The organism is Rugamonas brunnea, assembly GCF_014042345.1.
Classification (GTDB): Bacteria; Pseudomonadota; Gammaproteobacteria; order Burkholderiales; family Burkholderiaceae_D; genus Rugamonas; species Rugamonas brunnea.
Genome location: NZ_JACEZT010000001.1, coordinates 57,672 through 171,405 on the forward strand (window position 1 = coordinate 57,672; position 113,734 = coordinate 171,405).

The following is a 113,734-nucleotide window of genomic DNA, read 5'->3' on the forward strand; positions in this document are numbered from 1 at the left end:
TGGCGTCCGCCTGCACCCGCACCTGGTAGGTACGGCCGAACTGGTTGAAGTCGTTCACGTACAACGAGCCGAGGTTGATCTGCAAGGTCTGGTAGATGGTTTGCAGCGGCACGCCCATCTGCTTGGCCTTGACGCGGTCCACGTCCGCGAACAGCTGCGGCACGTTGATCTGGTAGCTGGAGAACACGCCGGCCAGCTTGGGGTTCTGCCAGGCCTTCATCTGCACGGCTTGCACCGCCTTGTTCAGTTCATCGTAGCCCAGGTTGTCGCGGTCTTCCAGCATCAGCTTGAAGCCACCCGTGGTGCCCAGCCCGTTGACGGGCGGCGGCGGCAGCACCATCACGAAAGCGCCTTCGATTGCGCCCATGCGCTTGTTGATCTCGGCCGCGATGGCTTGCGCCGATTCGCTCGGCTTGGTGCGTTCCTCGAACGGCTTCAGCGGCGTGAACACGATACCGGCGTTCGGCGCGTTGGTGAAGCCGTTGATCGACAGGCCAGGGAAAGCCACCGATGCTTCCACGCCCGGCACGTCCTTGGCGATGTCCGACATCTTGCGGATCACGGCGTCGGTGCGGTCCAGCGAGGCGGCGTCCGGCAACTGGGCGAAGCCGATCAGGTACTGCTTGTCCTGGGCCGGCACGAAGCCCGGCGGCACCAGCTTGAACATGAAGCCGGCGGCCACGGCCAACACGGCGTACACCATCAGCGAACCGCCCTTGCGCTTGAGGATGGCCGTCACGCCGGTCTGGTAGCTGTCCGAGGTGCGGTGGAAGAAGCCGTTGAACCAGGTGAAGAAGCGGCCGAACACGGCGTCCATCACGCGGGTCAGCTTGTCCTTGGGCGCGTCGTGCGGTTTGAGCAGCGAGGCGGCCAGGGCCGGCGCCAGCGTCAGCGAGCTGAATGCCGAGATCACGGTCGAGATGGCGATAGTCAGCGCGAACTGCTTGTAGAACTGGCCCGACAGGCCGGACACGAAGGCGATCGGCACGAACACGGCGCACAGCACCAGCGCGATGGCGATGATGGGGCCACTGACCTCCTTCATGGCCTGGATGGTGGCGTCGTGCGGCGACAGGCCGTTGGCGATGTTGCGCTCCACGTTCTCCACCACCACGATGGCATCATCGACCACGATACCGATGGCCAGCACGAGGCCGAACAGCGACAGCGTGTTGATCGAGAAGCCGAAGCCCAGCATCACGGCGAAGGTGCCGATGATGGACACCGGCACGGCCAGCAGCGGGATCACCGAGGCGCGCCAGGTTTGCAGGAACACGATCACCACCAGCGCCACCAGGATCACGGCTTCGACCAGGGTGTGGATGACGGCACGGATCGATTCGCGCACGAATTGGGTCGGGTCATATACAACGCTGTACGTGACGCCTTCCGGGAAATCTTTCGACAGGCGAGCCATCGTTTCGCGCACGTCATGCGACAGCTGCAGCGCGTTCGCGTTCGGTGCTTCGAAAATGGGGATGGCCACCGCCGAATTGTTGTTCAGCAGCGAGCGCAGCGCGTAGGAATTGGAGCCCAGCTCCATGCGGGCCACGTCCTTCAACTGCGTGACGGCGCCGTCGGCATTGGTCTTGATGATGATGTTGCCGAATTCCTCCTCGCTTTGCAGGCGGCCCTGGGTGTTGACCGTCAGCTGGAAGTCCGCATTCTTGGTGGGGCCGGCGCCGATCACGCCGGCGGCCACCTGCACGTTCTGCTCGCGGATGGCGGCCACCACGTCGCCCGCCGTCAGGCCGCGCGCGGCCACTTTCTGCGGGTCGAGCCAGATGCGCATGGCGTAGTCGCCCGAACCGAACAACTGCACGTCGCCCATACCGGGCAGGCGCGCCAGCTGGTCCTTGATGTTCAGCACCGCGTAGTTGCGCAGGTACAGGTCATCGTAGCGGCCGTTGGGCGACTGCAGGTGGACCACCATGGTCAGGTTGGGCGACGACTTCACGGTCGTCACGCCGATCTGGCGCACTTCCTCGGGCAGGCGCGGCAAGGCGCGCTGCACGCGGTTCTGCACGGCCGTCTCGGCCTGCTCCACGTTGGTGCCGATTTTGAACGTGACGGTCAGCGCCAGCGCGCCGTCCGAGGTGTTCTGCGACGACATGTAGAGCATGTTGTCCACGCCGTTGATCTGCTCTTCCAGCGGCGCGGCCACCGTTTCAGCGATGATCTTCGGATTGGCGCCCGGGTATTGGGCGCGCACCACCACCGACGGCGGCACCACGTCCGGATACTCGGAGATCGGCAGCTTGAGGATGGCGATCAGGCCCGCCACGAAGATGATGATCGACAGCACACCGGCGAAGATGGGCTTGTCGACGAAAAAACGCGATATGTTCATGGTCTCTTATTCCTTCTTGGTGGCAGCGTCGCCGGTGCTGACGGCGGCTACCTTGTCTGCTTTTTTCGCTTCCGGCTTGGCCACGTTGGCGGCCAGCGGATCGAAGTCCATCGCCACCACCTGTGGCGTGACGGGCGCGCCCGGATGCACGCGCTGCAGGCCGTTGACGATGATCTTCTCGCCAGGTTTCAGGCCCTCGCGCACCACGCGCATGCCGTCGACCGTCTGGCCCAGCTTGATCGGGCGGTATTCAGCCTTGCTGTCGGCGCCCACCACGAACACGAACTTGCGGTTCTGGTCCGTGCCCACGGCCCGCTCGTTGATCAGGATGGCCTGCGACTGGCCGCCGTTGCCGCCGGCGCCGCCGTCCAGCTGGACGCGGGCGAACAGGCCCGGCACCAGCGTGCGGTCGGCATTGGCGAAGGTGGCGCGCATACGCACGCTGCCCGTTTGCGCGTCCAACTGGTTGTCGACGAACTCCAGCTTGCCCTCATGCGGGAAGCCGCTCTCGTTGGCCAGGCCCACTTTCACCGTCACTGGCTGGCCCTTGTGCGACATGGCGCCCACGCGCAGGAAGGTGTCCTCGTCGCCGTCGAAGCTGGCGTAGATGCGGTCGGTGGAAACCACGGAGGTCAGCACGGCCGACGCATCGACCAGGTTGCCCAGCGTGATCTCGGCCTTGCTCACGCGGCCGTTGATGGGCGCGTGCACCTGGGTGTAGCTCAGGTTCAGCTTGGCCGCCTCGTACTGGGCTTGCGCGGCGCGGGCGTTGGCGTCCAGCTCTTTCAGGCCTGAGGCTTTTTCATCGTACTCGCGCTGGGCGATGGCTTTATCGGCCAGCAGCTTCTCGGCGCGCACCAGTTCCAGCTTGGCCAGGTCGGCCTTGGCGCGGGCCGAACTGGCGGCCGCCTCGGCGCGGTCCTTCTCGGCCTGGTAGGGGCGCGGGTCGATCACGAACAGCACGTCGCCCTGTTTGACTTCGCTGCCCGGCTTGAAATTGACGGCCGTGATGAAGCCGCTCACGCGCGAGCGGATCTCGACCCGTTCCACCGCTTCCAGCCGGCCCGAGAACTCCTGGGTTTCCGTCACGGCTTTCTGCACGACGACGGCGGCGGAAATGGGCGGGCCGCCGGCAGCCGGCGCCTCAGCCGGCTTGCCGGTTGCTTCATCGCACCCTGTCAGACCGATCGCGGCCAGCCCCGCCAGTGCCATAGCGGCGACCAGGGGCCGGGCTACAGCGGTCAAATGTTTCGCGTTTTTCATGTTAATTCCTTTTTCTATGAAAATCTTTAATAGATATGGCGGAACCGGGCGACTCGGACAAAATTCGAGAAAACACGGCACTACCGCTCCGGTGGCGGGCCAGCGCGGAGCGTCAAGCAGGTCTTGCTAAGATGGCGGGGAATCCCTTATGCGGCTGGCGGCGGGTCGGCCCGTTCCAGGCCAGCGATGAAGCTGGCGATTTCTCCCAGCGCGTGGACTTTGCACGCGCATTCGTTACGGGCCCCTGATTCGTGCAGGGGCGCCGGCGGCAACCGGCTGACGGTGGTCTTCACACCACAGGCGATCAGCTTGGCGCCATACAACTCCGCTTCGTCACGCAGCGGATCGTCCTCGGCCGACAGGATCAGTGCCGGCGGCAAATTCTTCAAACGGCTCGATTGCAGCGGCGACGCATACGGGTGCGTGCGGTCGGCCGCGTTGGGCAAGTAGCCCCGGTAGCCGGCCGCGCAGGCGTCGGCCACGTCCACCATGTCGGCCGCCGCGCTGTTGCAGCGCATCGAGCCGGTGCTCAGGCCCGGGTCCAGCATGGGCATGATCAGCAGCTGGCCAGCCAGCGGCGGGCCGCCACGGTCGCGCGCCATCAGCGCGCTGACGGCGGCCAGGTTAGCGCCCGCTTCAATGCCGCCCACGATCAGCTGCTTGCCGGTCCAGCCCAGCTTGGTCTTGTTCTTGCGCGCCCAGTTCAGGATGGCGTGCGCGTCCTCCACGGCGGCCGGGAACGGGCGCACGGGCGCCAGCGTGTAACTGGCGGCCAGCACCAGTTGCTCAGGGTTGTCGTTCACCAGGTGGCGCAGGAACATGTCGCTGTCCTCCAGCCCGCCCGTCACGAAACCGCCGCCGTGGAAGAACACGATCAGCGCGTCGCGCTTGGTGCCGGCGGGGCCGTAGCTGTACAGGCGCGCGGGCAGCATGCCGTCCACGCCGCGCACGTCCAGGTTGCGGCTCTTGAGCTGGTCGGACAGCGCGTTCATTGATGCACCGTCCGTACCGCGTCGTCGGCGCAGGCCAGCTGGTCGCCATCGGCCTGCCATTGTTGGGTCAGGGCATGGACGCCGCTCGCCTCGGTCTGGGCCGCCAGCGCGTACGTATCGGTGGTGACGATGGCCGCCAGCGCGGCCGCGCCGAGCGCGAGTCCTAACACCGCCATGATTTCAGTCCGATATGCCATGATGTTTTCCCTCCCAAACTGCCAGCGTCCGGCCCGACGGGGCTGTGTTCCATGCTGCAGTACAACAATCTTAAACTTCCACTACAATTAGATAAATACGGCAATGTCGAATTGATTGTTCATGAATCCGAACAATGAGTGGAGAAGATGAATAAACTGCAAGCGATGGAAGTGTTTGTGCAGGTGGTGGACGCCGGCGGCTTCACGCGCGCGGCCGACAATATGCAACTGCCCAAAGCCACCGTCTCCACCCTGATCCAGTCGCTGGAAGCGGCGCTGAAGGTCAAGCTGCTGCACCGGACCACGCGCCAGGTGACGGTGACGGCCGACGGCGCCGCCTATTATGAACGCTGTCTGCGCATCCTGTCGGACGTGCGCGAAGCGGAGGAATCGCTGTCGCGCACGCGCCTGAGCCCCAGCGGCCGGCTGCGGGTGGACGCGCCCACGGGCCTGGCCAGCGAAGTGCTGGTGCCCGCCCTGCCCGACTTTTTCGCCCGCTATCCCGATATCGAACTGGAACTGGGCAGCAGCGACCGCCAGGTCGACCTGATCGAGGAAGGCGTGGATTGCTGCGTGCGCGGCGGCGCGCTGGCCGACTCCAACCTGATCGCGCGCCGGGTCGGCTTCCTGCACTTTCTGACCTGCGCGGCGCCATCGTACCTGGAGCGCTACGGCCGGCCACAGCACCCGAACGAGCTGCTGCGCCACCGCTGCGTGAACTATTTCTCCTCGCGCACCGGCAAGATCTTCGAATGGGACTTCACCCGCGGCGATGAACTGGTGCAGACGCTGCTGCCCGGCTCGATCGCCGTCAACGACGCCAACGCCTACCTGGCTGCGGGGCTGGCCGGGCTGGGCATCATCCAGACCGTGCGCTTCGTGCTGGAACCGCTGATCGCCGAAGGCAAGCTGGAATTGCTGCTGCCCGACTGGACCTCGGCGCCCATCCCCATCCACGTGGTCTACCCGCAGAACCGCCACCTGTCGGCCAAGGTGCGCGTGTTCGTCGAATGGGTGGCCGAGCTGTTCGCCCAACATCCCGGCATGCGCTTGCCCAAAACTGCGCGCGCCCTCAACACGGAGTTCACCCTATGAGCCATGCCCCGCACCGCGTCGTCTTCCTCGACCGTGACAGCCTGATCGCCAGCGTGCGCCTGCCTGCCTTTCCCCACCACTGGGACCAGTATCCCGCCACGGCCCATGTCGATGTGGTGGAACGGCTGCGCGACGCCACCATCGCCATCACCAACAAGGTGCCCTTGCGGGCAGCCGACCTGGGCCAGCTACCGGACCTGAAGATGATCGCCGTGGCGGCCACCGGCACCGACATCCTGGACCTGGCGGCCTGCCGCGAACGGGGCATCGCGGTCTCGAACATCCGCAACTACGCCGTGCACTCGCTGCCTGAACACACGTTCGCGCTGATCCTGGCCCTGCGCCGCAACCTGGTGGCCTACCGCGCCGACGTGGAAGCGGGCCGCTGGCAACATGCGGGCCGTTTCTGCCTGCTCGACCACCCGATCTCGGATCTGGCCGGCAGCCGCCTTGGCCTGGTCGGCTACGGCGCGCTGGGCAAATCGGTGGCCGCGCTGGCGCGCGCCTTCGGCATGGAGGTGTGCGTGCACACGCGCTCGCCCGTGGACGATCCCGCCGTGCGCCAGGTCGGCTGGGACGAACTGCTGGACACGTCGGACGTGATCAGCCTGCACCTGCCGTTGACGGAACAGACGCGCCACATGATCGGCGCTCCGGAGCTGGCCCGCATGAAGCGCAGCGCGCTGCTGATCAACACCGCGCGCGGCGGACTGGTGCACGAACAGGCGCTGGCCGACGCGCTGCACAACCACGTGATCGCCGGCGCCGGCTTCGACGTGCTGACGCAGGAGCCGCCACCGGACAACAACGTGCTGCTCCAGCTGCGCCTGCCCAACTTCATCCTCACACCGCACACGGCCTGGGCCAGCGGCCAGGCCATGCAGGTGCTGGCCGATCAGCTGATCGACAACATCGAAGCGTGGGTGGCGGGCGCGCAGCGCAACGTGGTGGTGTGAGCGGGCCCGCCGCCGCGTCACCCGGTCACGCTGTCACTCAAAAGCTTAGCGGCGTGCCCTTGTAGTAGACGTTTGCGGGCACGATGCTGCAATTGAACGTGATGGGCGTGGCCACTTCGTGGGCCCAGCCCCGCGTCACCAGCGTGGCGATGTCCATCAGCGTCATCACGCGGCGATTGCCGGCGCCGGCGGCCAGTCCTTCCGGCGTGAACACCACCAGGACCACCGACCACGCCACGTTGAAGTCGCCCGTGTGCGGCACGCCGATCAGGTGGTCGTGTCCGATCAGCAGCGCGCACTGGTTGGCCGGGTAGCCATACTGGACGCAGGTGGCCCCGCCATTCGGATAGCCGGGCGCCGGGAACGGCAGCACGTTGACGTGGTCGCAATTGTGCGGCTGGCAGTTCAGTACGGCCGGATTGATGGTCGAATTACTGGGATAGGCAGGCAGGTAGAGCGGCGCGGCGGCGCGCGGGTTGGCCATCGATGGGAATGGCGCCTTCGACGGCGTCAGCAGATAGACGGTACTGCCGTCCGCAGCGTTCAAGGCCGGCTCCACGGTCGCCTGGCCGAAAGCGGTTTGCCCGGACTGGGCCAGTACGCCCATGCTGGCGCCGGCCAACCCTAGCGCCAGCAGCAACATCAAAACAGTTCGCTTGCACATCTTCTTCTCCCCGTTGGAAACAGGCGCACGCGGGCGCGCCCTTGCCCTCCTGCTGAAGCCGGATGCCGTTGCCGTTGAAGCCGGTCGATGTCGCTTTCAATATAGTTCACGTATCTCATCCGTGCAGAAATACGCAACGCAACCGTGCGCGGGCCTTGGCCAGTCCGGACTTGTGTTTGGCGCGCCGCGGCCTACAGTGAAGAGTGCGGAGATACCGCGTGTACCACATTCGGGGAGGCGATCATGGCAACGGCAGACTGGCGCCTGGAAGGTGACTGGGTAAAGAACTGCAACTGCGCGTATGGATGCCCATGCGACTTTAACGCAAGACCAACGGAGGGATATTGCAAGGGGTTGGTCGCCATGCATATCACTTCCGGCTACTTTGAAGGGATACGGCTGGACGGCCTGTCGTTCTGCGTGACGGTGCACTTCCCGGGCGCGCTACACGAAGGCAATGGCGAAGCCCAACCCATCATCGACGAACGCGCCACGCCGGAACAACGCGAGGCCCTGTTCGCCATCCTGTCCGGCCAGAACTCGCAGGAAGGCACGCTGTTCCATATCTTCAGCCTGATCGTGACCAAGATGCACGACCCCGTATTCGCCCCGTTCCGCTTCGAATTCGACCTGCGTGAACGCCAGGCGCGCGTGGTCATCCCCGGCGTGCTGACGACGGACGTGGAACCGATCAGGAACCCCGTGACGGGCGCACCGTTCCGTGGGGCCGTCGTGCTGCCCGAAGGTTTCGAGCACCGCGAAGGACAGATCGCCTCGGCCAACATCGACAGCACGGGCGCGGTTCCGTTCACCACTAAGGGCAGCCACAGCACGCTGGCGCACGTGATCCAGAGCCCGGCGGGCGTGCTGGGCTGAGGCGGCGCCGGCCATGAGCGTGGCGATCCTGGCGCGCGTGCTGCATCACGAACGGGCGCTGCCGGTGGTGGCCGTCACGCTCGTGAGTACGCTCGCCTGGACCTACCTGCTCGCGGGCGCGGGCACGATGGAGGAAATGGACGGCATGCTCATGCCCATGAGCACCGGGCCGTGGACCATTTCCCATGCGCTTGTCATGCTCGTCATGTGGGCGGTGATGATGGTCGCCATGATGCTGCCAAGCGCACTGCCCATGCTGTTGCTGTATGCGACCATGGCGCGCAGGCATGGCGCGACGCAGCGATCGGGATCGGGGTCGGACTCGGGAACGGCATGGGCCATATCGCTGTTCGGCCTCGGCTACGTGGCCGTGTGGAGCGGGTTCAGCTTGGCGGCCGTCGCGCTGCAATACCTGCTGGAGCGGGCGGCCCTGCTGTCGGCAATGATGGAAAGCACCAGCATCGTGCTGGCCGGCGCCACGCTGGTCGCAGCCGGCGTGTATCAGTGGACGCCCGTCAAATCCGCCTGCCTTGCCCATTGCCAGTCGCCGCTCGATTTCGTGCTGGCCAACTGGCGCACTGGCAGCCTGGGTGCATTCCAGATGGGCTTGCGCCACGGCGCCTACTGCGTCGGCTGCTGCTGGGCGCTGATGCTGCTGCTGTTCGTGGGCGGCGTGATGAACCTGGCCTGGATCGCCGGGCTGGCCGTCTACGTGCTGGTGGAGAAACTGGCACCGGCAGGCCACTGGATCAGTCGCGCCACCGGTGTCGTGTTCGTCGCCTGGGGCGTGGCGACGCTGCTGTCGCCTTATTTGGCGCTGAACTTCGCGTAGTAGGCCTGGATGGCTGGCGTGTTGGCGATGCGCTGCATATGGGCGTTCAGCGCCGGGGCGACGCTTTGCACCAGGTCAGCCGGCACATGGTCGAGGCGGCCCGAATTGAGGTTGCGGATATCGACAAACACCTTCAGGTCGGCCACGGTGAGGCGGTTGTCAGCGAAGAACTCGCCGCCGTGCGCCAGCAATTGCGCCTCCAGCCAGCGCAGGTAGACAGGCATGGAACCGTTGACCAGCGCCAGCCGCGCCGCCTTCTGTTCTTCGCCCGTCATGCGGAAGGTGGGGCTCATTTTGACGTTCGCGTCTTCCACCACATAGGCCACCTCGTCGCACAGCAAGGCCTGGTAAGGGTCGGTGGGATACAGGCCCGCCAGTTTGCCGGCATAGCGCAGGATGGCGTCGCACTGGGTCACCAGCGTACCGTCCACGTGCAGCGTGGGCACTTGGCCGAATGGCGTCGTCTTGCGCAACTCGGCGAACTCGGGGAAGGCGAAGCGGTGGTCTTCGAATGGGATGCCGCCGATGTGCAGCGCCAGACGGGCCGGCTCGCCGCGGCCGCCGTGGAAATCGAAGTAAGTCAGTTTGAGCTGTGGCATCGTAATGTCCTGAGGTAGTTGGCGCGGGCAGGCCGCGTCAGGGTTGGCGAAAAATCAGAAGTTCATGATCGCCAACAATGATAATCCAAAGCCGGCGGGCGTGAAGGCCGGCGGCCCGAGCGCCGCATCGGGGGACGTTAACGGGTCAGGTATGCCCTGCCACCCACATCAATTTAATATCGACGAGAGACAAAATGGCGGAAGTGGCAATACCGTCTATCAGGAATAAAATCAATACTGCGGAAAACATTTTACTCCTTGAAAACTCGCGCAAAAAGATACTGGCCACAAATGCAAAAATGCCCCACTGAGCGATCGTGAGCGGGATGCTGACAGCATTATCCAGATAAAACACCGGCGCATTCCAATTTCCCGAACCTGCATACAGGAATGGATAGAGGTTCAATATCCACGGACTGGAACTAGTGAGCATCAGTAACCCTACTCCAATGGGAATTGTGATGAGGCCGACAAGAAAATAAACAGGCAAAGCCAAGACAGCCACCGATGCGACTAAAATCATGGCACGCAACTGTCCTGACTTTAATACGAATACTCTTGGTAGGATTCTAAAGAAAATCATCAATTCCCGTAGTTAGTTATCGGGCAAAAAATGGGGCCATGAGCGGTTCGATTGCCAAGTGCCGCGAAGGTCGGCTATCGCCCCATTTCGGACCTTCGACACCTTTTCTCGCCCGGTTAAGAACCCGTTAATGAGCCAGTCTTTCATAGAGCTTGATTAAATTACTTTCTAGTAACGACTAAAGAAGCAATTAACTCGGCAGCTTGTTTTAAGTTTGCTGGCGCATTCTCAATCTGCCTTTGCTGAAGTGAAATCTGAACGTCTACATCACGATACGAGAAGAACAAATGACAAATTTCTGTTTCGTTGCAAACGATAGAGCCGACGGAATATGTTGAATCATCGCGCGTAGGCTTTCTGCTGAAGTACCAGACATCTCTCCCACATAACTCCATACATCTATACCACCCAAAGGAAGTAAGTTGAAGTGCAGTCTCCACCGTCCCTTCAGCAATGGCAGTGTCAAATGGCGAAGGAAATCCATTCGCTCGCCGCTCTGCACTCGACTGCAAGAGTACGCCCCATTTTCCAAAATAAGGTCCATTGGAAATTTCCAAAAAAGCACCTTGTGTGTTGTCGAGCGCGCCGCTAGTCGCTCGCAGCGAGGAGGCGCTGATTATCGCTGGATTTGGAACTCGAAACGTTGTACTGGCGATTTTCAAGTCCACGTTTCGCTGAGACCAAAGGTGCGCGAATGTGACCCCTAACGCAAATAAAAGACAAAATACACCAGCTTTGCTCTTACTCATTACCCTTCTTTCACTTAGATGGCAGCTACTGGCCGTTAGCGCCATGCTATGCCAACTCGCCTATCGCATTCGCTAACTCGTCATCATAAAGCTCGGAATCATCCGAGTACCCTCGCTCAATCCTGCGCAGCGCTTCCGGCACCACCGCTTTCAGTCCCAACCGCTGACGTATGTAAGTTGCAAGTGCATGGTTGGACAAATCAGAAATCGGAACCTTCCAGTTTTCTCTACAAAGCTGTATCAGGCTAGATTCAAATTCGGGCTCGACCCAAACGCCTTCGATATCAGCCACCGATTCCAACCTCATGTATTGCCCTTATTTTTTTGTATGACCGCTCCTGGCCGGGAGCAGTATTTCTATTTTCACACTTCAGTGCCCCAGCCATCAAATTCACAGTCTAGAACAGCTCCTTGCACTACAATCCATGGTAACCACTCGGCCAAAACTCTCTCATTGACTAAGGTTGGGTAAGTCTTACCCTCCACTAGGTACTTTCGAGAGAAAAAACTGCCATTTCGTCGCACTAATACTGATAAGCAATCGTTCGCGGATAGGTGCGCTGCCAATGCGTTCGCCTTTACTTCGTCAGGGGCCACAAATAAAAAATCGATTTGAACTTCTCTGCTTTCTGATAGCCCTGCATTTCGCAATGCCTCAATTGTTAGTGAATTCATCGCCATTTGGGTGGCAATCACCTCGGCGGCTCGAAGTCTTTGTTTTGGTGTCATATCTTTATTTCGGGAACAACCTCCGTCCAGTTTATCAAATAATCAATAAGGATATAACTTCGGCAGCTACTGATGTCCGGGAACCGGCTGCTCCTGGCCGGTGGCCGTCATTTGATTTTCAAAAACCGCTTACCGTCGAAACGATAGCGCTCGAAGGTTCTTCGCTTTCCAGATACGTCAGCATCACGTACTTCAACGGTAAATCCTAATGCTTGGCTGACACGGGAAATCTTTCCGATCTCTGAACCAAACTCTCCACCAGGTATCAACACAAGGTTTCCTTTGGCGTCGTTCTGTAGAAAGCGGGCCACATGAGTATGCGCCCCGGCGATACCTGAGACCTGCCACAGATAGCACTGGCAGATGTCCGACCAAAATTTCTCAATCCCAAGAGGTATCGCATCAAACCTTACCGGATCGTGAATACCTCCTTCTCCGTTGATTGTGCCGAGGTGGCGTTCACCATCGCAATTTTGAATCGCCACATAATCTACCCGAGCCTCCAACTCGCAGTCTGCCGCAATAGCTCGTCCGGATAAAGTTAGAAAGAGGAGTAACAAACAAAATGCGAATTTCCGCATGCCGAATCTTTCAAGTAATGCTACATGGCTGCAGTAGCGCCCCACCGCCACAGTCCGGTGCTGGCCGATTGGAGGCATCGTTCGTCAGCAACTACAGGCCCCCGCAGCTACAACCCGAATGTCCTCTTCAACCACGTAGAACTCGTTTCAAATAAAAGACGCATGCTCGCGCATCGCTCGCCACGTCAGCCTCATCGCTCTGCACTAATTGCTTTACCAGCCTGAGTTCCTCTTGGCCTCCTACCACTGCTGCGACCTGGATCGCGGTCCTCACCATTAGGGGCATTGTTGATCGCATGCCTATTCGTACGGCCTCCTGTGTACGGCGCCGAAAATTCGGCACCGATGCTTCCATCTCTGCGACAAACTTTGTGAGCAGTTCGACGCCGACAAATCCTGCGGGTTCGTCCCGTGTCTGACCCCAGGTGAAATCCGCGCCATGTGGTCCGCGCGTGATTAACCAATTCCATACCTCGTCGGACGGATCCCCGCCGAGTCGGTATATCTCGTCTAGAAAAGGCTTGCGCATGTCGAGGCAGAAATATCTATTGAAAAACCTAAGATTCAGATTGTACTCACCGGCAAATTGCCATTGGCAACACGACCGTCCGTTCCTGGCCGAGGCCAGTCGTGTGCCGTAGCCAATTCTACTTTGTTAACTGGATTCTCCGGCCATCACCAAAGCCATCGTGAACATCGAGCACGGCTGGCACCCCAAAGCCCCAGCCACCTGCCTTCAACCAACAATCGGCGAACCAAGATTTTAAGACGTCAGCTATCAAGTTCACGCCTCCGAATTTGAAGTCTGTGAAATACCGGCCGTCCAATTCCTCTAACTCATCAAGGTTTAGTGCCATTTCACAAGAACGTTCGCTAGTCTTCAAATCGTCGCCAACAAAGTATGCCCAGATGGAAGGTGCACCATAATTTTCCGCATCGACGAACAGTTGGAACTCTACGCTTCTGACGGCGACAGAAAGGGGCTCATTCAGAAAGCTGCGAATGCATTGAATCGAGTGACCCGACAGGCCATCTAGCGACCGCATAAGTCTCTGAGAAAATTGCTTCTGGTCTAGTCCAAATGAGATCATTTTTCAATCTGTATTAGCGTCCGGCCGCTGTTGGCCGACAGCGGTATCAGTTTTCCCCTAAATTTTTAAATATCGTCATTCTTACTTACGAAGACGAACCACACCTATTCCCAAAAATGCCCCGCCCACTCCAAAGAATGCGCCTTGCCTACTGAGCAATGCAGCAATGAAGAACATACATCCAGCAGCTATGAACAGATAACCGCTACGTTTTTCACCTTTGTTCATACTTTCTGATCATTTCACTTTATGAAGAATACAGATCCGTCACCGACTGCTTGTGGTCGAAATCAAAATTGTTTTTCACCAGCACTGGTGCAAGAATTCGCGCAATGCATACAAACGACCATCGGCATTTTGATTGGCCAACACATCAAGTAGCACTCCGATGAATGCGGATATGCAAACTGCAACGAGAGCCCACTCATAATACGGTGACACAAATCCGTACTGACGGGAGGCAAAAAAGCCAACCCCACCAAGCAAGAGTCCGAATGGTATTGTGATAATGAGAACGCTTTTTGTTATTCCCATGTTAGTTAAGCCTAACCCCAGAGCCCCCCCCCTGGCACTACTACAATTGTTTTGCGACGCTATTCCGTGGCGTAGCATGCTCGTGAAATAGATCGGCCAGATACTCGCACAACTCATGCTCCGCCACGTCGTCCGGTACGACAAAGTCGGCGGGACGGCGTTTTCCTTCGGTGCCAAGAATAAATGCACGCCACGCGCCCGGCGCGCCGGTGATCGCGATATGGGCGCCAAATATGTTAAATCTGAATTCCTTCACTGAACGCCCCAACAAAACGGAAATGACGGAAAATGCATATCAGTACACGAGCGTACTTGATACTTGCAAATTTAGCAAATTGATGCACTGATCCCCAGTCCCGGCCCAATAGATGGCGCAATGGACAGCTCAAAACCTGAAGCAGTGCGCCTGCTGCGCGTCGCTTCGCATTAGCGGCGTGGTTAACACTACGGACGTTTCGTGCTGGCATTCCAACAGCACATTCCGCGTTTCCTCCACACCCTCTTCCACAAACCCTCTCTTCCAGGCGCGTGAGAGTGCGACGGCGAGCGCATTTTCGGTTGCCCGTGGCTTGATCACCACGGTATCTCTGCTCTTGGGCCCCTCGTCAGCGTCCAGATCCAATACCCTGGGACTTTTACGTTGACTTGAATAAACGAAGAATGCGCCCTCAGAGGCGAACGCCGCCAAGTCAGGGGCGTCATACCCGCGAAAGCGGGCATCCATAGGAGGTGTGCGTTGTGTTTTCGCTTGCGTTCCATAGGTTCCCGCCTGCGCGGGAACGACGATTTGGGCGGCCGCTGACGAGGCGATCAGGACTGATGTGGCGATGAGAACGGTGCTTCTCATATCCGTTCAATCAAGCGAAGCCGCGCCATGATTCAAAACGATCCCGGCAGCAGAATATTCCTATCCACCTTCTGCACATCGCGCAGCCCGCAAAATGCCATCGTCAAATCCAGCTCATTGCGGATGATTTCCAGGCACTTGGTCACGCCCTGCTCGCCCATCGCGCCCAGCCCGTACAGGAAAGGCCGGCCGATGTAGACGCCGCGCGCACCCAGCGCCAGCGCCTTGATCACGTCCTGGCCGGAGCGGATGCCGCCATCCATGTGCACTTCGATCTGCTTGCCCACCGCTTCCACGATGGCCGGCAGCGCGCCGATCGACGATTGCGCGCCGTCGAGTTGCCGTCCACCGTGATTGGAGACGATCAGCGCGTCGGCGCCACTCTCGACCGCCAGCCGCGCATCTTCCGCGTCCATGATGCCCTTGATGATCAGCTTGCCGCCCCAGCGCTGCTTGATCCACTCCACATCCTTCCACGACAGGCTCAGGTCGAACTGCTGGTTGGTCCAGGCCGACAACGAGGACATGTCCGACACGGACGAGGCATGGCCAACGATGTTGCCAAAACTGCGCCGGCGCGTGCCTGCCATGCCCAGGCACCAGCGCGGCTTGCTCGCCAGGTTGAGGAGGTTGGCGAGGGTCAGCTTGGGCGGCGCCGACAAACCGTTGCGCAAATCCTTGTGGCGCTGTCCCAGCACTTGCAAATCCAGCGTCAGCACCAGCGCCGAGCAACGCGCGGCCTTGGCGCGGTCGATCAGGCGGTTGATGAAATCGCGGTCCTTCATCACATACAACTGGAACCAGAACGGCTTGGATGTGTTGGCGGCAATGTCTTCGATCGAGCAGATGCTCATCGTGGACAAGGTGAACGGCACGCCGAAGCGTTCAGCCGCGCGCGCGGCGAGGATTTCGCCGTCCGCGTGCTGCATGCCCGTCAGTCCCGTGGGCGCGAGCGCCACCGGCATGGCCACCTCCTGCCCGACCATGGTGCTGTTCAGCGTCCGGTTCTCCAGGTTGACGGCCACCCGCTGCCGGAATTTGATGGCGGCGAAATCGCTGCTGTTGGCCCGATAGGTCGATTCCGTCCACGACCCCGCATCGGCGTAGTCGTAAAACATACGCGGCACGCGTTTTTGCGCCAGGACGCGCAAGTCTTCTATGCAGGTGATGACAGTCATGAACACTTCCCCTTTCGATGATGCTTCAAATCATCGGCTATTTCATTGCAAAAGCCAATAAGAATGTGGGAAAGGCAATACAGGCGGGTAAAACCGGAGGCGGAAAAGAAAAAGGGGTCAGATTTTGCAATCTGACCCCGATATTCTGGTGCGGCTGGCAGGAATCGAACCCACGACCCCTTGGTTCGTAGCCAAGTACTCTATCCAGCTGAGCTACAGCCGCGCGAGGCAAGATTATAGCAGGGGTGTTTCTGAATGCCAATAGGAGAATGCGACATTCTCTATCGACCACCACATTGCTGATTCGGAAAAGAAAAAGGGGTCAGATTTTGCAATCTGACCCCGATATTCTGGTGCGGCTGGCAGGAATCGAACCCACGACCCCTTGGTTCGTAGCCAAGTACTCTATCCAGCTGAGCTACAGCCGCGAAAAACAACATTATAACAGGTTTTCTGTGTCGCGAAGCATTCTTTAAAGAAACGCTACACGCTACTTCTTGCAACGCCATACGATGGTGACGCGCGCCCTGCTGGGGAAACCCCGGTACTACTTAAACTTCAATCAGACCCGACGATCTGATCCCAATATTCTGGTGCGGCTGGCAGGAATCGAACCCACGACCCCTTGGTTCGTAGCCAAGTACTCTATCCAGCTGAGCTACAGCCGCTTAAGCAACATTGTAACGCATTAATTAAATTTTGCAAAGTGCGATATTTTCAACCGCTTAGTTGGCTTGGTGAGACATCCACCGAATCAACTACTTCGCAATAAGCTAAAAACCGCGTTTATTGCCTCTTTCAGAAGGCTTGCCGTCCGAAAGAAGCAAGATTATAGGGAGGTTCATCGTGCTTGTCCAGCACCATTTTCCAACAGGCTGCAAACCACCGTTCTTCCCCGCAATCGCGGTCTGCGCGCCGCTTCATTCATGCTAGTGATGCCATGCATCACCAATCAAAATTGGCATATATAACTGCGGTACGGCATCATTCACCTGTCTCCTCTATCTCCTCCAAGGAAATAGATTCAGCCCGCTCTCGCAGCGGGCTTTTTTTTGTCCATAGGTTCAGGCCGCCAATTGGTGTAGGATTTATCATCGTCCCACCCCAACCGCCGCCCGCATGAAGCTGCCCGACCGTGTTGTGCCCCCTGCCCCGGACTGGTCGCCTACCCGTCTGGGCGAAGCCGCGCACTGGCCCCCGGCATTGCGGCTGGTGATCGATATCCTGCTCAACAGCCCCGCGCCCATGCTGCTGATGTGGAGCCGCGAGCAGATCATGGTCTACAACGAGGCCTACGTCAGCCTCAACGGCAGCACCAGCCTGCAGGCGCCCGGCGGCAAGGTGCCGCCTGTGCTGCCGCCAGCCTGGAGCTGGAACGCCGCCGCCATCGAACATGCGTGGGCCGGCCACAGCGCCAGCTATCGGGCCCAGCCGTTGTCGGTCTGGCGCAAGGGCATGCCCACGCAATTACCTTGCGACTTGTATTACACCCCGGTGCGCGATGCGGCCGGCGCAGTAGCCGGCATCCTGTGCATGCTCATGCCCGCCACCGTCCCCGCCGGCAGCATCGCCACCACCGCGCCGTTGCGCATCCTGGTGGTGGAAGACAATGCCGACGCGCGCTACCTGGCCTGCGAAACGCTGCGCGCCCTGGGTCACCATGTACACGCCGTGGCCAGCGCCGAGGCCGCCCTGCCCGCGCTGGAACAGGATCCGGTCGATATCCTGTTCTGCGACGTGAGCCTGCCCGGCATGTCCGGCGTGGAACTGGCGCGCCTGGCGCTGGACAGCCATCCCGGCCTGCAACTGCTGTTCGTGTCCGGCTATGGCGATGCGCTCACGCGCCACCTGCCCTGGCCCGTGACCACCCTGCAAAAGCCTTACGAACTGGAGCAGTTGCAACAAGCGCTGAGCAGCATCAGCCGCCGCCTACACGATGATGCGCCGTAATCCCACATCATCGCGCGGCTATCGTGCGGGCCTCGCAGGCCCGCGCCCGCTACAATATTGTCATCGACATATGGAAACAGCGCGCATCGCTCCGTTGGCCAGGCCGATATTGCACAGATTCACTAGGGCCACGACCCACCCATGACTTTCTCCACCGAGCCGACGGGCAGCTATCGTTTCGCCCCGGCAAAAACTGTCCAGTCCGCCACCGGCGCGGACGACCATGACAATGAAGTCGCACTGCTGCGGGAGTCGTTACGTCTGGCGCAAGAGCGCAACGCGACCCTGCTGCGCAACGAGCAAGCGTTGCGCGAACGCTTACGGGTGGGCGAAGAAGAAATGCGCGCGCTGGCCAACGCCATGCCGCAACTGGCCTGGATCGCAGGGCGCGACGGCAACATGATCTGGTGCAACGAGCGCTGGTATGCCTATACAGGCACGGCGCCCGACCAGACTGGCGCGGCCGGCTGGCCCACCGTCTACGCACCCGACTGTCTGCCGCAACTGATGGCGCGCTGGCACGCCTCGCTGGCCAGCGGCCAGCCATTCGAGATGGAAGTACCGATCCGTGGCGCCGATGGCCAGTACCGCTGGTTCCTCACACGCGCCAACCCGGTGCGCGACAGCGGCGGCCAGGCGCTGCGCTGGTTTGGCACCAGCACCGACGTGGACCAGGTCAAACGGGCCCAGGAAGCGTTGCGCGACGAGACGGCTGTGCTGGAATTACTCAACAGCACCGGCAGCGCGCTGGCCTCCACCCGCGACCTGGCGCCGCTGCTGCAAGAGGTGACGGACGCGGCCACCAGCATCAGCGGCGCCCGCTTCGGCGCGTTCTATTATCACAGCGGCGACGCGGAAGGCGCGCCCCAGATGCTGCACGCCTTGTCCGGCAGCGCACCCGAGCTGTTCCCCAGCTTCGGCCGCCCCCGCGCCAGCGCCCTGTTCGGCATCGGCCTGCGCGGCGAAGGCACGGTGCGCAGCAACGACTTGCTGCGCGACGCGCGCCACGCCCAGGCCATGCGCGAGGAAGCGGCGGCCTTGCCCGTGATCCGCAGCTACCTGGCCGTGCCCGTCGTATCGCGCTCGGGCGAGGTGGTGGGTAGCCTCTACTTCGGCCATCCGGAGCCGGACATGTTCAGCGAGCGCACGGAGCGCATCATCGGCGGCATTGCGGCCCAGGCCGCCGTGGCGATCGACAACGCGCGCCTGTACGCGGCGGCCCAGCACGCGGCCGAGGAACGCAAGGTGTTGCTCGACAGCGAACGCTGCGCGCGCGCCGAGGCCGAGCGCACCAGCCGCCTCAAGGATGAATTCCTGGCCACCCTGTCGCACGAACTGCGCACCCCGCTCACCGCCATCATGGGTTGGGCCCAGGTGCTGCGCCGGGGCAGCCGCGAGGTGGCCGACGTGCAACGCGGCCTGCAAACCATCGAACGCAATGCGCGCGCCCAGGCCCAGCTGATCGAGGACTTGCTCGACATGAGCCGCATCACCTCCGGCAAGGTGCGGCTGGATGTGCAGGTGCTGGCGCCGCACACGATCGCCGACGCTGCCATCGACGCCGTGCAGCCGGCCGCCGACGCGCGCCAGATCCGCATCGAGCGGCGCTTCGAAGCGCAGGCCGGGCTGGTGGCGGCCGACCCCAGCCGATTGCAGCAGATCATCTGGAACCTGCTCAGCAACGCCCTCAAGTTCACCGAGCGCGACGGCACCGTCACGGTGCGCGTGGGCCAGGCCGATGGCCAGGTGGAGATCGCCGTCTGCGACAACGGCATGGGCATCCGCGCCGAATTCCTGGCCCATGTGTTCGAACGGTTCCGCCAGGGCGACTCCTCCACCACGCGCCGGCATGGCGGGCTGGGCCTGGGACTGGCCATCGTCAAGCACCTGGTGGAACAGCACGGCGGCACGGTCGGCGCGGCCAGCGAGGGCGAAGGCCGCGGCGCCTGCTTCACAGTACGCCTGCCGCTGGCCCACGCCAGCGCGCCTGCCACCCGCACCCGCTGAATCAGCGCATCCGATTTAGTTTATAATTGAACAATACATCGATGCCAATGTGCGCCGGTGCGCAAGATTAGCGCTGAATCAACTTGCCAAGCAGCAACAGTCAATTCCTACCCACGCATGCGGCACTGTCCTACAGCAACTTTCTGTGCGTTTGCTACACTTTAAGAGCACTAAAACGCGGTACAATAATTTCCATGTGGAAATAATTGCTCTCGCGTGCGCCATGTCCCGGCAGGGCGCGCTATTATCGATTTATTACGCCACTGGCGCGGGGCCGGGGCGTCTGCAATGACAGAGAACACTATGCCGAGTCGAGATGAAATCCTGAACGCCAAGGTTCTGGTGGTGGATGATTGCGCCGACAATATCGACCTGATGCTGGAGATCCTGCGCGACGCCGGCTACACCAACGTGACGTCCACCATGTATCCGGAACAGGTGTGCCCGCTGCACCGCCAGCACTGCTACGACCTGATCCTGCTCGACCTGCAAATGCCAGGCTTGAACGGTTTCCAGGTCATGAAGGGGCTGAAAGCCATCGAACAAGGCGGCTACCTGCCCGTGCTGGCCCTGACGGCCCAGCCCAGCTTCAAGATCGCGGCGCTCGAAGCCGGTGCGCGCGACTTCATCAGCAAGCCCTTCGACCTGCTCGAAGTGCACAAGCGCATCCACAACATGCTGGAAGTGCGCCTGCTGTACAAGGAACTGGCCCAATACAGCAAGCAACAGCAGGAACTGGCGCTGCACGACCCGCTCACCGGCCTGCCCAACCGCCGCCTGCTGGAAGACCGCATCGCCACCGTGCTCCAGCACGCCCGACGCCAGCACAGCAAGGCGGCCGTCATGTACCTGGACCTCGATGGCTTCAAAGGCATCAACGACACCTACGGCCACGCCTGTGGCGACGAAGTGCTGAAGATGGTGGCGTCGCGGCTGACGGGCTGCTCGCGCAAGGAGGACACCGTGGCCCGCGTGGGCGGCGACGAATTCGTGATCGTGATGGGCGACATCACCACGCTGCGCGACGCCCAGGAACCGGCCGCCAAGCTGATCGAGGCCGTATCGGAGCCGTATCTGATCAACGATCTCACGCTCAAACTGTCCACCAGCATCGGCATCAGCCTGTTCCCCGATGATGCGGACAACGTGGAGGCGCTGATCGCCGTGGCCGACAGCGCCCTGTACCAGGCCAAACGCTCCGGCAAGAACCGTTGCTGCGCGGCCGCGCTGGCCGCACCACTGCCCGACGCGCCGGTGCAGCACAGCATGTTGTCGACCCCGGCCTGAGCGACCTTGGCGGGCCACCCCGGCCCGCCAGTTCAACTAGTGACCGCGCGCCGGCGTCCCCGCGCCGCGTCCGCCCTTGGGCGTGCCATGCCGCAAGCCATGGGCCGTGCTTTCCTCCACCTGGGCCGCGTGCTGGTGATCGTCGTGCCCGCCCACCACCTCCGGCGCCACTTCGATGCGGGTCACGCTGGCATCGACCGAGAGCGGGTCGCTGGCGGGGAAGGTCATCTCCACCGCCTCGTCGAGCAAGGTTTCCCTGGCCTGCTCCACCGGCGTGGGGGGTTCCTCGTCGGCCAGCGCCGTGATGACGGTAGCCCATTTGACGCAATCGAGCCGCGCCAGGTCGCGCACGGTGTGCACGCCGAACACCTGCGCCAGCGCCTCGGCGCCCTGCGCGCTCATGCTGCGCAGGGCCGTGACAGGCGCTTCGGCCAGCGCGCGCATGCCCAGCTCCCCATATTCATCATTGATCAGAGTCTTCAGGTTCATGGTGCGATTCCTCCACGGTTGCGGCGGCGCCAGGTCGCGCCGGCGATACACCCCACTGTGGTGGCGCCCGCCCCTGCCGTCTGTGCGGCAACGAACAGTGCCCATGGGCCGCCCTCGCGTACGATAGAGGCACGGTTTTGACATTCGTAAACGCTATTGCTATGATCGACCAGCACTTTTCTGACGGCCTCATGACAGCCCTGCGCGCCCCGGCTGCCCTGCCCGCCGCCACCCAGCGCAGCGCACCGACCGACAGGCCCGATCCCGTGCCCACATTAGAAAAACCAAAAATCCTGGTCGTGAACGATGACCCTGCCAGCCTGTTCGCGCTGACGAGCTTGCTGGCCCAGTGGTCCGACGAGGAAGGCTACGAGGTGCTGCCGGCCAGCTCAGGCCAGGACGCGTTGCGGCAGGTGCTCAAGCATGATTTCGCCGTGATCTTGCTCGACGTCAATATGCCGGGCATGGACGGCTTCGAGACGGCCGAGGCGATCCACCAGCGGGCCCGCTCGGCCAATATTCCCATCATCTTCATCACGGCCTTCCTGGCCGACGAGCTGGACCGGCTCAAGGCTTACCAGCGCGGCGCCGTCGACTTCCTGTTCACGCCCGTGATCCCGCAAGTGCTGCACGCCAAGATCGCCGTGTTCGTCGCGCTGGCCACCAAGAACGAGGAACTGCGGCTGCAGGCGCGCCAGCTCAGCCTGCGCACCACGGCCCTCACGGGCACCAACAAGCGGCTCACGCGCGAGATCGAGGAGCGCAAATCGGCCGAGCGGCAGAACCACGCCAAGGATGAATTCCTGGCCATGCTGGGCCACGAGCTGCGCAACCCGCTGAGCGCCATCAGCAGCGCCGCCACCCTGATCGGCCTGCCCGGCGTCTCGCCCGAAGGGGCGGCGCGGGCGCGCCAGATCATCCAGCGCCAGAGCCAGCACCTGGGCCGCATCGTGGACGATTTGCTGGACCTGTCGCGCGCCATGTCGGGCAAGATCCTGCTCAGCCGCGCGCCGCTGGACCTGGCGGCGCTGGTGGCCAACTGCCTCGAAACCTGCCGCGCCACCGGCCGCGGCGCCGGCTACACGCTACGCCAGCAGCTGGAGCCGGCCTGGGTCGATGGCGACGCCACGCGGCTCGAACAGATCGTCAGCAACCTGCTCGACAACGCCCTCAAATACACGCCGCCGGGCGGCCGCATCGAAGTGCGCACCGGCACCGACGGCAACGAGGCCGTGCTGACCGTGCACGATTCCGGCGTCGGCATCGCGCCCGACCTGCTGCCCCAGGTGTTCGACGTGTTCGTGCAGGGCGCCAGCACGCTGGACCGCTCACAGGGCGGGCTGGGCATCGGCCTGTCGCTGGTGCGCCGGCTGGCCGAGCTGCACGGCGGCCAGGTGCGCGCCGACAGTGGCGGCGACGGCGCCGGCAGCACGTTCACCCTGCGCCTGCCCCGCGTGGCCCATGGCGAACCGGCCACGCCGGCCACGCCGCAGGCGGCGCCGGCCGACAAGCCCACCGTCCTGCTGATCGAGGATAACGACGATGGCCGCGAAATGATGGCCATGATGCTGAGCTGCTATGGCTATGCGGTGCAGCAGGCGGCCGAGGGCGGCCTGGGCCTGCAACTGGCGGCCCGCTGCCGGCCCGACCTGGCGCTGATCGACATCGGCCTGCCGGCCATGGATGGCTATGAAGTGGCGCGGCGGCTGCGGGCCGACCCGGCCACGCGCGACATCAAGCTGGTGGCACTGACCGGCTACGGCCAGGCCGAGGACCGCCAGCGCGTACTCGATGCCGGTTTCGACCGGCACCTGGTTAAGCCGGTCGACGTGGAGCACCTGCTGCAAGTGATAGGCCATTGCATGGGCCAGGCAGTGGACTAGGCGTGCCCCTGCGGCCAGCGTCCAACGGTTGTGCTCGCGGTGCGCCAGATATTTTCGTCCTCAGGTATGATCGCAACAAATGTTGTTCCACCACCAACCGAGTATGCCATGCCCGTTCCGGCTTCCCCTCCTACCGATCCCACCACGCCAGAGGCGCAACGCAGCGCGGAACTGAGCGAACTGCTCGGCCACGTGCACACCTGCTGGGACGACGAACGTCGTTCACTGTCGCGCCAGTTACACGATAGCCTGGGCTCGTCGCTGACGGCGCTCACCATGCACCTTGGCCTGCTGATGCAGAAGATGCCGCCGGAACCGGCCCTGCAGGAGCGGGCCGCCCACATGAAGCAGTTGCTGCACCAGATCGTGGAAACCAACCGCGACATGCAGCACCGGCTGTGGAATGACAAGCTGGAATTTCTCGGCGTGCGCGTGGCGCTGGCCGAACAGGTGGCGCAGTTCGAAGCGAGCCACGGGCTGGCCGTCCATTGCAGCCTGCCCGAGGAGGAACTCGATTGCCCGCGCAGCCACAGCGTGGTGCTGCTGCGCGCGCTGGAGGAAGCGCTGGCCAACGTGGCCACGCATGCGCAAGCGACGGCCGTCGACGTGATCGTCGACGACAACGAGGAACAACTGATGCTGACCGTGCGCGACGACGGCGTCGGCCTGCCCGACGGCGGCGACCTGCCCACCCAGGGCAAGTATGGCCTGCGCATGGCGCGCGAGCGCGCCGCCCACCTGGGCGGTCAATTGAGCGTGACGGCCAATGGCCAGCGCGGGGTGCAGGTGACGGTGGTGCTGCCCAAGCCTTTCAGTGCAGCTTGACGAGCGGCCGCCCCGTGGTCACGGCATAGATATAGGGATATAGGGCGCGGCGGGCTGCGCGGGGACATGGCATGTTCGGCCGTGCGGGACACACCGAAATCGTGGGACACGCTGCCCACGGCCAGCACCCGCTCCACCACTTAAGATGACATTATTGCTGCGCATGGCGCCCCGTGTCGGGTGATCCCGCCAGGAGGCGCCATGCCGGCCGGGGGTCAGTCGTCGCGACCGTGGCCGCGGCCGTTGCCATGGCCGTTGCCGTTACCGTTGCCATGGCCTTTGCCGTGGCCACGATCATCATCACGGCGGTCGTCACGGCGGTCGTCGCGACGGTCGTCACGATAATCGCGGCCACGGTCGCCATGTTCGGCGCGGTAGCGCGGCGCGTATTCCCTTTCGTACCAGTTATCGTCCACGAACAGCACGCGCTGGCCGCAGGCATTGTACTCGCGGCAGTGCTTGTCCCAGTGCTTGGCATGGCCGGGCGGCACGTGCAGGTAGATGGGCGCCGCTTCCACATAGCGCGGCGGACGCTGCACGATCACTGGTTCCCGGTACAGCACTGGCGGCTGCGGATAATTGCCAAGGTCGATGCGGCCGTAAAAACCAGGCTCGCCCACGCTGATGGACACGCCCACGTCGGTCGCCATCGCGGAGGAGCTCAGGGCCAGCAGACTGGCGGCAAGAATCAGAGGTTTCATCGAGTTATTCCCGTTGTTATAAAAATAATAAAAATGCCGCATCATGCCGGCAAGAACTACATTTTAACCGCCAGACAGATGCTGCACCGTACGCAAACGAACATATCACCACAGCCGCGCCAGTGGCAACACGACACCGCCGAACAGCGACCAGTCGGCCGACGCGCGGTTCAAGCCCTTGGCCAGGCCCACATCGATGGTCATGTATTTGCTGGGGCTGTAGGCGGCGGCCACCAGCGCCTGCGCCGTGCGGTCGGCGCCGCCGCGGCGCGTGCCCGCCAGCTCGCCCGTCATGCCCCAGCGTTCGGAAACGGGGATGGAAAACGACGCCGACACGCCCGTCTGCGTGCGGCTGCTGCCGTCCTCCCATACGCCGAGCCGGGTCAGGTTGAGGTTGGCGTCCATGTGCACAATGTCGAAATCGCGGCTGAAGATGCCGTTGACGCTGTAATCGGCCCGGCCACTGCCGATGCTGTCGCGGGCCGTGGGAGCCTTGGCGCCCAGTTCCATGCCGAAGGCGGTGGCGCTGTCGATCAGCCAGGCGCGCTTGAGCACGAACGTGGTGTCGCCCACGCCATGGGTGCGTCCGCCGCCATCGTCGGGCGCCGAGACCCATGCCTCGCCACCCACCACCACGCCCCAATTGTCGTTGAAGGCCAGCTTCAAGGCATAGGGCAGGCTGTTGCGATGCTCGCCATCGGCCTTGGTGGCCAGGCCGCCCAGTTCCAGTTCCAGCTGACCCGGATACGGCAACTGGGCCGGGCTGGACACGGACGGACGGTAAGGCGTCACCGGCTGCCATTCGTCGGCGCGGCCCGGTACTGCCACGGTCGCCAGCGTGGCCAGGGCCAGCAGGCAGGCGGCTTGCGGTGCGGTCATGCTGGCCTCCATTGCATTAGTCGCTGATCCATCGGTGCTCAATTAGTTGCTTCATAGGCAGCAGACTAACACCGATTGCCGGACGGCCCAAGCACCCATGCGAACTTGCTGCACTGGAAAAACACTGCTATCCTAATCATTCGATCTCTAACCATTTACGAGCAAACCTTTTGACCTCTATCGAAGACCGCTTCTCGGCCGCCCTGCACACCTCCGCGCGCGGCTGGCGGCTGGCCGTGGACCGCCGCCTCAAGCACCTGGGCATCAGCCAGGCCAGCTGGATGGCCATCGCCATCGTGGCCAAGGCCGCCAAGCCGCTGTCGCAGACCCGCATGGCCGCCATGGTCGGGGTCGAAGATCCCACCATGGTCGCCACCATAGACCGCTTGGTGAAAGCCGGTTACGCGCTGCGCACGCCCTCGCCCACCGACCGCCGCGTCAAGCTGGTGATGCTGACGGACGCCGGCCAGGACATTTACCGCACCCTGAAAGCGGAATCGGACGTGCTGCGCGCCGAACTGCTGCGCAACATCGACCCGCAAGCGCTGCAACTGGCCACGGAAGTACTGGAAACGCTGCAAGCCGGTATCGAGGCGCAGCTGTGAGCACAGCCCCAGCGGCGGCCGCCGCGCCGGACGATGGCCTGAACCGGCCCATGATCACGCTGTCGATCATGCTGGCCACCATCATCCAGGCGCTCGACGGCACGATCGCCAACGTCGCGCTGCCGCACATGCAAGGCAGCCTGTCGGCCTCGCAGGACCAAATCACGTGGGTGCTGACCTCGTTCATCGTGGCCGCCGCCATCGCCACCCCGCTCACCGGCTGGCTGTGCGACCGCTACGGCCAGAAGAACATCTTCTTGACGGCCGTGGCCGGGTTCACGGCCGCCTCCGTGCTGTGTGGGCTGTCCGCCTCGCTGGGCCAGATCGTCGCGGCGCGCCTGCTGCAAGGCGTGTTCGGCGCGGCGCTGGTGCCGCTGTCGCAAGCCGTGCTGCTTGACATCAACCCGCGCGAAAAGCACGGCTCGGCCATGGCCGTGTGGGGCATGGGCGTGATGATCGGCCCCATCCTCGGCCCCACGCTGGGCGGCTGGCTGACCGACAGCTACAACTGGCGCTGGGTGTTCTTCATCAACGTGCCGGTGGGCGCGCTGGCGTTCTACGGCATCTGGAAATACATACGCCCCAGCCCGGCCGCGCGCCGGATGGCCTTCGACGGCTTCGGCTTCGCCACCCTCAGCCTGGCCATCGGCGCCCTGCAAATGCTGCTGGACCGGGGCGAGCAGAACGACTGGTTCGCCGCCACCGAGACCTGGGTGGAAGCGATCGTCCTCGCGCTCAGCTTCGCCTACTTCGCCGCCCACACGGCGCTGCGTCCGGCCGGCCAGACCTTCTTCAACTACCGCCTGCTCAAAAACGCCAACTACGCCAGCGGCCTGCTGTTCATCTTCATCGTCGGCATGGTGCTGTACGCCACGCGCGCGCTCACCCCGACCATGCTGCAAGGGCTGATGGCCTACCCGGCCGCCATGGCCGGCCTGGTGACGGCGCCCAGCGGCCTGGGCACCATGTTCGCCATGCTGGTGGTGGGCCGGCTGGTGGGCCGCTTCGACCTGCGCCTGCTGCTGGGCACCGGCTTCGCCATCACCGCCTTGTCGCTGTGGTGGATGAGCGGCTACACGCTGGTGCTCTCGCGCGGCGACATCGTATGGCCCGGCGTCGTCCAGGGACTGGGGCTGGGCCTGGTGTTCGTGCCGCTCAGCACCGCCACCTTCGCCACCTTGTCGCCCGAAATGCGGGCCGAAGGCACGGCCATCTACAGCCTGGTACGCAACATCGGCAGCAGCATCGGCATCGCGCTGGTGCAGACCCTGTTGGTGCGCAACACGCAAACCATGCACGCCACGCTGGCGGAGAAGGTCACCTACGGCAATCCCGGCCTGCTCGACAGCCCCGTCTACAATCTGGCCACGCCCGAAGCGGCGACCGCGCTCAATAACGAGATCACGCGGCAAGCCTCGATGATCGCCTACGTGGACGACTTCTGGCTGATGATGGTGCTCACGCTGCTGGTGATCCCCCTGCTGTTGCTGATCCGGCCACCAGCCAAGCCCGCCGCCGCCGCGCCCACGCCCGCCCCCGACCACGCCGCCCCGGAATGAGAATGAACGCCATGACGACAAACAACCGCCGCCATCGCAGGCCGGCACCTACGCTGACACCAACGGCGCCTGCACTGGCAACGCGGGCGCCACGGGCGCTGCTTGCACTACTGTCGCTCGCCGTGGCCGGCTGCGCCCACATCCCGCAGGACAGCGCCCCGCTGCCCCAGCGCGACGTGGCCGGCGCCAGCCTGGCCGCCGACATCCGCCTGGCCCACGACGGCTGGCCCGCCGCCCGCTGGTGGACCGGCTACGGCGATCCCCAGCTCGACGCGCTGATGGCGCAGGCCTTGGCCTCGGCCCCCAGCCTGGAGGTGGCGGCCGCCCATATCGGCAGCGCGCACGCCGCGCTCGACACCAGCAGCGCCGCGCTGGGCGTGGAACTGGACGGCCACGCGGACGTCAACCGCCAGCGCTATTCCGGCACTGGCCTGTTCCCCGCCCCCATCGGCGGCAGCTACTTCACGGAGGAGAATGTGCGGCTGGAAGCGCGCTACCACTTCGACTGGTGGGGCAAGAACCGCGCCCAGATCGCCGCCGCCGTGGGCGACCTGAACGCGCAGCGCGCCAGCTATGCCCAGGCCGAACAAGCGCTGGCCGCCGCCATCGCGCAAACCTACTTCCGTCTGCAAGGCACGTGGGCGCGGCTGGACAACACCAACGGCCAGATCGCCATCCAGACCGCACTGGTGCAGGACCAGGCCAAACGCATGGCGCACGGCCTGGCCACCAGCGACAGCGCGCACGCGGCCGAAGCGGAGCTGGCGCAACTGCGCAAGCAGCAAGCGCAGTTGCAGGCCGACGCCGGCGCCGCACGCGAAGCCTTGCGCGCCCTGCTGGGCGCCGATGCCAGCGCACTCACCGGCCTGAAGCCGCGCGCGCTGACGGCGACGCCGCACGCGCTGCCCGCGCAACTGGGCATGGAACTGCTGGCCCGCCGTCCTGACTTGCAGGCAGCCCGCTGGCAGGTGCAAGCGGCGCTGAGCCAGACGGAAGCCGTGCAGGCCGCGTTCTACCCGGACATCAACCTGAGCGCAGCCATCGGCCTGGACTCGATCTCCTACCAGCATCTGCTGCAAAGCGCCAGCCGCACGCTGTACCTGGCGCCCACGCTGAACCTGCCCCTGTTCGACAGCAAGCGCCTGAACGCCCAACTGGCCAGCGCGCGCAGCCAGCGCGATGAAAAGATCGCCGCCTACAACCAGGCCGTGGTGCAAGCCGTGCGCGAGGTGGCGCAGGACAGCCTCGCCCTGCAAGGCATGGAGCAGCAACTGGCCCGCCAGCAGGAAGCCACGCAAGCGGCCAACGCCCAGTTGCGCAGCGTGCAGGCCCGCGCCGCGCATGGCCTGGCCGACCGCCGCAGCGAACTGTCTGCCCAACTGGCCCTGCTGCGCCAGCAGGACAGCGCGCTCGCCCTGACGCACGCGCAGGTACAGGCCGAAGTGGCCCTCACCCAGGCACTGGGCGGCGGCTACCGGAACGAAGCTGCCAGCGCAGCCGCAAACGAAGGCACCAACGCAGCCGTCAACGCAGCCGCCACCACCCATTGATCCGCACCGAACAACAGGAAAGCCCATGAGCACCGACAACACCAACAACGAACGCCAACGCAAACGCGTCCTGCTGGCCATCACCGCCCTCTTCCTGCTGGGCGGCGCGGCCTACGCGGCCTACTACCTGCTGGTCGGATCGAAGGAACAGGAGACCGACAACGCCTACGTGGGCGGCAACCTTGTCACCCTGTCGTCGCAAGTGGCCGGTAACGTGCAGGAGATCCGCGCCGACGACACCCAACTGGTGCAGGCTGGCAGTCCCATCGTCCAGCTGGATGCGGCCGACGCCGACGTGGCCCTGAGCCAGGCCGAAGCCCGGCTGGGCGCCACCGTGCGCCAGCAGCGCCAGCGCTACGCTGACGTGGCCCAGTACGACGCCACCATCGCCCAGCGCCGCCTGCTGCTGCGCGAAGCGGAAGCGGACCTGGCGCGCCGCAAACCGCTGGCGGCAGACCACACGGTGTCCGGCGAAGAAGTGGAGCACGCCAGCCAGGCCGTGGCCAATGCGCGCGCCGCGCTGGCCGTGGCCGAGCGCCAGGCCGACGCCGCGCAAGCGGGCGTGGCCGGCGTGGCGCTGGCCCAGCATCCGGCCGTACAGGCGGCCAGGGCCGACTACGCGCAAGCATGGCTGGCCGCCCGCCGCAACGCCATCCTCGCGCCCGTGACGGGCTACGTGGCCAAGCGCAGCGTGCAGGTGGGCGCGCACGTGGCGGCCGGCACGCCGTTGCTGTCCATCGTCCCGCTGGACCAGCTATGGGTGGACGCCAATTACAAGGAATCGGAACTGCGCAGCATCCGCATCGGGCAGCCGGCCACGGTCACGGCCGACATGTACGGCGGCAAAGTGACCTACCACGGCAAGGTGCTGGGCCTGTCGGCCGGCACGGGCAGCGCGTTCTCGCTGCTGCCGGCGCAAAACGCCAGCGGCAACTGGATCAAGGTGGTGCAGCGGTTGCCGGTGCGGATCGCGCTCGACCCGAAAGAGCTGGCCCAGCACCCGCTGCGCGTGGGCCTGTCGACGACGGTGGTGATCGACATCAGCGACACGAGCGGCCCCATGCTGGGCAGCGCCACGGCCGCCGCCCCCGTGTACGCCACGCGCGCGCTGGCCCAGCCACTGGCGCAAGCGGCCAACGCCGCCGACGCCATCATCGCCCGCAACCTGAAATAACGATCAAAAAATCGGGACAGAAATCGGGGCAGTCAGACGGGCTTGGCCAGTTCGGCATCGAGCTGGTGGATAGCGGTCTGGGCCTGGGCGATGGCGCGGTCGGCGATGCGCAACCGCATGCCCGATACGCGGCTGGCCGCTTCCGCTTCCAGCAAGGTGGGCGTGAGCAGTTGCAGCGCCGATTCGTGGAAACCGTCCGCCACCAGGTCCAGTTGGGCGTTGAATGATAGCTCGGCCTCGCGCAACTGCTTGCGCAATTCCGTCTCGAACGCGGCGCGCTTGTCACGGATTTCCATGCGCTTGCGCTTGCCGCCGTCGCTGAACCACTTGACGGCGCCCGCCAGCAGCACGGCGCCGCCGACGAACGGCGCCACCGGCACCAGCACCGGCAGCACCACGGCCGCGCCGAACAGATAGGCGGCTGTGCCGGTGCCGGCCGCCGCCACGGCGCCGCTGACCAGCGTGACATTGGCCGCCGTGTCCACGCCATTGGCGAGACGCGTCCCAAGCCGCAGACGCGGCATCAGCCGCGCCAGCGCCGAGTGGTGCTGCCGCTGGAAGACCGTGGTCTGACTGAGCCGCATGGCCGACTGGAACAGCCGCAAATCCTCCTGCAGCAGGTGCAGCGCCTGTTCCTTGCGCCGCACCACGCGGTCCAGCCGGCGCTCCATCTCCTGCCCGAACTGGTTGCGGCCTATGCTGTCCCACACGTCGTCCTCCTTCCACTGGTCCGTATGCAGCCGTTCGGCGATGGCCAGTTCGATCGCGTTGCCCGCGTCATGCACGGCATCGTCGATTTCCTCCAGCAGCAGCGAGCGCTCGTGGGCGATGCGGGCGTCGATCAGGGTCAGCCGCTGCACCACTTGCTGGCGCATCTGCTGCGCGGCCGTGGCCACGGCCTCGGCGCCGGCCTCGCCGGCCGCCATCGATTCCGCGTGGTCCATGTAGGAGGCGATGTCCTGGCTGATGGCGCGCGTGGCCGCGCCCACCTGTTCGCGCAGCGCGTCCAGCCCGATCACGCCGGCCTGGAAATCGCGCGCGTGCCCGATCAGTTCCGGCTGGCCGGTGCTGCGGCCGAAGTCGGCCACCGCATCGGCCAGCGTGCGCCCCTTGATCAGTTTGCGCGCCTGCTCGCCCAGGCTGGCCAGCAGGCCGCGCTCCTCCTCCGGTGGCAAGCCGTCCAGTTCCTCGAACGTGGGTTTGACATTGAGTACCTTGGCCAGCCGCTGCGCCAGCGGCCGGGCATTCGCGCCCAGCAGCGCCAGCAAGGGAATGGCCATGGAAAAGGCGGCGTCGCGCGCCGGTTGCTGGGTGCCGGCACTGGCGCGCCCCAGGGCGGCGAACGCCCAGTCCACGCTGACGCCCGATTCGATGGCGTTCAATACCAGGGCGGTGAAAACGGCGGAGGACTTGCCTTCGCCGGCGATCTCGGTGACGGCGGCAAATTGCGCCAGGGTGACGGCGCCGTCGGCCACGGCGAGCGCGCCCAGCGTGCGCGCGTAGGCGGAGCTGAAGCTCTGGTCGGACGACAGATGCTCGTCCAGGGATCGCACGGCGACGATGTGCTCGTGGTGGGACTCGGCGCCGGGGGCGCCATCATGCATGCTGTTCACGGCTGCTCCATTCGATAACGGGTGCCATGCCGCGATTCTACCTGAAGCGCGGCCCGCCGGATCAGCACGAATCAGCACGAACCAGCGTTATTGGGGCACTTCCGTCGACAGCACCAGCGTCTCCTTGATTTCCTCCATCACCACATAGCTCTTGGACTGGGCGGCGCCCGGCAGTTGCAGCAGCATTTCACCAAGCAGCTTGCGGTACTCGGCCATTTCGTGGATGCGGGCCTTGATCAGGTAATCGAAATCGCCCGACACCAGGTGGCATTCCTGTACCTCGGGGATGCGCAGCACTTCACGCCGGAACTGCTCGAACACCGAGGCCGATTTCTGGTTCAGCGTGATCTCTACGAACACCAGCAGCTTGGCCCCCAGCGCCGGCGGCGAGATGCGCGCGTGGTAGCCGGTGATCACGCCGTCACGCTCCATGCGCTTGACGCGCTCGATGGCCGGCGTGATCGACAGGCCCACCTGCTCGCTCAGATCCTTCATCGAAATGCGGCCGTCGTCCTGCAGGATGCGCAGGATCTTGCGGTCCAGCTTATCGAGGCTGCGAACGGATTCCTTCTGTGTACGCATGAATTTCCACCAAATTTCTATCGTTATACAGTAACAATTACTAGTGATTCGACAATACCATAGCAATATATCTGGCGCAATCCAAAATACAAGGGGACAGCTTTATGAAAGTCGTTATTCTCGGCAGCGGTGTGATCGGCGTGACCAGCGCCTACTATCTGGCCCAGGCCGGCCACGATGTCACGGTACTCGACCGCCAACCCGGCCCCGCGCTGGAAACCAGTTTCGCTAACGCCGGGCAGATCTCGCCCGGCTACGCGTCCCCTTGGGCCGCCCCCGGCATCCCGCTGAAGGCCATGAAATGGATGGTGCAGCGCCACGCGCCGCTGTCCATCACGCCCGACGGCACCAAGTTCCAGCTGCAATGGATGTGGCAGATGCTGCGCAACTGCACGCCCGAGCGCTACGCCGTGAACAAGGAGCGCATGGTGCGCCTGGCTGAATACAGCCGCGATTGCTTCAAGGCGCTGCGCGCGACCACCGGCATCGAGTACGAAGGCCGCCAGCAAGGCACAACCCAGCTGTTCCGCACCCAGAAGCAGCTCGACGACGCGGCCAAGGATATCCGCGTGCTGGAGGAAACCGGCGTGCCGTTCGAGCTGCTCGACCGCGACCAGCTGGTGAGCGCCGAACCGGGCCTGGCTGCGTCGCGCCACAAGCTGGTGGGCGGCCTGCGCCTGCCCAACGACGAGACGGGCGACTGCCAGCTGTTCACCACCCGCCTGACGGCCATGGCCCAGGAACTGGGCGTCAAGTTCCGCTACAACGTCGACATCACGGGCCTGACCGTGGCCGGCGGCGCCATCTCGGGCGTGCAATGCGGCGCCGAGACGGTGCGCGCCGACTCCTACGTGGTGGCGCTGGGCGCCTACTCGACCACGCTGCTCAAGCACCTGGTCGACATTCCCGTCTATCCGCTCAAGGGCTATTCGATCACGGTGCCCATCATCAATGGCGGCGCCGCGCCCACCTCGACCATCCTGGACGAAACCTACAAGATCGCCGTCACCCGCTTCGACGACCGCATCCGCGTTGGCGGCATGGCTGAAATCGCCGGCTACAACCTGAAGCTGAACCCGCGCCGCCGCGAGACGCTGGAAATGGTCGTCAATGACCTGTTCCCCGGCGCCGGCGACACGGCCGCCGCCACCTTCTGGACCGGCCTGCGCCCGATGACGCCGGACGGCACGCCCGTGGTCGGCCGCACCGGTGTGCGCAACCTGTTCGTCAACACCGGCCACGGCACGCTGGGCTGGACCATGTCGTGCGGCTCAGCCCAACTGCTGGCCGATATCATCTCGTCACGTCACCCCGCGATCCGGGCCGACGACCTGTCCGTGAGCCGCTACAGCCGCCAGGACGCGCCACGCCAGCCCGAGCTGGTGAACGCCTGACGGGTTTGTACCGGGGCCGTCGCTTTTAGAGGACGGCCTCGGCACATCCTTGCGTTGAGATTGGACGCAGGCGTGCGTATAATTTCGTCATGAATAAACTGGAAGCTTTCGGGCACATCGCTGCCCTGGCCATTCGTGGCGAACTGGTGTTCCCCACCAGCGTGAACGCGGCCCTGCGCGTGCAACTGGCGCTGGACGATCCCGAATGCCCGATCGACAAGGCGATCAGCCTGGTCCTTGCCGAGCCCATACTGGCGGCGCGCACGGTGGCCATCGCCAATTCCGCCATGTTCAACCGCAGCGGCGCGCCGGCCATCACCAACGTGCGCGGCGCCATCATCCGCATCGGCTACCACAACCTGTACGCGCTGGCCGCCGCCATGGTGGTGCGCCAGTTCGGCAGCAAGATCACCGACCCGGAAGTGCGCGCCAAGGCCGAACAACTGTGGGACCACACCATCCACGTGGCCGCGCTGGCGCGCATCATCGCGCGCCAGGTCACGGGCGTGAATCCCGACACGGCGCTGTTCGCTGCCATCGTGCACGAGGTGGGCGGCTTCTACCTGCTGTCGCGCGCCGACGAATTCCCCGGCCTGCTGGAGGACGATCCCGAGAACTGGCAACCGGCCAGCGAGGAGATCATCACGCGCGAAGTGATGAACAAGTTGAGCATCCCGGAGCCGGTGGCCGAAGCCATCGAAGGCCTGCGCGACGGCTTCCTGTCCATCCCGCCCGACAACCTGCTCGACACACTGCTGCTGGCCAACCACCTGTCGCCCGTGCCGTCGCCGCTGGCCGGCCCGCAGCGCGAGATCCCGCCACACTCCGATTCGGCCATCGACCTGTTCATTGACGAGGACAAGCTCAAGTCCATGCTGGAAGAATCGGAGATCGACGCGGCCGCCATGAGCGCGGCGCTGCTGGTCTGAGCGCTGCAGGTCTGTGCGCTACTGATTTGAACGCTGTTGGTCCGGGTACGCGCGGCACGCGCCGTCAGCGTGCCCGGTGCTGCGCCCTGGCGCCCGTCTTGGCGCGCGGGCCCGCGTCCGGCGCCAGCCACAATTCCCTGTGCTCCTGCGGCAGGCCGTCCGGCAGCAGCGGGTTGACCAGTTCGATCACGCGCCGCTGATCCAGCCGCGCCTCGCGCAAGGCGGCCCCGAAACGCTGATTAAATAACCGCTCGAACGAGCCATCCGCGATGGCCGCCTCCAGGCCGCGCTTGACGGCGTCGGCCAGCCTGGCGTTGTTGCGGCTGACGAAGTAATACAACGCCGTCGGGTAATGAATGACGATGTGGCGGTCGATGGCCAATCCCGGATGGGCGGCGGCCTCGGGCCCGATCTCGATCACGGCGCGGGGAAAATAGTCGATGCGCCCGGCCGACAACATGCTGAACAGCGCTTCATAGCTGGAGTTGGCCGACACCGGCACGCCATTGCCGCGCAAGATACCGGTGTCCGGCCAGTCATGCCCCTGCCCGCTGCGCAGCTTGCGCAGCCCCGCCAGATCGACCACGCCAGCGAACAAATCCTGGTGGTCGCCGCGCACCAGCGGCACGCGCCAGCCATACAACCCCTTGTCGATGGGGATGCGCACGGCCAGCATCTTGCGCTCGCGTTCCTCGCTGGTCATGGTGGCGATGATATCGACGCCACCATCGCCCTTGGCGATTTCCAGCAGCACGCGGTCCTGGGTCATGACGACGGGAGCGAACTTCAGCTCATACGGCGTGCCCGATTTTTCCAGCGCCAGCCGCAACAGCGCGACCGGATAGTCGGTCTGCGGATCGTTTTCCAGCAAGGGACGGGGGAACAGGATGGTGGTGGCCAGCGCCGGTGCGGCCGCCACGGCGCATGCCATGACCGCCAGCCGCGCCAGCAGGCGGCGCGGCAGGAGCGGCAAGCCACGGGCACGCATGGGCGCGTCCTCAGGCGGGCACGGAATAGCCGGAACGGAAAGGCTTGGCCGTGCCATCGGGCGCGAACACGGAGCGGTCCACCGCCCCGATGTCGGCGCCATACACATGGATGCTGATCGACACCCGGTCATCGTGCGCGTTGCGCACCTGGTGGATATCGCCCAGCGTGGGTGACACGGCGGCCACGGCGCCCGGCTCCAGCCGTTGCGGCGGACCGCTGGCGACGAGGCTGCCGTCGGCCACGAACGCGAAATCCTGCGCCGTCTCGGCGCCGCGCAGCATGCCGATCAATCCCCAGACCGTGTGATTGTGCACCGGCGTGTGCTGGCCCGGCCCCCACACGAAACTGACGATGGAAAAGCGCGCGGCCGGGTCGCGGTACAACAAATACTGCCGGTAATACTGGGGATCGGGCCGGGCCTGGGCCGGCGGCAGCCAGTCGTCGCGCGCCACCAGCGCGGCCAGCAAGGCACCGCCCTGCTGCACGAATTCCTGCTCGGTGGCGCCGGTATCGGCCAGCGCCGTGAAGCCGTCCACGCAGCGCCGCAGTGGCGCCGGCAGGCCGGCCGGATCAGATAAATGCTCGCTTGCTTGCATGCCCTACCCTCCGATGTGCGCCCGCCGCCAGCTTGTGCCGGCGGCGCGGCGCGACGCGATCAGCGCAGATTGCCCGTATGGCCCAGCGAATAACGGCCCGGCAGCGGCCACACGGTCAGGCCGTGCGGTTCCTGGCCCACCTTGACCTTGGCCACGGCGCCCGTTTCCGTGTTGATGCGGTAGACCACATCGTCATAACGGCCCGACAGCCAGAGCGACTTGCCGTCCACGCTCACGTTGCCCATGTCCGGGCTGCCGCCACCGGGAATCGGCCACTGCGCCGTGATTTTGCCACTGGCGAAATCGATCACCGTCACACTGCCCTTGCCGTTGCGCGGGCCGTGGATGCGGTGCGAACCACGGTTGGCCACGTACAGGCTCTTGCCGTCGCGGCTGGGGTACAGGCCGTGCGCGGCCACGCCGGTGGCGATGAAGCCGGTCTCCTTGAACGTGGCGCCATCGACCACGTGCACGCCGTCGGCCTCCATGTCGGCCACGTAGAAGCGCTTGCCGTCGGGCGAAATGCGTATGTCCTGCGGCATGCCTTTCTTGGAGCTGCAGATTTCCGTGGCGCCGGGGCCGGCCAGGGTCGGCACGTCCTTGTAGCGGGTGGCGGGCATGTTCAGCTTCAGGTAGCCCAGCACGCTGCGGTTGACCAGGTCGATCTTGACCAGGCTGCCGTCAAATTCGCAGGTGAACAGCGCGTAGCTGCCGTCCATCGAAAAATCGGCGTGGTTGATGCCGCCGCACTTGGGCGTTTCGATCGAATACTGCAGCGCCAGCGTGCGCGGATCGCGGAAGTCCAGGCGGTGCTTGGCTTCGGCCACCACGATGGCCGATTTGCCATCGGGCGAGAAGTACAGGTTGTAGGGATCGTCCACCTTGATGGCCGTACCCGGCTTGCCGGTGCGCGGGTCGATCGGCGTCAGGCTACCGTCGTCGTAACGCTCGGCGTTGTTGGCCACCCACAGCGTGCGCAGATCCCACGACGGCACGATGTGCTGCGGCGCGCGGCCCACCTTGAAGCGGTCCACCACTTTCATGCTGGCCGGGTCGATCACGCTGACGTCGTTCGAGCGCAGGTTGGGCACGTAGATGCGCTCCAGGTCGCCCTTGACGGCGGTGGCGAGATGGCTGGAGCCGGTCTCACTGTACAGGTTACTGGCATCGACCACGGGCGGCATGCCGGCCACGGTGGTCGGCGCGGCTGCGCCGGCCGGCGCCGACGTGTTGGCCTGGGTGGCGGCATACACGCCAGCCGCGCCACCAATGGCGGCAATGGCCAACGCGGCCAGGCCCAGGCGGGCGGGAATGCGTGCGGTGTGTTTGACAGGTAAATGCATCCTGGGTTTCCTCGATAATGGAAGCGGTTAATTCAATAAGCGTCAATATGCGTCAATACGCGTCAATACGCAAAATTCAATGGGCCGGCGGCAGGCGTTTGATCGCCCCCACCGTGGCCTCGATAATCTGTTGTACGCCCAACTGGCCCAGTTCCGCGCTGGCGCGGCGCGGATCGCCGGCCACGCCGTCACCCGGCGTGGGCCCGTGGGCCAGCGCGGCGCTGCGCACCTGGGCCGGGTCGAGCGCAAGGCTGAGGGACACGTCGGCCAGCCCCGCGTGCGCGCCGATTTCGGCGGCGCTGTAGCCGCGCTTGCGCAGCAGCGCCGCGAAGCCATCCGACGCGGCCTGGTAATACTCGGTGGGCGCATAGACGCGGCAAGCCGCATCGCCGGCCTTGTTCACGTGCTGGGCCACGCGCTCCAGGTTCTTCTGGTAGCCGCCATGGTCGCCCAGCAGCACCACCTGGCGCAAGCCGTGCTGGCACAGGCTGCGCGCCGTGGCATCGAGCATCGCGTCGAAGGCGCTGTCGGGAATGGAGATGGTGCCAGCGTAGCGCATGTGGGCGGCCGGCGGACGGATGCTGCCTTCCGGGACATAGCTGACCGTGGGCGCGACCACGGCGTTACCCAGCCGTTCCGCGATGCGGCCGGCCAGCAGGTGCGCGCGGCCGTTATGCTTGCCCAGCACGATGTAGGGGCCACTCTGCTCGGTGCCGCCCACCGGCACCAGCACGGTGGTGGCGCCGGCCGCGATGCGTTCGCGCAGTTCGGGCGACGTGAGTTCTTCCAGGTAGACGCTGGCCGCGCTGGCGGTCGCATTTGTCGCCGCGCTGGCTGCGGCCAGCGCCAGCATCAATGCAGAGGCGCGAAAACATGACGGGAACGAACGGCGCGACGGCGGAACGGGCAGGCGGAGGAAGGCGGTAATTGCTGGCATGACTCGATTATCGCTTGAAATGCCCAGAATCGAAATAGCTGTTTGTCCCGGAACAGCCTGCTGGCGCACCAGCGTGCCATTCCGGGCACATCCGCACACTTCACACTTCAGCCGCCGCACCCGGCCTCGGCCATGCGCAATGGCGCATCACCGATGGCCGCTTCCGGCCGGTACACGGTGCTACCCTTCAAGCCCAGCCGCCATGCATCCATGTACAGCGATTCGAACTGCGCAAAGCTGGCGCCGGGCGCCAGGTTGAGCGTCTTCGAGATGCCCTGGTCCACGTGGGCCTGCAACCGCGACACCATCTGCAACTGGCGCAGCGGATCGATGTCGCGGGCCTCCACCAGCGCCGGCGGCAGCGGCGCATCTTGCCCATGCAGGCGCCGGAACAGCGTCCACGCATAATCGGCGGCCTCCACGGTGTGATGGCTGCCATCGGCGCGCCGCACCGTGCGCTGCTGGCGCAACGCGAAGATGGGCTCCACCCCGCCCGACACATTATTGGCCAGCACGCTGATGCCGCCGGCCGGCGCCAGCGCCGTCAGGTGGCTGTTGCGGATGCCGTGCCGCCAGATGCTGTCGATCAGTTCCGGCGGCAAGGTCTGGATGAAATCGCTGCCCAGGTAACTGGCCGCGTCGTAGGCCGGAAAGGCGCCGCGCTCATCAGCCAGCGCGATCGAGGCACGGTAGGCCGCGTGGCTGACGGTGCGCATGATGGCATCGGCCAGGTCCAGCGCGTGATCGTCGCCGTAGCGTACGCCCAGCATGGCCAGCGCATCGGCCAGGCCCGTGATGCCCAGCCCCAGCCGGCGCGTGGCGTGGGCCACAGTGGACTGGGCCTTGAGCGGCCAGGCCGAAGCCTCGTACACATTGTCGAGCATGCGTGTGGCGATGGTGGCGGCTTCGTCCAGCGCGGCCAGGTCCAGCTTGGGATGGCGGCTGAACGGCTCGCGCACGAACTGAGTCAGGTTGAGCGAACCGAGATTGCAGGCGCCGTGCGGCGGCAGCGGCACTTCGCCGCAGGGGTTGCACACGGCGATCTGCTCATGGCCGCACAGGTTGTTGGCGCGCTGCACATGGTCGATGAAGATCACGCCTGGTTCGCCGCTGTCGAATGCCGCTTGCAGCAAACGCAGCCACAGCGCGCGCGCCGGCACGGTGGCCCACACGGCGCAGGCCTGTGGCTGCTCTGTGCCGGGCCAGACCCGCTCGCACACGGGCAAGCCGGCCACGGGCGCATGGCCGCTGACCGGGAATACCAGCGGCCACGGCTCATCCTCGTCCACAGCGCGCATGAAGGCATCGGTGACGAGCACGGACAGGTTGAAATGGCTGAGCGTGCCGGCGCGCTTGGCGTCGATGAACGCTTCGATATCGGGATGGTCGCAACGCAGCGCCGCCAGCATGGCCGCGCCACGTCCGCCCGGCTGCGACAGCGCGCTGGCGGCCTGGTCCCACACGCGCATGAAGGCCAGCGGCCCGGCTGCCGTGTTGCCGGTGCGCTCGGCGCGCGCGCCGGCCGGTCGTACCGTTGAGAAGTCGCAGCCCACACCGCCGCCGGCCTGCAGCGTCACCACCGTCTCGCCCAGCGCGGAGAAGATGCCATCCAGCGCGTCGGGCAAGGTGCCGGATGCGAAACAATTAAACAGCGTCGCGCCCTGGTGTCCGGCACCGGCCAGGATGCGGCCGCCGGGCAGGAAGCGAAAGCCCGTCATCACCTGTTCGAAACGGCCGCGCCAGGCGTCGCGGTCGCGTGCCTCGGGCGCCGACAGCGCCTGCGCCACCCTGGCCCAGCTGGCCTGCACGCTGGCGTCGCCACCGGGCCCGCCGCCATAGCGTGCGCGCCACACCAGTTCCGCGATCGGTTCCGTCAGATGAGGATCATTCATGGCAAGCTCCCGCAAAATTGGTCCACTTTGGTGCATCGATAAAACAAGCGTTGCATTTCTGTCGCACCGCTGTGTCACGTGCGCCGGCGGTTGTTGCAATTCGTCATACTTCGCCGGCGCGTCCCATGTCAGGTGTTGTCTGCACTTCCGGCACTAAGCCGATGAAATTAAAAGACTGTTTTCCAGCAACGGAAAACACGCCAGCCACATGCATTTTTGGACTTTGATCGCCATCAAAAAGTCCATACATTTTTTGCTGTCGCTTTCTATCGTGCCGCTATTTCCATGCGTGGTGGGCGGTGATATTGTGAAGACGTCAGCCCGTTGATTTTCCACTTTAGCGAGCAGCCAGCCATGCATACGATATCCAGTAACGCCCAGCCTTCATTGCAACAATTATTGCGCGAATGCCCCTTGTCCGGCGCCGCGCCGGTGGAGATCCACGGCGCCCGCGCGCTCGGTTGCGATCCCAACGACGACTTCCTGTTCCAGGGCTTCAAATACGTGCTCGATCCCAGTCGCGACGTGCTGGTGCGGGAAGACATCCACTGCTGGATACAAGCCCGCCGCCGCACCCTGAACTGACACCGCAGAACCGTTGCCCTTGGCTCATTGTGGGCGCGCCAAGTCCCGCGCGCAGCACAGCATTTGACCGAGATCAGAAACCGTGCGAATTTTCCGCGTCCGTACACGGCCGCGTCCACTTGCCTGCGCGGTGGCCGTGCCTCCGCGTGGCGGCGTAGAATGGGGCATGGGCGGTTTTACGCAAGCACCTGATTTGCGTCACGTTTCCCGGCTGCGCCAGACCGCCACTGGTCTTATTGTGCAAGCTGAGTATGCCAACTGCGCATAGCCAGCGGGAGAACATCATGAGCAACATTCAGGCTATCGCTTCCTGCGCCCACGTCATCCGCGGCGAGGAAGGCGACTATGACGGCTTGCTGGAACGGATAGGCGATGCGCGTATCGTCCTGCTGGGCGAGTGCACGCACGGCACGCAGGAGTTCTACCACGAGCGCGCGCGCATCACGCAGCGCCTGATCAGCGAATGCAATTTCTCCGCCGTCGCCGTCGAGGCCGACTGGCCCGACGCCTACCGCGTGCACCGCTACTTGCGCGGCTGCAGCGACGACACGGATGCCGAAAGCGCGCTGGCCGGCTTCAAGCGTTTCCCCACCTGGATGTGGCGCAACTCGGAAACGGCAGACCTGGTGGACTGGCTGCGCGACTACAACAGCGCGCTGCTGCCGGGCACGCATCCGGTCGGCTTCTATGGCCTGGACTTGTACAGCATGTTCGCCTCCATCGAAGCGGTGTTGCACTACCTGGACCAGACCGATTCCGATGCCGCCGCGCGGGCCCGCCAGCGCTACGCGTGCTTCGACCGCTACCGCCACGACAGCCAGGACTATGGCTATGCGGCTGGCCTGGGCCTGAGCCCGTCGTGCGAACTAGCCGTGCTGGCGCAACTGCGCGACATGCACCGGCAAGGCGCGCACTACCTGCACCACGCGGACGCCGAAGGCAGCGACGCCTTCTTCTACGCGCAGCAGAATGCCAGCCTGGTGGCCAACGCCGAACAGTATTACCGCATCATGTTCCAGGACCGGGTGGCGTCATGGAATGTCCGTGACCGCCACATGACGATGACACTGGAAGCGCTCGAACATTACCTGTCGGGCCGCAATGGCGAAGCGGCCCGCATCGTGGTGTGGGCCCACAACTCACACCTGGGCGACGCGCGCGCCACGGACGCAGCCGAGCATGGCCAGTGGAATGTGGGCCAGCTTGTGCGTCAGCTATACGACAAGCAGGTGTACGCGGTGGGCATGAGCACCTACGAGGGTACGGTGACGGCCGCCTCCAGCTGGAACGGCGCGTGGGAAACCATGCGGGTGCGGCCCGCCCATGCGGACAGCTATGAAGCCTTGCTGCACCGGACCGGCGTGGGACGCATGCTGCTGCCGCTGCATGGCGAAGGCGGCGCGGGACACCTGCTGCCCAGGGAGCACATGCAGCGCGCCATCGGCGTGATCTACCAGCCGGCCACGGAACTGCACAGCCACTACCTGACGGCGCGGCTGGCCGAACAGTTCGACGCCGTGCTGCACGTCGATACCAGCCATGCGCTCACGCCGCTGGACGGCCCCGAAGGCGGCCGCCAGCGCGAGCCGGGCGAAGCGCCCGAGACCTTCCCGGCCGGCGTGTAGATCTGCCCCGTTAATCGCTAGCCTAGGTACTGCCCGCCATTCACATCCAGCGTAGCGCCCGTGATGAAGCCGGCCCCTTCGTCGGCCAGGAAGGCGACGGCGCGGCCAATCTCCTCGGGTGTGCCCAGCCGTCCGACGGGGATGGCATCAACGATGGTGTGCAACACGTCCGGCGCCACCTTGGCCACCATCGAGGTATCGCAATAGCCGGGAGCAATGGCGTTGACCGTAATGTGCTTGCGTGCGCACTCCAGCGCCAGCGCCTTGGTGAAGCCGAGTATCCCCGCCTTGGCAGCCGCGTAATTGGCCTGGCCGATCTGGCCCTTCTCGCCATTGATGGAACTGATGTTGATGATGCGGCCGTACTGGCGCTCGCGCATGCCTTCCATCACATGGCGCGTCATGTTGAACATGGAGCCGAGGTTGGTGTTGATGACGTTCCACCACTGCTCGGGCGTCATCTTGTGCATGACGGCATCGTCCGTGATGCCGGCGTTGTTGACCAGGATGTCGATCGGCCCCAGTTCGTGTTCGACTTCGGCCACGCCCAGCCCGCAGGACGCATACACCGACACGTCCCAGTGGAACACGGGTATGCCGGACGATTGCGAGAACGCTTGCGCCGCCTCCGCGTTATCGTGATAGACGGCCGCCACGCGGTGGCCCGCCGCCTTGAGCGCGAGCGAAATGGCTTGCCCCAGGCCACGGGTGCCGCCGGTCACCAATGCTAGTCTTTGCATCTCAGTTCTCCTTGTAATGGGCGCGTCGCCGCGCGGTGACAGGGTGTTGATGAAGACGCTGGCCCGCCGCCAGACGGGCGGGCTGGATAACTATTCTGAACCTGTTGCGGCGCGCACGCCAGCGTACAAGTGACGCAGATCAGGCCGGCGCACAATTGCGCCGCCCGGGCCGAGTCAGTCCAGTGCAGGCCGGCTCAAGCCGGCTCGGTGTTGTCTGCCGGCGCGCTCTGGGCCACGCCGCGCTTGAGCACCACGGGCTTGCCGCCTGCTTGGCGCTTGACCATCCACTGCGCCAGCGAGGCATCCATGAAATCGGCGTGGTTGGGAAACCATTCGCGCAAGGCCTGTACCAGCGAGCGGCCCACGTCGATGCGGCCGCTTTTGAGCACGGGACGCACCTCGTACAACGCGTGCAGCACGCGCTCATGTTCCTGCACGTGGCAATCGCGTGGCGGAAAATCACTTTCCTCCATCCACCGTTTCTCCTGGGCGAAGTGGGCTTCTGCATGGGTGACGAAGCGCTCGAACACGGGCAGGAATGCCACGTCATCGGCGCCCTCCATCTCCGCCACCAGTTGCACGAATTCCTCGTGGGTCTCGTCCATGGGCGTCAGGCCCAGCTTGAACAGATCGGTCCAGATGAAGGGTGCTTGCATAGTGGTGACTTGCCTGATGAGAGTTTGAGTGGCCGATCCAACCGGCCCGGTTCGCCATTATAGGGCAGCCAGGGCGCTGGACGGACGCTGGCGCGTCAAGTTGCAGCCGGCTAGCCATTGTCAATTATTTACTGAAATAAATTTGATCTGGATCAGCCAAATTGGCACGCCAACCGCGTAGGCTGGCGACATAGTCATAGACGGGGCCCTCCATGATACCCATCCATCGCGATCTCGCGGCGCACAGTTTCTACCACCTGGAGCACGTCGGATTGCAGGGCAAGTCCTGCCAGGGCCTGGCCTGCTTCCTGGCGCGCGAGGCCGATCCGGCCCGCTGGGCCAAACTGGCGCATGATCCCGCTCCCGTGTACTGCCTGGGCCAGTGCTACCAGGCGCCAGCCAGCCATGGCAACACCACCCCACCCTATTGCGAAGTCCACGCCGAGGAAACCGTGTTGCTGGGCAACGTGCTGGCAGGCGGCGTGCGCCATCTGGAACACTACCAGGCTGGCGGTGGCGGCGCCGGCTTGCGCCAAGCCCTGGCGCTGGGGCCGCAAGCCGTGCTGCAGGCGCTGGACGCGTCGGGTTTGCGGGGAAGGGGCGGCGCCGGCTATCCCACTGGCGCCAAATGGCGCAAGGTGGCGCAACATGACACGACCCGGAAATACGTGGTCGCCAACGCCGACGAAGGCGATCCCGGCGCCTTCAGCGACCGCATGCTGATGGAAGCCGATCCCTTCCGCCTGATCGAAGCGATGCTGATCGCCGGCGTGACGGTGGGCGCCACCCACGGCATCATCTACCTGCGCCAGGAATACGATGGCGCCGCCGCCGTGCTGCGCGATGCCCTGGCCCAGGCCTACTCGGCTGGCTGGCTGGGGCAACGGGTGGCCGGCTCGGCCCACTGCTTCGATCTGGAACTGGTCGTCGGCCACGGCAGCTACCTGTGCGGCGAAGAGACGGCCATGCTGAACGCGATCGAAGGCCGGCGCCCGGAAGCGCGGCTGCGGCCACCGCAGATCACGGACCACGGCCTGCAAGGCGTGCCCACTCTGGTCAACAACGTGGAAACCCTGTGCGCGATCCCGTGGATCATGCAGCACGGCGCAGCGCGCTACGCGGCGCTGGGCACGGACGGCAGCACGGGCACCAAGCTGCTGTCGCTCAGCTCCCTGTTCCGCCGCCCCGGCCTGTACGAAGTCGAATTCGGCATCAGCCTGCGGACCATCGTGGAGATGCTGGGCCAGGGCGTGCGGCGCGGCAAACTGACGGGCCTGATGGTGGGCGGGCCGCTGGCCGGCCTGCTGCCGCCGTCGCAGTTCGACACCCTGCTCGACTACAGCGCCATGCAGGCCGCCGGCGGCGCCGTCGGCCATGGCGGCGTGCTGGCCGTGACGGACGCCACCTCCATCGCGGAACTGGTGGCCCACGTGTTCCGCTTCGGCGCGCTGGAATCGTGCGGCAAATGCACGCCCTGCCACCTTGGTAGTCCGGAGCTGGCGCGCATGGCCACGCAAGCGGCGGCTGGCCAGCGCGGCGACGGCCAGCGCTGGCGCGCGCTGGTCGAGGCGCTGGCCGCCACCAGCCTGTGCGGCCATGGCCGGGGGCTGGCCGAATTCGCGCAATCGATCGCCCGTCATTATCCCGAGGAGCTGGCATCATGCTTCATCTGACCATCGACGGCGTACCCCACACGGCGCAAGCGGGCGACACGCTGCTGCACGTGCTGCTGGCGGCCCGGCGCGACATCCCCCACCTGTGCCACGACGATCGCGTGCGTCCCTCGGGTGGCTGCCGTATGTGCGTGGTGGAGATCGAAGGCGAGCCACGCCCTGTATCCAGTTGCACCACCATCGTCACGGAAGGCATGGCCGTGCGGACCGCCACACCGGCCATCGAAGCACTGCGCCACACCAATCTGTCGCTGCTGGCCGCGCGCTACCCGGCCGAAGCCGTGGCAGCGGAACCGGAGCGCCCCTTCCACCGGCTGCTGGCCCGCTACGGCGTGGCCGCCGGCGGCGCGCCCTGGCTGGAGCGCTATGCCGACGACAGCCATCCAAGGCTGGGCGTGGCGATGGACCGCTGCATCTCGTGCAACCGTTGCGTGCGCATCTGCGACGAGCTGCAAGGCCAGTTCGTGTGGCAGGTGTGGCAGCGCGGCGAACGCACCCACGTGGGCAGCGCGCTGGGCGGCTCGCTGCGAGACAGCGGCTGCGTCTCCTGCGGCGCCTGCGCCGACACCTGCCCCACCGGCGCCATCTTCGACCGGGGCGGCGCACCAGCATCGGCCACGCAATGGACGCGCAGCACCTGCGTGTATTGCGGCGTCGGCTGCCAGATGGACGTGGGCAGCCGCGATGGCAAGGTGGTGACCGTGCGGCCGGCCCAGCACCCGGTCAATCACGGCCACCTGTGCGTCAAGGGCCGCTACGCCTTCGAATACAACCACGCGCCGGACCGCATCACGACACCGATGCTGCGCGACGGCGACGGCTGGCGCGCCGTCAGTTGGGACGAAGCGCTGGACCACACCGCCGCTGCACTGCGCCGCATCCGCGACCAGCACGGCGCGGACGCCATCGGCGTGCTTGGCTCGGCCCGCGCCACCAACGAGGAAAACTACCTGGTGCAGAAATTCGCGCGCATGGTCATCGGCACCAACAACGTCGACTGCTGCGCGCGCGTGTGCCACACGCCGTCGGCCAAGGCGCTCAAGGCCATGCTGGGCACGGGCGCGGCCACCAACGGCTTCGACGACATCGAACAGGCCCACTGTTTCCTGCTGTGCGGCTGCAATCCGACCGAGAACCATCCCATCGTCGGCGCCCGCATCAAGCAGGCCGTGTTGAAGGGCGCGGCGCTGATTGTGGTCGATCCGCGCCGCACGGAACTGGCCGAATACGCGCAGATCCACCTGGCCGTGCGGCCCGGCGCCAATGTCCTGTTGTTCAACGCCATGGCCGCCGCCATCATCGAAGAAGGCCTGGTGAATGCGGGCTTCGTGGCCCGCCGCGTCGACGGCCTCGACGACTTTGCGGCTTTCCTGCGCGCCTACGCGCCCGAGGCGGTCAGCGCGCAGTGCGGGGTGGACGCGGCCGACATCCGCGCCGCCGCCCGCCTGTACGCCAGCAGCGCGCCCGCCATGTGCTTCCACGGCCTGGGCATGACGGAACACACGCAAGGCACGGAAGGCGTGATGGCCTTGATCAACTTGGCGCTGTTGACAGGCAACCTGGGCCGCGCCGGCAGCGGCATCAACCCGCTACGCGGCCAGAACAATGTGCAGGGCTCGGCGCAGATGGGCTGCGAACCAGCCACGCTGACCGGCTCACAACCGATCGCGCAAGCACGCACCGTGTTCGAATCAATCTGGGGCGGCACCCTGCCCACCACCGATGGCCTGGATTTGATGCAGATGCTGGACGGCGCGGCGGCCGGCAAAGTCAAAGCGCTGTGGGCGTTCGGCTACGACGTCTACATGTCGCTGGCCAACCAGCACGCCAGCGCGCAAGCCCTGGGGCAGCTTGACTGCGTGATCGTGCAGGACCTGTTCCTCAACGAGACGGCGCGCGCCTTTGGCACCGTGTTCTTCCCCGCCGCCAGCGTGTTCGAACGCGACGGCACCTTCATGAACTCCGACCGCCGCGTGCAGCGCGTGCGCGCAGCCGTGCCGCCGCCCGGCGATGCACGCCCGGACTGGTGGATCATCCAGCAACTGGCCCAGCGCATGGGCCACGGGCAAGGCTTCAGCTTCGACGGACCGCAAGCGATCTGGGACGAAGTGCGGGTCGTGTGGCCGGCCGGTTCCGGCCTCAGTTACCGGCGCCTGGAATCGGAAAGCCTGCACTGGCCCTGCCCCCAGCGCGACGACGACGCCCATCCGGGCACCCCCATCCTGCATGGCGACAGCTTCGCCGGCGCCACGCGCGCGCGGCTGGCGCAGATACCGTACGTGGCCACGCCCGAGCAATGCGATCCCGACTACCCGTTCACGCTGGTGACGGGACGCGGCCTGTACCACTTCAACGCCGGCACCATGACCTACCGTGGCGCCAACGCGCAGTTGGAGGCCAGCGACCTGCTCGACATGGCGCCCGCCGACGCGACCCGTCTTGGCCTGACGGACGGCACGCGCGTGCGCGTGCGCAGCCGCTACGGCGAAGTGGAGCTGCCGCTGCGGATCAGCCCCCGCGTCAAGCCCGGTGAACTGTTCACCACCTTCCACCGGCCCGACCTGCACGTGAACCGGCTCACCTCACCGCACCGCGACCGGCTGGCGCACACGCCCGAGTACAAGGTGACGGCGGTCTGCGTAACGCCAGCATGAGTGACGTGAACTTTCAGTGGCTTTGTTAACAGCTTCTGTGGATAAGCTTGTTAACAAGCCCATCCACGCCCCACCAAGCAACTGATTTTTAAGGGAAAAATATAAAGTGCCCGATTTATGGGCAGCGCGACAAGATTGATGTCCGCATAAGCAAAAAGGGAAGCCAAACGGCTTCCCTTTCTTGAATTCTGGAGCGGGAGAAGAGTCTCGAACTCTCGACCTCAACCTTGGCAAGGTTGCGCTCTACCAACTGAGCTACTCCCGCATAGGAGTTGTTACCACGTCCACCGCGCACCGCCATCCGCTATAAAGCGTTTGGAGCGGGAGAAGAGTCTCGAACTCTCGACCTCAACCTTGGCAAGGTTGCGCTCTACCAACTGAGCTACTCCCGCGTGGAGGCAGAACTATAGCAGAGGGCCACCGTTTTTTTCAAGTGCCCGATAGCGCTTTCGATAAAATTTCCTGAAATTGCATACGCGAGATCAAGTCGCGGGCGCCAGCGCCGCCGCGAACGCCGCCCGCGCCGGATGATAGAGCACGTCCTTGCGCCACACCAGCATGGTCTCGACCTGGGCGACGGCCGGTGGCAGCGTGTGCACCTGGATGGTCCGACCCAGCTTGCGCTGGCTGATGATCTCCATCGGCATCAATGCCACCCCCATGCCGGCCGCCACGCAGCCGATGATGGCTTCGAACGTGCCGAACTCGGAGATACGCCCAGGCGCCACGCCGGACTCGGCGAACCACGCCTCCAGCCGGCGCCGGTACGTGCAGCCGGACCGGAACACCAGCAGGTTACGGCGCGCCACATCCTGCGGCGCACGCACGGGCGGGTGCGCCGGACCCGTGATCAGCACCAGCTCCTCGGCGAACACGGGCTGCTGTTCCAGTTCCGCGTGGGGCACGGGCGCCGCCACCAGCGCCAGGTCGAGTCGATGCCGCAGCACGCCGTCGAGCAAATGGTCGGTCGGCCCCGTTTCCAGCACCAGGTCCACTTGCGGATGCTGGCGGTTGAACGCCGCCAGCACCTTGGGCAGACGGGCGGCGGCCGTGGTCTCCATCGCGCCGATGCGCAACTGGCCCGCTGGCTGTTGATCGGGACGCATGGCCGCTTGCGCCTCGTCGGCCAGTTGCAGCAGGCGGTCCGCATAGGCCAGCAAGCGGTCCCCTTCGGCCGTGATTTGCAAACCACGCCCGGTGCGGTGGAACAAGGCCACGCCCAGCGATTCCTCCAGCTGCGTCAGGCGGGCCGACACGTTCGATTGCACGCGGTTCAGGCGCGTGGCCGCCAGCGTCACACTGCCCTCCTCGGCCACGGCTTTGAAGATGCGTAAGGCGGAAAGTTCCATGCCGTCTTCCAGTTCTCAAAAAACGATAGATTCCATCATTATTATTCATTTTTTTAAATAATCAAACCGCCGTATAGTGACACCAACCACCATCCCACCACCATCGAGGAACCGCCTTGTCCAACGACCGCGCCACTTCACCGGCCCTGCTGCTGGCCTGCAGCTTCGCCTTCATCATCGTCCAGCTGGACGTGACCATCGTCAACGTGGCCCTGCCCCGCATGGGCGCCGACCTGCACGCCGGCGTGGGGGCACTGCAATGGGTGGTGGACGCCTACACGCTGGGCTTCGCCGTGTTCCTGCTGTCGGCGGGCGTCATGGGGGACAAGTTCGGTTCGCGCACGGTGTTCCTGGCGGGTTTTGTCCTGTTCATGCTGGCCTCGGCCGCGTGCGCGCTGGCGCCCACGGTGCTGCTGCTGAACCTCGCCCGGGCCTTGCAGGGCGTCGGCGCGGCGCTGCTGGTGCCCAGTTCACTGGCCATCCTCAATGCGGCCTACCGGCATGATCCGGCGCGTCTCGCCAAGGCCATCGGCTGGTGGACGGCGGCCGGCGGCGTCTCCATCGCAGCCGGCCCCGTGATCGGCGGCCTGCTGCTGACCATGGGCGGATGGCGCGGCATCTTCTGGGTCAACGTGCCGATCTGCCTGGCCGGTTGCGCGCTGACGTGGATGGTGGTGCCGCGCGTGGCCGGCAAGGCGCCCTCGCGCCACCTGGACGTGGCCGGCCAGCTGCTGGCCATCGTGGCGCTGACTGGCCTGATCGGCGCCGTGATCGAAGCGCCGTCGCTGGGCCTGTCCGACCCCGTGGTGGCCGACGGCTTGCTGCTGGCCGGCGTGGCCAGCGTGGCCTTTATCGCCGTCGAGCGCCGCGCGGCCTCGCCCATGCTGCCATTGAAGTTATTTGCCAGCCTGCCGTTTTCGGGCGCCGTGCTGTTCGGGGTGCTGGTCAACTTCACCTACTACGGCATGATCTTCGTGCTCAGCTTTTATTTGCAGCGCGTGCGCGGCTACAGCGTCATGGAGACTGGACTGGCCTTCCTGCCGCTCACGGGCACCTTCATTTTCTCGAACATTGCCAGCGGCAGGCTGGTGGCACGCTCGGGCTTGCGTACGCCCATGGTGATCGGTGGTCTGATCTGCGCGACCGGCTACGCGCTGCTGGGCGCGTTCGGGATCGGCCCGGCGAGCAGCTTCCCGGCCATGCTGCCAGGGCTGGTGCTGATCCCGGCCGGCATGGGACTGGCCGTGCCGCCGATGACGACGGCGATCTTATCGAGCGTGGAAAAGGAACAGGCGGGAACCGCGTCGGCCGTGCTGAATACGGCGCGTCAGGTCGGTGGTGCGGCCGGCGTGGCCATGTTTGGCGCCATCGTGGCCCATGGCGACGGCGCGGCCATCACGGTCGGCGTGCGGATGGTGATGGCCATCTGCGCCGCCTTGCTGCTGGCGGCAACGGCGACAGCGGGCTGGACCCGGCCTGGCCAGGTCCGTCCCGCCACAGTGGGGTAAATGGCTTACTTGTAGAAGACTTCGACGCGGCCCGTCAGCTTGATCAGCATGGGGCGGCCTTTGCGGTCCAGCGTCTTGCCGGCGGCAACCTTGATCCAGCCTTCGCTGACGCAGTATTCCTCGACGTCGCGACGTTCCTTGTCGTTGATCTTGATGCCGATGTCATTCTGCAACACGTCCACATTGTGGAAAGGGCTGCGCGGATCGACCGACAGGCGGTCGGGCAATGGGGGGAGAGTGGAGGTATCGTTCATGGCCGCAATTATCCACGAGATCGGGCGGCGAGACAACGGCTCCAGAATCGCATCCCCCCAACCGGGGTCAGGTCATACCATCAAGCAAGATGCGCGTATCTTGCTTGATGGTATGACCTGACCCCGGTTGGGGGTTTAGGCGCCCAGCCGTTCGACAAAGCGGGCGGCCCGCTCGGTCACGGCCCGGTAGTCGCCCTGCGCGGCCGGCGCCGTCAGGCTGCCGCCGATGCCGACGGCCAGCGCGCCGTTGGCAAACCATTCGGGCAGGTTTTCCACCGTCACGCCGCCGGTCGGCATCAGCGGCGCCTGCGGCAGCGGTGCGCGCAGCGCCTTCAGGTAGGCCGGGCCCAGCGTCTCGGCCGGGAAGATCTTGACCAGGTCCGCGCCCGCCTCCATCGCCGCCACGATCTCGGTGGGCGTCACCGCGCCGGGCATGGACAGCACCTGGTAGCGCTGGCACAGGCGTATCGTCTCCACGCTGACGGCGGGCGAAATGATCATGCGCGCGCCGGCCAGGATGGCCAGCCGCGCCGTCTCCGGGTCCAGCACCGTTCCCGCGCCCAGCAGCAGGCTGTCGCCATGGCGCTGGCGCAGGGTGCGCAGCACGTCCAGCGTGTCCGGCGTGGTGAACGCCACTTCCAGCGCCGTCATGCCGCCGGCGATGCAGGCTTCAGCCAGTTTCAGCGCGTCGCTGGCCGAGGCGGCGCGCACGATGGCCACCATCGGACGGCGCAGCAAGGTTTGCATCAATTCGTGTTTGTACATGTCGGGTTTCCGTTCGTTTGAGTTCAAGGCAAGGCGCCGAAGCGCGGTTCCGGCACGCCGCGCGCACCTTCCAGCACTGCCCCGAACAAGCCGCCCGCCTGCGCTTGCGCGGCCCGCGTCTGCGCGTCCATTCCTTCCCACGCCGTCGTGACAAACAACTGGTCAAGTCCGGCGCCACCCAGGCAGGGGCAACTGGGCTGGGAGACGGGTAGCGCCCAGGTCCCCGCCAGCGTGCCGTCCGGCGCGTAGCGCGCCACGCGCGAGGCGCCCCACTGTGCGTTCCACAGATAGCCTTGCGCGTCGATGATGGAGCCATCGGGCCAGGCATCGCTGCCGCGCAGGTCGGCGAAGATGGCGGTGCGGGCCGGCGCGCTGCTGCCATAACCGTCCCAACGCTCAATGGTCTGGCGCAGCGTGTCGCTGTAGTACATGGTGTCGCCATCGAGGCCGAAACAGATGCTGTTGGCGATCGCGCACGCGGGCAGCGGCAGCCGCTCCAGGGTCAGATCGGTATTGAGCCGGTAGTAGCCGCCGATGGCCTGCTTCTCGGCGCGTTCGTCCAGCGTGCCGAACACGAAACGGCCCTGGCGGTCGCAGCGCCCGTCGTTGACGCGGGTATGCGGCAAGTCCGGCTCCACCGCCATGATGGTGGTCACCGTGCCGCCGCGCAGGTCCAGCCAGGCCAGGCGCGAGGCCAGCCCGGCCAGCAGCAGGTCGGGATCGGCTGTCAGCGCGAAGCTGCACAGCCGTTCGGGCAAGGGCCACAGCCGGTGTTCGCCGGTGGCGGGACTGTAGCTGTGCAGGCGCGCGCCGTGGATGTCGGTCCAGTAGACGCGCGCGCTGCGTTCGCACCACAGCACGCCCTCGCCCAGTTCATCGCAGGCATCCACCAGCAGGGGCAATGCGGCAACCATCAGTGCGACTCGCGCGGCACGGCCGAACCACGGCAGCCGACCAGGAAGTCCAGGTCCACGCCCTGGTCGGCCTGCAGCACGTGCTCCGTGTACATGGACTGGTAGCCGCCGCGCATGGCCGGTTCCGGCGCGCGCCAGGCCTCCTTGCGGCGCGCCAGCTCCGCATCATCCACTTCCAGGTGCAGGCGGCGGTTGGGCACATCGAGCTCGATCATGTCGCCGTCGCGCACCAGCGCCAGCGGGCCGCCCATGGCTGCTTCCGGGGCCACGTGCAGCACCACGGTGCCGAACGCGGTGCCGCTCATGCGCGCGTCCGAGATGCGCACCATGTCCGTCACGCCTTGCGCCAGCAGCTTCTTCGGCAGGCCCATGTTGCCCACTTCGGCCATGCCGGGATAGCCTTTGGGGCCGCAGTTCTGCAGCACCATCACGCTGTCGGCATCGATCTCCAGTTCGGGGTCGTCGATGCGGCGCTTGTAGTGCTCGATGCTGTCGAACACCACCGCCCTGCCCCGGTGCCGCATCAGCGCGGGCGACGCGGCCGACGGTTTGATGATGGCGCCGCGCGGGGCCAGGTTGCCCTTCAGGACGGCGATGCCGCCATCGTCCTTGAACGGCGCGGCCAGCGGGTGGATCACTTCGGGGTTGAAGTTCTCGGCGTGCGCCACGTTGTCGGCCACGCTGGCGCCGGTCACGGTGAAGGCCGCGCCGTGTAGTTTGCCCAGCAGTTCGCGCATCACCACGGGCAGGCCGCCGGCGTAGTAGAAGTCCTCCATCAGGTACTGCCCGGACGGCATCAGGTTCAGCAGGCAGGGCATGTCGCGGCCCAGGCGGTCCCAGTCGGCCAGCGTCAGTTCCACGCCGATGCGTCCGGCGATGGCCAGCAGGTGCACCACAGCGTTGGTGGAGCCGCCGATGGCGCCGTTGACCATGATGGCGTTCTCGAACGCGGCGCGGGTCAGCACGTGCGACAGGCGCAGGTCTTCATGCACCATGCCGACGATGCGCCGGCCCGTCATCTGCGCTTGCAGCTTGCGGCGCGCATCAACGGCGGGGATGGCGGCGTTGCCCGGCAAGGCCACGCCCAGCGCTTCGACCATGGCGGCCATGGTGGACGCGGTGCCCATCGTCATGCAATGGCCGGCCGAACGCGACATGCACGATTCGGCTTCCTTGAACTGGGTCTGCGTCATGCGGCCGCTGCGCACTTCCTCGGAAAACTTCCACACGTCGGTGCCGGAACCGATCGGCTTGCCCCGGTAATTGCCGTTCAGCATGGGGCCGCCGGACAGCACGATGGTGGGCAGGTCCACGCTGGCCGCGCCCATCAGCAGCGCCGGGGTGGTCTTGTCGCAGCCCGTCAGCAGCACCACGCCGTCGAGCGGGTTGGCGCGGATCGATTCTTCCACGTCCATGCTGGCCAGGTTGCGGAACAACATGGCCGTGGGCCGCAGATTCGATTCGCCCAGCGACATGACGGGGAATTCCACCGGCAGGCCGCCCGCCTCCAGCACGCCGCGCTTGACGGCTTCGGCCAGGTCGCGGAAGTGGGCATTGCAGGGCGTGAGCTCGGACCAGGTGTTGCAGATGCCGATCACGGGCCGGCCATCGAAGGCATCGTCCGGGATGCCCTGGTTCTTCATCCAGCTACGGTGGATGAAGGCGTCCTTGTCGTTGCCGCCGAACCAGTGCTGGGAGCGCAACGTGCGTTTTTTCGTCTCGGTCATGTTATGTCTGCGTAGTGAGGTGAATGAAGGTGCCGCTCAGAGCGCGAGGGCCGCGTCGGCCGGCACCAGCCCGCGCGCCGCCGCCACCGCCATCGCGCCGGCGCCGGACAAGCCGGCCTGCTGCGCATCGGTGGCGACGATGCGCCGGCCGTAAAAGAATCCGTTATCTTCGATCAGCAGCGCCAGCGCGTCGCGCAGCATCGGTTTGCCGCAGATGACGATGGTGGTGTCGGGCCGCATCTGGATGGCGCTGCTGTTTTTCAGGGCCAGCACGTCGTCCGACAGCACGGCGCCGAGCAGGAAGCTGGCGCGGTCGTCGTGCTGCAGATCGGTGAACTGCGCCAGCGTGCGCACGCTGAAGCAGGCGCGCGCCAGGCCGGTGCGCTGGGCCGTGGAGGCGCCGGCCAGCAGCATGTCCGGCCGCAGTTCGCGCCCGAACTGGGCGCCCAGCGACTGGGAAATCAGGGTATGCTGGGTGATGGCCTGCAGCAGTTCGCCCGACAGCGTGGTGGCGCAGCCGGTGATGCGCTGCGCCTGGTCGATGCTGACCAGCTTGGTGTGCGAGCCGGGCAGCACCAGCAAGGCGTGGCCGCTCAGCTCCAGGCGGCGCAGCAGGCCCATGGTCTCCGTCTCCTCGCCGCGCATCATGTCCATCGCCTCGTGGTTGAGCAGGGTGACCTTGTGGCTCTGGTTGCGCACGCCGGGAATGAACCAGATCGGCTGGGCGCACACCTCCGGCATCTCCATGCGCACCATGCCGCGCGCCAGTTCGGCCAGGCCCACGGGGGCCGTCAGGTGCGGCACTTCCACCAGCCCCAGGCTGGAGGTGATCATGCCGCTGGCCAGCACCAGGCCGACGTCGTCCGCCTCCAGCCCGGCCTGGGCCAGCGTCAGCTTGATGATGTCGCGCACGGCGTGCTTGAGGGCGTCCTTGCTGCCGCTGATGGCGCTGTCGCGCACGCCGACCTCCACCGCGGCCTGCGCCAGCAGGGTCCCGTCGCGCCACAAATAGCAGCGGCTGTTGGTGGTTCCGGAGTCGATGGTGATAATGTTCATGGCGCGCGCTTTGATATCTATGCTGGAAGAAGCCACATCTTAGGACCGGCGCCCATGGCTGACCAATGAGAAATTTTCGACATCCGATATCTTTTTCGATATCTGCTACCATTTCCGGCCCTGGCCGTGGCCCCGTGTTTATCGCCTTGGATGAGCCTGCCAAGAATACGTATATCCATTTCGATATCGCTTTTGCGGAAAAAGTCATTAGTAATGCGCTGTGGAATATTTATGATCCACACATCGCAGCCTGTGTCGTACCGCCGCAAGCGCGATATCCGTAAGCCGGCGATCCCGCACGGCCCACATGACCAAACCAATAAGATTCTGGAGACTACGAATGAAGATGAAGACTATGCTTGCCGCCCTGATGATGGTGGGTGCCCTGGGCGCCGTCTCCAACGCCAGCGCGCAAGATAAAGGACTGATCGGGATCTCGATGCCGACCAAGTCGTCGGCCCGGTGGATCGCCGACGGCGACAACATGGTCAAGGTGTTCAAGGAAAAAGGCTATAAGCCCGACCTGCAATACGCCGAGGACGACATTCCCAACCAGCTGGCCCAGATTGAAAACATGATCACCAAGGGCGCCAAGGTGCTGGTGATCGCCGCCATCGACGGCACCACGCTGGCCGGCGCGCTGCAAAAGGCGGCGGACAAGGGCGTCAAGGTCATCGCCTACGACCGCCTGATCCGCAATTCCAAGAACGTCGACTACTACGCCACCTTCGATAACTTCCAGGTCGGCGTGCTGCAGGCCCAGTACATCGAAAAGGCGCTGGACCTGCAACATGCCAAGGGCCCGTTCAACATCGAACTGTTCGGCGGTTCGGCCGACGACAACAACGCCTTCTTCTTCTACAACGGTGCCATGTCCGTGCTCAAGCCCTACATGGACCAGGGCAAGCTGGTGGTGCGCAGCAAACAGATCGGCATGGACAAGGTGGCCACCCTGCGCTGGGACGGCGCGGTGGCCCAGGCCCGCATGGACAACCTGCTGAGCGCCAACTACGGCAAGGCCCGCGTGGACGCCGTGCTGTCGCCGTATGATGGCCTGAGCATCGGCATCCTGTCCTCGCTCAAGGGCGTGGGCTATGGCACGCCGAAGCAGCCGTTCCCGGTGGTGACGGGCCAGGACGCGGAAGTGGCCTCGGTCAAGTCCATCCTGCGCGGCGAGCAGCGCTCCACCATCTTCAAGGATACGCGTGAACTGGCCAAGGTCACGGCCAACATGGTCGATGCGGTCCTGAACGGCAAAACGCCGCCGATCAACGACACCAAGACCTACAACAACGGCGTCAAGGTGGTGCCGTCCTACCTGCTCAAACCGGTCAGCGTTGACATCAATAACTGGAAACAGGTGCTGGTGAGCGGCAGCGGCTACTACAGCGAGTCGCAGTTCAAATAAGCGGCGCGCCCCGGCGGTGTGCAGCGCCGCCGGGGCATTCATGCAAGACAGTCCGAGAACCTATATGACCAATACCATCCTGGAAATGCGCGGGATAAGGAAGACTTTTCCGGGCGTTGTTGCGCTCGACCATGTGAACCTGAAGGTGCGCGACGGCGAGATCCACGCCATCGTCGGCGAGAACGGCGCCGGCAAATCCACGCTGATGAAGGTGCTGAGCGGCGTCTACCCGCACGGCAGCTACAGCGGCGACATCCATTACCAAGGCCAGGTGCGCGCGTTCCGCGACATCGCCGACAGCGAGCACGCGGGCATCATCATCATCCACCAGGAACTGGCGCTGGTGCCGCTGTTGTCGATCACCGAGAATATCTTCCTCGGCAACGAGCCTGGCCGCCGTGGCGTCATCGACTGGCACACGGCCCACGAGAAGACGCGCGAACTGCTGCGCAAGGTGGGCCTGAAGGAGGCGCCCGACACCCCCGTCAACCGGCTGGGCGTGGGCAAGCAGCAGTTGATCGAGATCGCCAAGGCCTTGTCCAAGCAGGTCAAGCTGCTGATCCTGGACGAACCGACGGCCAGCCTGAACGAAAGCGACAGCGACGCCCTGCTCTCGCTGCTGCTGGAACTGAAGGCGCAAGGCATCTCGTCCATCCTCATTTCGCACAAGCTCAATGAGATCGCCAAGGTGGCCGACAGCATCACCGTGCTCCGGGACGGCAACACGGTCGACAGCTTCGACTGCCGCGCCGAGCAGATCAGCGAAGACCGCATCATCCGCCACATGGTGGGCCGCGACATGGCCGAGCGCTACCCGCGCCGCACGCCCAACATCGGCGAGACCTGCTTCGAGGTGCGCGACTGGCGCGTGCACCACCCGGAGAACGCGGAACGGCAGGTCATCAAGGGCATCGACCTCAAGGTGCGCAAGGGCGAGGTGCTGGGCATCGCGGGCCTGATGGGCGCGGGCCGCACGGAACTGGCCATGAGCATCTTCGGCCGCTCCTACGGCCAGAAGATCAGCGGCCAGGCGTTCAAGGACGGCGCGGCTATCGACGTGAGCACAGTGCAGAAGGCCATCGGCCACGGCATCGCCTACGTGACCGAGGACCGCAAGGCGCTGGGACTGGTGCTGCAGGACGATATCAAGCGCAACACCAGCCTGGCCAACCTGAACGGCGTGGCGCGCCGCCTGGTGATCGACGAGGGGCGCGAATTCCAGGTCGCGGACGACTTCCGCAGCAAGCTGCGCATCCGCTGCGCCGACGTGTTCCAGCAAACGCTCAACCTCTCGGGCGGCAACCAGCAGAAGGTGGTGCTGGCCAAGTGGCTGTTCTCGAAACCGGATGTGCTGATCCTCGATGAACCGAGCCGCGGCATCGACGTGGGCGCCAAGTTCGAGATCTACACCATCATCAACCAGCTGGTGGCCGAGGGCAAAAGCATCATCATGATTTCGTCGGAGATGCCCGAATTGCTGGGCATGTGCGACCGCATCATGGTCATCAATGAAGGCAGCTGCGTGGGCGAATTCAGCGCGGCCGAAGCGACGCAGGAAAAAATCATGCGCGCCATCGTATTAAACGGAGACAAGCAACATGGGTAATCAAATGGAAGCTGGCGTCGCCGGCGAAGTGGCCAACCGCGCCAAGCCAACCGGCCCGGCAGCATCGGCAGGACCGGCGGCATCTGCAACCCCGGCCACGGCTGCGGCCGCGCAGCAGCAGCCACCCAAGGGCGGCTCGGCGCTGGGCTTCATCAAGAACAACCTGCGCGAGTACGGCATGCTGTTCTCGCTGGTGCTGATCATGGCCTTCTTCCAGTTCATGACCGACGGCACCCTGATGGAGCCGCTCAACATCACCAACCTGCTGCTACAGAACAGCTACGTCGTCATCATGGCGCTCGGCATGCTGATGGTGATCGTGGCCGGCCATATCGACCTGTCCGTGGGTTCCGTGGTGGGCTTCGTGGGCGCCCTGGCCGCCGTGCTGATCGTGAACTACAACATCAACTACGTGGCCGCCGGCTTGCTGTGCCTGGCCGTGGGTGGCCTGATCGGCGCGGCGCAAGGCTATTTCGTCGCCTACGCCAAGATCCCCTCGTTCATCGTCACGCTGGCCGGCATGCTGGTGTTCAAGGGCCTGACGCTGGCGCTGCTGCAAGGCCAGTCGGTCGGCCCGTTCCCGGACGGTTTCCAGCACCTGAGCTCCGGCTTCATCCCGGAACTGTTCAGCGGCGGCGACTTGCGCCTCACTTCCCTGCTGCTGGGCGTGGTGGCGGCAATCGCCCTGGCCTACGTCAAGCTGCGGGCCCGCGCCCGGCTGGTGGGCAGCGGCATGTCGGATGAACCGCTGGCCTTCTTCCTGGTGCGGAATGCGCTGCTGGCCGCCGCCATCGTCTACTTCAGCTACCTGCTGGCGTCGTACAAGGGCATGCCCAATGTGCTGATCGTGATGGCGCTGCTGATCATGGCCTACACCTTCATCGCCAACCGCACCGTGATCGGCCGCCGCGTGTACGCCGTGGGCGGCAACGAGAAGGCCAGCCGCCTGTCCGGCATCAAGACGGAGCGGGTGAGCTTCGCCACCTTCGTCAACATGGGCGTGCTGGCCGCGCTGGCCGGCCTGATCTTCGCGGCCCGCCTGAACACGGCCACGCCGAAAGCGGGCACCGGCTTCGAACTGGACGTGATCGCGGCATGCTTCATCGGCGGCGCTTCAGCCTCGGGCGGCGTGGGCAAGGTGATGGGCGCGGTGATCGGCGCCTTCGTGATGGGTGTGATGAACAACGGCATGTCCATCATGGGCATCGGCATCGATTACCAGCAAGTGATCAAGGGACTGGTGCTGCTGGCGGCCGTGTTCGTGGACGTCTACCACAAAAACAAGTAAGAAAAAGGCAGGGAACAAACAAGGAAAGCATTCTCCCCTCTTGACCCGGCAAGCGCCTGCTTGCCGGGTTTTTTTTCATCCTTCAGAAGATCTCTTTGGCCACCGCCCGCACGGCGCGCAGCAGCAGCTCGGCGCCCGGCGATGGCAGATGGCCGTCCAGCGACACGATGCCGTAAGCATCCATCCGGCACGGCAGATCGATGGGGAGCACGCTCAGCACGTTCTGCGATTCGTAATAGCGGGCCACGGCGATCGGCATCACGTGCAGCGAATCGGTCTGCTGCAACAGGGCCGTGACCAGCAGCAGCGCCGTGGTGTCGATCACGTTCAGCGGCGGCGTGAGGCCGGCGCGGCGGAACATCAGGTCGCAGCGCGAGCGCAGGATGCTGCCCTGGGGCGGCAGGATCCACGGCCGGTCGGCGATGTCGCTCAGTTTCAGGCCGTCGACGGCCAGCAGCGGATGGCCCACCCGCACCACCACGCAGGCCGGTTCGTCCGTCAACTCCTCGTATTGCAGGCCGGCTGCGCTGACGCGCTCCGGTATCCGGCCGATCATGAAGTCGAGCCTACCCCGCTCCAGCTGGTCCAGCAGCACGTTGCTCTGTTCCATCTGCACGCCGATCCGCAGCCGGGGCGCCTGCTCCTTCACCATGGTCAGCACGCGCGGCAGCAGCACCAGGCCGGGCGTCATGATGGTGCCGATCTCCACCTGGCCCTGCAGGCCGGATTTCACGGCGACGATGTCGTCATGCGCCAGCGACAGGCTGTTCAGGGCCATGCGCGCGTGGCGGATCATGGTTTCGCCGTACAGGGTGGGCTCCATGCCGCGCGGCAGGCGCTCGAACAACTGCACGCCCAGCATGTCCTCCAGCTCCTTGAGCTGCTTGGAGGCGGCCGGCTGGGTCATGTGCAGCTCCTCCGAGGCGCGATGGATGTTGCGCTGCTCGTCGAGCGCGATCAGCAGCAGCAGTTGCCGGGTTTTCAGGCGGGCTTGCAGAAACCAGTTGGGGTTGATGTCCATAGGCAAATATTATCAGTCTCTGGTCTGGAATGCGAAAAAGCCGGCTGCGGGTCGCGCAGCCGGCTGGCAAGGGGTGGACAATGACGCGGCCGGGTTCAGACCCAGCCGGCGTCGACGATGAATTCCTGGGACGTGCACATGGCGCCATCATCGGCAGCCAGAAACAGCGTCATGGACGCGATATGCTCGGGCAGCAGCTTGCCGGGCAGGCACTGGCTCTTCCTGATTTCCTCCTCGGCCGCCTGGTCCACCCACAGCGCCAGCTGGCGCTCCGTCATCACCCAGCCCGGCGTGACCGTGTTCACGCGGATGCCGTGCGCGCCGTACTCGCGCGCCAGCCCGCGCGTGAGCCCGACCACGGCCGCCTTGGCCGTCGTGTAGACGGGGTAGCCGGCGCCTTTGATGTGCCACGAAATGGAGCTGATGTTGATGATGGAACCCCCACCCTTGCGCTTCATGCCCTCGAACACGGCCTGGCAGGTGAAGAACATGGGCCGCTGGTTGATGGCGATGCGCTGGTCCCAGTACTCGGGCGTCACCTCGGCTGTCTGGTGGCGCTGGTCGTTGGCGGCGTTGTTGACCAGGATGTCGAAATCGCCGTCCACCCCGTCCGGGCCGGCCAGTTCAGCCATGGCCTGGCGCAGCGCCGCGATGTCGGCGATGTCGCAGTAGCGGAATTGCGGCGCCGGATGGCCCGCTTGCGCCACGCGCTGGCACAGCGCCTCGCTCGCTTCGCGCGCGATGTCGACGAAGGCGACCAGCGCCCCCTGCCCCGCGAACGCGGCAACCAGCGTTTCGCCGATGCCGCTGCCGCCGCCGGTGATGAATACCCGCTTGCCGCGCAGGCTGCCGTAGGTGGCCAATTGTTTCATGTCTGTCTCCAAAGTTTGCGGGGTACGGTTATGCGTCATTATCATCCCGCAGCACGGAAGGCAGCAACGCGTGCGGCAGGTTCTGGTAGGCCACTGGCCGCAGGAAACGCTGGATCGCCGCCGTGCCGACCGATGTGCTGCGCCCGTCAGAGGTGGCAGGGAACGGCCCGCCATGGACCATCGCGGCCGCCACTTCCACGCCGGTGGGGAAGCCGTTGGCCAGGATGCGGCCAACCTTGCGCTCCAGCACCGGCAGCAGCGCCTGGGCCGCGTCGAGGTCGGCGGCGTCCATCTGCAGGGTCGCCGTCAACTGCCCTTCCAGGCTTTCGGCCACCTGGCGCATTTGCGCCAGGTCGCGGCACACCACCAGCAAGGCCGCAGGCCCAAACACCTCGTCGGACAGCGCGTGCTGGGCCAGGAAGGCGTCGGCGCTGGTGCGGAACAGGGCTGGCGCCCCCTTGCCGTCGACCTGCGCCGTCATGGCCAGCGTGGCCACCTGCGGATGCTCGGCCAGCTGGCGCATGCCGCGCTGGTAAGCCTGGGCGATGCCCGGCGTGAGCATGGGCGCAGCCCGCCCCTCGGCCACGGCCAGCGCCGCCGCCAGTTCGAAGCGCTCCGCATCCGGCCCATCCAGCGCCAGCAGCAGGCCCGGATTGGTGCAGAACTGGCCAACCCCCATGGTCAGCGAGGCCGCGAAATCGGTGGCGATCTGGCCGCAGCGGCTGGCCAGCGCAGCCGGCAGCAGGAACACGGGGTTGATGCTGCTCATTTCCGCATACACGGGAATCGGCTGCGGACGGGCGGCCGCCAGCGCCATCAGCGCCATGCCACCACTGCGCGAACCGGTGAATCCCACCGCCTTGACGGCCGGATGGCGCACCAGTTCCTGTCCCACCTCGTTGCCCGCGCCCGTCAGCAACGCGAACGCGCCGGCCGGCATCTGGCACTGGGCCAGCGCCTTGACCACGGCGCGCGCCACCAGTTCGGACGTGCCGGGATGGGCCGGGTGGGCCTTCACCAGCACCGGACAGCCAGCCGCCAGCGCCGCCGCCGTGTCGCCGCCGGCCACCGAGAACGCCAGCGGGAAATTGCTGGCGCCGAAAACGGCCACCGGCCCCAGGCCGATCATGCGGCGCCGCAGGTCCGGGCGCGGCGGGGTGCGATCGGGCAGCATGCGCTCGACCACCACCTCGTTCCACGCGCCTTCGCGCAGCAGGTTCGCGAACAGCTTGAGCTGGTTGACGGTGCGCGTGCGTTCGCCTTCGATGCGGGCACGCGGCAGACCGCTTTCCGCGCAAGCGCGTTCGATCAGCGCATCGCCCAGTTCCTCGATCTGGCGGCCGATGGTCTCCAGCAGTGTGGCGCGCTGGGCGTCGCTACTGGCGCGGAAGCCGTCGAAGGCAGCTTCGGCCAGCCGGCAGGCCAGGTCGATCTGGCCCGCGTCCACCGCATGGAAGGCTGGTTCCATGGCCTGCCCTTCGGTCGGATTCCAGGCCGTGAACCCCTGGCCCTTGCCCCGCACCGGCATGCCGCCGATGAATGCTTCGCCGGTGATCGTCATAATGGCGTCACCTTGGCGATGCCGGCCGGGTACGTGGCCAGCGTGTTGCGCAGCGCCGGCCCGAACGCGGGCGCTGCGATCTCGAACGTCTCACCGGGCTGGACGACGATGTTGTCGGCCACGCTCAGCGTCGCCGTGCCAAAGAAGTGGATGTGCACATCGCCCGCGCGGCGGAACAGCGGATACTTGAAGTGATGGTGTTCCAGATTGGCGATGGTGTGTGACATGTTTTGTTCACCGCTCACGAAGGCCTTCTGCCAGCGCACCTGCCCTTGCCCGTCCAGGATGCGCGAGGTGCCCTCCACGTGCGGCGGCAGCTCGCCCACCAGCAGCGCCGGGCCCAGGCCGCAGGCGCGCAGCTTGGAGTGCGCCAGGTACAGGTAGTTCAGCCGCTCCGTCACGTGGTCGGAGAACTCGTTGCCAATCGCGTAGCCGAGGCGGTAAGGCTGGCCATCGTCGCCGATCACGTACAGGCCGGCGATCTCCGGCTCCTCGCCGCCGTCGAGTGCGAATTCAGGCATGCGCAAAGGCTGGCCGCTGGCCGCCACGATGGAACCGTCGCCCTTGTAGAACCACTCCGGCTGCACACCCGCCGTGCCGGCCGGCGGCTTGCCGCCCTCCACGCCCATGCGGAACATCTTCATGCTGTCGCTCAGGCTTTCGACGGCGCCGCCGATTTTCTTGTGCATGGCGTCGCGCGTGTCGGCGCTGCCCAGGTGGGTCAGGCCGGTGCCGGTCACGTAGCAGTGCGCCGGGTCGGCATGGTCGAGCGGCGCCAGCAGGCGGCCCGCGTTCGCCACGGTGGCGTAATCTTCGGTCCCCGTGCCAACCGCTTCAGCGGCCAGCGCGGCCAGACCACGCTTGGCGCGGATCGCGGCCTGGGCCAGCGCATAGGTGCTGTCGTAGCCGTCGATCACGCGGATCGTGTCGTGTTCGAGCACGCCCACGCGGCGCGCCCCGTCTTCCGTCTTGAATTGAACCAGTAACATGGTGTCTCCCGCTAGTCTTAGTGTGAATGCTTGGGTACTGCCGAACCCCGGTTCCCGACGAGGAAATCGAAGTCGCAACCCTCGTCGGCCTGCAGCACGTGGTCGATGTAGAGCTGCTGGTAGCCGCTTTTGGCCGTCGCCGGCTGGCGCGCGGCCCGTTCGGCCAGGCGCTCGGCCAGCGCGGCGTCGCTGATCTCCAGATTCAGGCTGCCGCCAGCGCAATCGAGTGTGATCCAGTCGCCGTCGCGCACCACGCCCAGCGGGCCGCCGGCCATGGCCTCTGGCGCCACGTGCAGCACCACCGTGCCGTAGGCCGTGCCGCTCATGCGCGCGTCCGAGATGCGCACCATGTCCGTCACGCCTTGCGCCAGCAGCTTGGGCGGCAGGCCCATGTTCCCCACTTCCGCCATGCCGGGATAGCCTTTGGGGCCGCAGTTCTTCATCACCAGCACGGAGTTGGCGTCCACCTCCAGTTCCGGATCGATGATGCGGGCCTTGTAGTGGTCGAAGTCCTCGAACACCACGGCGCGGCCACGGTGCTGCATCAGCGCAGGGGTGGCGGCGGACGGCTTGAGCACGGCGCCGCGCGGCGCCAGGTTGCCGCGCAGGATGCAGATGCCGCCATCGTCCAGCAGCGGCTTGTCCAGCGGGCGGATCACCTCGTCGTCGTACACGGGCGCGTCCTGGCAGTTCTCCCACAGCGTCTTGCCGTTCACGGTGAGCGCATCAGGATGGGGCAGCAGCTTGCCGTCGCCCATGCGGCGGATGGCGCCGGGCAGGCCGCCGGCGTAATAGAACTCCTCCATCAGGAAGCGGCCCGAGGGCATCAGGTCGACGATGGTGGGCATGCCGCGGCCGATGCGGGTCCAGTCCTCCAGCGCCAGGTCGACGCCAATGCGGCCGGCGATGGCTTTCAGGTGGATCACGGCGTTGGTGGAACCGCCGATGGCGGCGTTGACGCGGATCGCGTTTTCGAAGTTCTCGCGCTTGAGCACTTTCGACAGGCGCAAATCCTCATGCACCATCTCGACGATGCGGATGCCGCTCATGTGGGCCAGGATGTAGCGGCGCGAATCGACGGCCGGAATGGCCGCGTTGTGCGGCAGGCTGGTGCCCAGCGCCTCGGCCATGCAGGCCATGGTGGACGCCGTGCCCATGGTGTTGCAGGTGCCGGCCGAGCGCGAATGGCCCGATTCGGCGTTCATGAATTCATGCATGGTGATGGTGCCGGCCTTGACCTGCTCATGCAGCTGCCACACGGCGGTGCCGGAACCGATGTCCTTGCCATTGAGCTTACCGTTCAACATCGGCCCGCCGCTGACGACGATGGTGGGCAGGTCGACGCTGGCCGCACCCATCAGCAGGGCCGGCGTGGTCTTGTCGCAGCCAACCAGCAGCACCACGGCGTCCATCGGATTGCCACGGATCGATTCCTCCACGTCCATGGAAGCCAGGTTACGGGTAAGCATGGCGGTCGGGCGCAGGTTCGATTCGCCGTTCGAGAACACGGGGAATTCGACCGGGAAGCCGCCCGCCTCCAGGATGCCGCGCTTGACGTAGTCGGCCAGCTGGCGGAAGTGGGCGTTGCAGGGGGTGAGTTCAGACCAGGTATTGCAGATGCCGATGATGGGCTTACCCTGGAATTCGTGATCGGGTATCCCCTGGTTCTTCATCCAGCTGCGGTACATGAAGCCATTCTTATCCTGGGTGCCGAACCACTCGGCCGAGCGCAGCTTGGTTTTCTTTGTCGCGGACATGCATTCCTCCTGGTTGAGCGCGCGGCACACGTGACCGTCCGCGCAGCGATGAGTGATGGTAGTGCGGCCATACATAACAATCCAATCACTTATTCCTCGGATTCGATATCGAAATGGATATCAATCTGCGACAAGGAAGCGGTAAGCGATGGTGCTGCGATGGACTTGCCCCGGCCGCAGCATGGCGCTGGGGAAGGCGGGCTGGTTTGGGTTGTCGGGGAACTGCTGGGGTTCCAGGCACAAACCGCTGCGGTAAGCATGCTGGCCGGCGCCGCCCGTCAGGAAATTCCCGCTGTAGAACTGCAGGCCCGGCGCCGTGCAGGACAGCTCCAGCACCCTGCCCGATGCGGGATCATGCAGCCGCGCCGCCAGTGTGGGGCCGGCGTGCGGGCGCGGACGCAGGACGAAATTGTGGTCGTAGCCCCGGCCCAGCAGCAGTTGCGGGTGGTCGGCGCCGATGTGCTGGCCGATCGCACGCGGCGCGCGGAAATCGAATGGCGTGCCTTCGACCGGGACGATGGCGCCGGTGGGAATCAGGCCGGCGTCCACCGGCGTGTAATGGTCGGCGGCGATGGTCAATCGCTGATCGAGGATGTCGCCCTGCCCCGCGAGGTTGAAATAGGCGTGGCTGGTCAGGCTGACGGGCGTGGCCCGGTCGCACTCGGCGCGGAAGTGGATCAGCAGTTCGTTGGCGCGATTGAGTTCGTACAGCACGGTCAGCGCCAGGTTGCCGGGATAGCCCTGGTCGCCGTCGGGACTCAAGTGCGTGAGCGACAACCGTGCCGCGCTGGTCTTCGCGCTGGGCGCGGCCTGCCACAACACGGTGTGCAGGCCGTGGCGCCCGCCATGCAGGTGGTTCTCGCCATCATTGACATCGAGTTGCACCGGCTGGCCATCGTTTGTGTAGCGTCCGCGCCCGATGCGGTTGGCGTGGCGGCCGATCAGGGCGCCGAGGTAGCCACGGTCGTTCAGATAGCTGGCAAGGTCCGGGTGCCCGAGCGTGACGTTGGCGCGCACGCCGTCGCGGTCAGGCGCGTGGATGGCGGTGATGATGCCGCCGAAATCGCTGATGCAAACGGTCAGGCCGCAACCGTTGTCCAGCGTGTACAGGTGAGCCGCGCGGCCATCGGGCAACTGGCCGAATGGCGCGCGGGTGATGCTGGGAAGCGGTGTCGCGTTCATGTTAACGAAAAGGGCGCCGCCACGGCCCGGAGTGAACGTATCCATTCCAGGCCGGCGCGGCGCCCTGCCCTGTCTTAGAACCAGGCTTCGACCTGCAGGCCGACCGAGGTGCCGTTGGTGGCCGAACCGAAGGCCGGACCGGCGTTGTTGTTGGCGTTGAGCGCGGCGGTGGCCGGGTCGTTCCACTTGCCGTAGGTGACGAAGGCACGCAGCTCAGGACGCGACCAGTAGCCTTTGCCGGCCGTGATGGTCGGGGCGATGGTGATCGTGTTCAGGCGCAGCGTCTCGCCGCCGTTCGGCTGGGTGACGCGGTGGGTGCCCAGTTCCGCCTGCAGCTTGAAGTGCTCGCTCAGCGCGTACACGGGGCGCGCGCCCAGCGTGGTCCAGGTGCTGGAACCGCCCGCGTCGGACTTGTCGCGCTGGCCCAGCACCACGAATTCCATGCTGAATTCCGGCGTCGGCTGCATCACCAGGTCGTTGAAGATACGGGTGCGGGTCACGTCGCTGCCCAGCGTGGTGCTACCGGAGGCGCCGATGCGGTCGTTGCCTACGCCGATGCCCGTGCCCGGGCCCACGCCGTACTGGATGCCGAAGGTGTTACCACCGCCGAGCACCTTGTCCTGCTTGTGCAGCACGGTCAGTTGCCAGCCATTGTGCTTGTTGTCCTTGCCCTGGGCCGTGATGATGGAGGTGGCGATGTCGATGGTGCCGCCCGGATTGACGGGCAGGCCCTCGTAGATCAGGTTCTGGCGCAGCGCCGATTTGTTGTCGGTGATTACGCCCGTGGTGGGGTTGGTGGTGATGCTGTCGTTGTCCTTGAAGACGGCGTAGCTGAATTTGCCGGGGCCGGCCTTGACGCCGTCGATACCGCCGCCGGTGCCGTTCAGGTTGATGAACTGCAGGTCCAGCATGTGGATGTCCGGACGGTAGTAGTAGCGCTTACCGATCCAGGCCACGCCGCCGTTGAGCACATCGATGCCCTTGGCTTCCACGTAGGCCTTGGCCAGGCCCAGCTTGGCGTCGCCGAACTCGGAGCCGGAGTTCCACTCGTTGGCCCACAGCGTGCCGACGAAGCTCACGCCATCGGGGGTCTTGGCAAATTCCTTGGTGTAGCCGCCTTCGAAGTAGGCGTCGCACTCGTTGCCAAGGCGGTACTTCATGGTGTTGCCGCCCAGGCCGTAGCAGTTCTGCGGGCCGTGGCTGCTGCCCACGCCCGCGCGCAGGTAGCCGTGGAAGCCTTCCTCGTCGTGGCCAGCGTCGGCGCGGGCGGCGTTGCCGGCCAACGTCATGGCGAGCGCCAGTGGCAGCATGGTCAGGATGCGTTGTTTCATCGTTGTCTCCTCATTGTTTTTGAAATGGACGTTTGTCGCACTGGACTGGTATCACCGCATGCGGTTCAGATGCCGAGCTTGATACTAGTGGCTGCAACGATTCCTTTCCAATTACTTATTATTTGAGTTTGATATCGGAATTGATATCTGGATGACTCAACCGCGCTGGCGCACCGACGAAAAAAAAAGCGGCCGGATCACTCCGGCCGCCTTGCGTTGCGCTTGTTGCGCGATTACATCAGGTTGTAGAACGCATCGCGTCCTGGGTAGGACGCCACATCGCCCAGGTCTTCTTCGATACGCAGCAGTTGGTTGTACTTGGCCATGCGGTCCGAACGGGACATGGAACCGGTCTTGATCTGCAGCGCGTTCAGGCCCACGGCGATGTCGGCGATGGTCGAATCTTCGGTCTCGCCCGAACGGTGCGAGATCACGGCCGTGTAGCCGGCGCGCTTGGCCATTTCGATGGCGGCGAAGGTTTCGGTCAGGGTGCCGATCTGGTTGATCTTGATCAGGATCGAGTTGGCGATGCCTTTCGAGATGCCTTCCTTCAGGATCTTGGTGTTGGTGACGTACAGGTCGTCGCCGACCAGCTGCACCTTCTTGCCCAGTTCCTTGGTCAGGATCGCCCAGCCATCCCAGTCGCCTTCGGCCATCGCGTCTTCGATCGAGATGATCGGGTACTTGTCGCACCAGGTGGCCAGCAGGTTGGTGAACTCGGCGGCCGTCAAGCTCAGGCCTTCGCCTTCGAGCTGGTACTTGCCATCCTTGTAGAACTCGGAGGCGGCGCAGTCCAGGCCCAGCGCGATCTGGGTGCCCGGCTGGTAGCCCGCTTCCTCGATGGCCTGGATGATCAGCTTGATCGCGTCCTCATGGCTGGCCACGGACGGTGCGAAGCCGCCTTCATCGCCCACGGCCGTGGTCAGGCCCTTCTTGTGCAGGATCTTCTTCAGCGTGTGGAACACTTCCGCGCCGTAGCGGATCGCTTCGCGGAACGATGGCGCGCCCACGGGGATGATCATGAATTCCTGGATATCCAGGTTGTTATCGGCGTGTGCGCCGCCGTTGATCACGTTCATCATCGGCACCGGCAGTTGCATCGCGCCCGAACCGCCGAAGTAACGGTACAGCGGCAGGCCCGCTTCCTCGGCAGCGGCGCGCGCGACGGCCATCGACACGGCCAGCAAGGCGTTGGCACCCAGGCGGGCTTTGTTCTCGGTGCCATCGAGATCGATCAGGATGCGGTCGAGGAACGCCTGCTCATTGGCGTCCAGGCCCATGATGGCTTCCGAGATTTCGGTGTTGATGTTCTCGCAGGCTTGCAGCACGCCCTTGCCGAAGTAGCGCTTCGGATCACCGTCGCGCAGTTCGATCGCTTCGCGCGAGCCGGTCGATGCGCCAGACGGCACGGCGGCGCGGCCCTTGGCGCCCGATTCCAGCAGCACTTCGCATTCCACGGTGGGATTGCCGCGCGAGTCGATGATTTCGCGGCCGGTCACATTGATGATTGCACTCATAACTACAGCTCCAGTCAGTTGTCGTTCAGCGCGGCTGCGCCGATTTTCATGATCTTCAGGGCGTTGGTGCCGCCCACCACGCCCATGGGTTCACCCCAGGTGAGCACCACGTTGTCGCCGGCCTTCACCACGCCGCGCTTGACCAGCAGGTTCTCGACCGCGCGGAACGCCTGCTCCTTGCCGCCGTCCACCTTCAGTTCCAGCGCCGTCACGTTGCGGTACAGGGCCAGCTTGCGCTGCGTGGCCAGGCTCGGGGTCAGGGCCAGGATGGGGATGTCGATATTGTTACGGCTCATCCACAAGGCCGTGGAACCGGATTCCGTCAGCGCCGCGATGGCCTTCACGCGCAGGTGGTGCGCCGTGAACAGCGCGCCGTAGGCGATGGACTGGTCGATGCGGCTGAACGAGGCGTTGGACAGGTCCACGTCCAACTGGCAGGTGTCCCACTTCTCCGCATCCAGGCAGATGGCGGCCATGTGCTCGACCGTCTCGACCGGGTAGCGACCGGACGCCGTTTCGGCCGACGTCATCACAGCGTCCGTGCCGTCCAGCACCGCGTTGGCCACGTCGGACACTTCGGCGCGGGTCGGCACGGCGTTGACGATCATCGATTCCATCATCTGGGTGGCGGTGATGGCCAGCTTGTTGGAGGCACGCGCCATCTTGATCATGCGCTTTTGCAGCGCCGGCACGGCAGCGTTGCCCACTTCCACGGCCAGGTCACCACGCGCCACCATGATGCCGTCCGACGCGTCCAGGATCTCCTGCAGCGCCGGAATGGCTTCGGCGCGCTCGATCTTGGCGATCATGAACGGCTTGTGGTCATACGGTTCGCCGGCGATGTTGGCCAGCTGGCGCGCCATTTCCATGTCGGTCGCGTTCTTGGGGAAGGACACGGCCAGGTAATCGGCCTGGAAGCTCATGGCGGTCTTGATGTCTTCCATGTCCTTGGCCGTCAACGCCGGCGCGGACAGGCCGCCGCCCTGGCGATTGATGCCCTTGTTGTTGGACAGCTCGCCGCCGATGCGCACCGTGGTGTGGATCGCGCTGCCCACCACGCTGTCGACCACCAGCACGATCAGGCCATCGTTCAGCAACAGCACGTCGTCGGCCTTCAGATCGCGCGGCAGGTCCTTATAGTCCAGGCCCACGCGCTCGTCGTTACCCAGCTCGCAGGCCGCGTCCAGGATGAACTTGGCGCCGGCCACCAGCTCGGTCTTGCCGTTCTCGAATTTGCCGACGCGGATTTTCGGGCCTTGCAGGTCGGCCATGATGGCCACTTCGCGGCCGCATTCGCGCGCGGCTTCGCGCACCATGCGCGCGCGGTCCACGTGGTCCTGCGCGCGGCCATGCGAGAAGTTGAGGCGCACGACGTCGACGCCAGCCTTGAACATCTTGACCAGCGTGGCCATGTCGTTCGAGGCCGGGCCGATGGTGGACACGATCTTGGTCGCTCGATGGGTAACGTTATTGGGCACGTTTGTCTCCTGGTGAGGATGTTGTGTTATTTGGACGCGGCCATCAGGGCCACGGTGGTGTCCAGCATGCGGTTCGAGAAGCCCCACTCGTTGTCGTACCACGACGACACCTTGACCAGGCGGCCCGAGACCTTGGTCAGGGTCGAGTCGAAGTTGGACGAAGCTGGGTTGTGGTTGAAGTCGATCGACACCAGCGGTTCGGTCTGGTAGGTCAGCACGCCTTTCAGCGGACCTTCGGCAGCGGCCTTCATCAGCGCGTTCACTTCTTCCACGGTGGTGTCGCGCTTGGCGATGAACGACAGGTCGACCAGCGACACGTTGATGGTCGGCACGCGGATGGCGAAGCCGTCCAGCTTTCCGTTCAGTTCAGGCAGCACCAGGCCCACGGCGGCGGCGGCGCCGGTCTTGGTCGGGATCATGCTCATGGTGGCCGAACGGGCGCGGCGCAGGTCTTCGTGCATCACGTCGGACAGCACCTGGTCGTTGGTGTAAGCGTGCACGGTGGTCATCAGGCCGGTTTCCACGCCGATCGCGTCGTTGAGCGGCTTGACCAGCGGGGCCAGGCAGTTGGTGGTGCACGATGCGTTCGAGATCACGGTGTCGCTGGCCTTCAGCACGTGCTGGTTCACGCCGTACACGATGGTCGCATCCACATCCTTGCCGCCTGGGGCCGAGATGATGACTTTCTTGGCGCCGCCCTTCAGGTGCGCCGACGCCTTTTCCTTGGTGGTGAAGAAGCCGGTGCATTCGAGCACCACGTCCACGCCCAGCGAACCCCATGGAATCTCGGCCGGATTACGCTGTGCGAACACGCGGATCACGTCGCCATTGACGATCATGTTGTCGCCGTCCACTTCCACCGTGCCGGGGAACTTGCCGTGCGCCGTGTCGTAGCGGGTCAGGTGGGCATTGGCCTTGGCGTCGCCCAGGTCGTTGATGGCCACGATCTGGATATCCTGCTTTTTGCCGCCTTCGTAGAAAGCGCGCAGCACATTGCGGCCGATGCGGCCATAACCGTTGATTGCTACTTTGATCGTCATGCTCAGTTCCTCGGGGTTGGGTTGAAAGGACACATCATTCAGTACGGTGCGGCGTATCGGCGCTTAGCCGCTGTTGCGCAAGCCGGCGGCGATGCCGTTGATCGACAGGTGCAGGCCGACGCGGGTATCGGCGTCCGCATTGTTGTCGCGGTAACGGCGCAGCAGTTCGACCTGCACATGGTTGAGCAAGTCCACATACGGGAAGCGGTTGCGGATCGAGCGTTGCAGCAGCGGGTTGTGGTCCTGCAGTTCGCGCTGACCGGTGATCTGCTTGACCGCGTCCACCGTGCGCGCATGCTCGGCCTGGATGCGGCCGAAGATGGATAACCTTAGCGCCTCGTCCGTCACCAGGCTGGCGTAGCCGCTGGCGATGGCGATATCGCTCTTGGCCAGCACCATGTCCATGTTCGACAGCAGCGAGTGGAAGAACGGCCAGTCCTGGTACATCTGGCGCAGCATGGCCAGGCGCGGGGCGCGGTCCTCGGCCAGGAAGGCGGCGACGGCGGAACCGAAGCCGTACCAGCCCGGCAGCATCAACCGGCATTGCGACCAGCTCAGCACCCACGGAATGGCGCGCAGATCCTCGATCTTGCCCGCCGCCTTGCGCGAGGTGGGACGGCTGCCGATATTCAGCGCGGCGATTTCGGAAATCACGGTCGATTGCCAGAAATAGGTGTCGAAACCTTCCGTCTCGTACACCAACGCGCGGTAAGCCTGCATGGCCGATGCCGACAGCGCTTCCATGGCCGCCAGTTGCGCCGCCTCGGGCTGGAACTGGCGCTCGCCCAGCAGGGTGGCCTTGAGCGTGGCCGCGATCATCACTTCCAGGTTGCGGCGCCCCACTTCGGCGTTCGCGTATTTGGCCGTGATCACCTCGCCCTGCTCCGTCACGCGGATGCGGCCCTGCACCGTGCCCGTGGGCTGGGCCATGATGGCCTCGTAGCTTGGGCCGCCGCCGCGGCCCACGGAACCGCCGCGGCCATGGAACAGTTGCAACTTGACGCCGTGGCGGGCGAACACCTTCACCAGTTCGATCTCGGCCTTGTACAGCTCCCAGCCGGAGGTCAGGTAGCCGCCGTCCTTGTTACTGTCGGAGTAACCGAGCATCACTTCCTGGCGCATGCCGCGCGATTGCAGCAGGCGCATATATTCGGGCACCTCGAACGCCTGTTCCATGATGGCGGGACCGGCGCGCAGGTCGTCGATGGTCTCGAACAGCGGGATGATGTTGACCGCCAGCGTGCCCGCCTCGCGGCGCAGCAGGCCGAATTCCTTACACAGCACGGCCACTTCCAACAGGTCCGACAGGCTGGCCGCCTTGGAGATGATGTAGTTACAGATCGAATCCTGGCCGTAGGTGTCATGCGCCTGTTTCAACTGGGCGAAGATGGCCAGCTCACCGGCCGTGGCTTCGGAATAGCGCTGGTATGGGCTGACCAGCAGGCGTGGCGAGGCGATTTCCTCGCGCAGCAGTGCGCAGCGCTGGGCTTCGTCCAGCGCCAGGTAGTCGCAGCCGGGACGGGCGTGGGCCAGCAGTTCGGCCACCACGCGCTCGTGCACGTCCGAATTCTGGCGCAGGTCGATCGGCGCCAGGCTGAAGCCGAACACCTGCACGGCGCGGCGCAGATGGCGCAGGCGGCCCTTGGCCAGGGCGCCGGCGCCATGCGCGATCAGCGAATGGTGCAGGATGTCGAGATCATCGCGCAGGGCTTGCGCGCTGGTGTAGTGCGAGCGCGCGTCCGCGTCGTCGGCGGCGCCCGTCAGCAGCGCGTGGGTGGCCGACAGCTTGGCGTGCATGCCGTGCAGCGCGCGGCGGTATGGCTCGTCCACCTGGTGCGGCGAGCCGTCCGTGGCCTCGTCGGCCAGGCGGCGCAGTTGTTCGGAGCTGCCGCTCAACGCTTGCGCCAGCGACAGCTGCGAGGCCAGCTTGTGCAGTTCCGCCAGGTAGTGCGACAACGCGACGTTGGCCTGGCGCTGCAAGGTGGCGCGCAGCACGTCGGCCGTGACGAAGGGATTGCCGTCACGGTCGCCGCCGATCCAGCTGCCGATGCGCATGAAGGTGGGCAGTTCGCGCCCTTGCCAGGCCGGGTCCAGCTTGCCCAGCGTGTCGTGCATGCTGCCGTACAGCTGCGGCAAGGTGCTGAGGATGGTGCGGTCGAAGAACGACAGGCCGTTCTCCACCTCGTCCAGCACGGACAGCTTGGTGGTGCGCAGCAAACGGGTCTGCCACAGCGTGACGATGCCGCGCGCCAGCGCTTCCTCGTTCGCCTCCTCCTCCTCGGGCGTCATCTGGATGCGGTCACGCTCGTCCAGCAGGCGGGCGATGGCCATCTGGCAGTTCAGGATGCTCTTGCGCTGCACTTCCGTGGGGTGGGCCGTGAAGACGGGATGGATGCAAGCCTCGGCCAGCACGTCCTGCAACTGGTCCGAGTGGCCTTCTTCGACGATGTTCTTCAGCGCCTGCGCCAGGCTGCCGTTGCGCGGCGCGGTGCCGGCGATCAGGTGGGCGCGGCTGCGGCGGGTGTGGTGCTGGTCTTCCGCGATGTTGGCCAGCAGCGAGAAATAGCTGAACGCGCGGATCAGCTGCTTGGTGTCGACCGGGCTCAGTGCGTGCAACTGCGCCTGCAGCGCGTCGCGTCCCTCCTGCGATGGGCGCTGGCGCAGGCCGATCGAGGTCTGGCGCACCGCCTCGATGGACTTGAACACGTCCTCGCCATGCAGCGAGCGGATCGCATCGCCCAACAGGCGCCCCAGCTGGCGGATATCCCGGCCCAGCAATTCATCTTTATCATACAGTGCGTTAGAACCGTCCATGTGCCCGCCAAATTGTAGTGAATTTACGTAGAACATTCATGGACAAGCATAAATGCCCTCAAATTTCAGAATATTCTACTGATTAAAGTGAGAAATTACAATGCACTGCACAATTGCGTGAAATTTTACTACACGCATTGTCTGAGACATTGCTAGAACAGATAGATTGCTTAAATGCATCTGTCGACCGGCATCGGTACGGCGCCCGGTCGGCGGCGCAGCGGCCAAACGATGCTATATTGAGCACGTGGGCAAAAGCGAGTCAGGGCAACCGGGGGTGCACATGCATCGAATCCTATCTGCGGCGCTATTGACGCTGGCCGCAGCCAGCACGCCGGCCATGGCCGACAGTTACCATTGCGTGTCACTCGCCTATCCGCCCCTGATCCAGCAAGATGCGAGCGGCCCCGCGCATGGCCTGGCGGTCGACGTGGTGCGCGCCGTGTTCGCGCGGCTGGGACACGACATGACGGTGGAAGTGATGCCGTGGGCCCGTTCGCTCACCATGGTCAGGCTGGGCCAGCGCGACTGCGTGTTCACCATCTTTCAAACGCCTGAACGCGAGGAATACCTGGACTTCAGCAAGGAATCCATCATCCCGCAGCTGATCTATTTTTACGCAAGGAAGGATGCCGGCGTGGCCTTCAACGGCGACCTTGGGACGCTCGCGGGACGGCGGGTCGGCACTGTAATGAAGGTAAATTACGGCGAAAAATTCGACGCGGCCCGCGATCACTTCACCGTGCAGGAAGTAGCCACGCTGGAGCAGAACTTCCGCAAGCTGGTACTGGGCCGCGTCGACCTCGTCCCCAGCAACGTCTACACGGCCAGTTACACGCTGGCCAACATGCATGACACGGCCGTCGATGCGGAAGTGGTGCAGCTGCCGGTCCCGCGCGACAATGTCGCCAGCCACATCGCCTTCGCCAAGCGCCGCCAGTTGACGGCGCTGCGCGACCAGTTCGACAAGGAACTGAAAGCCTATGTGGCCAGCGGAGCCTATCGCCACCTGCTGGAGCAGTACCGGATCGCCATCACGCCTGAAATGGCGCAATTCCTAGACCATAACTGAGCATGACGTCCGCCGCTCGACCGCGGAACGCCATGCAGATTGCGAGGCCGTCCCGCCAGCAAGCCTTACGCTCGACCCGCCGCGCCGGCCTTTACCATCAACTGCGCCGCGCTTTCGATGCCCCGGTCACGTTGTTTTGGAGGTAACTGTCGCGCCGCCATGGCCGACACATTGTCGCGCGCCACCAGCCGGAACACGTTCACCAGGTTGCCCAACCGGACGGCCTGCTGGCGCATGTTCTCCGCCCCGGCGGCGGCCTGCTCGACCAGTGCCGAGTTCTGTTGCGTCATCGCGTCGAGCTGCGCCACGGTCTGGTTGACCTGCGCGATGCCCTGGCTTTGCTCGACGCTGGCGTCGCTGATCTCGCCCATGATGGTGGCCGAGCGGTCGATCGATTGCGCGATGCCGCTCATGACGTTGCCCGCCGCGTCGGCCAACTGGCCGCCCTGCTCCACCTGCCCGACCGCTTCCCCGATCAGGCCCTTGATCTGCTGCGCCGCCGCCGCCGAGCGCTGCGCCAGCGTACGCACTTCCGCCGCCACGACGGCGAAACCGCGTCCCTGCTCGCCCGCCCTCGCCGCTTCCACCGCCGCGTTCAGGGCCAGGATATTGGTCTGGAACGCGATGCCGTCGATCACGCCGATGATGTCCGTGATCTGGTGCGCGCTCGACTGGATCTGCCCCATCTTCCCTACCACCTCGCCCACGGCGGCCTTGCCTTGCGACGCGCTGTCGCAGGCGGCCACCACCAGCTTGTTGGCGTCGCGCGCGTGGTCGGCGTTCTGGCGCACGGTTTGCGTCAGCTGCTCCATGACGGAGGCCGTTTCCTCCAGCGCGCTGGCCTGGGCCTCCGTGCGGCCGGCCAGATCGGCGTTACCGGCCGCGATCTCGCTCGCGCCCTGGTTGACCTGCACCGTGGCCTCCTGGATCTGCCCGACCAGCAGCTTGATATTGGTCTGCAAAATGCGCAGCGCCTGCATGACGGCGGCCAGTTCATCGTAACCGTCCGCCTCGATCTTGCCGGACAAGTCGCCCGCGCTCATGCACTCGATGGCCGCCTTGGCCTGCCGCAGCGGCAGCAGGATGCCCCGGTACAGCAGCGGTATCAACGCCAGCGCCGTCAGCGCGCACACCGTCGCGGTGATGCTGGCCCAATATCCGCCCGGGCCCGGGCCCGCGCCACCTCCCGCCGATGGCCACGCCAATGCCGCCGTCACCAGGGACAGCACGGCCAGCCCGCCGCCGGCCGCGCTCAACCTGGCCTTGATGGTCATCTTGCGGAACGGATTAAGCCGCGCCGACAAGGTACGCACCATGGCCTTGCCTTCCCTGATCTCCATATGCTTGCTGCCGCTGTTCAGCGCCCGGTAGGCCACTTCGGCGGCGCGGATCTGTTGCGCCGCCGGCTTGATGCGGATCGACACGTAGCCAACCAGCTTGCCGTCTTCGAGCATCGGCGCCGCATTCGTCTCGACCCAGTAGTAGCCGCCGCTCTTGGTCTGGTTCTTCATCATGCCCACCCACGTCTTGCCGCTACTGAGCGTGCGCCAGAAGTCCTCCGCCAGCGCCTTGGGCATGTCCGGATGGCGCATGATGCTCTGGTGGGCGCCGATCAATTCCTCGGCCGAATAGCCGCTGATGCGCACGCAATCCGGATTGACATAGGTGAAGTGGCCCTTGAGGTCCGTCTTCGAAATGATCAGGTCTGACTCGCTGAGCACATACTCGCCGCCGTTCTGGCGCTGCCTGCCCGCGATGGGGGTGGTGGAGATGGAATAGGTCATGGGAGGTTCCAGAGGTGAAAAAACGGGGCGGGCGGGATGGCGCGACAGCCTGCTGGCTGCCCGCGCCTACCCCTCCCGCCCCGCCGTCAGGCCGTCAGGCCGCTTCGGCCAGCAGTCCGCGCTCGCGCGCCATGGTCATCGCGGTGTCGGTGATCATGTCTTCCTGGCCACCGATCATCTTCTTGCGACCCAGCTCGATCAGGATGTCGCGCGCCGGCACGCCAAAGCGCTTCGCCGCGCGTTTGGCGTGCAGCAGGAAGGTCGAATACACGCCCGCGTAACCGAGCGTGAGCGAATCGCGATCCACACGCACCATGTGATCCATCAGCGGCACCACAATATCCTCGGCCACGTCCATCAGCTTGAACAGGTCGCAGCCCGTCTCGATGCCCATGCGCTCGCACACGGCCACGAACACTTCCAGCGGTGTGTTGCCGGCGCCGGCGCCCAGGCCCGCCACGGAACCGTCGATGCGGCTGGCGCCGGCCTCGATGGCGGCGATGGAATTAGCGATGCCCATGCCCAGATTGTGGTGGCCATGGAAGCCGATCTCCGTCTCCGGTTTGAGCACGGCGCGCAGCGCGCCGACGCGTGCCTTCACATGCTCCGGCAGCATGAAACCGGCCGAATCGGTGATGTAGACGGTTTGCGCGCCATACGATTCCATCAATTTGGCCTGCTTCGCCAGCGCGTCCGGCTCGCTCAGGTGCGACATCATAAGGAAGCCGGTGGTGTCCATGCCCAGTTTGCGGGCGAAGGCGATGTGCTGGGGCGAGGTGTCCGCCTCGGTGCAATGGGTGGCCACGTGCACGCTGCGGGCGCCGCAATCGTAGGCCGATTGCAGCTCCTTCATGGTACCCAGGCCGGGGATCAGCAGCACCGAAACCTTGGCCTGCTTCATCTTCGGCACCACGGCATTCAGGTATTCCTCGTTGCTGTGCAATGCGAAGCCATGCTGCAGCGAGTTGCCACCGAGGCCGCCGCCGTGCGTGACCTGGATCAGCGGCACGCCCGCATCGTCCAGCGCCGTGGCCACGGCCACCATGTCGGCGATGGTCATCTGTTCGCGCTTGGCGTGCATGCCGTCGCGCAGGCACATGTCATGGATGACGACCTTGCGGCCTTTCAGACTGTTCTCGTTCATTATGCGATCTCCATGGGAGAGAGTTGGATGGTGCCGGCGATGATCTCCTCAGCGAACATTTCGGCCGTGCGCGTGGCGGCGGCCGTCATGATGTCCAGGTTGCCCGCGTAGCGCGGCAGGTAGTCGCCCAGGCCCGCCACTTCCATGAACACGGTCACGCGCTTGTCGTCGAAAATGGGGCCGTTGACGAGGCGGTAGCCGGGCACGTACTTCTGCACCTGCTCGATCATGGCCAGCACGGCGGCCGTGATGCGGGCCTCGTCCGGCACCTCGTCGGTCAGGCAGGAGATGGTATTGCGCATCAACATGGGCGGTTCGGCCGGGTTGATGATGCACAGCGCCTTGCCCTTGCGCGCGCCGCCGATGGCGCAGATGGCGTTGGACGTGGTGTAGGTGAATTCATCGAGGTTGGCGCGGGTGCCGGGGCCGACCGAATGCGATGCCAGGCTGGCGACAATCTCGCCATAACCCACGCTCTGCACGCCCGAAATGGCGGCTACGATGGGAATGGTGGCCTGGCCGGCGCAGGAGATCATGTTGACGTTCATGACCACCTTCTCCGTCAGCGAACGCAGGTTCACCGGCGGCACGCACAGCGGGCCGATGGCGGCGGGCGTCAGGTCGATCATCATCACGCCCAGTTCATTGAGCTTGCGCGAGTTCTCGGCGTGGACGTAGGCCGAGGTGGCGTCGAACGCGATCTGGATATTGTCTTCCAGGACGTGCGGCAGCAGGCCATCCACGCCGCCAGCCGTGGTTTTCAGACCCATGTCGGCGGCGCGCTTCAAGCCTTCCGATTGCGGGTCGATACCCACCATCCAGACCGGCTCCAGCAGCGGGCTGCGTTGCAGCTTGTAGATCAAGTCGGTGCCGATATTACCGGAGCCGATCAATGCGCATCGTATCTTTTTCATGAGGCCTCCTGCTTGCGCTGGCCGATGGTGATGCCGCCAACGGCAAAATGTTCATCCGGGTGTTCGGTGATCAGGACACGGACCTGTTCCGGTCCCACGCCCAGCGTTTCCACCAGCGCCGAGGTGACAGCCGCCACCGCGTTGCGCTTCTTTTCCGTGCTGCGTCCCGCCAGCAGGTGCATTTCGATAATTGGCATGTTGATGCCTCCTTGCTTGTTTAGAATCCGTTATTCGATGAAGCGCATCGACACGCTGCCCAGCTCCTGGAAGCGGGCCACGACGCTGTCGCCGGGCTTGACCGGGATGGCTTCCGTGATGCCACCGCTCATGACGAAGCTACCGGCCGGCAGCACCTCGCCCTGTTCGGCCAGGATGTTGACCAGCATGGCGATGGCTTCGGCGGGGTGTCCCAGCACGGCGGCCGAAGCGCCCGTGGCCACAATCTCGCCGTTCTTTTCCATCACCACGCCCAGCGTGCGCAGGTCCACGTCGGCCGGGTAGCGCGCGCGGCCACCGGCCACGTAGCGCGCCGACGAGCCGTTGTCGGCGATCACGCTCGGCATGTCGAACTTGAAGCCGGAGAAGCGCGAATCGATGATCTCCACGGCCGGCAGCACGTAATCGGTCGCATCGAGCACCTGCTGGCGCGTGCAGCCCGGCCCCTGCAACTGGGCCTTGGTGACGAAAGCCACTTCGCACTCCACGCGCGGGTGCACCATGTCGGAGGTGGTGATGGCCGAATTCTCGGGCCGCGCCATGTCGGCCATGAGGAAGCCGATCGACGGCGCATTCACGCCCATCTGGATCATCTTGGCGCGCGAGGTCAGGCCCGCCTTCCAGCCCACCAGCCGCCGGCCATTGGCCAGGAAGCGCTTACGCAGCGCATGCTGCACGGCGTAGCCATCGTCGCTGGTCATGTTCGGATATTCGTCCGTCAGCTTGGGAATGGCATGGGCGCGCGCCTGCGCCCCTTCGATGCGCTCGCACAGGCGCACCACCTCTTCAGGCGTCAACGTGATTTGACGGCTCATACCGCACTCCTTCCGGAAAATTTAACTTGGCAGCTGCCCAGGCCACCGACGGTGCAGGTCAGTTGGTCGCCATCGGCCACCGGCACCAGCGCCGACTGGGAGCCGGACAGGATGATTTCGCCGGCCTTGAATGGGATGCCCAGCGCGCCCAGTGTGTTGGCCAGCCAGGCCACCGCGTTGGCGGGCGAGCCTTGCACGGCGGCGCCGGCGGCGGTGGAGAACACTTCGCCGTTCTTTTCCAGCACCATGCCGGCCAGCGTGATGTCGAGCTGGCGCGGGTCGCCATGGGTTTTACCGAGCACGAACACGCCGCACGAGGCGTTGTCGGCCACCGTGTCCTGGATCTTGATCTTCCAGTCCGTGATGCGCGAATCGACGATCTCGAAGCATGGCACCACATAGTCAGTGGCGCGGATCACGTCCATGGCGGTGACGCCCGGACCAACCAGGTCATGCTTGAGTACGAAGGCCAGTTCGGCTTCTGCCTTGGGCTGGATCAGGCCATTGAGGTCGATGCTGTCGCCCTCCTGGTAGATCATGCCGGAGGTGAGCTGGCCAAAGTCGGGCTGGAACACGCCCAGGAAATCCTGCACGGCCTTGCTGGTGACGCCGATCTTCTTGCCGACGATGGTTTCGCCAGCCTGCAGGCGGCGTGCAACCATGCGCGACTGGATGCGGTAGGCATCTTCCAGCGTGATCTCAGGCGTGCGCGCCGTCAGCGGCGGCACGGTCTTGCGGTCGACGTAGGCTTGATACAGTTCGTCGCCGTATTGGGTGATGGTGTTATCGTCCATGAATTCCTCAGAGCTTGACGCAAACGTTGCGCATTTCGGTATAGAACTCCAGCGAGTGCACGCCGCCTTCGCGGCCGATGCCGGACTGCTTTGAACCGCCGAACGCGGTGCGCAGGTCGCGCAGGAACCAGCTGTTGATCCAGGTGATGCCGACCTCGATGCGTGCCGCCATGCGGTGCGCGCGCGTCAGGTTGGTGGTCCAGATCGTCGTCGACAGGCCATAGTCGTTATCGTTGGCCAGGTTGACCACTTCGTCCTCCGAGTCGAACGGACGGATGTGGCAGCACGGGCCGAACACTTCCTCGCGCACCACCGAAGCCGTCTCCGGCAGGCCGGTCCAGATGGTGGGCTGCACCCAGTTGCCCTGCGCCAGCGCTGCCGGCATGTCCGGCACGCCGCCGCCCGTCACCACCGTCGCGCCCTCCTCCACCGCCTTGGCGTAGTAGGACAGCACCTTGCGGCGGTGCTCATCGCTGATCAGCGGGCCGTAATTGGCCTCGGGATCGTCGGGGCGGCCGAACTTGACGGCTTCCGCCTTCTGCTTGAGCGCGGCCACGAAGCGCTCGAAGATGGGACGCTCCACGTACACGCGCTCCGTGCCCAGGCACACCTGGCCCGAGTTGAGGAAGGCGGAACGGAAGATGCCTTCCACGGCTGCGTCGAAATCGGCGTCCGCGAACACGATGCCGGCGTTCTTGCCGCCCAGTTCGAACGACACGTCGCGCATGCCTTGCGCGGCGGCCTGCATGATGGTGGTGCCGGTGCGCGTTTCGCCGGTGAAGGTGATCGCGTCCACGCCCTGGTTGCGGGTCAGGTACTCGCCGGCCGACGCCGGGCCGAAGCCGTTCACCACGTTGTACACGCCGCGCGGGATGCCGACCTTGTTCATCACCTCGCCCAGCAGGGCCGCCGTCAGCGGCGTTTCCTCGGAAGGCTTGACCACCACCGTGTTACCGCAGGCCAGCGCCGGCGCCACTTTCCACGTCATTAGCAGGAATGGCGCGTTCCACGGCGAGATCACGCCCACCACACCCTTGGGCACGCGCAGGCCGTAGTTCAGGGCGCCCCGGCCATCCGGGGTCGCCATCTGGAACGACTCGGTCGGCACGTTCTTGATGATGTCCGCGAAGACCTTGAAATTGGCCGCGCCGCGCGGGATGAACACGTGGGTCATCACGTGGCGGGGCTGGCCGGTGTCGGCCATCTCGGCCGCCACGAAGTCCTCGAAACGGCGCGTGATTTCGTCGGCCACGCCGTACAGCAGATCGACACGCTGGTCGGTCGTCAGTCCGCCCCACACGCCGTTGCGCGCGGCCTTGGCGGCGCGCACGGCGCGGTCCACGTCCGCCTGGCCGGCTTCGGCCACGCGGGCGATCACGCTGTTGTCGATGGGCGAGCGCTTGTCGAAGGTCTTGCCTTCCACGCTGTCGACGAACTCACCGTCGATAAAATTCTTCACTATTTGCATTGCCTGCTCCTTGCGATGCTCTCGGCTTGCGAAAGCGGGGATAGTCTTTTGATGGCGGCCCGCGGAGCGAACCGGGGGCCGACTGCAATCCAGTTTAGGGACGACAAGCCATACCGTCCAATACCTTTGATCCGGCAACGCGATACCTTGACGGTATCAGTCGCCGGCCACGCTCAGATCGAGCGGAACAGCGGGCTGCGCACCTGCTGCGCGTCTGCCGCCGAGATGAATTTCTCCGTGTAGATGTCGCGCTCGAACAGGCGCCCCTGCATCAGCGTGTTGATGCAAGCGTCGATCATCAGCGGCGGTCCGCACAGGTAAGCCTTGTGGCCACGGAAGTCGTTGTCGAAGTGCGCCTTCGCCGCCTCGTGCACGAAGCCACGGAAGCCCTGCCACGCGCTGCCTTCCGGCTCGCCCGACAGGGCCGGCACGTAGTGGAAGTTCGGATGCTTCTCGGCCAGCGCCAGGAACTCGTCGTGGTAGTACAGCTCCTCGCGCGTGCGCTGGCCGTAGACCAGCGTGATGGGCAGCGTGCTGCCCTCGGCCAGCAGGTCCAGGATCATCGACCGTGGACTGGACAGGCCGGAGCCGCCCGCCATGAAGATGGTGGGCACGGCCGCCGACTTCTTGACGAAGAAGCGGCCGTACGGGCCGGACAGCCGCACCCGCTCGCCCACCTGCATGTTCTGGTGGACGTAGCCGGTGGCGCGGCCGCCCGGCACGATACGGATATTGAGCTCCACCTCACCAAGGCCGGGAGGGCCAGCCAGCGAGAACGCGCGGCTGCCCATGTCGTCCGGGAAGTGCAGGTTGACGTACTGGCCGGCCTGGAAGTCGATGCCAGCCGGGTCATCCAGCTTGATCCACACGCCCTTGATGGTGGGCGTGAGCGATTCGATGCGGCTCACGGTGCCCATGTAATCGCTCACGGGCAGGTTGCGGGCGTCCGCGTCTTCATCGATTTCCGCCTCGATCACCAGGTCGCTTTGCGGCGTGGCGCAGCAGGCCAGGCACTTCTGCTCGTCGCGCTCGAAGTCCATCAGCGCGAACGAGGAGGCGGCGCCGTGATCGACCTCGCCGTCCACCACCTGCACCTTGCAGGTGGCGCACAGGCCGTGACAGCAGGCGTGCGGCAGGTAGATGCCGGCCCGCAGCGCGGCGTCGAGTATGGTCTGGCCCTCTTCCACCTCGATGGTCTGGCCCAGCGGCTCTATGGTCAGTTGGTAGCTCATTTCAATTACCTCAAGCAGCGGCGCACAGCGTGTTCAGGCCCGGCGTGTTAAAGCGGATCTGGTCCTTGTGGCCGATGCCATTGGCGGCCACGGTGGCGGAAAAGTCCGGCGTCCAGGGCTGGTTCGATTTCAGCCACTCGACCTTGTTCCAGTCGATGGCAGCGGCATCGGGGTCGGCCTGCAGCAGCGGCACCAGCATGGTGTCGCGCACGTCGCCCAGGTTCATGTCCGGGGTGACGCACAGCAGAAACGGCGACGCGAACAGAGAGTGCCGGTCCCAGCTCGCGTACAGCAGCTGCTTGCCCTTGAAGTTGGCGACCGTATCGCGCGGTACGCCCACGTATTCCTTGATTGAAGTTACAGCCATGATGATTCTCCTCGCATCTATTTGTCATTGCGGCGCCGCCCCGCCCTCCTGTGCTGGCCGGCGGCGCCATCAGCAGCGCTTATTGGCGCTTACTGGCACTTACTGGCACTTACTGGCGCTTACTTGTTGGCCTTGGCCATGCCGCGCCAGCGGTCGAAGTTGGCCTCGTCCTGGGAGCCGACGAAATCGCCGTTGTCCACGCCATCCTTCAGGCTGACCCAATCCATCCATGCGCCCACGTCGCCGCCCAGCTCCTGGAACAGGGCCGGCATCGGCAGCCAGGACTGGATGTACTTCTCCGGCTCGTTCTCGAAGATGTCCTGGCAGTGGTCCGAGCAGAAGTGGTACTTCTCGCCCTTGTATTCGGTCTCGCGGTGGCAGCTCAGCGTGGGATCGCCCGGCTCGTTGAACACGGACGGCAGCTGGCAGCACTGGCACAGCTTGGCCAGGCCGAAGTTCTTGAACGGCGTGCCTGCATCGGCCAGCTTCTTGATGTGCTTCCAGCGCGGCCGGTAGTACTTGTCGAACGTGGTCGGGTACTTGGCCGACAGCCATTCCATGTCGTCTTCGGATGGAATCCAGCTGTGGAAGGCGGTACCGAAGCTCCACTGGTACAGGCCCAGCATGAACTGGTGCGACATGTGGTCGATCGCCTCGCCGGCGTCCGCCCAGCCCTTGGGAGGACGGATGCCGTAGCGCGCCAGGTCGCGGAACAGCGCGCCGCCGTTTTCCTCGCCGTAGATCTCCCACGCCTCGCGCCACGACATGACGCGCTTGGGCAGCATGTAATCCATCATGGTGCTGACCAGGCCCAGCACGCGGAAGCCGCGCCAGAACCACTTGTCGATCCAGCCCTGCACGATAGGCAGGTTGTCCGGGTCCTGCTCCAGCATGAACTTGATGCATTCCAGGCCCAGCGTCATGTGGCGCGCTTCGTCCGACTGGGCCGAGAAGCCGAAGGTGACGGTGGCCATGTCGCCGTTGTAGGCGGCGCCGGACATGAAGGGCACGAACAGCAGGTTGGTCAGCACGTATTCGAACGAGAAGCCGATGGCGATCATGAATTCGAACGGACCGGCCGACATCGCGTCGTCAAAGAACGAACGGGCCACCGAGGTGTACCAGATGCGGTCGCGCTGGTCGGCGAAGGCGTGGAAGCCGTTGTAGTACTTGTTGTAGTTCGACAGCGCGTGGATCTGGGTCTGCGCGTGGCGGATCTCGTCGATGGCCTGCATCTGGCAAGCCACCTGCGTGCCCACGCCGGGGAACTCGCGGCCGGCGCGCGAGAAGCCCTTGTGCGCTGCGTACTCGCCGGGGCTAATCGCCTGCAGGAAGATCTTCAGGGCGCTCAGATAGCGCGCGTCCGTGATGTTCAGGTGGCCGTTGTTCTGGGCATGCGCGTCGATCACGGCGTAGAACTTGCGCTCCTTCTCGGCCTGGTATTTCCAGTACGAGTCCATGGTCAGACGGAACGGGTCTTCCCACTTTTCCCAGTCGTGGATCTTGATGCCCTCGTAGCGCGCGTACGGGAACACTTCCTCCTGCGGCTGGTAGCTGGTTTCCCACGCCAGGTCACGGGTGAGCAAACGGTATTTTTCCTTCAGGCCCAGCTTGGGCTTGGTGACTTTGGTGTCCATGTCGTGATTCCTTAATTGTTCCAGTGGAGCGTGAGTTCGTCTTCCGTCTCGTCGACGTTGCCGCTGAGCGTGATCAGGTTGACCTGCAATTCCTGCAGATCGAACTGGGCGCCGGTCTGCTCCTCGATGGAGCTGCGGCGGATCACCAGGTGGCCAGGGGCGTTGATCTTGACCATGGCCGGATCGCGCTTGATGGTGGCTTCCGGGTTGTCGGCCAGGATGGCGTCGATGATGGGGCGGGTCGCTTCGTTCGCTTGCAGTGCGATAAATACAGTGGACATGGTGTCTCCTCAGACTTCGATGCCGATTTTGTTCATACGCGCCTTGAAGGCCGCCACTTCGTCGCCGAGCACCTCGTCGGCCTCCGCGCCCAGCGCCAGACCGGCCACCGGCAGCAAGGCAGCCGCCGCGCGGTTGCTCCACTTCTGCATCCAGTCCTGCAGCACCGCGCGGTTATGCGACGATTCCGCCGCGGCGGTGCGCAGCACGGCATCGACCCACTTGCGGGTTTCGTCGAACCAGTCGTTCATGAACTGGGTGAGCATGGCGACGGCAGAACCGCCGGCCGTGGACCAGGTGTCGTCCACCACGCGCTCGTAAATCAGCGGGTACAACAAGCCGTCCAGCGCCGCGTTCTGCGCCACGAACAGCTCGAACGGATCGCGCAGCACCAGGCAGTCTTCGATATAGCGGCGCAGCGGCTGCCATGCATCGTCGCTCATCCACGCGCGCTTGCCCTCGGCCAGCGCGTCCGTGCCCTCCAACAGCAGGCCAAGGCGCGACAGGTACTGTGCGATGCCCAGGTTGTCCATCGCGTGATACATGCATGGCTGGGTGAAGATGGTGCTGTAGCCATAGCCGCAGATGAAGGTGTTGTTCAGGTTCGCGCCGTAGGCCGCATGACGCAGCGGCACCAGCACGCGCAGGGCTGCCTCTTTCAAGTTGTCCGGCAGCGCGTCGGCCAGGCCGCGCGATTCGACGAAGCTGAAGTTGGCTTCGGCCGTGTCCTGCTGGCGCGCGCGGGCCAGCGTGTAGGTGTTGTAGTAGAACTGGCGCGGGTCCTTCAGCGCGTACCAGTCGGCCATCACGATCTTGGTGATGGACGCGTCGTACAGCTCCTGGCTCGGGTCCCAGGTGGGGCGATAGTGCAGGTTCTCGGCAGCCTGGATATCGTAGCTGCCCTCTTGGTAGCGCGAGGCTGGCTTGTCGCCGAAGCGGCGCGCCAGGTGGTCAAAGGTTTGCCGCAGGGGCTGGATGCTCAGTGTTTGCAGATCGATTTGCATGGTGGTTCTCAAATAAGATGGTTAAGCATCGGTGGACTTGAACGGGTGCGCCGTCGCATCGGACAGGCGCCAGTCCCAATCGTCGGGCGTGTCGGACGGCGCGGACGCCGGCAGCACTTCCACCTGGTTGGCCTCGCAGAATTCCGCGTAGGCGTCCGGGGTGAGGATCAGCTCGACGAACAGTTCCGGCTCGCCGATGGCGAACTCGAACTCGATGAAGTCCTTTCCGCGCCCGCCGCGCGGACGCACGAAGCGGCGCGTGGTGTCGAGCGCGCGGGGCGCGGTGGCCGTGTCCAGAACGGGTTGCATGGCGGCCTCTCAGCTGACCACGGTCAGGAAGGTTTCATGCAGCTTGCGCTGCACATAGTCCAGGCCACCCTCGCCGACCAGGCCATCGAAGGTCCAGGTCAGCGGCGCGTGGTCCGGATACGGCGTGCGGTCTTCCTTGAACGTCTCGAAGCGGTTGCCCGACGGGTCGAACGCGTAGATGGTGCAGCCGCGCGTGACGCCGTGGCGGGTCGGGCCGATGTCGACCGGCACCTTGTGCATCGACATGATGTCGCCGGCGCGCAGCACGTGGTCCCAGCTATCCATCAAGAACGAGCAGTGGTGCAGCTTGCCCGGCTCGGGGAATTCGCCGAACGCGATGTCGTGCGACTTGATCGAGCAGCTCAGGAAGATCACCTGGTTGGCCTTGCCGTCCGGCGTGAGGATGTGCTCGACCAGCGTGAAGCCCAGCACGTCCACGAACAGCTTACGCACTTCCTCGATGTTGGGGCCATACAGCAGCGCGTGATCGAGGCGGCGCGGCGCGATGCCGCGTTCCGACTGCGGGCTCCACGGCGTGGGATTGACGCCGCCGCAGCCGTTACCGTGCGGCGCCTTTTCCGCATACAGCTCGATGGTGTGGCCGCTGGCGACCACGAAGCGCACACGCTCGCCCGTTTCCAGCATCTCGCGCGCAGGGATGCGCTCGGTCTTGACGCCGTATTCCTTCAGGTCCGCTTCCAGCTGGTTCAGCGTCTTCACGTTCAGCACCTTGAAGCCGATGAAGTCCAGGCCGGCGCGGTCGGCCTGGCGCAGCACCACGCTGGCGTGATCGATCTCGTCCCAGCACTTGAGGTAGACGCGGCCTTGCTCGTCGCGGCCCGTTTCCTCCATGCCCATCACGTCGCGGTAGTGGCGCACGCCTTCGTCCAGATCGAGAACGCGGATTTGTACATGCCCTGGACGTAAAACACCTGTCATTGCCATTTGAAGTCTCCTGGTTGTTATAGAAAAAGCTGGGTCAAGCCTGTTTGCTGGAAGGCTGGTCCAGTACTGCGCGTTTCATGTGGCCGAGCACGCGGATTTCGAGATCCGTGCTCGGGGTGATGCGGCATGCGAGCACCCTGCCCTCGCGTTCATCGTCCGCATCGACGTGGCAGCGGCTCATCGGCTTTTGCGCGTAGCGGCCCGACAGCACCTCCACCTTGCACACACCGCAGGCGCCGCCGCGGCAACCGAGCGGAATCCCGCGCCGGCCCAGGCGAACCATCCCTTCCAGCACCGACTTGTCGTCGGGGCAGGAAAAGACTTCCTGGGTTTCGTTGACCGTTATGTTGAAAGTCGTCACGATCGCCTCCGGCCGTCAGTGGGGACGGTGGGAATGGCGGCTTCGACCGGATCGGGATGGGGCTGACGCCGCAAGGCCGTAGCCGTAGCCGTGGCCGAACGTGGGCGAGGTGGACAAGGCTGGCGTATCGCCGCCAGTCCGCAGATGGGCTGCTCGTTTCATGGCTGTCTCCTGTGAAATCGGTTTGCCGGCTGTCGTCGGCAGAAAAAGATCGCATGTCTTTTTCCAGCTATTTAGCAAGCGCCGTGCCACTTAGTAAGTCATTGATTTAAAAAGACAATGCAATAACCGCATCCTGAAAGATTCATGCCCGGCTCGACAAATTCGTTAAGCGGTAAACCGTCGTTGGACAAATTTGTCAAATGGCCGTCGGTGCGCCGGAGAGCTACCGGATGCTGACTAATTGCTAATGGGAGTAAGCTAGGTCGCAGGACGGAATCGGAAACGCAGCGCGCTGCGGAGGGTGAGATTCTGAACTGGAGACAACCAACCAAGGAGAACAATGATGGCGAAGAATACGATCTGCCTGTGGTACAACCATGACGCGGAAGAAGCCGCGCACTTCTACGCCCGCACTTTTCCCGACAGCTCTGTCGGCGCCGTGCACCGCGCGCCCTCTGATTTCCCGGGCGGTAAAGCGGGCAATGTGTTGACCGTTGAGTTCACGGTCTGCGGCATACCCTGCCTGGGCCTCAACGGTGGGGATATCTTCAAGCATAACGAAGCATTCTCATTCCAGATCGCCACCGACGATCAGGCGGAAACCGACCGCTACTGGAACGCGATCATCAATAATGGCGGCTCGGCGAGCGCGTGCGGCTGGTGCAAGGATAAGTGGGGCCTGTCATGGCAGATCACACCGCGCGTGCTGACCGAGGCGATGGTACAGGGCGGTGACGTGGCAAAACGCGCCTTCGACGCGATGATGAAGATGCAGAAGATCGACGTAGCCGCGATCGAGGCGGCGGTGCGCGGTTAAACCGTCGCAGGCTAAACTCAAACTGCTGTACTCTCGCCTATGCTTTAGAAAACCTCGAACTATCGTCGTTCCCGCGCAGGCGGGAACCCATAGGCCGCGTATTCAGAACATCAGTATGGATTCCCGCCAACGCGGGAAGGACGAATTGGAGGTTTGTCGAGATGCCCTCTATTCGTGGCCGTAATTGATCTTGTAGCCAAGCCAAGCGCGATCACCCCATCAGCGATAATTAATGATCTAGGACATTTTCAGCGTGAGAATGCGCGCATTTTACTTCTCGGCAAGATGGTATCCTGAGTACCAATCCCGGCCGCATTCAGCTAGGCAAGTAAATTGCGGACGTAGTATGCCAAGAGCCGACATCGATAAGGAAGCGCGGCGTGCCTGCCGACCTGGCCGCGCGGGGCGCCCCTTGGTCGGCTTTAGGGAGAACGTTATGAGCAAAGGTACAGGAAGTGGGAGGGGTAGTCGCGGCGGCAATCAAGGTTCAGGGAAAAGCCGGGGCACTTCAAATGGCGGTGGTGGTGGCGATGGCCGTCCTGGAGCAGGTGCAGGTAAAGGGCCAGGGAATGCTGGAGGATGGCCAAGTACGACGGGAAGTATCTCAGGCGGAAACCGAAGCAATGGTCAACCGAGATAATTAAGCAGATAAATGAGGCCCCCAGACTGAATTTTTATGTGAGTTTATTCAGTCTGGCTTCGGCCAGAAGCGGACGCACGGGGGCCGCACTGAAAGCGGGCATTGGCAGAGTGGGCTCTGCGCGCAGTAGGGTGCTCGCAAACCATACTTGCTAGACAGCCACCCGCAGCCGCAGGTATAATGAGAACCTTTTATCTACAAGTTTGTGCTTTTACATCGTCCAGATGATAGATGACTAGCGCGCGTTCAAGGTGGACGGGATGTCTGACTACAAAGACCTGAATCTGAATCGGGAGACTCTGGATGCGAACATCCAGAGCTTCATGGTGTCGTACAGCTACACGCTGGACGGCGGGATTCAGTCGATTGAAAAACGAAAACGAGTCGTCTTTGGTGCTGCGGGCTCTGAGTATGCTACCGTAGATCTGCACCTGAACGGGACAGGTACGACGACTGTCCAATGGAAGATGGGGAAGAACCAGCCAGTAGGCGAGCAACTTGCCGCCTACTTGAAAGCCACAATCAACCCTGCTGAGTTTGAGAATGTAAATTATTCCCTTAAGGGGATAACTAGTGATTCATTTGATCCGATTCTGGACTGTCTTAATGAATCATCTGACATTGAAATCACCACTCTTCGAGATGAATCGATTTGCAAGCAGGTGACACTGAGAAGCGTTGCTCATCAGGATAGTCTCACGCTTACCCACCATCGCACGACAAGGGTTTTGCAGATTCAGGGCAAACCTCTTTCTTGTTATCGTCGGGTCATATTTATGCTCACTGATCTTCTGGACTTGAAGGGGCTTGAGCAAGTTTTGTATCGAAAAGATGACAGCAGTGCGGAAATTGTCCGGCGGGAGATGGCTGAAGATTACCTGAAGGGATTTTTTCCTCGTAGCTATGGCTATCTTCCGGAGGCAGTCAAAAAACTGTTAATTTCTAGCTGCTGCGTCAAGTTGGCAGCTCCGAAGCTGCCTGACTATTGCTTGTTGCTTTATCCTGACCTGCGCTCGCTGGAAGGCGTCCTGAAACAGGAGATGAGTGGCTACTTGATGTCCGTTGCAGACACCACAGATGGATTTGGCGAATACTTTGACGTTAAGCATGGCGTATGTACGCTGAAGCCTCAGTATGAAGCCGCTGTTGGGCACGCGGCGATGGTAGATGCCTTAAACAAAGGCTATAGTTTTTTCAGGAAGCACCGTCATACAATTTTCCACATGGAGGAATTTCCTGACGGCAGCAGAATGATAGATACGTTGGATAAGGCCATTAGTCTGTCAAAAGATGCTTATGCAGCAATCGACGGACTTTATACGGCAAGAATGTAAATGATTAAGACACTTCGCATTGTCGGTGAAATCGCAGTGGTTACAGCCACGGCTGATTTTCATCCTTTGCGCCAGATAAAGCAGCTCACTAAAGAACTCGTCCGTTTGGGTTTCGAGGGCGTGGTGCTGTTCGATTTGCTAGCGGTCAATGGACTGACCTCAAATCGTTTCGCCTCCATGAAATTCGGCAAGAACGGGTTTGATCGCACCTCATTTGCAGTTGAGTCCGACGTTAGTTTAAGCCTTCAGGACGAACAAGACCTGATTGCCAAGAGCGATCCGACATTTCTTCTCGGTAGCGTCCTCTCGTCTAGCGAATTGAAAAAATTCGCACACTAGCCTGCCAATCTCATTAGCGTTGTTACTCCTGCGCTTACCTATGCAGTGCCAGTAATAGATTTTCCGAGCTAAATAAGCGCTTGCCGTGCAAGCTCAGAGAGCCGTGGCCACTCTTGAGCCCGGAAGAAGGCAAAGCCGAAATCCGAGGCTTGTCCATCCCAGCAGAGGCTGGCTCCCGGATTACGCTTTGCCACATCCGGGCTTCGTTTTGTGAAGGTCTGCATTTCTTTTCGCCGACCGTCCGCAGCGGGGCGGAAGCCGACAGTCGCATAAACCCAATCTTGGGTGTGCCGCCCGACGGTTCTAGTCCCCACTCCGATTAAACTTATAAGCCAGCTGCCGCCGCGTAATCCCCAGCAACCGCGCGGCTTGGCTCAGGTTGCCGTTAGCCTTCTTCACCGCCAGATCCACCAGCGCATTCTCATGCGCGATGAGGTTGAAGTCCGGCCCCAACAACTCCTCGCACAGCCCCTGCTCCCTGGCCGCGCTGCGTTCCGGCAGGTGCCCTTCCAGATCTATCCCCTCGCCTTCCTGCACGAACTGCTGCTGCTCGGCGAATAAATGTCCGGCTTCAATGCGTCCGCCGGGTGGCACCAGAAGCACGCCGCGTTCAATCACGTTTTCCAGTTCGCGGATATTGCCGGGCCAGGAATACTGGCTCAGCATCTGCATGGCGCGCTCGGTGACGCCCAGCACTTTCTTCGGATACAGCGCACTAAACTTCTCGATGAACGAATCGACCAGCAATGGCAAGTCGGTCGGCCGTTCGCGCAACGGCGGGATGGTGACGGGATACGTCGCCAGCCGGTAGTAAAGATCGGCCCGGAATTTCCCCGTGCTGATCGCTTGCTGCAAATTGACATTGGTGGCCGACACCAGCCGCACATCGACCTTGCGTGCATGATCATCGCCCAGCCGTTCGACTTCCCCCGTCTGCAGCACGCGCAACAGTTTGACTTGCGCAGCGGGTGCCAGGTCGCCGATTTCGTCCAGGAATAAGGTGCCGCCGTTGGCCCGTTCGAACCGTCCGGGACGCGACTGTTCGGCGCCCGTGTACGCGCCCTTGGTCACGCCGAACAGTTCTGCTTCGATCAGGTCATGCGGGATGGCGGCGCAGTTGACGGCGATGAAGGGCTTGTCGGCCCGCGGTCCGTTCTCGTGCAGCCAGCGCGCGAAACGCTCCTTGCCCACGCCCGTTTCGCCCAGCAACAGCACGTTGATCGGGCTGAGCGCTGCCTTTTTCAACAGCGAGAAGGCGGCCCGGAACGCGGCCGATTCACCGACCATGTTGTCCGATCCGCGCGCCGATTCGAGGGTAGCGCGCAGTTGCGTTACCTGCTGCTGCAACTCGATCATCTGTTCGGCAATGTTTTCGGGCTGGAAGTAGCGCAGGTATTCCTCGTCCCACTCCTCGGCGTTCTTGCCCACCATGTAGCAGAGCGCTTCGCCGCAGGCATGGCAGGCCGTTTCGCGGAAGACGATCAGCCGGTTCATGAACGCAGTCACGTAACCGGAGGCGTAGCCGATGACGCTCCAGCATGCATGTTCCTTGTCCACGCCGAAAGTCTGCAAGTGCGACTCGGCCTCCCAGGAATTGTCGAGCGTGAATTCGCCGTAGAAATTCCCGTGCTCAAAGTCCAGGTCGCAGCGCACGGTCCTGGTCTTGACCACGCCTTCCAGGCCGTGGATTTCCGGGCCCAGCAGGAAGATGTCGGCCAGCGGACGATCGCCAGCCAGTTTCTTGGCCAGTTCGCCGTCCTGCTGTCCGGCCACAAAACCCATCCGAACCAACAGGCCACGCGCGCGCTCCACGCCGAGGGAGTCGAACAATTCCTTGCGCAAGGCGCCAAACGCGCGGGTGTGCAGCAACATCATGCGGCTTTCGTCGAGCCAGATGTTGCCGTTGGCGGTGTCGAAACGCAGACGCGAGCGGAGATTGAATACTTCGCTAAGCGCCTTATTTTTTCCCATGTCTCGCATTCTGGTTTTATAGTTACCCTACTTTAACGCAGAAAACCCGTTTCAGCCATGCCCCGCCGGGCTCAGGCCACGGCCGTCGTTGCCTGCTTGGCCACTGGCGCGCCCTGCGCCGCCCGCTGCGCGGGACGCAGCAGGAAGTGCGCCAGCGCCGGCAGCAGGATCAGCGTGCCCAGCATATTCCAGATGAACATGAATGCCAGCAAGATGCCCATGTCTGCCTGGAACTTGATCGGGGAGAACGCCCAGGTCGCCACGGCGATGCCCAGCGTCACGCCGGTCAGCACCACCACCTTGCCCGTGAATAGCAGCGCCCTGTAGTAAGCTTGCGACAGGCTCATTCCCAGGCGCATCTGCCCCAGCGTTACGGTCATCACGTACAGCGCGTAATCAACGCCGATACCCACACCCAGCGCGATCACAGGCAAGGTGGCGACTTTGACGCCGATATGCAAGGCCACCATCAGCGCCTCGCACAGCACCGAGGTCAGCATCAGCGGCAGCACGGCGCAGACCACGGCCCGCCACGAGCGGAAGGTGATGAACGACAGCACGATCACGGCGGCGTACACCAGCAACAAAATCTGCAGGTTGGCGCGCTTGACGACGATGTTGGTGGCCGCCTCGATGCCAGCGTTGCCGGCGGCGGACAGGAAGCGGATCTGGTCGCTGTCATGTTCCCGGGCGAACGCATCGACGCTATCAACAACGCGGTTCAGCGTATCGGCCTTGTGGTCTTTCAGATACACATAGACCGTCAGCAGGTCGCAGTTCTGGTTGAACAGTTCGCGCGGGGCCCGCGTGATGATTGAGTTCAGCATGTTCTGCGAACGGGGAATCTCGTACCATTTCAGGCTGCCTTCGTTCATGCCGGCCGCCGCCTGCTTGGCCAGCGCGGCCAGCGAGTTGGTTGCCTCCACGCCCGGCAGCTGTTGCAGGCGCGATTCGAGGTCGTCCACCAGTTGCAGCGTGTCGTAGTGGGCACAGTAGAACTGTGGCGTTTTGACCATGACCACATAGGTGTCGCTGCTGGCCGCGTAGTTGGACACCATGAAGGCGTTGTCGCGGTTGTAGCGCGACTCGGGCCGTAGCTCGGGCGCGCCGGGGTCCGTGTCGCCGATCTTGAGCTGCGTGCTGACCATGAAGCCGACCCCGCCCAGCACCACGCTAGCGCCGATGGCCACGGCGGCCCATTTGCGGCGGGTGAACAGGTCGAGGAAGACCCAGAACGGGTGCTTGTCCGCTTCGTCGCTTTGCTCGGCAGCCAGGCTGCGCTGCGCGGCCACGGCGCTCACGCCGGTGAACGACAGCAGGATAGGCAGCAGCACGAGGTTGGTGAAGATCAGCACGGCCACGCCCAGGCTGGCGGCCAGCGCCAGCTCACGGATCACCTGGATGTCGATCACCAGCAGCACGGCGAAGCCCACGGCGTCTGCCAGCAGCGCCGTCATCCCGGCCAGGAACAGGCGGCGGAAGGTGTAGCGCGCGGCGATCAGCTTGTGGGTGCCACGGCCGATGTCCTGCATGATGCCGTTCATCTTCTGCGCGCCGTGGCTCATGCCGATCGCGAACACGAGGAACGGCACCAGCACGGAATACGGATCGAGGCCCAGGCCCAGCGTGGGCAGCAGGCCAAGCAGCCAGATGACGGCCACCAGTGAGCACAGCACCACCAGCGCCGTGCTGCGCGCGCAGCGGGTATGCCAGTACAGCACGCCGGCGCAGATGGCGATGGCGATGGCGAAGAACACCAGCACTTCACGCAGGCCGTCCAGCAGGTCGCCCACCACTTTGGCGAAGCCGGTGATGCGGATGTGGATGTTGCGCGTCTCGTACTTGGCGCGCAGCTTTTCGAGCCGGCCGGACAAGTCGTGATAGTCGATCGCCTTGCCCGTCTCCGCCACCTTCTCCTGCAATGGCAGCAGGATGATGCTGGAGCGGTAGTTGGCCGCGACCAGCAGGCCAATTTCGCCGGAGCGCTCGACATTCACGCGCACCTGATCGAGGCTGTCGGGCGAACCGTCGTAGGTGTCCGGGATCACGGGGCCGCCATCGAGGCCGTCCTCGGTCACGCCGGTCCAGCGCACGGACGGGGTCCACAGCGATTTCATGTAGGGCCGGTCCACGCCCGGATAGAGGAACACTTCATCCGTGATCTTGCGCACCGTGTCCAGGTACTGGGCGTCGAATATGGTGCCCTGCTCCACTTCCACGGCGATGCGCAGCGAGTTGCCCAGGCCCGCGATCTGGGCCTTGTTGGCCAGGTAGTTGACGATATAAGGATGGCGCGTCGGGATCATTTTCTCGAACGCGGCGTTGAGCGTGAGGCCCAGCGCCTGGTAGCCCAGCACCGCCGTCACGATCAGGCAAATCACGGCGATCGCCAGCCGGTTGTTGAACAGCAGGCGTTCGACCAGGGTGCCGGAGCGCGCGTCGAAGTCGCGCAGGTCGCGGATTACTGGTTCATCATTGGACAGTTGGCCGTGGCTCATTTCTTAACTCCTAAAACATTTTCAGCGGCGATGCGCACCATGCCGCGCGTGCCAGACAACACCAGGCTGCCGTCAGCCGATTGCGCCACGCCCGTAAATGCGGCGCGCTGCGACAGCGGCACCGGCGCGAACGTCGCGCCGTCGTCGCGGCTTTTCAATACACGACCCGTTTCGTCGGCCAGCACGATGTCGCCGGACGCCAGCCGTTGGCCGGCCGTGAGCGTGATCGGCAGGCCGGTATCGACCTTGTTCCAGTTGGCGCCGCCGTCGGTGGAGCGGAAGGCGTTGCCGCGCAGGCCGAACAGCATCAACTCGCCGTGGCGGCCAGTGACCATGCCGAAGTAGCTGCCCGCGTAGGGCGTTTTGATTTCCTGGAAGTTGGCCGAGCCGTCGGCGGCGCGGTACAGCGCGCCCTGCTCGCCAGCCAGGTAGGTGTGGCCACCTTCAACGTAGATGCGGTACAGGTGGTGGCCGCGTGGGTTGTCGATCTGGCCGCGCAGCGTGGTCCAGGTGGCGCCGCCGTCGGCGGTGGCCAGGGCCATGCCGTAGGCGCCGACCACCAGGCCATGCTGGCTGTCGCTGAAACGCACGTCCAGAAGGGGTTTATCCGCGCCTTCCGTCACCATGCGTTCGGCGTCGCGCAGACGCGAAACGCCGGCCTCGCCGTTCTGCGGCGCTTGCTGGCGCGCGCTAGCCAGTTCGATCTGGGCGGCTTGCAGGCCGTCCAGCTGCTTGCGCCAGGTGGCGCCGCCATCGGTGGTGGCCAGCACCACGCCGCCGTGGCCGACGGCCCAGCCGTGCTGCGCGTCAGGGAAATGCACGGCCGTCAGCGCCACGCTGACCGGGGCCGGCGTCTGGCGCCAGCTCTTGCCCTGGTCGTCGGACAGCAGGATGATGCCGCGCTCGCCGACGGCGACCAGCCGCGCGCCCGCGCTGGCGACGGCCAGCATGACGGAGGTGTCGGCGTGCTGTCGGATGACGGCTGGCCGGGCCAGCAGGTCAACGCCGTTCTTGGCCGGTTCAGCGGCCGCCATGGCAAGCGGCGTGAGGCCGCAGGCCAGCCAGAAGGCGGCGACGCGGCGGTTTCGATTCAATGTTGGGAACATGATACGCAATCCGATGGCCCGCAGGCGGCAGCGAGGCTGCCCTTGGGCGGTAAAAATACAGGCACTGCCACCTTTTCGTCGTTGGCACCTGCCACGTCGTTCCCGCGCAGGCGGGAACCCATAGACCGCATGCCTAGCTTGCTCGGCATGGGTTCCCGCCTGCGCGGGAACGACGAGGTGGTGGTGGTGACGAATGACTTCTTCAGCGTGCCGCTTCGGCCGCCACGGCGTCACCGGTGAAGAATTTCTCCGGCTTGCGCGGCACGATGCGGAAGGTCTCATCGTTCAGCAGCTGCACGCCGCTCATGGTGCCGGCCTGCAGGTTGAACACCAGCACCGGCTTGACCAGGTTGGCCGGCACGGATGGCGCGGCGAATGGGGTCATCTGCGAGGTGCGCCACAGTTTGCCTTCCGCGTCGTAGCCATCGACCATGGCCAGCAGCCAGCTGTCCTCGTCGAAGTAGTAGCGGCGCTTGGGCACCGCATGGCGCTTGCCGGGGGCGACGGTCGCTTCCACCACCCACACGCGGTGCAGTTCCCAGCGCATCTTGTCCGGGTTGTAGTGGTGCTTGCCCAGCGCGTCGTCCAGCTTGGCGCTGATCAGGTTGTTATTGTTGTAGGGGATGTACATCTCCTGCTTGCCGATCAGCTTCCACTGGAAGCGGTCCGGAGGGCCGAAGAAGCCCTGCACTTCATCGAAGTAGTTGGCGCCGGAGGCGACGAAGTCGGGCGTGTCGTAGCCCACAGTCGGCGCGCGGCGCACGCGGCGCTGGCCCACCAGGTACTGCCACGCCTGGCGCGGTTCCTTGGCGTTGATACCGTCGCGCAGCACCAGCGATTCACCAGCCTTGAACGGCGGCGCGGTGGTGATGAAGCGCTGCAGGAAGTACTCGCCCGACCACTTCTCAGCGCTGCCGTCCTTTTGATAGTACGGATACTGGAACCAGATATCGTTGCGCGTGGCCAGCGTGACCGAGCCGTCGGCCGAACCGACCACGTTGCGGAACGCATAGGCCACCGACTCGGGCTCCACGCGCAGCAGGTAGTTCCAGATCACTTCCGCGCCGCTCTTAGGCACCGGGAACGGAATGCCGCCGAAGCAGCCTTCCACCGACGCGCCGCCCTCCACCAGCTTGCAGTTGGTGGCGTTCTTCAACGTGTGCTCGTACACGGTTTGCGGCGCGGCGGCCGTGCGGTGGGTGGGATAGACGTCCAGCCGGAAGCTGTCCGGATACTTGGCCATCAGCGCGCGCGTGCCGTCACTCAGCTTGTTCGCGTACTGGGCGGCGTTCTTCGCCGTGATCTGCAACTGCGGCTTCTCGCCGGGGAACAGGTCCACCGGAATATCGCCGCGCACGGCGCCGGCTGGCATCTTGGTCAGGCCGCCGGTCCAGGCGGGAATCGTGCCTTCCTTGTTGGCGGCCTTCTCGGCGCCCAGCGGGGTCAGGACGGAATTCAGTTTGGCCGCTTCATCGGCGGGTACGGCGGCCATGGCCAGCTTGCCTGCGGCGAGCAAGGCGACCAGGGCGAGCAGCTTGGGTTGGGTATGCATGGTGTGTCTCCGGCTGTGTAATTAGAAGGTACGCTGGATCGAGAAGGTCACGAAATCCCGGTCCTTGTAGTACTGCTGATAGCTGGCCTGGGTGTTGGTGGCGGCGTTCAGGGACGGCGCCGCACCGGCAGCGCCGATGTAGTGCGTGAACTGCACGCCCGCGCGCCAGGTCTTCTTGTAATCGAAGTTCGCGCCGATACTGAGGTCGCCGCCATGTTCCGGCGCCACCTGGAACACGGCCGAACGGCCGGAAATACCATAGCCAAGGCCAATCGGCACCTGCAGGTCAAGTCCGGACATCACCTGGAAGTACTCGGGCTGGAACACCATGCGCATGGCCCACGCGTCACGCGTGTGGGTGGTGTTCAGCACGCCGTTGGTGAACATGGGGTTGGTCGGATTGCGGGTCACGCTCAGCAGGCGGTTGAACGCCAGTTCGCCGACGAAGCTGCCCGCGTCCCACAGCGGATTGGCGGCCAGCACGGTGATGGCGGACAGGTTGGCGTGGAAGCTGTTACCGACCGCGTACGGCGAGTTCTTGCGGTTGTCGGCCGTCGGATCGAAGTTGATCACCAGGTCGCCCAGCGGCGCCAGTGGCGTGTCGCGCCGGGTGGACATTTCGCCGCCCACGTTGGTTTCGCCGATCAGGGTCGAGAAGCTGGCGCCGTAGACTTTCACGTCCTGCGCGTACATCAGGCGGTAGGTGCCGCCGTTGTAGGCGCCCGGCTCGGTCACGGTGAGCACGGGGATGGGCGACTTGTCGTGGTACTTGGCGGCGTACAGGCCATATTCCACTTCGCTGCCCGGCACCTTGAACTTGACGCGGCCGCCGAACTGGCCCGAGTCGCGCCCTTCCAGGTCGTGCGAATGGCTGGCCGCGCCGCCCACGGGCGTGAGCAGCAGGTCGGCGCCGTCGCCCACGAAATCGGCGGGGCTGAAGTAGCTGCCGGCAGCCGGCAGGCGCAGTGGACGCCACTGGTACTGGTAGTAGGCGCCGATGGACAGGTCGGAATTGATCTGGAGATTGCCCGACACCTGCCCCACCGGCAGCGCGATTTCCTTGAACTGCACGCCAGGCAGCGAGAACAGCTTGATCAGGTCCACGGGACCCTGGGCGTAGGCGATGCCGTTCGCGCCCAGGAACAGGGTTTCGCCGTAAAGCTGCGTGTGGCGGCCGATGCGGCCGCTCAGGCCCATGCCGTCACCGATGTCGGTGCTGCCATAGACGAAGGCGTCGGCCAGTTCGGCCTTGCGGCCCATCAGCTTCTTGGCTGCTGGCGTGAAGACGTTGTTGGGGCCACCGGCCAGGGCGCTGGCCGTGTTCGGGAATGGGATCGAAACGGGGAAGTCGTTGCCGCTCTTGTTGTAGACCGTGTCGTACCAGGCGGCGGCGGACACGCGTGCGCCCATGCCCTGGTAGGCCACATCGAGCTCCGTCAGCCAGTCCACACGGTTGTTGATCAGGCCCTTGTCCAGTGCCAGGTCGCCGGCGTCCACGTTGGGGTTGACGTACGAAGCGGCCACGTTCTGGCTGGGATCTTTCACGCGCAAGGCGGCGGAATACTTGAAGGTGTTATCCCAGCGCACCTTAAGGTCGGGCTGGCCCGTCTCGATCGTTCCCGCCTGGGCTTGCGCCATCTGCAGGATGGCGACCACACCGGCCGCGAGCGCAAAACCGCCTGCAGAAACTGCATTCTTGTTACTCATGTCTCCTCCGTTGAAATCTCTTTTTTTGGTTCCCAACTACGCTTGCAGGCCACGGTCGGACCTGAAACTTCAGGACTTTTTGCATGGTATGTTGCGAAAAAATGAGCGTCCAATGCCTTCTGAACGCCCACTTGATACGAAAAAGGTATGGCTCGCCCGCTTGCTCTCTAAATCGCGCGTAAAATGGCTGACCGCAGGACGCGCCGCCACCGGCACGCGTCGCGGCGCCGCCACGCGGCACCCGATCGCCACCACCCAAGGGCCAGCATGAATTTTCGACAGATCAAATACTTCGTCGCCGTTGCGCAGGAGCTCAATTTCGGGCGCGCCGCGCTCGCGTTGAACATTTCGCAACCGCCGCTGACGCGCCAGATACAACAACTGGAGGAAGAAATCGGCGCGCCGCTGTTCGAGCGCACGGCCAAGGGGGTGACGCTGACGCAGGCGGGCGAACTGCTGCTGCAGGAATCGCTGAACATCCAGTCGCTGGTGGAGCAGGCGGTGGAGCGCACCCAGCGCGCCGCGCAGGGCAAGCTGGGACGGATCGACGTGGGCATCTTCGGCTCGGGCGTGCTGTCCATGATTCCCAAACTGCTGCTGAGTTTTCGCACCGCCTATCCGGACGTGAACATCGTGCTGCACACGATGAACAAGACCGAGCAGATCGAAGCATTGCGCCAGCGCCGCATCACGATCGGCTTCAACCGCATGCTGGAGCCGATACCGGACATCCGCATCGAACTGGTCAAGACCGAACCGCTGCTGGTGGCGCTGCCGGAAGGCCATCCGCTGGTGGCTGAGGAATCGCTGCCGCTGGCGGCGCTGAAGAACCACCCGATGGTGATGTTCCCCACCGGCGTCAAGCCGAACTTCATTGACCGGGTGATGGACCTGTGCCGCCAGGAAGGCTACGTGCCCAACGTCTCGCAGGAAGCGGGCGACGCCGTGACGGGCGTGGCGCTGGTGGCCAGTGGTTTCGGACTCGCGCTGGTGCCCGAATCGGCCACCAGTCTGCGTCTGCCGGGCGTGGTCTACCGGCCGTTAAAGAACGCGCCGCATGCGGTGGTCGATTTGAGCTGCATTTACCGCGAGGACGATGTGTCGCCGATATTGGCGGCGTTCCTGGAGATCATCAGGACGGAACGTATCTGACGCCGAATCCGGGCGTAAGCATCACGCCCCTTCAATCTTATGCCGCACCGCGCTGACGATGCTGTCGAGGCGATTGCCGTCGCAGCACATGGCCCGCCCTTCCGCGAAGACCGGATCGGCCAGCCGGGTCAGCACGGAACCGCTGGGCATTTCCACCGTCAGCCGGGCGCCGCGCTCCCAGGCATGACGGACGGTGTCGGCCCACAGCACGGGCCGCGCCATGTTCGCGACCAGGTCGTCGACGATGGCCCGAGCACCGAACAAGGCGCGCGCAGTGCTGCCGCTGATGTAAGTGAGCGCCGGGCGTCGCGTGGGCAGCCCTTCGGTCGCCGCCGCGAGCTGCCTCGCCTGGTCGGCCAGCAGTTCGCAATGGGACGGCACCGGCACGGCCAGCCGTTCGGCGCGCAGCGCGCCTTGCCGCAGCGCGAGCGCGGCCACGGCGCCCATCGCCGCCTCGGCGCCCGCGATCACCAGCTGCCGTTCCGCATTCAGGTTGGCCAGATAAACCGGACTGGCCGGCCCGTGCACACTGGCCAGCAACGGCTCCAGCTGGCGCGCCGTGAGACCGGTGATCGCGGTCATGCCATAGCCGCCCGGATAGGCTTCCGCCATCAACCGCGCGCGCATGGCGACCAGTCGCACGGCATCGGAGAACTCCAGCACGTCCGCCACCACGGCCGCCGGCCACGCGCCTATCGATAGCCCCGCCACCATGGTTGGACGGGCGCCGTGCGCGGAAAGCACGCGCGCCGTCGCCACACCGGCCACCAGCAGGCATAGCTGGACCGCGACCGTCGAGCGCAGCGCGGCGTCGGTATCGAGCGTGAGCACGTCGCGCCCCAAGGCCTGGCTGGCCTCCTCCAGTGCGCGTGCGGTTTCGGGATGGGCCGGCAGCGTGTGCAACATGCCGCTCTTTTGCGCCCCCTGACCGGGGAACGTGAACAGGACACTCATGCTGCCTCCCGCACCGCCCATGGGTCGGCCACCAGCACCGGCCCATGCGCCGTCTTGAGCAGCACCCGCCCCGCCCCTTCCGCGTATTCGGACAAGGCGAAGCCGCCGACGCCGGTGTCGATCTGGATGTCGAGCCGGCATGGCGCATGCTCCCGAAGCGCGTGCAGGACGCCGATCACGGCCGGGTCCAGCCGCGCGGGTGCGCGCACCACCAGATCGAGGTCGCTGGCCGGCGTCAGCACCGGCAGCCCGCTCGCCAGCCAGAAGCCAACGCCGCCCGTCGGGCCGCATTCCAGACCCAAAGCCTTCAGGCGGGGCGCCAGCGCCAGCAATGCGGCCACACAGGGCAAGGCATCGGCGGCGGACGCGAACCGCGCGCCATCATCCGCCACACGCCGGATCAGCATCGCGGGCGAGACGTGGCGGACCACGGCGCCGGCCCGCGCATAACCAGCACAGCGCTCGTTGCGCCGAAGGCCACGGGCGCCGACCGGCACCTGGTCCGCTGGCGCCGCCTCGCGCCGCACCACCAGCGGCGCGTGGACGAGCCATACTGGGCGCTCGCCAGCCGGCATAAAGGCGTCCGGCCGGTCCAGCCACAGCAGGTCATGCGGACGGAATGCCATCTCAGCCTACCAGCGAGCGGGTGGCGAAGAACAGCAACGACGGTCCAAGCAGGCAACCAAGGCCGGTGTGGAAGGTGGCCACCAGCGCGCCGTAAGGCACCAGGCGCCGGTCGGTGGCCGCCAGTCCCGCCGAGACGCCGCTGACCGTGCCGGCCAGGCCGCCGAACACCATCGCTGAACGCGGCGTGCGCAGGCGCAGGAAGCGCGCCGCCATCGGCGTGCCGACCATCACCATAATCGACTTCACCAACCCGGTCGCGATCGACAATGCCATGATCTCGGACGGCGCGCCGATCGCGGCCCCCGTCACCGGGCCGACGATGTAGGTCACCGCGCCAGCGCCGATGGTGGTAATGCTGACCGCGTCGCGGTAGCCAAAACTCCACGCGACCGAGGCCCCCACGATGAACGGCAGCACGGTCCCCAGCAGCAGCGCGACCACGCCTACCAGCCCGGCCTTGCGCGCCTCGCTCACATGCACCTCGAAGGCGGTGGCGGTGATGGCGAAGTCGCGCAGCATGGCGCCGCCCATCAGGCCCAGGCCGGCGAACAACGACATGTCGGCGATGCCCTGCTTGCCGCCGGTCTGCACGCCGCCCCAATAGGCCAGCACCAGGCCGATCAGAATCGCGATGGCCGAGCCATGCACGCGCCCCATGGTCAGGCGGCGCGACAACTGCATAGAGACGAGCATCACCAATCCAACCACGGCGAACGCCAGGATCAGGCCATTGTGTTTTGCGGTTTTTTCCAACAGTTCCAGCATGATCGTCTCCTCAGGCACGGTGCGTCGCAACGCGGTTATCGGTTTCGGCTTCCGTTTCGTCCGCCGCGTCCTCGCCGGCTTCGGCGTGGTGTTCGGTGCGGTTGATCATCGAAATGAAGCAGGCGCATACCAGCACGCTGCCCAATGCCGCGAGCAAGGCCACCGGGCCGCCGCGCAGGGCCGCCACCACGTTCTGGGTGGCAGCCATCGCCACCACCACCGGGATGTACATCGCGCCCCAGAAGCCGACGCCCATCTCGGTCGTCTGCGGCATCAGGCCGCGCTTGTGCAGCCACAGGCGGGCGCAAATCAGCAGGATCATGGCGATGCCCACCCCGCCGACGTTGGTTTTCACACCCAGCAGCGTCCCAAGCAGGTCGCCCAGGAAGATGCCGGACAGGTGGCACAGGGCCAGTATTGCGGTTCCGTAGATAATCATGTTTGTCTCCTCCAGCTTGTAACAGGAAAGAATAGGCGCGGCGCTCTGTCTTGTTGTTTGCGATGATTGTTTGCAATAGCGCGCGCCCGGGTCAGTGCATGGTCGTCAGTCGGCCACCTCCCATTGCGCCTGCAGCAGCGCGCGCACGCGGCGCGAAGCCTGACGGTGTGCGCCGTTCAGTCGTCCAGCAAGATCGCGTTCGCGGTCTTCCAGAACGTCGGCCAGCGCGGCGTGCAGCGCATCGCGGACCTGCCCGATATCGCCCTCGCCCGGCCGGTCCGGATCGGTCAGGCGCAACAGCTTCCACAAGATACCCAAGGAGGCGAAGTTGCTGATGTCGTAGGCCATCGGCGGCACGCTGGCGGCCAGTTGTTCCAGCGCTTCCACCGAACGCAGCGTGACGCGGGCGGCGGACGCCTTGCCCATCGCATGCACCTGCACCCCGGGATCGTCCAGCGCGATCAGGCGGTTGGCCTGATAACCGTGGGCCAGGAAGGCTCCCGACATGGCCAGGCCGACGATCAGCCCGAGCACCGGATGCCCGGCCAGGCGCGCTTCGGCATAGGCGCCGGCCGCACCGGCCAGCGCCTGATGGATACCGAACACCTCCTCGCGCCGGCCATAGGCCTGGCTCGGCACGTCGATCACGGCCACGATCGGCCGCTTGACCGCGGCATGCCGGTCCAGTTCCACCACCTCCTGCACGGCGCGCGCCAGCTGCCAGCCTTCGACCAGCCCCACTTCGCCGGCCCGCGCGCGCGGGAAGCGGTTGTCGGGATCGGGCACCACGGCGATGTAGCGCGCCGGCTGGCCGGCCAGCGGCGCATCGCATACCCGCACCGCCGGCCAATCGTGGGCCGGACGGGCGTCGCCGGTGAGCAGCGCCAGCCACGTGGCGCCACGGCCAGTCCCCTGGCTGGTCTGTTGTTGTTTCAGTTCCATCATACGTCTCCTTGCGCATAGACCGCGCGCACATCGGCCGGCGACGGCTGGCCGGCGGTATCGACCCGTGCCAGCCGGGCCAGGTAGTCACTGGCGCACGCGCTGCGGTGCCGCGCCGGCAGGCCTTGCGCGAACAGGCCCGCCACCACGGCCTTGATTTCAGCGGTGTCGTCGGCCACCAGCGCGTCCGCCAACCCGCTGGCGTAGCGCTGCTCGCCGCCCGTCAAGCCCCAGATCAGGGACCGCTGGCGCGCATCGAATTCGGCGCTGCCGGCCTCCTGCTCGATCACCTGCGGGCCGTTCAGGCCCAGTCGCGCCTCGCGCGTCAGCACCAGGTACGAGCACAGTCCGGCCGCGATCGACATGCCGCCATAGCAGCCCACCGTGCCCGCGCTGACTCCCACCACCGGCCGGTAGCGGCGCAGGTCGACGATGGCGGACTGGATCTCCGCGATCGCCGCCAGTCCCAGGTTCGCTTCCTGCAGCCGCACGCCGCCCGTCTCGAACACGATCACGGCCTGGGTCGGGATGCCGCGCCGGTTGTCGCGCGCCGCCAGTTCCAGCGCGCCGGCGATCTTGGCGCCGGCGATCTCGCCCATGCTGCCGCCCTGGAACGCGCCTTCGATGGCCAGCACCACGGTCGGCTGGCCATCCAGCGTCCCCTTGGCGACGACCACGCCGTCATCGGCCTGCGTCACCAGCTTCTGCATCGCCAGCCAGGGCGAATGCAGGCGTTCGAATGGGCCGGCCAGTTCGCGCATGGTGCCCGCATCCAGCAGCGCGGTCGCCCGGCTGCGCGCCCCGCGCTCGATGAAGCTGTCGCGCTTCAGCAATTGTTCGATAGGTTCAATGCTCATGGCGCACTCCCCTGCTGTTTCGCTTCCTCGAACGCCTGCTCGATGCGCATGCGCACCACGCCGGGCGTGGCGCCGTTGTCGTTGATCTCCACGTGCGCGGCCGGCAGGCTCGCGGGGCCGAACACGCGCTCCAGCAGCGCCTTCCAGGTGCCGCCGTAGCCGTCCACCGACGTCTGCACGGCGACCGTGGTCTTGCCGGCGGCGGCCGGCTCCAGCAGCACCTCCAGGTCGCCCGAGGCGACTACCCCGACCACCGTGCGTGCCGGCGCCGGCGGGCCGGCGTCGAATTCGAATTCCAGTCTTTCCATGATGTTGCCTTCTCCTTCTTTTATCGGTACTCGCGTTCGATGCGGTCCAGCAGCAGGCTCGCCGCCAGCAGGTCGGCGGCGCCGCCCGGCGACACGTGCAGGGTGCGCATGCGCGCCTCCAGCGCGTGCAGCGCGGCGCGCCCGTTCGGCGTGGCCACGCCGCCCTGCGCCAGCACGCGGCGTGCGCCATGCTGGGTCGCCTTCAGCGCGCGACGGCCGCCACGGGCCAGCAAACAGGTGTCGTCCAGCCCGGCCATCACGGCCAGCAAGGCGTTGATCCGGGCCTGCGGCTCGCCGTCGCCGCGGGCGCGCGACAAGCGCAGCATGGGCAAAGCGTGGCCGGTCACGGCCGGAAAGCCGGCACGGGCCTGGCCGCGCGCGCCGCCCACACCGTGCTCGCGGCAGGCGCGCTCGCCCTTGTTGCCCGTCTGGGCGGGCGCCGCCGTGTCGTCGATACGGGCCAGCATGCCGGCGCCATCGGCGATCGCGTCGGCGTCCGGCAAGCCGTCGTGGCGCGCGGCCGCCGTCACCAGCAGGCCCAGGGCCCAGATCGCGCCACGGTGGGTGTTGACGCCGCCGGTGGCCGCCATCATCGCCGCTTCGGCTTCGCGGCCGATGGCGCCGATGTGGTGGCGCAGCCGGTGCGGATCGCGCAGCGTGGCGCCGGCCATCGCCATGTCCAGGAAGGCCGGACGCAGCGCGCAGGCCGAACGGCACATCAGCAGCCAACTGAGGTCGTGGTGGGCGCCGTTGCCGCGCATGTCGACCAGGCCCGGTTTCGGGGTCAGCACGGCTTCGTCGACCAGCGCATCGACCGCCAGTGCCGCCAGGTGCGCGGCCCGGCCGGCGTGGTCCGGCGCCAGCGCCGTGGCGGGCTGGCGGAGAAAATGAAGGGCAGTCATTACCAGCTCCTGAATTTGGCGGGCGGTTCATACAGGCCGCCGGACCAGTCGACCAGTTCCGAGATACTCTTGGCCGCCAGCAGCGAGCGGGTGGCCTGGGCGCGCTGCACGCCCATGTCCTCGGGCAGCGCGATCAATCCTTCCTGGCGCATGCGGGCCGTCTGTTTGGGGTCGTGGCGCAGTCCGATCGGCGTCACGCCGGCCACCGCCGCCAGCATCGCCTTGCGCTCCTCCAGCGAACGCGCCTTGTACAGGTAGGCGATGCCTTCCTCGGTCAGCACGTGGGTCACGTCGTCGCCGTAGATCATGACGGGCGCCAGCGGCATCGCGCTGGCCTTGCCCACCTCCACCGCATCGAGCGATTCAACGATGGTTGGCGCGCTGCCATCCTGGAAGGTCTCGACCATCTGCACCACCAGCTTCTTGCCGCGCGCCAGCGGATCGTCGGTCTGGATCAGGTCCAGCCAGGCCGGCGTGGGGTGGCGCCGGCCGTGCGGATCGTGGCCCATGTTGGGCGCGCCGCCAAAACCGGTCAGGCGGCCGTGCGTGACGGTGGACGAGTTGCCCAGGCCATCCATCTGCAGCGTGGAGCCGATGAACAGGTCGACCGCATACTGGCCGGCCAGCTGGCAGAAGGCGCGGTTGGAGCGCATCGAGCCATCGCGGCCGGTGAAGAACACGTCGGGACGGGCCGCCGTATAGGCTTCCATGCCCAGCTCCGCGCCGAAGCAGTGCACACTGTCGACCCAGCCCGATTCGATGGCCGGGATCAGGGTTGGGTGCGGGTTGAGCGTCCAGTTGCGGCAGATCTTGCCCTTCAAGCCCAGTTGCTCGCCGTAGGTCGGCAGCAGCAGTTCGATGGCCGCCGTGTTGAAGCCGATACCGTGGTTCAGCGACTGCACCTGGTGGCGTTCGTACACGCCGCGGATCGCCATCATCGCCATCAGGATGTGAACCGGTTTGATCAGGCGCGGATCGCGGGTGAACAACGGCTCGATGTAAAACGGTTTGTCGGACTGCACCACGAAGTCGATCCACGAGCCGGGGATATCGACGCGCGGCAGGTCCTTGGGATCGTCCACGATCTCGTTGACCTGGGCGATCACGATGCCATCGCGGAACGCGGCCGCCTCCACCAGGGCCGGCGTGTCCTCGGTGCTGGGACCGGTGTACAGGTTGCCGGCGCGGTCGGCCTGGTAGCCTGCCACCAGCACCACGTTGGGCGCGAGGTCCACGTACAGCCGGGCGTACAGCTCAATGTAGGTATGCAGCGCACCCACCTTGAGCGTGCCCTCCTGCAGCAACTGCGAAATGCGCAGGCTCTGGGGACCGGCGAACGCGAAATCCAGTTTGCTGGCGATGCCGCGCTCGAACAGGTCGAGGTGCTCGGGCAGGCTCACGCTGGGCATGATCATGTGCAGTTGGCTGACCCGCTCCGGGTCCACCTGCGTCAGCGCGCGGGCCAGGAAATCGGCCTGCTTTTGATTGTTACCTTCCAAAACCACCCGGTCGCCGCTGACGACCAGGCTTTCCAGCGCCTCCGGCAGGCGCTCGGCGCGCAGCACCGGACCATCGGCCAGGTGCCGCACGGCCGCCAGGCGGCGCTGCTTTTCCTGCCGCCGCGTATCCCAGCGGCGCGGCGCGGATGTTGTGCTTTCCATATTGTCTCCTTCGTTGCAGAGTAATGCCAGCATAGAAAGGACGGCCCTGCGATACAATCAATCCGAATCGCGAATGATTACTCTCAAGTTAATAATCTGACGCCCCGTGGCCGCCATGATCGACGAAGAAATTACGTTAAAGAAACTAGAAGTATTCCTGGCCTACATGCGCCTGCACAGCCTGGCGCGGGCGGCCGAGGAGCTGGGCCAGAGCACGGTCAGCGTGCACCGCGCCCTGCATTCGCTGGAGGAAGGGCTGCGCGTGCCATTGTTCCGCCGCGAGGGCCGCAACCTGGCGCCGTTGCCGGCCGCGTTCGCGTTCGCCAAGCACGCGCAGCGGGCCGTGGCCGAGACCGAGGACGGCATCCGCAAGGTGCGCGAACTGTCCGGTTTCGCCGGCGCGCGGCTGAAGATCGGCTCGCTGTATTCGCTGACCCTGCGCTGCATCCCGCAGTTGCTGATGGGCCTGAAGCTGCGGCGGCCGGAATTGCAAATCGACCTGACGCTGGGCTCGAACCAGGAACTGCTGCGCAGCCTCGATGAGGGACGGCTGGATGCGATCGTGATTGGCCTGCAGGCGCCGCAGGACGATGCGCAACTGCTGGCCGTGCCCCTGTTCGAGGATGAGGTGCGGCTGGCCGCGCCGCTCGGCTCGCCCTACGCGGGCCAGACGGCGGTCGATTTGCGGGACCTGCGCGACGAGAAGTTCATTACCCTGGGCGGCGGCTTTGTGACCTCGGACAGCTTCGACCATGCGTTCCGCCAGGCCGGCTACGTGCCCGAGACCATCATGCGCGTCAGCGACATCTTCTCCCTCATCAACCTGGTCGGCGGCGGCATGGGCTACAGCCTGCTGCCGGGCCGGGTGGCCGACTTCAGCACCCGTATCGAACTGATCCCGCTTGCGGCCCGTTTTGGTTCGCACCAGACCATCACGCTGCTGCTGTCGCGCTCGCGCGAGCGCGATCCCAACCTGCTGGCCCTGGCGGCCGAGTGCCGCATGTACGGCACGCGCCAGCATTAACGCCGCCAGCACTTCCACCGCCGCGTCAATCTTGCGCACCGGCCGGCTCCGACTGCGCCAGCAACGATCGCGCGCCCCCCACGTGCGCGCCGATTTTGCCGCCTGAACGGGATCAGCCGGGACTGAACTGGCAGTGGATCAGTTGGTGGTACTGGAACGCTTCGCGTATGTTGTCCCGCATTTCGGTGTCGTTCCATGGCTTGGTGTAGAAACGGTAGATCTCGCCGCTATTGATGGCGCTGAGGACCGATTCGAGTTCCGTATAACCCGACAGGATGATGCGCACCGTGCCCGGATATAGTTGCTTGACGCGGCGCAGGAACTCGGTGCCCTGCATGCCCGGCATGCGCTGGTCGCTGACCACAACCTGCACGTCGTGGCTGGCCAGCAGTGCGAACGCCTCATCAGCCGTGTTGGCGCGCAAGATGGTGTAGCCGTCGCGCCGCAGCAGCCGGTTCAGCGCGGCCAGGACGTTCGGTTCGTCGTCGAGCAGCAGCAAGGTGCGCTGGCCCTGTTCCGGGCGCACGGGCTGCGGCAAAGCGGCCTCCTGCCCCAGCAGGCTGGCGATGCCGTCGGCAGGCTGCGGCCGGCTGAACAGGTAGCCCTGCATTTCGTCGCACTGGTAGCGGCGCAGATAGGCCAATTGCGCCTCCGTCTCGACGCCCTCGGCCACCACCTTGAAATCGAGGCTGTGCGCCAGGCTGATGATGGAACGCACGATGGCCGCCACGTTGGGATTGGCGAGCATGTCGCGCACGAAGCTCTGGTCGATCTTCAGGTAATCGACCGGGAACAGGCGCAGATAGGCCAGGCTGGAATAGCCGGTGCCAAAGTCGTCGATCGACAGCGACACGCCGAGCTTCTTCAGCCGCGTCATCACTTCCACGGCCGCACCCACGTTATGCATCATCAGGCTTTCCGTGAGCTCCAGCTCCAGCCATTGCGGTTTGAGGCCGCTGTCGTCC

The 113,734-nt window shown here is 64.8% G+C and carries 104 protein-coding genes and 5 tRNA genes (2 of these 109 only partly in view); 29 read left to right on the plus strand and 80 right to left on the minus strand.

Features of this window, described 5'->3' with window-relative positions; translation table 11 throughout:
• From H3H37_RS00245 to H3H37_RS00260, 4 genes are all read right to left on the minus strand, one after another.
• Positions 1-2,350 carry the 5' portion of an efflux RND transporter permease subunit gene (locus H3H37_RS00245; RefSeq protein WP_182158941.1) on the minus strand. The gene continues 833 nt to the left of window position 1, outside the view, so 2,350 of the gene's 3,183 nt are visible here — the first part of the coding sequence; it begins with the start codon at positions 2,348-2,350; its stop codon lies beyond the left edge, outside the window.
• 6 nt (positions 2,351-2,356) lie between these two features.
• Entirely contained in the window at positions 2,357-3,613 is a 1,257-nt protein-coding gene (locus tag H3H37_RS00250; protein WP_182158943.1) for an efflux RND transporter periplasmic adaptor subunit, read from the minus strand.
• 146 nt (positions 3,614-3,759) lie between these two features.
• Complete coding sequence (locus H3H37_RS00255; protein WP_182158945.1) at positions 3,760-4,605, minus strand: alpha/beta hydrolase; 846 nt, start codon at positions 4,603-4,605, stop codon at positions 3,760-3,762.
• Positions 4,602-4,802, minus strand: coding sequence for a hypothetical protein (locus tag H3H37_RS00260; protein ID WP_182158947.1), 201 nt, complete (start codon positions 4,800-4,802; stop codon positions 4,602-4,604). Before H3H37_RS00260 ends, H3H37_RS00255 begins: the two co-directional genes overlap by 4 nt.
• A 147-nt stretch (positions 4,803-4,949) precedes the next feature.
• Here H3H37_RS00260 and H3H37_RS00265 point away from each other — a divergent pair, with 147 nt between their 5' ends.
• Entirely contained in the window at positions 4,950-5,897 is a 948-nt protein-coding gene (locus H3H37_RS00265; RefSeq protein WP_182158948.1) for a LysR family transcriptional regulator, read from the plus strand.
• Positions 5,894-6,853 (plus strand): D-2-hydroxyacid dehydrogenase, encoded by a 960-nt coding sequence (locus tag H3H37_RS00270; RefSeq protein ID WP_182158950.1) that lies wholly within the window; start codon positions 5,894-5,896, stop codon positions 6,851-6,853. Before H3H37_RS00265 ends, H3H37_RS00270 begins: the two co-directional genes overlap by 4 nt.
• Before the next feature lie 37 nt (positions 6,854-6,890).
• On the opposite strand, the gene H3H37_RS00275 is transcribed toward H3H37_RS00270, so the two are convergent.
• Positions 6,891-7,517, minus strand: a complete 627-nt coding sequence (locus tag H3H37_RS00275; RefSeq protein ID WP_182158952.1) for a hypothetical protein — start codon at positions 7,515-7,517, stop codon at positions 6,891-6,893.
• Between the two features lie 243 nt (positions 7,518-7,760).
• Between H3H37_RS00275 and H3H37_RS00280 the strand changes: the two genes are divergently transcribed.
• On the plus strand, positions 7,761-8,393 hold the full coding sequence (locus H3H37_RS00280) for a DUF1326 domain-containing protein (RefSeq protein ID WP_182158954.1): 633 nt from the start codon (positions 7,761-7,763) through the stop codon (positions 8,391-8,393).
• 13 nt (positions 8,394-8,406) lie between these two features.
• Complete coding sequence (locus tag H3H37_RS00285; protein WP_182158956.1) at positions 8,407-9,225, plus strand: DUF2182 domain-containing protein; 819 nt, start codon at positions 8,407-8,409, stop codon at positions 9,223-9,225.
• Here H3H37_RS00285 and H3H37_RS00290 read toward each other — a convergent pair.
• From H3H37_RS00290 to H3H37_RS00350, 13 genes are all read right to left on the minus strand, one after another.
• Positions 9,201-9,824 carry a glutathione S-transferase family protein gene (locus tag H3H37_RS00290; RefSeq protein ID WP_182158958.1) on the minus strand — a complete coding sequence of 208 codons (624 nt, stop codon included), beginning with the start codon at positions 9,822-9,824 and terminating at the stop codon, positions 9,201-9,203. The genes H3H37_RS00285 and H3H37_RS00290 overlap by 25 nt on opposite strands.
• A 145-nt stretch (positions 9,825-9,969) precedes the next feature.
• Complete coding sequence (locus H3H37_RS00295; protein ID WP_182158960.1) at positions 9,970-10,347, minus strand: hypothetical protein; 378 nt, start codon at positions 10,345-10,347, stop codon at positions 9,970-9,972.
• A gap of 221 nt (positions 10,348-10,568) precedes the next feature.
• Positions 10,569-11,156, minus strand: a complete 588-nt coding sequence (locus H3H37_RS00300) for a hypothetical protein (protein WP_182158962.1) — start codon at positions 11,154-11,156, stop codon at positions 10,569-10,571.
• A gap of 46 nt (positions 11,157-11,202) precedes the next feature.
• Positions 11,203-11,448, minus strand: a complete 246-nt coding sequence (locus H3H37_RS00305) for a contact-dependent growth inhibition system immunity protein (RefSeq protein ID WP_182158964.1) — start codon at positions 11,446-11,448, stop codon at positions 11,203-11,205.
• 71 nt (positions 11,449-11,519) lie between these two features.
• Entirely contained in the window at positions 11,520-11,885 is a 366-nt protein-coding gene (locus H3H37_RS00310) for a ribonuclease E inhibitor RraB (protein ID WP_182158966.1), read from the minus strand.
• Positions 11,886-11,992: 107 nt separating this feature from the next.
• Positions 11,993-12,466 (minus strand): hypothetical protein, encoded by a 474-nt coding sequence (locus tag H3H37_RS00315; RefSeq protein ID WP_182158968.1) that lies wholly within the window; start codon positions 12,464-12,466, stop codon positions 11,993-11,995.
• 647 nt (positions 12,467-13,113) lie between these two features.
• Positions 13,114-13,557, minus strand: coding sequence for a DUF6389 family protein (locus tag H3H37_RS00320; protein WP_255459112.1), 444 nt, complete (start codon positions 13,555-13,557; stop codon positions 13,114-13,116).
• 574 nt (positions 13,558-14,131) lie between these two features.
• Complete coding sequence (locus H3H37_RS00325) at positions 14,132-14,347, minus strand: DUF7661 family protein (RefSeq protein ID WP_182158972.1); 216 nt, start codon at positions 14,345-14,347, stop codon at positions 14,132-14,134.
• A gap of 129 nt (positions 14,348-14,476) precedes the next feature.
• Positions 14,477-14,938 (minus strand): hypothetical protein, encoded by a 462-nt coding sequence (locus tag H3H37_RS00330; RefSeq protein WP_182158974.1) that lies wholly within the window; start codon positions 14,936-14,938, stop codon positions 14,477-14,479.
• A gap of 32 nt (positions 14,939-14,970) precedes the next feature.
• Positions 14,971-16,116, minus strand: coding sequence for an alpha-hydroxy acid oxidase (locus tag H3H37_RS00335; protein WP_182158976.1), 1,146 nt, complete (start codon positions 16,114-16,116; stop codon positions 14,971-14,973).
• A 146-nt stretch (positions 16,117-16,262) separates the two neighbouring features.
• Positions 16,263-16,339, minus strand: a tRNA-Arg gene (locus H3H37_RS00340).
• A 128-nt stretch (positions 16,340-16,467) separates the two neighbouring features.
• Positions 16,468-16,544 (minus strand) — tRNA-Arg (locus H3H37_RS00345).
• A gap of 163 nt (positions 16,545-16,707) precedes the next feature.
• Positions 16,708-16,784: transfer RNA gene (locus H3H37_RS00350), tRNA-Arg, on the minus strand.
• 451 nt (positions 16,785-17,235) lie between these two features.
• Between H3H37_RS00350 and H3H37_RS00355 the strand changes: the two genes are divergently transcribed.
• The 3 genes from H3H37_RS00355 (at position 17,236) to H3H37_RS00365 (ending at position 21,360) form a co-directional block, all read left to right on the plus strand.
• Positions 17,236-18,066 carry a response regulator gene (locus H3H37_RS00355; protein WP_182158977.1) on the plus strand — a complete coding sequence of 277 codons (831 nt, stop codon included), beginning with the start codon at positions 17,236-17,238 and terminating at the stop codon, positions 18,064-18,066.
• Positions 18,067-18,207: 141 nt separating this feature from the next.
• Positions 18,208-20,073, plus strand: coding sequence for a sensor histidine kinase (locus H3H37_RS00360; RefSeq protein WP_182158979.1), 1,866 nt, complete (start codon positions 18,208-18,210; stop codon positions 20,071-20,073).
• A 303-nt stretch (positions 20,074-20,376) separates the two neighbouring features.
• Positions 20,377-21,360, plus strand: coding sequence for a diguanylate cyclase domain-containing protein (locus H3H37_RS00365; protein ID WP_182158984.1), 984 nt, complete (start codon positions 20,377-20,379; stop codon positions 21,358-21,360).
• 36 nt (positions 21,361-21,396) lie between these two features.
• Here the strand turns inward: H3H37_RS00365 and H3H37_RS00370 are convergent, their stop codons facing one another.
• Positions 21,397-21,849, minus strand: a complete 453-nt coding sequence (locus H3H37_RS00370) for a hypothetical protein (RefSeq protein ID WP_182158986.1) — start codon at positions 21,847-21,849, stop codon at positions 21,397-21,399.
• 191 nt (positions 21,850-22,040) lie between these two features.
• Between H3H37_RS00370 and H3H37_RS00375 the strand changes: the two genes are divergently transcribed.
• Entirely contained in the window at positions 22,041-23,732 is a 1,692-nt protein-coding gene (locus H3H37_RS00375; protein ID WP_220456293.1) for a response regulator, read from the plus strand.
• 108 nt (positions 23,733-23,840) lie between these two features.
• On the plus strand, positions 23,841-24,557 hold the full coding sequence (locus tag H3H37_RS00380; RefSeq protein WP_182158988.1) for a sensor histidine kinase: 717 nt from the start codon (positions 23,841-23,843) through the stop codon (positions 24,555-24,557).
• A gap of 215 nt (positions 24,558-24,772) precedes the next feature.
• Here the strand turns inward: H3H37_RS00380 and H3H37_RS00385 are convergent, their stop codons facing one another.
• Together H3H37_RS00385 and H3H37_RS00390 are read right to left on the minus strand one after the other, a co-directional pair.
• Entirely contained in the window at positions 24,773-25,258 is a 486-nt protein-coding gene (locus tag H3H37_RS00385) for a hypothetical protein (protein WP_182158989.1), read from the minus strand.
• Positions 25,259-25,363: 105 nt separating this feature from the next.
• Entirely contained in the window at positions 25,364-26,137 is a 774-nt protein-coding gene (locus H3H37_RS00390) for a transporter (protein WP_229218582.1), read from the minus strand.
• A gap of 170 nt (positions 26,138-26,307) precedes the next feature.
• Between H3H37_RS00390 and H3H37_RS00395 the strand changes: the two genes are divergently transcribed.
• Genes H3H37_RS00395 through H3H37_RS00410 form a run of 4 tightly spaced genes read left to right on the plus strand, consistent with a single transcriptional unit; the run spans position 26,308 to position 31,025 of the window.
• Positions 26,308-26,742, plus strand: coding sequence for a MarR family winged helix-turn-helix transcriptional regulator (locus H3H37_RS00395; RefSeq protein ID WP_182158991.1), 435 nt, complete (start codon positions 26,308-26,310; stop codon positions 26,740-26,742).
• Between the two features lie 50 nt (positions 26,743-26,792).
• The gene (locus H3H37_RS00400) at positions 26,793-28,301 is read left to right on the plus strand and encodes an MDR family MFS transporter (RefSeq protein ID WP_182160257.1); all 1,509 of its coding nucleotides are present in this window, start codon (positions 26,793-26,795) and stop codon (positions 28,299-28,301) included.
• 11 nt (positions 28,302-28,312) lie between these two features.
• Entirely contained in the window at positions 28,313-29,851 is a 1,539-nt protein-coding gene (locus H3H37_RS00405; protein WP_182158992.1) for an efflux transporter outer membrane subunit, read from the plus strand.
• 25 nt (positions 29,852-29,876) lie between these two features.
• Complete coding sequence (locus tag H3H37_RS00410) at positions 29,877-31,025, plus strand: HlyD family secretion protein (protein WP_182158994.1); 1,149 nt, start codon at positions 29,877-29,879, stop codon at positions 31,023-31,025.
• Positions 31,026-31,057: 32 nt separating this feature from the next.
• Here H3H37_RS00410 and H3H37_RS00415 read toward each other — a convergent pair whose 3' ends face one another.
• Positions 31,058-32,629 carry a hypothetical protein gene (locus H3H37_RS00415; RefSeq protein ID WP_182160258.1) on the minus strand — a complete coding sequence of 524 codons (1,572 nt, stop codon included), beginning with the start codon at positions 32,627-32,629 and terminating at the stop codon, positions 31,058-31,060.
• 96 nt (positions 32,630-32,725) lie between these two features.
• Positions 32,726-33,220, minus strand: a complete 495-nt coding sequence (locus tag H3H37_RS00420; RefSeq protein ID WP_182157284.1) for an Lrp/AsnC ligand binding domain-containing protein — start codon at positions 33,218-33,220, stop codon at positions 32,726-32,728.
• Between the two features lie 104 nt (positions 33,221-33,324).
• Between H3H37_RS00420 and H3H37_RS00425 the strand changes: the two genes are divergently transcribed.
• Entirely contained in the window at positions 33,325-34,614 is a 1,290-nt protein-coding gene (locus H3H37_RS00425) for a D-amino acid dehydrogenase (protein WP_182158995.1), read from the plus strand.
• Positions 34,615-34,703: 89 nt separating this feature from the next.
• Positions 34,704-35,543, plus strand: coding sequence for an HDOD domain-containing protein (locus H3H37_RS00430; RefSeq protein WP_182158997.1), 840 nt, complete (start codon positions 34,704-34,706; stop codon positions 35,541-35,543).
• A 64-nt stretch (positions 35,544-35,607) separates the two neighbouring features.
• On the opposite strand, the gene H3H37_RS00435 is transcribed toward H3H37_RS00430, so the two are convergent.
• The 6 genes from H3H37_RS00435 to H3H37_RS00460 form a co-directional block, all read right to left on the minus strand.
• Positions 35,608-36,531: a substrate-binding periplasmic protein gene (locus tag H3H37_RS00435; protein ID WP_182158998.1), complete on the minus strand. Its 924-nt coding sequence runs from the start codon at positions 36,529-36,531 to the stop codon at positions 35,608-35,610.
• A gap of 10 nt (positions 36,532-36,541) precedes the next feature.
• A complete protein-coding gene (locus H3H37_RS00440; protein ID WP_182159000.1) occupies positions 36,542-37,129 on the minus strand; it encodes a cysteine dioxygenase family protein in 588 nt (195 codons plus the stop codon).
• A 59-nt stretch (positions 37,130-37,188) separates the two neighbouring features.
• On the minus strand, positions 37,189-38,472 hold the full coding sequence (locus H3H37_RS00445; RefSeq protein ID WP_182159002.1) for a YncE family protein: 1,284 nt from the start codon (positions 38,470-38,472) through the stop codon (positions 37,189-37,191).
• Positions 38,473-38,548: 76 nt separating this feature from the next.
• Positions 38,549-39,409, minus strand: coding sequence for a creatininase family protein (locus tag H3H37_RS00450; protein ID WP_229218583.1), 861 nt, complete (start codon positions 39,407-39,409; stop codon positions 38,549-38,551).
• Between the two features lie 107 nt (positions 39,410-39,516).
• Positions 39,517-41,301 carry an adenosylcobalamin-dependent ribonucleoside-diphosphate reductase gene (locus H3H37_RS00455; protein WP_182159003.1) on the minus strand — a complete coding sequence of 595 codons (1,785 nt, stop codon included), beginning with the start codon at positions 41,299-41,301 and terminating at the stop codon, positions 39,517-39,519.
• A gap of 153 nt (positions 41,302-41,454) precedes the next feature.
• On the minus strand, positions 41,455-41,661 hold the full coding sequence (locus H3H37_RS00460; protein WP_182159005.1) for a hypothetical protein: 207 nt from the start codon (positions 41,659-41,661) through the stop codon (positions 41,455-41,457).
• Between H3H37_RS00460 and H3H37_RS00465 the strand changes: the two genes are divergently transcribed.
• Both H3H37_RS00465 and H3H37_RS00470 read left to right on the plus strand, forming a co-directional pair.
• Positions 41,656-41,886: a hypothetical protein gene (locus tag H3H37_RS00465; protein WP_182159007.1), complete on the plus strand. Its 231-nt coding sequence runs from the start codon at positions 41,656-41,658 to the stop codon at positions 41,884-41,886. The genes H3H37_RS00460 and H3H37_RS00465 overlap by 6 nt on opposite strands.
• Before the next feature lie 284 nt (positions 41,887-42,170).
• Positions 42,171-43,511 (plus strand): erythromycin esterase family protein, encoded by a 1,341-nt coding sequence (locus H3H37_RS00470; protein ID WP_182159008.1) that lies wholly within the window; start codon positions 42,171-42,173, stop codon positions 43,509-43,511.
• A gap of 17 nt (positions 43,512-43,528) precedes the next feature.
• Here the strand turns inward: H3H37_RS00470 and phbB are convergent, their stop codons facing one another.
• Together phbB and H3H37_RS00480 are read right to left on the minus strand one after the other, a co-directional pair.
• On the minus strand, positions 43,529-44,251 hold the full coding sequence (gene phbB, locus H3H37_RS00475; protein ID WP_182159009.1) for an acetoacetyl-CoA reductase: 723 nt from the start codon (positions 44,249-44,251) through the stop codon (positions 43,529-43,531).
• Between the two features lie 194 nt (positions 44,252-44,445).
• Positions 44,446-44,907, minus strand: coding sequence for a hemerythrin domain-containing protein (locus tag H3H37_RS00480; RefSeq protein ID WP_182159011.1), 462 nt, complete (start codon positions 44,905-44,907; stop codon positions 44,446-44,448).
• A 212-nt stretch (positions 44,908-45,119) separates the two neighbouring features.
• Between H3H37_RS00480 and H3H37_RS00485 the strand changes: the two genes are divergently transcribed.
• Positions 45,120-46,580, plus strand: coding sequence for a complex I 51 kDa subunit family protein (locus tag H3H37_RS00485; protein WP_182159013.1), 1,461 nt, complete (start codon positions 45,120-45,122; stop codon positions 46,578-46,580).
• A complete protein-coding gene (gene fdhF / locus H3H37_RS00490; RefSeq protein ID WP_182159014.1) occupies positions 46,568-49,234 on the plus strand; it encodes a formate dehydrogenase subunit alpha in 2,667 nt (888 codons plus the stop codon). The genes H3H37_RS00485 and fdhF overlap by 13 nt, the downstream gene beginning before the upstream one ends.
• A 189-nt stretch (positions 49,235-49,423) precedes the next feature.
• Here the strand turns inward: fdhF and H3H37_RS00495 are convergent.
• From H3H37_RS00495 to H3H37_RS00505, 3 genes are all read right to left on the minus strand, one after another.
• Positions 49,424-49,499, minus strand: a tRNA-Gly gene (locus tag H3H37_RS00495).
• A gap of 51 nt (positions 49,500-49,550) precedes the next feature.
• Positions 49,551-49,626, minus strand: a tRNA-Gly gene (locus H3H37_RS00500).
• A 90-nt stretch (positions 49,627-49,716) separates the two neighbouring features.
• Complete coding sequence (locus H3H37_RS00505; protein ID WP_182159016.1) at positions 49,717-50,583, minus strand: LysR family transcriptional regulator; 867 nt, start codon at positions 50,581-50,583, stop codon at positions 49,717-49,719.
• Positions 50,584-50,699: 116 nt separating this feature from the next.
• Between H3H37_RS00505 and H3H37_RS00510 the strand changes: the two genes are divergently transcribed.
• The gene (locus tag H3H37_RS00510; protein WP_182159018.1) at positions 50,700-52,091 is read left to right on the plus strand and encodes an MFS transporter; all 1,392 of its coding nucleotides are present in this window, start codon (positions 50,700-50,702) and stop codon (positions 52,089-52,091) included.
• Between the two features lie 5 nt (positions 52,092-52,096).
• On the opposite strand, the gene H3H37_RS00515 is transcribed toward H3H37_RS00510, so the two are convergent.
• The 5 genes from H3H37_RS00515 to H3H37_RS00535 form a co-directional block, all read right to left on the minus strand.
• Positions 52,097-52,345 (minus strand): DUF3297 family protein, encoded by a 249-nt coding sequence (locus H3H37_RS00515; protein WP_182159020.1) that lies wholly within the window; start codon positions 52,343-52,345, stop codon positions 52,097-52,099.
• A 135-nt stretch (positions 52,346-52,480) separates the two neighbouring features.
• Complete coding sequence (locus H3H37_RS00520) at positions 52,481-53,110, minus strand: bifunctional 2-keto-4-hydroxyglutarate aldolase/2-keto-3-deoxy-6-phosphogluconate aldolase (RefSeq protein WP_182159021.1); 630 nt, start codon at positions 53,108-53,110, stop codon at positions 52,481-52,483.
• Between the two features lie 23 nt (positions 53,111-53,133).
• Positions 53,134-54,024, minus strand: a complete 891-nt coding sequence (locus tag H3H37_RS00525; RefSeq protein ID WP_182159023.1) for an SMP-30/gluconolactonase/LRE family protein — start codon at positions 54,022-54,024, stop codon at positions 53,134-53,136.
• Positions 54,024-55,751, minus strand: a complete 1,728-nt coding sequence (araD, locus tag H3H37_RS00530; RefSeq protein ID WP_182159025.1) for an L-arabinonate dehydratase — start codon at positions 55,749-55,751, stop codon at positions 54,024-54,026. The genes H3H37_RS00525 and araD overlap by 1 nt, the downstream gene beginning before the upstream one ends.
• A gap of 36 nt (positions 55,752-55,787) precedes the next feature.
• Entirely contained in the window at positions 55,788-56,807 is a 1,020-nt protein-coding gene (locus H3H37_RS00535) for a 2-dehydro-3-deoxygalactonokinase (protein WP_182159027.1), read from the minus strand.
• 340 nt (positions 56,808-57,147) lie between these two features.
• On the opposite strand from H3H37_RS00535, the gene chvE reads away from it, so the two are divergent.
• The 3 genes from chvE to mmsB all read left to right on the plus strand — a co-directional run bounded on the left by chvE (position 57,148) and on the right by mmsB (position 61,109).
• Positions 57,148-58,215, plus strand: a complete 1,068-nt coding sequence (chvE, locus tag H3H37_RS00540; RefSeq protein WP_182159028.1) for a multiple monosaccharide ABC transporter substrate-binding protein — start codon at positions 57,148-57,150, stop codon at positions 58,213-58,215.
• 64 nt (positions 58,216-58,279) lie between these two features.
• Positions 58,280-59,821 (plus strand): multiple monosaccharide ABC transporter ATP-binding protein, encoded by a 1,542-nt coding sequence (gene mmsA / locus H3H37_RS00545; RefSeq protein ID WP_182159030.1) that lies wholly within the window; start codon positions 58,280-58,282, stop codon positions 59,819-59,821.
• Complete coding sequence (gene mmsB, locus H3H37_RS00550) at positions 59,814-61,109, plus strand: multiple monosaccharide ABC transporter permease (RefSeq protein ID WP_229218584.1); 1,296 nt, start codon at positions 59,814-59,816, stop codon at positions 61,107-61,109. Before mmsA ends, mmsB begins: the two co-directional genes overlap by 8 nt.
• An 82-nt stretch (positions 61,110-61,191) precedes the next feature.
• Here the strand turns inward: mmsB and H3H37_RS00555 are convergent, their stop codons facing one another.
• From H3H37_RS00555 to ppc, 11 genes are all read right to left on the minus strand, one after another.
• A complete protein-coding gene (locus tag H3H37_RS00555) occupies positions 61,192-62,130 on the minus strand; it encodes a LysR substrate-binding domain-containing protein (RefSeq protein WP_182159032.1) in 939 nt (312 codons plus the stop codon).
• Positions 62,131-62,225: 95 nt separating this feature from the next.
• A complete protein-coding gene (locus H3H37_RS00560) occupies positions 62,226-63,002 on the minus strand; it encodes an SDR family NAD(P)-dependent oxidoreductase (RefSeq protein WP_182159033.1) in 777 nt (258 codons plus the stop codon).
• 28 nt (positions 63,003-63,030) lie between these two features.
• On the minus strand, positions 63,031-64,563 hold the full coding sequence (locus H3H37_RS00565) for an aldehyde dehydrogenase (NADP(+)) (RefSeq protein ID WP_182159035.1): 1,533 nt from the start codon (positions 64,561-64,563) through the stop codon (positions 63,031-63,033).
• Entirely contained in the window at positions 64,560-65,552 is a 993-nt protein-coding gene (gene araD1, locus H3H37_RS00570; protein WP_182159036.1) for an AraD1 family protein, read from the minus strand. Before araD1 ends, H3H37_RS00565 begins: the two co-directional genes overlap by 4 nt.
• Before the next feature lie 17 nt (positions 65,553-65,569).
• Positions 65,570-67,309, minus strand: coding sequence for an IlvD/Edd family dehydratase (locus H3H37_RS00575; RefSeq protein ID WP_182159038.1), 1,740 nt, complete (start codon positions 67,307-67,309; stop codon positions 65,570-65,572).
• Positions 67,310-67,429: 120 nt separating this feature from the next.
• Positions 67,430-68,491: an aldose epimerase family protein gene (locus H3H37_RS00580; protein ID WP_182159040.1), complete on the minus strand. Its 1,062-nt coding sequence runs from the start codon at positions 68,489-68,491 to the stop codon at positions 67,430-67,432.
• A gap of 74 nt (positions 68,492-68,565) precedes the next feature.
• Complete coding sequence (locus tag H3H37_RS00585) at positions 68,566-69,822, minus strand: maltoporin (protein ID WP_182159041.1); 1,257 nt, start codon at positions 69,820-69,822, stop codon at positions 68,566-68,568.
• A gap of 233 nt (positions 69,823-70,055) precedes the next feature.
• The gene (eno, locus tag H3H37_RS00590; protein ID WP_182159043.1) at positions 70,056-71,339 is read right to left on the minus strand and encodes a phosphopyruvate hydratase; all 1,284 of its coding nucleotides are present in this window, start codon (positions 71,337-71,339) and stop codon (positions 70,056-70,058) included.
• Positions 71,340-71,353: 14 nt separating this feature from the next.
• A complete protein-coding gene (pyk, locus tag H3H37_RS00595) occupies positions 71,354-72,751 on the minus strand; it encodes a pyruvate kinase (RefSeq protein ID WP_229218625.1) in 1,398 nt (465 codons plus the stop codon).
• Between the two features lie 92 nt (positions 72,752-72,843).
• A complete protein-coding gene (gap, locus tag H3H37_RS00600) occupies positions 72,844-73,857 on the minus strand; it encodes a type I glyceraldehyde-3-phosphate dehydrogenase (RefSeq protein ID WP_182159047.1) in 1,014 nt (337 codons plus the stop codon).
• A 63-nt stretch (positions 73,858-73,920) separates the two neighbouring features.
• Positions 73,921-76,671 (minus strand): phosphoenolpyruvate carboxylase, encoded by a 2,751-nt coding sequence (ppc, locus tag H3H37_RS00605; RefSeq protein WP_182159048.1) that lies wholly within the window; start codon positions 76,669-76,671, stop codon positions 73,921-73,923.
• A gap of 283 nt (positions 76,672-76,954) precedes the next feature.
• Between ppc and H3H37_RS00610 the strand changes: the two genes are divergently transcribed.
• Positions 76,955-77,743: a substrate-binding periplasmic protein gene (locus H3H37_RS00610; protein WP_182159050.1), complete on the plus strand. Its 789-nt coding sequence runs from the start codon at positions 76,955-76,957 to the stop codon at positions 77,741-77,743.
• A gap of 65 nt (positions 77,744-77,808) precedes the next feature.
• On the opposite strand, the gene H3H37_RS26080 is transcribed toward H3H37_RS00610, so the two are convergent.
• From H3H37_RS26080 to H3H37_RS00685, 15 genes are all read right to left on the minus strand, one after another.
• Positions 77,809-79,527: a methyl-accepting chemotaxis protein gene (locus tag H3H37_RS26080; RefSeq protein WP_182159052.1), complete on the minus strand. Its 1,719-nt coding sequence runs from the start codon at positions 79,525-79,527 to the stop codon at positions 77,809-77,811.
• Positions 79,528-79,621: 94 nt separating this feature from the next.
• Entirely contained in the window at positions 79,622-80,671 is a 1,050-nt protein-coding gene (gene dmpG / locus H3H37_RS00620) for a 4-hydroxy-2-oxovalerate aldolase (protein ID WP_182159053.1), read from the minus strand.
• Complete coding sequence (locus H3H37_RS00625) at positions 80,671-81,585, minus strand: acetaldehyde dehydrogenase (acetylating) (RefSeq protein WP_182159055.1); 915 nt, start codon at positions 81,583-81,585, stop codon at positions 80,671-80,673. Before H3H37_RS00625 ends, dmpG begins: the two co-directional genes overlap by 1 nt.
• A complete protein-coding gene (locus H3H37_RS00630; RefSeq protein WP_182159057.1) occupies positions 81,582-81,782 on the minus strand; it encodes a tautomerase family protein in 201 nt (66 codons plus the stop codon). Before H3H37_RS00630 ends, H3H37_RS00625 begins: the two co-directional genes overlap by 4 nt.
• A gap of 30 nt (positions 81,783-81,812) precedes the next feature.
• Positions 81,813-82,604 carry a 2-oxo-3-hexenedioate decarboxylase gene (dmpH, locus tag H3H37_RS00635; protein WP_375539976.1) on the minus strand — a complete coding sequence of 264 codons (792 nt, stop codon included), beginning with the start codon at positions 82,602-82,604 and terminating at the stop codon, positions 81,813-81,815.
• An 8-nt stretch (positions 82,605-82,612) separates the two neighbouring features.
• A complete protein-coding gene (gene dmpE, locus H3H37_RS00640; protein ID WP_182159060.1) occupies positions 82,613-83,410 on the minus strand; it encodes a 2-oxopent-4-enoate hydratase in 798 nt (265 codons plus the stop codon).
• A gap of 7 nt (positions 83,411-83,417) precedes the next feature.
• Positions 83,418-84,878: a 2-hydroxymuconic semialdehyde dehydrogenase gene (locus H3H37_RS00645; protein WP_182159062.1), complete on the minus strand. Its 1,461-nt coding sequence runs from the start codon at positions 84,876-84,878 to the stop codon at positions 83,418-83,420.
• A 173-nt stretch (positions 84,879-85,051) separates the two neighbouring features.
• Positions 85,052-86,110 (minus strand): NADH:ubiquinone reductase (Na(+)-transporting) subunit F, encoded by a 1,059-nt coding sequence (locus H3H37_RS00650; RefSeq protein ID WP_182159063.1) that lies wholly within the window; start codon positions 86,108-86,110, stop codon positions 85,052-85,054.
• 10 nt (positions 86,111-86,120) lie between these two features.
• Entirely contained in the window at positions 86,121-86,477 is a 357-nt protein-coding gene (locus H3H37_RS00655; RefSeq protein ID WP_182159065.1) for a phenol hydroxylase subunit P4, read from the minus strand.
• A 119-nt stretch (positions 86,478-86,596) separates the two neighbouring features.
• On the minus strand, positions 86,597-88,114 hold the full coding sequence (locus H3H37_RS00660; protein WP_182159066.1) for a YHS domain-containing protein: 1,518 nt from the start codon (positions 88,112-88,114) through the stop codon (positions 86,597-86,599).
• A gap of 11 nt (positions 88,115-88,125) precedes the next feature.
• Positions 88,126-88,395, minus strand: a complete 270-nt coding sequence (locus tag H3H37_RS00665) for an MmoB/DmpM family protein (RefSeq protein WP_182159068.1) — start codon at positions 88,393-88,395, stop codon at positions 88,126-88,128.
• Positions 88,396-88,404: 9 nt separating this feature from the next.
• Positions 88,405-89,397 carry an aromatic/alkene monooxygenase hydroxylase subunit beta gene (locus tag H3H37_RS00670; protein ID WP_182159069.1) on the minus strand — a complete coding sequence of 331 codons (993 nt, stop codon included), beginning with the start codon at positions 89,395-89,397 and terminating at the stop codon, positions 88,405-88,407.
• Positions 89,398-89,418: 21 nt separating this feature from the next.
• Positions 89,419-89,706, minus strand: a complete 288-nt coding sequence (locus tag H3H37_RS00675) for a phenol hydroxylase subunit (protein WP_182159071.1) — start codon at positions 89,704-89,706, stop codon at positions 89,419-89,421.
• Positions 89,707-89,715: 9 nt separating this feature from the next.
• Positions 89,716-90,651 carry a catechol 2,3-dioxygenase gene (locus tag H3H37_RS00680; RefSeq protein WP_182159072.1) on the minus strand — a complete coding sequence of 312 codons (936 nt, stop codon included), beginning with the start codon at positions 90,649-90,651 and terminating at the stop codon, positions 89,716-89,718.
• 34 nt (positions 90,652-90,685) lie between these two features.
• Positions 90,686-91,012, minus strand: a complete 327-nt coding sequence (locus H3H37_RS00685) for a 2Fe-2S iron-sulfur cluster binding domain-containing protein (RefSeq protein ID WP_182159074.1) — start codon at positions 91,010-91,012, stop codon at positions 90,686-90,688.
• 502 nt (positions 91,013-91,514) lie between these two features.
• On the opposite strand from H3H37_RS00685, the gene H3H37_RS00690 reads away from it, so the two are divergent.
• The 3 genes from H3H37_RS00690 (at position 91,515) to H3H37_RS00700 (ending at position 94,304) form a co-directional block, all read left to right on the plus strand.
• Complete coding sequence (locus tag H3H37_RS00690; RefSeq protein ID WP_220456294.1) at positions 91,515-91,991, plus strand: VOC family protein; 477 nt, start codon at positions 91,515-91,517, stop codon at positions 91,989-91,991.
• Positions 91,992-92,891: 900 nt separating this feature from the next.
• Entirely contained in the window at positions 92,892-93,965 is a 1,074-nt protein-coding gene (locus H3H37_RS00695; protein WP_182159076.1) for a type II toxin-antitoxin system RnlA family toxin, read from the plus strand.
• On the plus strand, positions 93,966-94,304 hold the full coding sequence (locus tag H3H37_RS00700; RefSeq protein ID WP_182159077.1) for a type II toxin-antitoxin system RnlB family antitoxin: 339 nt from the start codon (positions 93,966-93,968) through the stop codon (positions 94,302-94,304).
• A 303-nt stretch (positions 94,305-94,607) separates the two neighbouring features.
• On the opposite strand, the gene H3H37_RS00705 is transcribed toward H3H37_RS00700, so the two are convergent.
• From H3H37_RS00705 to H3H37_RS00725, 5 genes are all read right to left on the minus strand, one after another.
• Positions 94,608-96,275, minus strand: a complete 1,668-nt coding sequence (locus H3H37_RS00705) for a sigma-54-dependent Fis family transcriptional regulator (RefSeq protein WP_182159079.1) — start codon at positions 96,273-96,275, stop codon at positions 94,608-94,610.
• Positions 96,276-96,346: 71 nt separating this feature from the next.
• Positions 96,347-98,773, minus strand: coding sequence for an efflux RND transporter permease subunit (locus tag H3H37_RS00710; RefSeq protein WP_182159080.1), 2,427 nt, complete (start codon positions 98,771-98,773; stop codon positions 96,347-96,349).
• On the minus strand, positions 98,770-99,879 hold the full coding sequence (locus H3H37_RS00715) for a WD40/YVTN/BNR-like repeat-containing protein (protein ID WP_182159082.1): 1,110 nt from the start codon (positions 99,877-99,879) through the stop codon (positions 98,770-98,772). Before H3H37_RS00715 ends, H3H37_RS00710 begins: the two co-directional genes overlap by 4 nt.
• A gap of 202 nt (positions 99,880-100,081) precedes the next feature.
• The gene (locus H3H37_RS00720) at positions 100,082-101,431 is read right to left on the minus strand and encodes a DUF1329 domain-containing protein (RefSeq protein WP_182159084.1); all 1,350 of its coding nucleotides are present in this window, start codon (positions 101,429-101,431) and stop codon (positions 100,082-100,084) included.
• A 21-nt stretch (positions 101,432-101,452) separates the two neighbouring features.
• Positions 101,453-103,138 carry a DUF1302 domain-containing protein gene (locus H3H37_RS00725; RefSeq protein ID WP_220456295.1) on the minus strand — a complete coding sequence of 562 codons (1,686 nt, stop codon included), beginning with the start codon at positions 103,136-103,138 and terminating at the stop codon, positions 101,453-101,455.
• A gap of 267 nt (positions 103,139-103,405) precedes the next feature.
• On the opposite strand from H3H37_RS00725, the gene H3H37_RS00730 reads away from it, so the two are divergent.
• A complete protein-coding gene (locus tag H3H37_RS00730) occupies positions 103,406-104,290 on the plus strand; it encodes a LysR family transcriptional regulator (RefSeq protein ID WP_182159085.1) in 885 nt (294 codons plus the stop codon).
• 21 nt (positions 104,291-104,311) lie between these two features.
• Here the strand turns inward: H3H37_RS00730 and mdcH are convergent, their stop codons facing one another.
• The 9 genes from mdcH to mdcA all read right to left on the minus strand — a co-directional run bounded on the left by mdcH (position 104,312) and on the right by mdcA (position 111,745).
• The gene (gene mdcH, locus H3H37_RS00735) at positions 104,312-105,244 is read right to left on the minus strand and encodes a malonate decarboxylase subunit epsilon (RefSeq protein ID WP_182159087.1); all 933 of its coding nucleotides are present in this window, start codon (positions 105,242-105,244) and stop codon (positions 104,312-104,314) included.
• The gene (locus H3H37_RS00740) at positions 105,241-105,870 is read right to left on the minus strand and encodes a malonate decarboxylase holo-ACP synthase (RefSeq protein WP_182159089.1); all 630 of its coding nucleotides are present in this window, start codon (positions 105,868-105,870) and stop codon (positions 105,241-105,243) included. Before H3H37_RS00740 ends, mdcH begins: the two co-directional genes overlap by 4 nt.
• A gap of 1 nt (position 105,871) precedes the next feature.
• Entirely contained in the window at positions 105,872-106,636 is a 765-nt protein-coding gene (gene madM / locus H3H37_RS00745) for a malonate transporter subunit MadM (RefSeq protein WP_182159091.1), read from the minus strand.
• Between the two features lie 10 nt (positions 106,637-106,646).
• The gene (gene madL / locus H3H37_RS00750) at positions 106,647-107,075 is read right to left on the minus strand and encodes a malonate transporter subunit MadL (RefSeq protein WP_182159092.1); all 429 of its coding nucleotides are present in this window, start codon (positions 107,073-107,075) and stop codon (positions 106,647-106,649) included.
• Positions 107,076-107,180: 105 nt separating this feature from the next.
• Positions 107,181-108,020: a biotin-independent malonate decarboxylase subunit gamma gene (gene mdcE, locus H3H37_RS00755; RefSeq protein ID WP_229218585.1), complete on the minus strand. Its 840-nt coding sequence runs from the start codon at positions 108,018-108,020 to the stop codon at positions 107,181-107,183.
• A complete protein-coding gene (locus tag H3H37_RS00760; protein ID WP_182159094.1) occupies positions 108,017-108,874 on the minus strand; it encodes a biotin-independent malonate decarboxylase subunit beta in 858 nt (285 codons plus the stop codon). Before H3H37_RS00760 ends, mdcE begins: the two co-directional genes overlap by 4 nt.
• Positions 108,871-109,182, minus strand: coding sequence for a malonate decarboxylase subunit delta (locus tag H3H37_RS00765; RefSeq protein ID WP_182159096.1), 312 nt, complete (start codon positions 109,180-109,182; stop codon positions 108,871-108,873). Before H3H37_RS00765 ends, H3H37_RS00760 begins: the two co-directional genes overlap by 4 nt.
• A 20-nt stretch (positions 109,183-109,202) precedes the next feature.
• On the minus strand, positions 109,203-110,084 hold the full coding sequence (locus H3H37_RS00770; RefSeq protein ID WP_182159097.1) for a triphosphoribosyl-dephospho-CoA synthase: 882 nt from the start codon (positions 110,082-110,084) through the stop codon (positions 109,203-109,205).
• Positions 110,084-111,745, minus strand: coding sequence for a malonate decarboxylase subunit alpha (gene mdcA / locus H3H37_RS00775; RefSeq protein ID WP_182159099.1), 1,662 nt, complete (start codon positions 111,743-111,745; stop codon positions 110,084-110,086). The genes H3H37_RS00770 and mdcA overlap by 1 nt, the downstream gene beginning before the upstream one ends.
• A gap of 115 nt (positions 111,746-111,860) precedes the next feature.
• On the opposite strand from mdcA, the gene H3H37_RS00780 reads away from it, so the two are divergent.
• The gene (locus H3H37_RS00780; protein ID WP_182159101.1) at positions 111,861-112,769 is read left to right on the plus strand and encodes a LysR family transcriptional regulator; all 909 of its coding nucleotides are present in this window, start codon (positions 111,861-111,863) and stop codon (positions 112,767-112,769) included.
• A 112-nt stretch (positions 112,770-112,881) separates the two neighbouring features.
• On the opposite strand, the gene H3H37_RS00785 is transcribed toward H3H37_RS00780, so the two are convergent.
• A protein-coding gene (locus H3H37_RS00785; protein ID WP_182159102.1) for an EAL domain-containing protein crosses the window boundary here: on the minus strand, positions 112,882-113,734 show its 3' portion. It continues 2,453 nt past the right edge of the window; 853 of the gene's 3,306 nt are visible here — the last part of the coding sequence; its start codon lies beyond the right edge, outside the window; the stop codon is at positions 112,882-112,884.

Bases quoted from the DNA above. Each gene is read 5' to 3' on its own strand.
- H3H37_RS00670 (WP_182159069.1), bottom strand. From the start codon at position 89,397: ATGCAAATCGATCTGCAAACACTGAGCATCCAGCCCCTGCGGCAAACC.
- H3H37_RS00765 (WP_182159096.1), bottom strand. From the start codon at position 109,182: ATGGAAAGACTGGAATTCGAATTCGACGCCGGCCCGCCGGCGCCGGCA.
- H3H37_RS00695 (WP_182159076.1), top strand. From the start codon at position 92,892: ATGTCTGACTACAAAGACCTGAATCTGAATCGGGAGACTCTGGATGCG.
- H3H37_RS00760 (WP_182159094.1), bottom strand. From the start codon at position 108,874: ATGAGCATTGAACCTATCGAACAATTGCTGAAGCGCGACAGCTTCATC.
- H3H37_RS00650 (WP_182159063.1), bottom strand. From the start codon at position 86,110: ATGAGCTACCAACTGACCATAGAGCCGCTGGGCCAGACCATCGAGGTG.
- mdcA (WP_182159099.1), bottom strand. From the start codon at position 111,745: ATGGAAAGCACAACATCCGCGCCGCGCCGCTGGGATACGCGGCGGCAG.
- H3H37_RS00410 (WP_182158994.1), top strand. From the start codon at position 29,877: ATGAGCACCGACAACACCAACAACGAACGCCAACGCAAACGCGTCCTG.
- H3H37_RS00710 (WP_182159080.1), bottom strand. From the start codon at position 98,773: ATGAGCCACGGCCAACTGTCCAATGATGAACCAGTAATCCGCGACCTG.
- H3H37_RS00665 (WP_182159068.1), bottom strand. From the start codon at position 88,395: ATGTCCACTGTATTTATCGCACTGCAAGCGAACGAAGCGACCCGCCCC.
- H3H37_RS00375 (WP_220456293.1), top strand. From the start codon at position 22,041: ATGACAGCCCTGCGCGCCCCGGCTGCCCTGCCCGCCGCCACCCAGCGC.
- H3H37_RS00585 (WP_182159041.1), bottom strand. From the start codon at position 69,822: ATGAAACAACGCATCCTGACCATGCTGCCACTGGCGCTCGCCATGACG.
- H3H37_RS00535 (WP_182159027.1), bottom strand. From the start codon at position 56,807: ATGAACATTATCACCATCGACTCCGGAACCACCAACAGCCGCTGCTAT.
- H3H37_RS00680 (WP_182159072.1), bottom strand. From the start codon at position 90,651: ATGGCAATGACAGGTGTTTTACGTCCAGGGCATGTACAAATCCGCGTT.
- H3H37_RS00505 (WP_182159016.1), bottom strand. From the start codon at position 50,583: ATGGAACTTTCCGCCTTACGCATCTTCAAAGCCGTGGCCGAGGAGGGC.
- araD (WP_182159025.1), bottom strand. From the start codon at position 55,751: ATGACCGAGACGAAAAAACGCACGTTGCGCTCCCAGCACTGGTTCGGC.
- H3H37_RS00435 (WP_182158998.1), bottom strand. From the start codon at position 36,531: ATGCGTGCCCGTGGCTTGCCGCTCCTGCCGCGCCGCCTGCTGGCGCGG.
- H3H37_RS00400 (WP_182160257.1), top strand. From the start codon at position 26,793: ATGATCACGCTGTCGATCATGCTGGCCACCATCATCCAGGCGCTCGAC.
- H3H37_RS00380 (WP_182158988.1), top strand. From the start codon at position 23,841: ATGCCCGTTCCGGCTTCCCCTCCTACCGATCCCACCACGCCAGAGGCG.
- H3H37_RS00625 (WP_182159055.1), bottom strand. From the start codon at position 81,585: ATGAAAAAGATACGATGCGCATTGATCGGCTCCGGTAATATCGGCACC.
- madL (WP_182159092.1), bottom strand. From the start codon at position 107,075: ATGATTATCTACGGAACCGCAATACTGGCCCTGTGCCACCTGTCCGGC.
- H3H37_RS00420 (WP_182157284.1), bottom strand. From the start codon at position 33,220: ATGCGTACACAGAAGGAATCCGTTCGCAGCCTCGATAAGCTGGACCGC.
- dmpG (WP_182159053.1), bottom strand. From the start codon at position 80,671: ATGAACGAGAACAGTCTGAAAGGCCGCAAGGTCGTCATCCATGACATG.
- H3H37_RS00295 (WP_182158960.1), bottom strand. From the start codon at position 10,347: ATGATTTTAGTCGCATCGGTGGCTGTCTTGGCTTTGCCTGTTTATTTT.
- H3H37_RS00555 (WP_182159032.1), bottom strand. From the start codon at position 62,130: ATGGACATCAACCCCAACTGGTTTCTGCAAGCCCGCCTGAAAACCCGG.
- H3H37_RS00705 (WP_182159079.1), bottom strand. From the start codon at position 96,275: ATGGGAAAAAATAAGGCGCTTAGCGAAGTATTCAATCTCCGCTCGCGT.
- H3H37_RS00580 (WP_182159040.1), bottom strand. From the start codon at position 68,491: ATGAACGCGACACCGCTTCCCAGCATCACCCGCGCGCCATTCGGCCAG.
- H3H37_RS00780 (WP_182159101.1), top strand. From the start codon at position 111,861: ATGATCGACGAAGAAATTACGTTAAAGAAACTAGAAGTATTCCTGGCC.
- H3H37_RS00520 (WP_182159021.1), bottom strand. From the start codon at position 53,110: ATGTACAAACACGAATTGATGCAAACCTTGCTGCGCCGTCCGATGGTG.
- H3H37_RS00255 (WP_182158945.1), bottom strand. From the start codon at position 4,605: ATGAACGCGCTGTCCGACCAGCTCAAGAGCCGCAACCTGGACGTGCGC.
- H3H37_RS00455 (WP_182159003.1), bottom strand. From the start codon at position 41,301: ATGAATGATCCTCATCTGACGGAACCGATCGCGGAACTGGTGTGGCGC.
- H3H37_RS00690 (WP_220456294.1), top strand. From the start codon at position 91,515: ATGATGGCGAAGAATACGATCTGCCTGTGGTACAACCATGACGCGGAA.
- H3H37_RS00445 (WP_182159002.1), bottom strand. From the start codon at position 38,472: ATGCATTTACCTGTCAAACACACCGCACGCATTCCCGCCCGCCTGGGC.
- H3H37_RS00415 (WP_182160258.1), bottom strand. From the start codon at position 32,629: ATGCATGATGGCGCCCCCGGCGCCGAGTCCCACCACGAGCACATCGTC.
- H3H37_RS00285 (WP_182158956.1), top strand. From the start codon at position 8,407: ATGAGCGTGGCGATCCTGGCGCGCGTGCTGCATCACGAACGGGCGCTG.
- H3H37_RS00715 (WP_182159082.1), bottom strand. From the start codon at position 99,879: ATGTTCCCAACATTGAATCGAAACCGCCGCGTCGCCGCCTTCTGGCTG.
- mdcH (WP_182159087.1), bottom strand. From the start codon at position 105,244: ATGAGTGTCCTGTTCACGTTCCCCGGTCAGGGGGCGCAAAAGAGCGGC.
- H3H37_RS00660 (WP_182159066.1), bottom strand. From the start codon at position 88,114: ATGGACACCAAAGTCACCAAGCCCAAGCTGGGCCTGAAGGAAAAATAC.
- H3H37_RS00355 (WP_182158977.1), top strand. From the start codon at position 17,236: ATGAAGCTGCCCGACCGTGTTGTGCCCCCTGCCCCGGACTGGTCGCCT.
- H3H37_RS00290 (WP_182158958.1), bottom strand. From the start codon at position 9,824: ATGCCACAGCTCAAACTGACTTACTTCGATTTCCACGGCGGCCGCGGC.
- H3H37_RS00265 (WP_182158948.1), top strand. From the start codon at position 4,950: ATGAATAAACTGCAAGCGATGGAAGTGTTTGTGCAGGTGGTGGACGCC.
- phbB (WP_182159009.1), bottom strand. From the start codon at position 44,251: ATGCAAAGACTAGCATTGGTGACCGGCGGCACCCGTGGCCTGGGGCAA.
- chvE (WP_182159028.1), top strand. From the start codon at position 57,148: ATGAAGATGAAGACTATGCTTGCCGCCCTGATGATGGTGGGTGCCCTG.
- H3H37_RS00480 (WP_182159011.1), bottom strand. From the start codon at position 44,907: ATGCAAGCACCCTTCATCTGGACCGATCTGTTCAAGCTGGGCCTGACG.
- pyk (WP_229218625.1), bottom strand. From the start codon at position 72,751: ATGGCCACGCTGGTCAAGATGTTCAAGGCTGGCGTCGACGTCGTGCGC.
- H3H37_RS26080 (WP_182159052.1), bottom strand. From the start codon at position 79,527: ATGACCTATTCCATCTCCACCACCCCCATCGCGGGCAGGCAGCGCCAG.
- H3H37_RS00430 (WP_182158997.1), top strand. From the start codon at position 34,704: ATGAATAAACTGGAAGCTTTCGGGCACATCGCTGCCCTGGCCATTCGT.
- araD1 (WP_182159036.1), bottom strand. From the start codon at position 65,552: ATGTTACTGGTTCAATTCAAGACGGAAGACGGGGCGCGCCGCGTGGGC.
- madM (WP_182159091.1), bottom strand. From the start codon at position 106,636: ATGCTGGAACTGTTGGAAAAAACCGCAAAACACAATGGCCTGATCCTG.
- H3H37_RS00260 (WP_182158947.1), bottom strand. From the start codon at position 4,802: ATGGCATATCGGACTGAAATCATGGCGGTGTTAGGACTCGCGCTCGGC.
- H3H37_RS00310 (WP_182158966.1), bottom strand. From the start codon at position 11,885: ATGACACCAAAACAAAGACTTCGAGCCGCCGAGGTGATTGCCACCCAA.
- fdhF (WP_182159014.1), top strand. From the start codon at position 46,568: ATGCTTCATCTGACCATCGACGGCGTACCCCACACGGCGCAAGCGGGC.
- H3H37_RS00330 (WP_182158974.1), bottom strand. From the start codon at position 14,938: ATGAGAAGCACCGTTCTCATCGCCACATCAGTCCTGATCGCCTCGTCA.
- H3H37_RS00365 (WP_182158984.1), top strand. From the start codon at position 20,377: ATGCCGAGTCGAGATGAAATCCTGAACGCCAAGGTTCTGGTGGTGGAT.
- H3H37_RS00270 (WP_182158950.1), top strand. From the start codon at position 5,894: ATGAGCCATGCCCCGCACCGCGTCGTCTTCCTCGACCGTGACAGCCTG.
- eno (WP_182159043.1), bottom strand. From the start codon at position 71,339: ATGAGTGCAATCATCAATGTGACCGGCCGCGAAATCATCGACTCGCGC.
- H3H37_RS00360 (WP_182158979.1), top strand. From the start codon at position 18,208: ATGACTTTCTCCACCGAGCCGACGGGCAGCTATCGTTTCGCCCCGGCA.
- mmsA (WP_182159030.1), top strand. From the start codon at position 58,280: ATGACCAATACCATCCTGGAAATGCGCGGGATAAGGAAGACTTTTCCG.
- H3H37_RS00470 (WP_182159008.1), top strand. From the start codon at position 42,171: ATGAGCAACATTCAGGCTATCGCTTCCTGCGCCCACGTCATCCGCGGC.
- H3H37_RS00280 (WP_182158954.1), top strand. From the start codon at position 7,761: ATGGCAACGGCAGACTGGCGCCTGGAAGGTGACTGGGTAAAGAACTGC.
- H3H37_RS00250 (WP_182158943.1), bottom strand. From the start codon at position 3,613: ATGAAAAACGCGAAACATTTGACCGCTGTAGCCCGGCCCCTGGTCGCC.
- H3H37_RS00485 (WP_182159013.1), top strand. From the start codon at position 45,120: ATGATACCCATCCATCGCGATCTCGCGGCGCACAGTTTCTACCACCTG.
- mmsB (WP_229218584.1), top strand. From the start codon at position 59,814: ATGGGTAATCAAATGGAAGCTGGCGTCGCCGGCGAAGTGGCCAACCGC.
- H3H37_RS00645 (WP_182159062.1), bottom strand. From the start codon at position 84,878: ATGCAAATAGTGAAGAATTTTATCGACGGTGAGTTCGTCGACAGCGTG.
- H3H37_RS00405 (WP_182158992.1), top strand. From the start codon at position 28,313: ATGACGACAAACAACCGCCGCCATCGCAGGCCGGCACCTACGCTGACA.
- H3H37_RS00525 (WP_182159023.1), bottom strand. From the start codon at position 54,024: ATGGTTGCCGCATTGCCCCTGCTGGTGGATGCCTGCGATGAACTGGGC.
- H3H37_RS00675 (WP_182159071.1), bottom strand. From the start codon at position 89,706: ATGCAACCCGTTCTGGACACGGCCACCGCGCCCCGCGCGCTCGACACC.
- H3H37_RS00275 (WP_182158952.1), bottom strand. From the start codon at position 7,517: ATGTGCAAGCGAACTGTTTTGATGTTGCTGCTGGCGCTAGGGTTGGCC.
- H3H37_RS00700 (WP_182159077.1), top strand. From the start codon at position 93,966: ATGATTAAGACACTTCGCATTGTCGGTGAAATCGCAGTGGTTACAGCC.
- H3H37_RS00315 (WP_182158968.1), bottom strand. From the start codon at position 12,466: ATGCGGAAATTCGCATTTTGTTTGTTACTCCTCTTTCTAACTTTATCC.
- H3H37_RS00370 (WP_182158986.1), bottom strand. From the start codon at position 21,849: ATGAACCTGAAGACTCTGATCAATGATGAATATGGGGAGCTGGGCATG.
- H3H37_RS00610 (WP_182159050.1), top strand. From the start codon at position 76,955: ATGCATCGAATCCTATCTGCGGCGCTATTGACGCTGGCCGCAGCCAGC.
- H3H37_RS00450 (WP_229218583.1), bottom strand. From the start codon at position 39,409: ATGCCAGCAATTACCGCCTTCCTCCGCCTGCCCGTTCCGCCGTCGCGC.
- H3H37_RS00515 (WP_182159020.1), bottom strand. From the start codon at position 52,345: ATGAACGATACCTCCACTCTCCCCCCATTGCCCGACCGCCTGTCGGTC.
- H3H37_RS00300 (WP_182158962.1), bottom strand. From the start codon at position 11,156: ATGAGTAAGAGCAAAGCTGGTGTATTTTGTCTTTTATTTGCGTTAGGG.
- H3H37_RS00720 (WP_182159084.1), bottom strand. From the start codon at position 101,431: ATGCATACCCAACCCAAGCTGCTCGCCCTGGTCGCCTTGCTCGCCGCA.
- H3H37_RS00390 (WP_229218582.1), bottom strand. From the start codon at position 26,137: ATGACCGCACCGCAAGCCGCCTGCCTGCTGGCCCTGGCCACGCTGGCG.
- ppc (WP_182159048.1), bottom strand. From the start codon at position 76,671: ATGGACGGTTCTAACGCACTGTATGATAAAGATGAATTGCTGGGCCGG.
- H3H37_RS00335 (WP_182158976.1), bottom strand. From the start codon at position 16,116: ATGACTGTCATCACCTGCATAGAAGACTTGCGCGTCCTGGCGCAAAAA.
- dmpE (WP_182159060.1), bottom strand. From the start codon at position 83,410: ATGGACGATAACACCATCACCCAATACGGCGACGAACTGTATCAAGCC.
- H3H37_RS00740 (WP_182159089.1), bottom strand. From the start codon at position 105,870: ATGGCATTCCGTCCGCATGACCTGCTGTGGCTGGACCGGCCGGACGCC.
- H3H37_RS00575 (WP_182159038.1), bottom strand. From the start codon at position 67,309: ATGTCCGCGACAAAGAAAACCAAGCTGCGCTCGGCCGAGTGGTTCGGC.
- H3H37_RS00440 (WP_182159000.1), bottom strand. From the start codon at position 37,129: ATGCAAGCAAGCGAGCATTTATCTGATCCGGCCGGCCTGCCGGCGCCA.
- gap (WP_182159047.1), bottom strand. From the start codon at position 73,857: ATGACGATCAAAGTAGCAATCAACGGTTATGGCCGCATCGGCCGCAAT.
- H3H37_RS00565 (WP_182159035.1), bottom strand. From the start codon at position 64,563: ATGACGATCACCGGCGAAGCATTCATCGGCGGCATGCCGGTGCGGGGC.
- H3H37_RS00465 (WP_182159007.1), top strand. From the start codon at position 41,656: ATGCATACGATATCCAGTAACGCCCAGCCTTCATTGCAACAATTATTG.
- H3H37_RS00725 (WP_220456295.1), bottom strand. From the start codon at position 103,138: ATGAGTAACAAGAATGCAGTTTCTGCAGGCGGTTTTGCGCTCGCGGCC.
- H3H37_RS00770 (WP_182159097.1), bottom strand. From the start codon at position 110,084: ATGACTGCCCTTCATTTTCTCCGCCAGCCCGCCACGGCGCTGGCGCCG.
- H3H37_RS00425 (WP_182158995.1), top strand. From the start codon at position 33,325: ATGAAAGTCGTTATTCTCGGCAGCGGTGTGATCGGCGTGACCAGCGCC.
- H3H37_RS00560 (WP_182159033.1), bottom strand. From the start codon at position 63,002: ATGAAACAATTGGCCACCTACGGCAGCCTGCGCGGCAAGCGGGTATTC.
- H3H37_RS00730 (WP_182159085.1), top strand. From the start codon at position 103,406: ATGAATTTTCGACAGATCAAATACTTCGTCGCCGTTGCGCAGGAGCTC.
- H3H37_RS00655 (WP_182159065.1), bottom strand. From the start codon at position 86,477: ATGGCTGTAACTTCAATCAAGGAATACGTGGGCGTACCGCGCGATACG.
- H3H37_RS00320 (WP_255459112.1), bottom strand. From the start codon at position 13,557: ATGATCTCATTTGGACTAGACCAGAAGCAATTTTCTCAGAGACTTATG.
- H3H37_RS00385 (WP_182158989.1), bottom strand. From the start codon at position 25,258: ATGAAACCTCTGATTCTTGCCGCCAGTCTGCTGGCCCTGAGCTCCTCC.
- H3H37_RS00460 (WP_182159005.1), bottom strand. From the start codon at position 41,661: ATGCATGGCTGGCTGCTCGCTAAAGTGGAAAATCAACGGGCTGACGTC.
- mdcE (WP_229218585.1), bottom strand. From the start codon at position 108,020: ATGATGGAACTGAAACAACAACAGACCAGCCAGGGGACTGGCCGTGGC.
- H3H37_RS00630 (WP_182159057.1), bottom strand. From the start codon at position 81,782: ATGCCAATTATCGAAATGCACCTGCTGGCGGGACGCAGCACGGAAAAG.